Raw genomic sequence first — 94059 nt, 5'->3', positions numbered from 1 at the left:
GCGCTATCGCAACCCGCTACGATAAACTGAAATCGACCTTCCTCGCAGCCGTGCAGTTCGCCTCAATCATCATCCTGCTTAACTGACGACACGCCGTAGTACGCTGGTCAACCGAGGGGCTAGATGGCGTGAAAGAATCAGTCCGCACGCGCTACCTGTCCAGCATCCGCCGCTTCGACGAGCATTTCGGTTCTCTGCTGGTCGCTTCCATCACCACCCGGGATATTGCTGACTGGATCAGCGACCGTAAACGCAACGGGTCAATAAAAGCGCAAGGAAAAGGGAAGGGGAAAGCCATCTCCAACGCCTCCATCCAGCGCGATCTGACCGCCCTGTCCCGACTGCTCAGTTTCTGCTGTTCGATCGGCTGGCGGACAGATAATCCGGTGCAGGCCTTTGACCGCACGATCATTCGCGAACGCCGTGAACCAAAGCGTCCGCCCACCCGCAAGGAAATCCAGACCGCGATCGACGCGGCGCCACCGGGGATTGCAGGCATCCTGACCATCCTGGCCGAGACAGGCATGCGCATGAATGAAGCCGTGATGCTGGAGCGATGGCAGGTGGACAGCCGAAGCCACCAGATCCTGCTGACCAAAACCAAGACCAGCAGGCCGCACACCATCAACTGGCACACGTCAGGGGAAATGCCACCAGAGCACTGGAAGACGGGGCCGCATCCGGATTTCTCTACACCAGCGGCACCACTGGCAAGCCGTTCGCCAATTTTTCATCCAACCATGCCCAGATCATGCGACGCATCCTGCGTGACAATCCGCTGTTCCGGCGCTTCGGGGGGCATGACCTGCGGCATGCCTTTACTGTGCGGTGGCTGAAAGCGGGAGGGAATATCTACCGCCTGTCCCGACACCTTGGACACAGTTCCGTGAAGGTGACCGAACAGAATTATCTGGGCTTCCTGACTGTCGAGGAACAGGAGCGGGTCCAGTTCCAGGCGGAGCAGATTTTTGCAGGGGTCCCCACAAATTCCCCCACAGCAGCCTGAAAAACCGTTCAGAAACGACCAAAGCGCCCCGTGGGGCGCTTGGCAATTTCTTGTTTATTTTCAAGAAGTTTTGGCGGAGGGGAAGAGATTCGAACTCTCGATACGGCTTAACACCGTATAACGGTTTAGCAAACCGCCGCCTTCAGCCACTCGGCCACCCCTCCGCCGAAGAGCGCGCATTATCAAGTAACACGGCGTTTGCAGGGGTGCTTTTAGCCTGTGGTTGCCCCCCTGCAAAGCCCTAAAATGCGTAAAAGCCCTTTTTTACAAAACTTTTTTCAGGGCTTCATTCACGATGGCCGGATTGGCCTTGCCTGCCATGGCTTTCATCACCTGACCGACAAAAAAGCCGAACAGACGATCCTTGCCGCCACGGTATTCTTCCACCTTGTCGGCATTGCGCGCCAGCACGTCGGCCACAGCCGCGTCGATCGCACCCGTATCGGTTACCTGCTTCAGCCCCTTACGCTCCACGATGTCGGCCGCGCTGTCGCCGGTCTCCAGCATGTCCTCGAACACTTCTTTTGCGATCTTGCCGTTAATCGTCTTGTCGGCCATCAGGTCCAGCATGCCGCCCAGCGCCTGTGCCGAGATGGGGCTGTCCTGAATGGTGCGACCAGTACGGTTCAGCGCGCCAAACAGGTCGCCCGTGACCCAGTTGGCGGCAAGGCGTGCGTCGCGGCCCTTTGCCACTTCCTCGTAGTAATCGGCGATCGCCTGTTCGGCGACGAGCACGCTGGCGTCGTAGCGGGGGATACCATACTGCCTGATGAAACGGTCACGCTTGTCATCCGGCAGTTCGGGCAGGGCACGTTCCAGTTCGTCCACCCATTCCTGTTCCACCACCAGCGGCAACAGGTCAGGATCGGGGAAGTAGCGGTAATCGTGCGCATCTTCCTTGCTGCGCAGGGAGCGGGTTTCATTGCGTGCGGGATCGAAAAGGCGGGTTTCCTGATCCACCTCGCCACCATCTTCCCATACTTCCACCTGACGCGCGGCCTCGACCTCAATGGCATGCATCACGTAGCGGATGGAATTGACGTTCTTGATCTCGCAACGCGTACGGAACGGCTCACCGGCCTTGCGCACGGATACGTTCACGTCCGCACGCATGGACCCTTCTTCCATATTGCCATCGCATGTGCCCAGATAGCGCAGGATCTGGCGCAGTTTGCGCAGATAGGCTCCAGCTTCTTCCGGATTACGAATATCCGGCTCGCTTACGATCTCCATAAGGGCCACACCGGCACGGTTCAGATCGATGAAGGAGCGTGCAGGGTCCTGATCGTGCATGGACTTGCCAGCATCCTGCTCGATATGCAGGCGCGTAATGCCGATATGACGTACGGTACCGTCAGCCAGTTCGATCTCGACCGTGCCTTCGCCCACGATGGGGTGGGTGAACTGACTGATCTGATAACCCGTGGGCAGATCGGCATAGAAGTAGTTCTTGCGATCAAACCGGCTTTCCAGATTGATGCGCGCACGCAGCCCCAGCCCCGTACGAACGGCCTGTGCCACGCATTCCCGGTTCAGGACGGGCAGCATGCCCGGAAAACCGGCATCAACCAGACTGACATGCGTGTTCGGCTCCCCACCATAGGAAGCGGAAGCCCCGGAAAACAGCTTCGAGTGACTTATGATCTGTGCGTGGACTTCAAGCCCGACCACGATTTCCCATGTGCCGGTCTTGCCTTCGATCGTGTAGCTCATTTCGCGCCCTCCGCACGGATGGCAGGCCGGTGGGTGAAGCCCGCTGCACTTTCCAGCGCGCTGCCTGCGGCCAGCAGGGTTTCCTCATCAAACGGACGACCGATCAGTTGCAGGCCAAGCGGCAGGCCCGTATCCCCAAGCCCGACCGGCACCGACATGGCGGGCATACCCGCCATGGAGGCAGGAACGGTGAAGATATCGTTCAGGTACATCTGGACCGGATCATCACTCTGCTCACCCTGCGCAAAGGCAGGTGTCGGCGCGGTGGGGGTCAGCAATACGTCAACCTGCTGGAAGCATTCCGTAAAGTCGCGGCGGATCAGTGTGCGGACCTTCTGCGCCTTCAGATAGTAGGCATCGTAATACCCGGCGGACAGGACATAGGTGCCCATCATGATGCGGCGACGCACTTCCGGTCCGAAACCCGCACGGCGGGTTGCTTCGTACATAGCATCGAGCGTCTGGCCTTCCACACGCTCACCAAAACGCAGGCCATCATAACGGGCCAGGTTGGATGAACACTCGGCAGGGGCCACAATGTAATAGGTGGCAAGGCCATATTTCGTGTGGGGCAGGGACACATCCACGATTTCACAGCCTGCGGCCCGAAGCCATTCGATACCCTGCTGCCATGCCGCACCGATTTCTGCCGACAGGCCCTCGGCACGGTATTCACGCGGAATACCAACCTTCAGCCCCTTCAGGCTGCGGCCAATGGCTGCCGAATAATCCGGCACGTCCCTGTCGACGCTGGTGCTGTCACGCGGGTCGAACCCGGCCATGGACTGCAGCATGATGGCACAGTCACGCACGCTACGCGCCATGGGGCCCGCCTGATCGAGGGAGGAGGCATAGGCAATCGTGCCGAACCGGCTGCACCGGCCATAGGTGGGCTTGAGCCCCACAATGCCGCAATAGGCAGCGGGCTGGCGGATGGAACCGCCGGTATCGGTGCCGGTAGCACCCATGGCCAGCCCGGCTGCAACAGCAGCGGCTGAACCACCGGAAGAACCGCCAGGCACCAGAACGGTATCGGCCTCACCCTTGCGCTTCCACGGATTTTCGACCGGTCCGAAAGCCGAGGTGATGTTGGCCGACCCCATGGCGAATTCATCAAGATTGGTCTTGCCGACAAACACCGCGCCATCGCGCAGCAGGTTGGCCGTGACCGTGCTTTCATATGGGGGAACAAAATTTTTCAGGATATTGCTGGCCGCCGTGGTCCGCACGCCCGTAGTGCAGAACAGATCCTTGATACCCAGCGGGATACCGGTCAGCGGCTTTGCCTCGTCCCGCGCCAGCGCGGCATCGGCATGGGCCGCGGCTTCAAGGGCCGCGTCGGATGTGGGGGTGATATAGGCGTTAAGGCGCGGGTTCAGCGCCCCAATGGCGTCCGTATGGGCGCGCACCAGTTCCACGGCGCTGAAGGCGCGCTTGCGCAGGCCAGCCGCGGCATCGGCAATCGTCAGTTCGGTCAGGCTCATTTTATTCAACAACCTTGGGCACGGTATAGAAGGGGCCAACAGCATCGGGCGCGTTGGACAGGACGGCCTCACGGCAATTGCCGTCGGTCACCACGTCCTCACGCGTGCGCAGGGCGGCGTGGCCCGTGCCGACCATGGGGGAGCCCCCCTCGACATCGACCTCGTTCAGCTGCTCGACCCAGCCGAGGATCCCGTTAAGCTCCCCTTGCAGGGACTGAAGATCAGACTCGTCAATACCAATCCGTGCCAGTCTGGCAATGCGGCGGACGGTCGCGGGATCAAGCGACATGAAGCAATAACTTTCCATCGTAACAGGGGAAGAATATCCTGCGGCGCAGGACCTGCTGAGGAACATACCCCCGACCATGCCCCTGTTCAACATATCCGATCTCCGTTCCCGCCTGCGCACGGGCCAGCGCCTGCTGGGGCTGGACCCCGGACGCAAAACAATCGGCGTCGCCCTGTCGGATGTGGGGCTGATGCTGGCATCGCCCCATATGGCGCTCAAGCGCGGGAAACTGTCTGTCGTCGCGGCCGAAATCAGCCGGATCGCCCATACGCAGGATGTCGGCGGGCTGGTGGTCGGCCTGCCCCTTTCGCTGGATGGCAGCTTTGGCCCCGCAGCGCAGGCGGCGCGGGACTGGACGCTCAACCTGTCGGACATGACCGGACTGCCTGCCGCGATGTGGGATGAACGGCTGTCCTCATCCGCCGTGAACCGCTTCCTGATCGGGGAAGCCGACATGACCCGCCAGCGCCGGGGGGAGGTCGTGGACCGGATGGCCGCCGCCTATATCCTGCAGGCGGCCCTTGATGCCTCCATCACGCCCGCTGCGGAGGAATGAATTGCGAACTCGTGATGGCATGACTGGATTGTTCTAAACACCGACCCGGTGGTGGCAGGGGCTGCTATGGTCCCTGCCACCACCGGCGCATATCAGAAGGCATCATTCCCGTCTGCCAGACTGCCGGACCCTACGTGCCAAAATACGAGGAGACCGGCCATGCGTCTGCCGCATCTGCACCTGCCTTACCTGCATATCCATGTGCATGACCGCCCACTGGCGGGTGATCCACATCCCCATAATCCATTCCACTGGAAGCTGTATTTCTGCGAGGCGGTGGCCACGGCCGTCCTGATGATTCTGGGCCTGAGTGCGGTTATCCTCCTTACCGCACCCGGCAGCCCCTTATCGGCCCCGCTGCTTCACCACCCCTACATCCAGACCGCGCTGTGCGGACTGTGTTTTGGCCTGTCGGGCACGGCGGCCGCCATGACCCCGTTTGGCAAGGTCAGCGGGGCGCATATCAATCCTTCCGTCACGCTGGCGTTTTCACTGGCGAAACGCATTGGGGGGATCGATGCCTTAAACTACATGATCGCGCAGGTGATCGGGGCCTTCCTTGGTACGGCGATGGTGTATGAAGCCGGGAAGCTGGTGGCATGGTGGGGCAATATGGCCGTGGCCGTGCATTACGGGGCGACGGTGCCGTATGAGCACATATCCATCTGGTGGGCGATGTGGTCGGAAATGTTCGTTACCGCAGCCCTGATTGCCATGCTGTACTGGCTTGCAGCCCATCCGCGCTGGAAATTCATCACGCCGTGGTCCGGTGGGCTGTTTTTCCTTGTCATGAACCCGATTACGGCATGGCTGTCCGGCAACAGCGTCAATTTCGCCCGGACACTGGCCCCGGCCCTGTTCGCGGGGGAATGGGCAGGATTATGGGTTTATGTGGTCGGGCCATTTGCAGGGGCGTCACTTGCCGTCATGGCCATCCGTATGAATTTACTGGGCAAACTGCACCTGCTTGAAGCGCGACTGGTCAATTTCGGCCATCATGGCCGTGTGCCGGGACTGGATGACCCGCACCGCAAGCTGAACCACCCCGATGATCACCTCCACATCCCTCCGGCATCAGAACCGGCGGGAGAGGGGACCGCGCCCGGCGCAACCCACGTCTGACATAATCCGTTGTTTTGTCAGGCGGGCATTCGCGGCCATATTCACCAGCCGCGCCGCCAGCCATGGGCCGCCGAGGGAGAAAGCATAATAATGAAGCGTTTTTTCAATACGCGAGACACAATCGTAACTGAATCTCTGGACGGTTTCCTGCGCTCTGCCGCAGGACAGCACCTGTGCCGACTGGATGGTTACCCCGATACCTGCGTCATCATGCAGCGCGAACCGGACCGGACACAGGTTTCCATCATTTCCGGTGGCGGATCCGGACATGAGCCCGCCCATGCCGGATTTGTGGGCAGGGGCATGCTGACGGCTGCCGTGTGCGGCGCGCTGTTCGCCTCGCCATGTGTGGACGCAATCGTGGCGGCCATCCTTGCCACGACGGGGGAGGCCGGGTGCCTTCTTGTCGTCAAGAACTATACCGGTGACCGGCTGAACTTCGGCCTTGCAGCCGAACGCGCCCGCACGATGGGCAAACAGGTTGAAGTCGTGATTATTGGTGACGACATCGCCCTGCCGGATTCCACCACACCACGCGGCGTTGCGGGCACGGTGCTGGCGCACAAGCTGGCCGGTTACGGATCCGCGCAGGGCTGGGATCTGGCGCGTATTGCCGATTTCTTACGCATGGCCGCAAAGCGTATGCGCACCATCGGCCTGGCGCTTGAGGACTGCAATCCGTATGAGCCGGGGCGCGGCAGCCGCCTTACAGCCGATCAGGCCGAACTGGGCCTTGGCATCCATGGTGAGCCGGGCGCGCAACGTATCGCACTGGCCAGCGCCAATGATCTCATGCACAGGGCCGCCGCCACGCTGGAAGCCAGTCTGCCCGCTAATGCAGGCGACAGCCGTCACGCCCTGCTGCTCAACAACCTCGGCTGCGTGCCGGAGGTGGAGATGACGCTGCTGCTGGAATCCTTCAGCCATGTACCGCTGGCGCGCCACGTCTCGCACATCATCGGTCCGGCATCCCTGATGACCGCACTGGACATGAACGGGTTCTCGCTCACCCTGATTGAACTGGACGATACCATCCGGCAGGCCCTTGAGGCACCTGTCCAGCCACATGCGTGGCCCGGTATCGCGCCGCTGGACGCGCCTGCAATCGTGCCCATGCCCGAAATGCCCGATCCGTTCCCTTACAAGCCAACCCGCAATGCCACGATGGCAGGTCTGCTGGAACGCGGTGCGGACGTTCTGGTGGCCAACGAAGCGCCACTTAATGAACTGGATGGCAAGATCGGGGATGGCGATGCGGGTTCCACCTTTGCCGGTGCGGCCCGTGACATCATTGCCGCCATCGACCGACTGCCCATGGATGACCCGCACCAGCTCATGACTACAATCGGCAATATCCTGACCCAGCATGCGGGCGGTTCGAGCGGCGTGCTGTTCGCCATCATGTTCTCGGCCGCCGGACGTAGCGAGCAACCGTGGCAGCAGGCCCTGCGCGATGGACTTGCCCATATGATGGAATGCGGGGGCGCCAGACCGGGTGACCGCACCATGATTGATGCGCTTTACCCCGCGCTGGAAACACTGGCTGATGGCGGCACATTGCGGCAGGCCGCCCAGGCAGCCCGCAAGGGGGCCGATTCAACCACTACGATGAACAGCGCCCGTGCGGGCCGTGCAGCCTACGTGCCCAGTGAACATGTCCGTAATGTACCCGACCCCGGCGCGGAAGCTGTAGCCCGCCTGCTGGAAGGGCTGTCCGAAGGCTGATGAAAGAAGGGTTGCCCCCGAAGGCAGGCAACCCCTCATTTCATGATATTACTGCTGCGGTGCGGTACCGCCATGCGTGCTGACACCGGGGCCACCGCCGCCGTCCGATCCGCCACCGGCTGGCTTGGGTTTGTCACACCCGGCAAGACAGCCAACAATGGCCACGGCAAACATCATCCGCGTAAGGTTGCGCACTGGTTTTCTCCTCTCCAGCTATTCTGGCTTTCAAGGGGAGTTAACCGCCCGACCGCGCCACGGTTGCGTGCAAAAACCGGGCAGCGCCGCATAAGCAGTTCAACAGACGCCATTTCACGCATGCGCGCGCAGCAGCGGTAGCGGTGCTGGAAGGAAGGATGTTCCATCCGATCCATGTCCGTTTATGTCCGCCCTAGCGGACAGCCTGTTTTCGGAAAAAACGTTCAACAGCCAGCATGCCGAGCAGTTTCGCGACTTCGAATCCCTCGCGTGTCTGATCGATGAGGTAACGCATAACGGCCTCCTCTTTAGACTATCGGATTACATTGTGTCGCATCGTCACACCAGACGGAAGAAAAAACGTTCCGTCCGGTGTTCACGATTGCTGTTCTGTCGCTGCACGGAAAAGGTCGCGCAGGAAACCCCGAAAAATCAGCTCTGCTGTTTTTCCGCCGCCCTGGCAAACAGTGCGGAAATGGCTGCCTGTGCCTCGGTCTGGATGCGCTTGAGATGCTCTTCGCTTTTGAAGCTTTCAGCGTAGATCTTGTAAACATTTTCCGTGCCGGATGGACGCGCTGCAAACCAGCCGTCCCTGGCTTTTACCTTCAGCCCCCCGATTGCCGCGTCGTTGCCCGGCGCACGGGTCTGGGTGCTTTCGATCGGCTCACCGGCCAGTTCATCCATACCGATCTGCTCGGGGGTAAGGTTTTTCAGGAGTGCCTTTTCCTCCGGGTTGGCCGGGGCGTCGATACGGGCGTAGTACGGCGTGCCAAGGCGGCCCGTCATGTCTTCATACGCGGCACCGGGGGAACGACCGGTACGGGCCGTGATCTCGGCGGCAAGAAGGCCCATGATGATGCCGTCCTTATCCGTCGTCCATACCGTGCCGTCACGACGCAGGAAGGACGCACCGGCACTTTCCTCCCCCCCGAACCCGAGGGAGCCATTATACAACCCGTCAACGAACCATTTGAACCCCACAGGCACCTCAACCAGCCTGCGGCCCAGTTCCTTCGCCACCCGGTCGATCATGCTGCTGCTGACAACCGTCTTGCCCACAGCGGCATTCGCGCCCCAACTGCCGCGGTTGTTGAACAGGTATTCGATGGCGGTGGCCAGATAATGGTTCGGGTTCATCAATCCATACTGACCCGACACGATGCCATGCCGGTCAGCATCGGTATCGTTGGCGAAAGCGATATCAAAACGCCCGCGCATACCCACAAGGCGTTCCATGGCGTAGGGGGAGGAACAGTCCATGCGGATCTGTCCGTCCCAGTCCGCCGTCATGAACCGGAAGGTGGGATCGACCTCCGTGCTGACAACGGTCGCATTGATGCCATAGCGGTCAATGATGGGTTGCCAGTAATCCACCGCAGCCCCGCCCAGAGGGTCGATACCGATGGAAATGCCGCTGTCACGGATAATATCCATATCCACGACCGCTGCCAGATCGTTCACATAAGGCGTGATGTAATCGTGACGCTGCACGGTTGGGGACTGCAATGCCGCTTCATAGTCAATGCGTTTCACCCCTTCCATATTTTTGCCGATGTAATCGTTGGCTGCGGTTTCCACCACCTTGGTAATATCGGTATCGGCAGGGCCACCATGGGGGGGATTGTATTTGAAACCACCATCTTCCGGCGGGTTGTGAGACGGGGTGATGACAACGCCATCGGCCAGCGCGCTGCTGCGGTCGCGGTTATAGGTCAGGATGGCATGCGAAATGACGGGGGTAGGGGTGTAGCCGTCCTTTGCGTCAATACGGGTTTCCACACCATTTGCGGCAAATACCTCAAGTGCCGATTTCAGCGCAGGCCGGGACAGCGCATGCGTGTCGATCCCGATGAAAAGGGGACCATCAATGCCCGCACCCTTCCGATAATCGCAGATGGCCTGACTGATCGACAGGATATGATTTTCATTAAAACTGGTGGTCAGCGATGAACCCCGGTGTCCCGATGTTCCGAACGCTACCCGCTGCGCCGCAATGGCCGGATCGGGTTTACGGGTATAATAGGCATCCAGCAGGGCATCGATATTGACAAGACGGTCCGGATCGACCGGCTTGCCGGCAAAATGACTGATGCTGGACATTGACTGCTCCCAAAATATGGTAATGCAAACACTCTGTAGGGTTAAATGTGACTTTTCAATGGCCTGCGTTGATCGGGCCTACCGTATGGACAGATACGACAACCGGCAGCGCATCCCCTCCCGCCTGCTTCAGGCATGGCCCTGACGAGAACCACGCTACCAAAAAACACATATAAATTTCCTTACAGGCAGGTCTGACGGGCGTCCACCCCAAACCATGGACGTGACCATCTGCCTGCATCCCGGACGCACAGGACTATATGCTTATCCAGACCGCTTTCGTTTCCTGAACTACCGCTCACGATCGCGCGTGCCGGTTGCAACATTCTGGCGGAATGCCCATCTGTACCAGCATGAACGATCCCATGATGGCTGATACCCGCCCACGCCACCCGCTATCGGATGAGCATAAGCGCCGGGAAAGGCTGGACCGGTTACTCCGGCGCCTGCCTGCGCGCGGCGAGCGGGCAATGATCTGGCTGCTTCAGCCCGGCAGGGCATGGCTGCGTGGGATTCTTGGCTGCCTGCTGATTCTGGGGGGCGTGCTGAGCTTTCTGCCCATACTCGGGTTGTGGATGCTGCCGCTGGGCATCATCCTGCTGGCCGAAGACGTGCCGGCGCTCCGCAGGCTCAGCGCCCGTATGCTGGAATGGATAGAGCAGCGTCATCCCAACTGGCTTGCCCCGCCACGTGACGGTTCATGCCAGCCGGACCGGAACTGACCGGCTTATCAGACCATAATTGGTAAAGTGGGTCGGGGCAGGAACAGTTTCAGTTCCCGCCGCGTGTCTTTGCCTTCTTGCGGCCGACAACGGACAGCCGGGTAGTGACCAGACCATAGCCCATCTGCTGCACGATGGTATCCAGCAGGGCATCAAGTTCGGCATTCTCGAACTCGATCACCTTGCCGCTGTCGGCATCGATCAGATGATAGTGATCCCCATGGTCGCCATCGGCCACTTCATAGCGGGCACGACCGCCGCCGAAATCGCGCCGCTGAAGAATTCCATTTTCTTCAAACAGGCGGACGGTACGGTACACGGTGGCAATGGAAATACGGGAGTCCACGGCCACCGCACGGCGGTACAGTTCTTCCACATCCGGGTGATCATCGCTATCTGACAGGACAAAGGCGATCGTCCGACGCTGGCCTGTAAGTTTCAGGCCACGCTGACGGCACAGATCCGCAAGGGGAGAATCGGGGGAAGTCTGCTCTTTCATCGCTCTGTAACGTAATCCAAACAGACCATGGGGGTCCAGTAGGGATAAGCAGTTCGGGCTATCGATTTTAATTGCAATTGATAATCTTTCGCATTATACAATCATCACCGACACAACAGGGAGCGGGCTCTGCTACGGCCCGAGCGGATGATGACCGACACGACAGTTTTCATGAATGATCTTTCGTGCAGCGAACGCCTGCTGGTCTGGTGCGTGCGCCGCCTGAACGGCAACCCCCATGACCGTTCCACCGTACCGGGGCTGGCGTTGCCATTTTTCCGGGCGGATTTCGCCGCTGTGGCAAATGCATTCCATATGGCGCTGGCCCGGCTGCGCGCCTTTCAGGCCCAGCCGGTGGATGTGGCGATATGCAGCGCCACGCGGCTGACCCGCACGGAAAATCACTTTCTGGCCGCCGCCGCCGCCGCACAGGAAGGACGCGAGGCGGAGGTGCGCCGCGCGCTAAGGCCCGTTTTTCTTCATCATCATGTGCTTTCGCCCTTTGCCGCCGCCATTACCCAACTTGGCGCGTGCATGGCGGGTGCGGGCTACTGGCTGCCACGCCGGGGGCAGGGCACCACGACATCGGGCAGGGTACCTGTCACGCGCCTGCGCTGGAACCACGGGCGGGGAACGGACAGTGCAAATGCAGCCCCCGCCGCGCACGCAGCCAACGGGGCCCACCAGCCTGTAGGGGCTGGCAGCCTTGGCACCCTGCGCTGGCATGATGCCGACATGGCCAGCGCCCATGTCATGTGGCCCCGTAGCGCGGCCCTCGCCCAGACAGGGGGCGTATGAAAAACGCCCTGAAGCGCGGGCCATATCGACTGGCCTGCGCATCAGGGCGTCAGGGGCGGCAAACAGTCACCGCCATGGTCTGCCCGCGAACGGGCAGGGGATCAGGTCAGTCCTGATCGGGAGCGGCGGCGGAGTTCAGCTTGATGTAGCGTTCAATGCCGATCTGCTTGATCAGGTCGAACTGACGGTCAAGGAAGTCTTCATGTTCTTCCTCATTCACCAGGATCTTGAGCAGCAGATCACGCGACACATAATCGCGCACGCTTTCACAATAGGCGATGCCTTCACGCAGGTCGCCAATTGCCTTTTCTTCCAGCTTCAGGTCGCATTTGAGGATTTCCTCAACGTCCTGACCAACAAGAATCTGGTTGTAACGCTGCACGTTGGGCAGGCCACCCAGATAAAGGATGCGCTCGATCAGCCAGTCGGCATGACGCATTTCCTCGATCGATTCCTCGTATTCCTTCTTGCCCAGCAGGGTCACGCCCCAGTGGCGCAGCGTGCGGGCATGCAGGTAATACTGGTTGATGGCCGTCAGTTCATTGGTAAGCTGTGTATTAAGGTGTTCGATAACCTTGGGGTCTTTAATCATGGATCGTGCTCCCGTCCTGCCTGTCTGCCGCCCAGGTTACTCCTGTTGCAACCTGCGGTGCGTTAAAAAAAGCGTTGCATAACCGTCGCCTGCGCGCAACCCTGACGTAACCGTGGCCGACGGGCCGCACGCAGTCCGTGGCAGGAAACGACCGCATGAACCATACCACCTACCGCACGCTGGATGCAGCCGGCATCCGCGATCTGATCGCGGGTCTGCCAGACATTGCCGCGCGCCTTGGCGGCACGGTGGAACACTGGCAGGTGCGCGAGGTAAGCGACGGCAACCTGAACAACGTATTTATCGTTACCGGCCATACGGGGGAAGTCTGCCTTAAACAGTCATTACCCCATGTCCGTGTCGATCCGGCATGGAAAATGCCGCTCGACCGCACGTTTTTCGAGGCCGAATGGCTACGCGCCGTTCAGCCTCTGGCCGGTGCGCTAACGACCGAATTCCTGCATTTTGACCCGGTACTCTATGTCCTGATTGTCGAAAGCCTGTCTGGCCATACCGTCCTGCGCTCCGCCCTGATGCAGGGCGTGGACTGGCCGGGCGTGGCCCCGCGCATCGCAACATTCGTAGCCCACACCACATTCGGCACATCGCTGCTTGCCCGCCCGTTTGAGGACGTATTCACGGCACGGGGCATTTTCTGCGCCAATCAGGCCCTGACGCGCATCACGCTCGATCTGGTGCTTGACCATCCCTACCGTGACCATCCGCGCAACCACTGGGAAGAACCGGAACTGACCCCGATCGTGCTGGATATCCGATCCAGTGCGGCGACCCTGATGGCGGTCGAGAACCTGCGCCGCCGGTTCCTGTCGCAGCCACAGGCCCTGCTACATGGCGATCTGCATACCGGTTCGATCATGAGCACGCCGGACGATACGCGCGTGATTGATGGCGAATTTGCCCTGTATGGCCCTATCGGATTTGATTGCGGCATGTTCATCGGCAATCTTGTCCTGCATTATTTCGCCACCCCGGACCACGCCGCGCGACAGGCGACATTGCGGGACATAGCGGCCTTCTGGGCCTGCTTTCAGGAACAGTTCCTGATATTATGGAACATGAATGAAGCCGCGCCTGCTGGCACACTCCGTCCGCTTGCCTACGGACCGGCGTCGCGTGTAGCGCAGCAGGCGTTCATTGATGAAATCCTGATTGATACAATCGGCTTTGCCGCGGTCGAGATCATCCGCCGCCTTATCGGCTATGCACATACTGCGGATTTTGACGCCATAGCTGATCCACAGCAACGTGGCGCGTGCCGTGCGGGGGCATTGGCCTTTGCCTATCATGTACTCGAACATCATGCGGAGATGGTGACGATAGGCGACTTCCTGTTCAGTCTGGGCGAACGGGAAAAGACAGGGCTGTAAACACACCCTGACCCTGTAACAGTTATTCCGCCTGCTTCTTTCCCGTCATATCAGACATGAGGGCCGCAAGCCGGTCCATGGAGTGGTGCAGGTCCCGCACGATCTCCTCCACCGGTCGGTGCGGGGCAGGGCGATGGAAATAGCGTGGAAACGAAATCGCACACCCGACCTGCGCCCGTGTCATATCCAGTCGGGCTGCGGCATCATGAGGCCGGATCATGCTGGCGAACCACGCATGCGGGTCCTGCGCCATATCGGTTAGAAATACCGTACGGGTTGGTGCGTCATCACGCACCGGACGTTCGACCACGAGGCTGCGGTAGAGAAAATCCCGCCCTGCCACAATGCGCGAAAATCCCACCCGACGGGATGATGATGGCCAGTCGATCCCATCACCTCCGTCAAAAGGGGTATCCTGATCGTTCGGACCCGACGGCTTGGCCACCTCCGTCACCGATGCATCCGGGTCGTGACAGGGGACTCTTTCCTGCGGTGCATCGGTTGCCAGCACGTCCCAGTGCTCCGCTGCGCCATCTTCCCCCTCATGCAGGACCACATCCATCTCCGCGCCTGCCATGCAGGCTTCCATGATGGCGCTGAGGTGCCCCGGCGTCATTTCTCGACGTTTTTCACCACTGCTGCGCATCGCCCTGCGCCATAGGAAGGAGGCATCAATCAGTCGCACTTTACCCTGCCGGGCGGCGGGCTTGTGGTTATCAAGTATCCACACATATGTAGCGATGCCGGTATTGACGAACATGCCCATGGGCAGGGCAATGATGGCATCGATCAGGTCGTGTTCCACCAGATAACGCCGAATGGCGGATTCCCCGCTTTCCGCGCCGCCACCAGATAGTGCGCCCGCATGGGTCACAACCCCCACACGGCTGCCGCCATGGCGGGGGCTGCGCATCTTTGCCAGCAGATGCTGCATGAACAGCATCGATCCGTCCGACAAACGGGGCAATCCGGCAGAGAAACGCCCGGCTGGACCACGGGCATGTTCCGCCTGTATCGCGGAGCGGATGTTGCGCCAGTCCAGCCCGAACGGTGGATTGGCCAGCATGCGGGCGAAATGCCGCTTCCCGTGCCCGTCTTCCGTCAGCGTATTGCCCTGCGTAATCTGCGCAGGCGACTGCCCCCGCAGCAACAGATCGGCCCGACACAGCGCACAGGACTGCTGGCCCAGTTCCTGACCGAACAGGCGTATTTCCATCCCCCGCGCCTGCAACCTGTCCGCCGCACGCCCCAGCAACGCGCCCGTTCCGGCGGCAGGGTCATACAGATCATGTCGCGTGGGGACCGTATCAGTAGCAAAAACCAGGTCCACCATAAGGTCCGTGACCTCCGGCGGGGTGTAATGGACGCCCGTGCCCCGACTGGTGGTGAAATGATGGACCAGTTCCTCAAACAGGCGCGCCATGCCTTCGGTGCCATAATGCGCAGGCGCCAGATCGAGGGCCGCGAAATGCGCTGCGACCGCGTCCAGCAGTTCCGCCTGCGCCAGACGGTGGGCAAGCGCACGCACATCAAGCTGCGTCATGATGGACTGAACGGAGCGGGGCAGCCGCGCAAGCAAGGTCTCGAACGTCGCAAATCCGTCCACCGCCTGCGCTACACCCGCCAGTCCGGCAGCGGGACGAGTGCGGGCCTGTTCCATACGACGCAGCACCGTAAAGGCCAGAATGACCGGCCCATACTCATCCGGCTGCAACGCGCCACGTAACAGATCAGCGATACGCCAGATGGCGCCAGCCGTAAGTAGCGGGCGATGCATATCTGTCTCAGCCAGCCTGGCCTGCACGCTCTTCCGCCGCCGCCGTGCGCCACAACGACAGGGCAACCGCGATGACGGCAGGCCCAATGAACAGACCCAGCAGACCGAAGACATGCAACCCGCCAAGAATGGCCGTCAGCACCGCAAGGAACGGAATGCTGGTGCTGCCGCTGATCAGCTTGGGCCGGACGAAATGATCCCCCACACCATAGGCAATCGTGCCGATGACGCCCACAATGATCGCCTGCGTCACCCCGTTCGTGGCAAAAGTCATGAGCGTAGTCGCGCACAGCAGGATCGGCCCGCAGAACGGAATGATACTGACAACGGCGGTCAGCAGCGTAAGCAGGGCAGGGTGCGGGGTTCCGGCAATGAAATACCCGATCCCCACCAGCACGCCCTGACCCAGCCCGACCAGAACCAGTCCAGCTACAGTACCACGCACGGCGCCCACCGTATTGCGGATGACATCGCGCGCCCGTCCGCCTAGAAAACGGCGGCCAACGGCACGGATATCAGCGATCAGCGTATGGGACGCAGCCAGATAGAAATAGACGGACAGGGTGGCGATGACGAATGTTTCGGTCATTTCCATCACACGATGCGGAAGCTGCCGTCCGTCGCCCGACGCAAACATGCGCGAGGCCACGCTGGTCCAGTGTCGCAGTTCATCGGGATCGGACAGGTAATGCTGCCACAGCGCTGACAGTCGGGGGCCGAAACGCGGTATTTCCGCCACCTGCGGCGAGACGGGAATGCCATCATGCAGGGCGTCGCGTCCCCATGCCATGAGGGAGGGGATTTCCAGCCCCGCCCGTACAGCCATGGCGATCATCGGCACGGCCAGCAGCGCAAAAATGCCACCAGCAATCAGACCTGCGGCCAGACCATTGCCCATGCCACGTTCGATCAGCCTGCGGTATAACGGGTAGGTTGTGATCGTCAGGATGCCACCCCATACGAACGCAAACAGGAATGACTGTTCAATCCACGCGGAAAACGACAGGACTGCACATACAAATATAAAGGTCCCGATATACTGGGTCCGGCTCCGGTTATCTTCCATATGGCTGTTCTGTCCTGTTTCTGTTGATGCAACTGTTGGAATAAATATAAACTACACGCGGCGAAACGGCATGAAGGCCTGTATAGTCCTGTGCCCTGCGCCCCTCATGGCAGAAGAAGGTAAAGAGGGTGTATAGACCGCGTGTGCGGGGCTATGGCGGGATTACCCTCCCTGTTCGCACGCGATATGAACGCCGTCTGCACCATCGCGTCTGCATGAATGTTCAGCAGGTCAGTTGCCCGTTGACCGCCGCAACCCGTAACGCCACGCGATATTCCCCCAGATGGGCTGCGACACGCTCGCGTGCCCTGACCTGACTGGCGTGCCGATCCTGCTTCCTCCATACCGTTTGTGCAATTTTGCGCTGCGTGGGCAGGGACGGCAGGCATAATTCCAGCGATGCGAGGGTAGCGGTATCGAGTTCCGCAAATACGCTACCCCCTGCACGCCGCCGCAACTCGGACCCGGCGGCGTGAAGAAACAGGGCCGCATAACATGGGTCTACATCTTCCGTCCGACGCACCAGCGCCTTGCAGCCCTGACTGACCGAAAGCGGTCCCCGTCCAATACCTACCCGCCCCACCGGCGCACGGGTGGACACAACCAGCGCACCCGCCGGAACCACAGCCGCACGGCAGGCTTCAAGCCCGATGGCGGACAGGCTGCGCGCACCGCCGGTAATCCATGCAGGCGGACCATCGGGCAGGTCCGCAGGGGTTATCCATGTCACATCGCCCCCCCAGTTCTCTGGCCGGGTGGTCGCGGGTGTGCCGCCGCCTGTTATGTTAAACAGGGCGGCAAGGGGACGTATGACATGACCCGGCGGCACGGAGGGAGGCCATGCACCGCTATCATAACCAATGGCATGCTGGATTTCCGCCCTGATCCATTCCCCCGCAAGCGCAGCCTGCCGGGCCAGTTCAGCCATCTGGTCGTCGATCCGTTGCATCGCATGATCCAGCATCACTGCAATCGCCTTCTGCCGATACAGCGGAGGACAGGGCACGGGGAGGGAGTTCATCCGCGCCCGCACCAGCTTGCGGCGCGTCGTACCGTCCACATGGGCGGCGTAGCATACCGTATTGAGCGCATGGGCCAGAAAGCGTCCGTCCATCCCCGCCCTGGGGCGCAGCACATGGACGTGATTGCCTGCCCATAGCGGTCCCTCATGAAAAAATGCGACATCCCGGCTGGGGTCAAGAAAGGGCGCACCATCTTCGCCCAGCAGTACCAGCGCCCCGTCAAACAGGGCCTGATCCACATATCCGGTTATCCCACTTGCACCGTGATAGGGCACCACCCCGGACCGCTGCGCGCGCTGGGCCCGATTAAGGGGCACGCGCCGGGCATCAAGACAGTCCACAAGCGCGCCAAGGGGGGCCACAGGCCAGCATGATGTCATAGCGTCCCTTTGTAAGCGCCATATCCATCCGCCGTCGAGGTCAGGACAGCGACATTACATCCGACCGGGCATGCTGGCCCTGTGCCACGAAGTAGTATACACCGCACGACGCACCTGCGCAGCACTGGCATAAGGCGCATTGCCATGGCTCCATGCCGGGCCATGGCTGACTACAGGGTTTCATGACGCGTCCAATCAAACCGTTCCGGACTGAATTCCGGTCCATTCTCGCCATTGCGGGCCCGATGGGTCTTTCGCAGTTCGCCCAGATGCTGATGGGCCTGACCGATGATGTGCTGCTGGGCAGCCTTGGGGCCAGCGCGCTGGCGATCGGCGGCCTTGCCACGGGCACATTTTTCACGCTGACCGCCATTCTGGCCGCCGTGATCGAAGCAGGCGGCATATTGCTGGCACAGGCGCGCGGACGTCAGGATCATGCCGTCCTTGGCACCATTATCACATCCATGCTGCTGGTGGCCGTGGTTCTGTGTGTGCCTGAACTGTTCTGTCTGGCCCATGTCGATACCCTGCTGGCATGGATGAACGAACCGCAGGCCATCCGCGCGCCAGTGGCCGATTTCGTCCGTATCCTGATGTGGGCGGTGCCGCCCGCGCTGCTGGGACAGGGTATCCTGACAACGGCGCTGCCCGTCATGGGGGCACAGGGTATCCTCATGCGGGTGACGCCGTGCATTACCGTCATCAACGGCCTGTTCAATACGACCCTCATCCACGGCTGGTTCGGCCTGCCCGCGCTGGGGTTGCATGGGTCCGCCATCGCCACGGTCATCACACTGTGGTGCATGCCGGTCATCATGCTGGCCTTCATGATGCGCAGGCCCGAACTGCGCGCGGCCCTGCGTCCGCGCATGCATGAATGGGGACATACGCTCGCGCTGCTTCGCACGGGCCTGCCGATGCTTGCAGCCGCCATGGCGGAGGTCACGCTGTTCCAGGCCAACAGCCTTGAAGCCGCCCGGCTTGGCAACAGTGCTCTGGCGGCCTTCCAGATCATGCTGGGGATCGGGATGCAGTTCTTCGTGCTTTATCTGGCGCTGGGACAGGCATGCAATATCCGTATCGGTTACTGGACGGGGCGGGGTGACCCCACCATGGTCCGCCGTACGGCATGGGCCGGGATGATACTGGGCATCGTGACGGCCAGCCTGGCGACTGTCGCCCTGGCAGCAGGACGATACCCCATCATCGGCTGCTATCTGGACATGACGCAGCCGGGCAATGCGGAGGCTGTGCAGATGGCCCTGACGCTATTGCTGGTTGGCGCAGCCTTCCAGATCCCCGATGCAGTGCAGGTCGTCGCAACCGGCATCCTGCGCGGGCAGGGCGATACTGCCATTCCGATGGTACTGGCCATTATCGGCTACTGGGGCATCGGCTTTCCCAGCGGCGTGTCGCTTGCTTTCCACCATGCCATGGGACCCGCCGGATTGTGGTGCGGGATCGGGATCGGGCTGGTCAGCGTGTTCACCCTGCACGGTACGCGCATCCTGTGGCGCATGCGAAAGCAGACCCATCGCGCGCCCGCATAACAATCGGCGCGTGGCTACAGTCGGTGGTGCATTTCCTCACGGATGCTGTTGCACTTGCGGGTAAAGACCCCGGCCTGTGATGCGGTCATGAAATTGATCAGAAAGGCGCCAAGCAGGGAACAGAAGGACAGGATGATCAGCACCCGCCCCATAAGCGAGATGATCCCGCCGTAATGTTCAGCCGAGTACCACAGCAGCCCGAGACTCAATACCGCACCAAATACCCCCAGCACCCCGGTAGAGCGGATAAGGGATTCCTCTTCCCGGATGAAAGCGGATGATTCCTGCCATAACAGGAACAGTTTGCGATCCATTTCCTGCACTGCGGCAGTATAGGCTTCCGCATCGTCCGGGTGCTGGTGATCGCTCCCGCTACGATGCAGTTCGAGTTCCTGCCTTGCCTTGGCAAAGACGCGCCTGCGTTCCTTGATGGCGGGCAGGCTGATATCGACAAAGCTGAGAATGGCTACATTCAGCCCGGCAGAAAGCTGGATTACCGCCTGAAAATCACCCCAGATCACAGGCTGCCCCCGTGAAGGACCATATAACCGCGCACTCGAGAACCCTGATCAATAATCCGTTTTCAGCCTGCACGGATGGCACGCCAGTCATGGCGCACCCGGAAAGGCGTCACGCCACCGGCACGATTAGCATGAAGGGCCGGGAATATCCACGCTTCCAACCGGCGGCAGTCACCCGTTCTGCGCAATCCATACAGCGCGAAGAGACATGCAATGCTACCCCAGCGGAGCAACTGGCCGTTCCCCCATCCAGTCCGGCGATGCGATGACCGGGGCCGGAAAAATCATACGATAGTCCGCCCATCCGCAACCTGCGGGTTTGATGCGGACATAAAAAAGGGGACATGCCGGTGATGGCATGCCCCCCGATATCCAGAACAGGAAAACCTGTCCCTTACACCTGCTTGTAAAGCAGGCGGGCCCGCAGCGTGCCCTTGAGAGCACGCAGACGGTCAAGGATGCGGTTATCCTTTTCCACGTCACGGCCGGTATCGGCCTCGACCACGACATAGCCCAGTTCACCCGCAGTCTGCAGGTACTGCGCCGTCACGTTGCAGGCTTCCGAGGAGAAGATTTCGTTAATCTGCAGCATGATGCCGGGCACGTTCTGATGCACATGCATGAATCGGGTGCCGTGCGGGTTTTCGGGCAACTGCACGGTAGGAAAATTCACGGCCCCCAGCGTTGAGCCGATGTCGGAATAATCAACCAGCTTGCGCGCCACTTCCACGCCGATGCGCTCCTGCGCTTCCGCCGTGGAGCCACCGATATGCGGTGTCAGGATCACGTTATCCAGACCACGCAGCGGGGTCTGGAATTCCTCACCCGCCGCCTTCGGCTCCTTGGGGAACACATCGATCGCGGCGCCCAGCAGATGGCCGTCCTTCAGCGCCGCCGCCAGCGCATCAAGGTCCACCACGTTGCCACGCGCGTTGTTGATGAGGAAGGAGCCCTTCTTCATCGCCCGGATCTGCGCTTCACCGATCATGCCCGCCGTCTCCGGCGTCTGGGGCACGTGCAGGCTGACCACATCACTCTGCCCCAGCAGGGTTTCGAGCGTATCGACCGGCGTTGCGTTACCATGCACCAGTTTGTCGATCACGTCGTAATAGAACACGCGCATGCCGAACGCTTCGGCCAGAACGGAAAGCTGCGACCCGATGGAGCCATAGCCCACGATACCCAGCGTCTTGCCGCGCACTTCCCAGCTATTGGTAGCGGATTTTTTCCAGATACCGGCGTTGCATTCCTCGGATTTCGGGAAGATGCGGCGCATCAGCATCACGATCTCGCCCATCACCAGTTCAGCGACCGAACGCGTGTTGCTGTAAGGTGCGTTGAATACCGGAATGCCCCCTTCACGCGCGGCATTCAGATCCACCTGATTGGTCCCGATGCAGAAGCAGCCGATGGCGATCAGGCGATCCGCCTTCTCAATCACTTCGCGCGTAAGCTGGGTGCGCGAACGGATACCGACGATATGAACGCCTTCCAGCGCCTTGTGCAGGGCTTCGCCTTCCAGCGCCGTTTTCAGGCGGGTGACGTTTTCGTACCCGTTTTCCTTCAGCAGGTTGACGGCACTGTCATGCACGCCTTCAAGCAGCAGGATACGGATCTTGTCCTTGGGAAGGGAAAGGTGGCCGTTGGAATGGCTGGTCATGTCGTACGCTCCCGCTCAGTACGGTCAAAGTGGGTCGTCCCTATCCGATTGCCTGCGGCATCGCTAGAGAAAATGTGAATACAAAGCACTACAGTGCGCCTGCGGAACTTCCCAGCAGGGCTGTAATCCGGGGCACAAGGGCTGCATTGCCAACCGCCAGCACGGTCCCGTCGCCGTTCGCGTGCAGTGGCCTGCCGGACCAGTCGGTCATGCTGCCGCCAGCCCCCTCCACCACGGGCACGAGCGCCGCCCAGTCCCATATTTTCATGGTACATTCGGCGATAATATCGATCTGCCCCAGCGCCAGAAGGCCATACGCATAGCAGTCGCCCCCCCAGCTTGTGCGCTTGACCGCCCCGGCCAGCGCATGAAAGCCGGGCAGGTGAGGCGGGTCGAGAATTTCCGGCGCGGTGCATGACAGTTCTGCATGCGCCACATCCGGGCAACCGCGCGTGCAAGCCCTGCCGGGCAGGGTGGAGATGTACCGTGTCGCTTCCCCGCGCAGCCCGATCCAGCGTTCACCCGTAACCGGCTGGTCGATCAGGCCAAGGACCGGCACGCCATCATGTAACAGCGCGATCAGGGTGCCAAAGGTCGGGCGGCCCGTCAGAAAGGCGCGCGTGCCATCCACGGGGTCGATGACCCAGCGATAGGGACTCTCCCCCCCTTCAAGGCCGAATTCCTCCCCCATCACGCCAAAGCCGGGCAGGCGCTCGGACAGTACGGCCCGAATCGCACGTTCCGCCGTACGATCGGCAATGGTTACGGGGCTGCTGTCACCCTTGTCGTCAGCCGTCACGCCACGGCGGAAGAAGGGCAGCACGACGGTCCGCGCCACATCCGCCGCGGCAATGGCCGCCTCCATCACCGCATCCCGGGGAAAACCGGCGGGCAGGGCGGACATCAGGGCGCATCCTCATGCAGGGAACGCAGGTAGGCGATCACATCCGCCCGGTCGGTTTCGGACGGGATTCCGGGGAAAGACATCTTGGTGCCCGACGCATATTCGGAAGGCGATCTGAGCCATGCGGACAGGGTGGTGTTGGTCCACGTCTCGTCCTTGTGCGCCTTCAGGGCATCGGAGAATTCGTAGCCCGGAATGTCGCCAACATGCGTACCGACCACCCCGAACAGGTCCGGCCCGATAATGGCAGGGCCATGGGGGGCGGTGCTGTGGCACATCGTGCACTGATGTTCGGCAATGCTACGGCCTTTTTCCACACTGGCCCTGGCCACCAGATCGTCAATGGACGCGCCTGCGGCCTGGGCTGGCTGAGGTATCGCCACACCGGATTTTGCCGGTAGCGGCTCGGGCACTGCCGTATGGGCAACGCCCCAGCTTGCCCCCACCGCAACGGCGGCGATGAGGCAGGCTGCCCCGATCTGGTTAAGGCCTAGACTGTCCATGGTATCCGATGTCCTTCCCATACGGTTGCATGAAAACCGCTCCTTACCTAGACTGCCGCGCGCCCCGTGTGAAGCATGCGGGGCTGCGGTCGGCCCCTGCCACCGCCACAGATTACGGATGGCCCAGACCCAGATCCCATGAAGCCTATTGTTCTGATCCCGGCCCGGATGGCCTCGACCCGGCTGCCGGGAAAACCGCTTGCCAACATCGCGGGACGGCCCATGATCGTGCATGTGCTCGATCGCGCCCGCGCGGCTGATGTCGGCCCCGTGGCCGTCGCCACGGCCGAACGTGACATTGCCGATGTCGTGGAACGTGCTGGCGGCACCGCCATTCTGACCGATCCGGGGCTGCCTTCGGGTTCCGACCGGATCTGGCAGGCGTTGCAGAAGCTGGACCCTGCGGGGCGGTACGACACCATCATCAACCTGCAGGGCGACCTGCCGGGCGTGGAGCCTGCATGCCTGCGTGCCGTGCTGCGCCCGCTGGATGACCCTTCGACCGATATCGCAACCCTCGTGGCCCCCGTGCAGGATCGGGCCGAGGCAATAGCGGAATCCGTGGTCAAGGTGGCATGTGCGTTCCCGGATAAGGCGACAAAGGCGCGCGCGCTTTATTTCTCCCGCATGCCCATCCCATGGGGCCATGGTCCGCTGTGGCATCATGTGGGGATCTATGCCTATCGCCGCGCGGCACTGGCCCGCTTTGTCAGCCTGCCCGAAAGTGCGCTGGAAAAACGCGAAAAGCTGGAACAGCTACGCGCGCTGGAAGCCGGGATGATCATCGGCTGCGCCCGGATCGAAACCGCCCCGTTCGGGGTCGACACCCCTGCGGACCTTGAACGCGCCCGCGTGCTGTCGGGAGCAGGGGCATGAGCGCAAAAAACATCATAGCGTTTCAGGGGCGGCCCGGCGCGTATTCAGATCTTGCCTGCCGTCAGGCACGACCCGGCTGGACCACGCTACCATGCCAGACCTTCGCACAGGCCATAGCCGCCGTTCATGACGGGAAGGCCGAACTGGCCATGCTCGCATGTGAAAACAGCCTGGCGGGCCGCGTGCCCGATATCCATGCCCTGCTGCCACAGGCAGGACTGTTTATCGTGGGGGAACATTTCCAGCGCGTGGAACACTGCCTGCTTGGCATACCGGGCAGCACGCTGGCTGATGCCCGGCGGGTGCATACCCACCCCGTCGCCATGGCGCAGGTGCGCGGCATCATTGCCGAACTGGCGCTGGACCCGGTGGTGGAATTCGACACGGCAGGCGCTGCCGAAATGGTGCGGGAATGGAATCGCAAGGAAGATGTGGCCGTGGCGTCCGCACTGGCCGCAGAACTCAATGGACTTGAGATCCTGCGCCGCAATGTGGAAGACGCATCCCATAACACCACGCGCTTTTACATCGCATCACGCAAACCTGCCGTCCTGCCCCCCCCCGGAGAGGATTTTCTGACCACGCTGCTGTTCCGCGTGTCCAATCAGCCCGGTGCGCTGTACAAGGCGCTGGGCGGTTTTGCCACGACGGGCGTGAACATGACCCGGCTGGAAAGCTACATGCTGGAGGGATCGTTCTCCGCCACGCAGTTCCTTCTGGACGTGGAAGGCCACCCCGAATCCCCACCGCTGGCGCAGGCACTGCGCGAACTTTCATTCTTTTCGGAACAGCAGGAAATACTCGGCGTCTATCCGGCGTCTCCCTTCCGGCGCGGCGGCTGAAGGGGAAGGGCATGCAGGCGGGTTTTGCCCCGCGCGCCGCATTGTCTATATAGTAGGGGCACACGCTCCGGGCCAGCGGGGCAGGCCACAGAGAATACGATGCGCCGGGTCCACCGGCACATGCACAGCAGGACACAGTATCCAGGTGGAAACAACCATGTTCAAGGGTTCCATTACCGCCCTTCTGACCCCCATGAACGAGGACGGATCTCTGGATCTGCCCTCCATGGGCCGCTTCATCGACTGGCAGATCCAGCAGGGCGCATCCGCGCTGGTTCCGGTCGGCACCACGGGCGAAAGTCCCACGCTGACGCATGAGGAACATGCGAAGGTCGTAGCCTTCACCATAAAAACCGCAGGCGGGCGCGTACCCGTCATCGCCGGGGCCGGTTCCAACAGCACGGCGGAAGCCGTCGCCATGGCGAAACAGGCCGAACAGGCGGGCGCATCGGGCGTGCTGGTCGTCACGCCCTATTACAACAAGCCCACGCAGGAAGGCGTGTACCGCCACTTCATGGCCGTGGCGGATGCAATCGGTATCCCGGTCATCCTGTATAATATTCCCGGCCGGTCGGTCATCGACATTTCGGTCGAGACAATGGCCCGCCTTGCCAAGCACCCCAACATCATCGGGGTAAAGGATTCCACTGCCAACCTGCTGCGTCCGCTGCTGGTACGCCGTGCGGTCAGCAAACCGTTCAACCAGATTTCCGGCGAGGACGGGACAGCCGTATCCTTCCTGGCCGCCGGTGGCGATGGCTGCATCAGTGTTACCGCCAACGTCGCGCCCGCATTATGCGCTCAGGTTCAGCAGAGCTGGACGGACGGCAATGTGATGGAGGCCATGGAACTGCAGGACCGTCTGCTGCCGCTGCATGATGCCCTGTTCTGTGAAAGCAACCCCGTTCCGGTCAAGTTTGCCGCCAGCGTGCTGGGGCTTATGGGTGAAACGTGCCGCCTGCCGCTTGCCCCGTTAAGCGATGCCGGTCGTGAGAAGGTCAAGGCCGCACTTTCGGCGGTCGGACTGCTGGACTGAACCCATGGCAGCCAGGAACAAGGGCAGCGGCATGATTTCCACGGGGATCGCCGCGCAGAACCGCAAGGGCCGCTTCAACTACACCATCGTGGAAACGGTGGAAGCGGGTCTGGTGCTGAAAGGCCCGGAAGTCAAAAGCCTGCGCATGGGTCGCGCCACCATTAACGAAGCCTATGCCGGTGAACGGAATGGCGAACTGTGGCTGATCAACAGCTATATTCCTGAATATCAGGGTGGCGTGCTGTCACGTTTCGAGCCACGCGCCCCCCGAAAGCTGCTGCTGCACAAAAAGCAGGTGGACAAGCTGCTGGGAGAGGTCGCACGCGACGGCGTAACCCTTGTTCCGCTGGATATTCACTTCAACAGCCGTGGGCTTGCCAAGCTGACGCTGGGTGTGGGTGAAGGCCGCAAGAAGGCGGACAAACGCCACGCCATTGCCGAACGCGACTGGCAACGCGACAAGGCCCGCCTGCTGCGTAATCGCGGACGCGAGGACTGAAGGATAAACGGGATGCAGGGACGGATCGCCATTCGTTCCCGAGACATCCCTTATCTGAACGCAGAAGTCCGGCTTTCTACCGTAAAGTCTGAAGCTGAATGGCAGAACACAGCCACGATCAGGACGTTACGCCAGAAATCTCCCTGAGGTCTGGTATAAAGCCTGCTTCAGTCCTACCTGCGCCCTTAAAAAATCACGTAATGGGATGTCAGGGGAAACTTATCCGTCAATTACGGGTAACACGGTGCCAGAACCCGTTTGAAATTTATGGCTGAAAATATGCCTCGTGGCAGGAAATGCCATCCTGCCCCGTAGTATTTCCGCCGTGACAGGTCCGTACAATAAAAAACAGGGCTGCCCCATCGGAACGACCCTGTTTTCTATTCAATCACCTGTCCTGCCCCGCCTTTGATGGCAGGGCAGGGGAAGCAGGATCAATCAGTCAACCGACAGCGCAGCTGCTTCCGGGCCTTTCTGGCCTTCGACAACCTGCACGTTCGCCGTCTGGCCTTCCGTCAGGCTGGACAGGCCCGAACGTTCCAGCGCGGAAGCATGAACGAAAATGTCCTTGCCGCCGTTTTCCGGGGTGATGAAGCCGAAGCCCTTCGTGGCGTTGTACCACTTGACCGTGCCGCGCATGTCCTGCGCATGCGACAGGTCGGGAGCCGGACGACCGGAACGCGAGAAGCCGCCACGGGGACCGGCTGCCGACGCACCGAAGCCACCGCCACGGGGGCGTTCCGGCTGCGCGGTGCTTTCGTCCACCGAAAGGACGGCTGCCACCTGGCGACCCTTGGGGCCCTGGCCAATCTGGACCACCAGCGTCGTGCCCGGCGCAACCGTCGCATGCCCGGTCGGGTTCAGGGCATTGGCGTGCAGGAACACGTCACCCGATCCGTCGGACAGCTCCACGAAGCCGAAGCCCTTTTCGCTGTTGAACCACTTTACAGTGGCGCTGATCTCCGGGCCGGATGCGACGATCTGGGGACCACCACCTCCGCCACCGAGGGAGCGACGCGGCGGCGGGGCGCTGCTGCTGCGATCACCAAATGAAGGCGACGACATGAAATCATCGTCAAATCCGCCGCGGCGCGGGGAGCGGGAGCTGCGGTCGGTCCTGTTACTTCTCAACGGTCGTAATCCCGAGGTCTAGGTGGCGGAAATCCCCCTTGGGGGACACCACCGAATGAAAGCACGTTTGCAGAATAGAGACTGGTCTGCTGCCGTTCACCGTGGTTTAGGCGGTCTGGCTCAGGAAAACATCCTCTGTCCTGCGGTGACCCTAGCATAAATCGCATCGGCATCAACAACACCAAAGCATATTCCCGCCCCGGGTTGCACAGGAATTTTCACTTGTGAACTCTTTTGTGAGGAAAGAGCGGTAAAATTACGGATGCAGAAAGAGGCAAAGGGAATCCCGCAATGATCCTTGCATTTCGTCAGTATGCGCACATTATTGGGCCCGGTTGTCATTCCCACGCCTTCCGCGCTTACAAGAAAGCGAACAATGTCTGATACATCGCCCCGCCGACCCGGTCGTGGTCGACCACCCAAGACTGCCCGTACCCCGGAAGGCACACGTGCAATGCTGGTGCGCGCCGGGGTCGTGCTGCTGACGGAAAAAGGGTTCTCGGCCACCTGCGTGGATGACGTGCTGAATGCCACTGGCATCTCAAAGGGTTCATTTTACTACTGTTTCAGCAGCAAGGAAGATTTTGGCCGCGCACTGATCGAAAGCTACGCCACCTATTTCAATGAAAAACTTGACCGCTGGCTGACAGATCAGGCTGTAGCACCGCTCCAGCGCCTTCTCAATTTCATGCGCGAGGCAAAGACGGGCATGCAGCGTCACGCCTTCCGGCGTGGATGCCTGATCGGCAATCTCGGTCAGGAGATCGACATCCTGCCCGATTCGTTCAATGTAATGCTGCGCACGATTCTGCATGGATGGGAACGCCGCGTGACGGACTGCCTGCTGGCCACCTGCAACCCGGTGCCCACCGCCGCGCAGGAAACACTATGCAGCCGTCTTTCACATTATTTCTGGATTGGGTGGGAAGGGGCCGTGCTGCGCGCGCGTATGGAACATGGGCCGGAATCCCTCGACCTGTTCGCGACCTTCTATCTGGCGCAGGCGGCAGTGGAACTGGGCGTGCCCTCACCATTATCGGTCAACACCCCTGCTACCCCGCGCGGATCGCACGCACAGCCTGTCCGCGCGAAAACAGGTCAAGCAGCAGGCTGACCGCAGGCATCCGGGCGCGCATTGCAGGCGGCGCCCGGTCGGGCGGGGTATCCACAAGACGCCGGGCGTCCTGCGCGGCAAGACGCAGCAGCATATCGACATGCAGCGGGCTGGCCAGACGCAGGTCAGGCAGACCGGATTGCCGCCGTCCGGTCAGGTCACCACCGCCACGCAGGCGGAAATCCTCGTCAGCAATAAGGAAACCGTCATCCGTTTCGCGCAACAACGCCAGCCTGCGCCGCGCGGTCTGGCCCAGCGCATTGTCATGCAGCAGCAGACAGTACGATTCGGCATGTCCACGCCCCACGCGCCCGCGCAACTGATGGAGCTGGGCCAGCCCGAAACGCTCGGCATGTTCGATGATCATGACCGTGGCGTCGGGGATATCCACCCCTACCTCAATCACTGTGGTCGCCACCAGAATGCGCGTCCGGCCCGCAGCGAAATCGGCAATGGCCTGTTCCCGCACCGTAATATCCTGCTGGCCATGCGCCAGACCGACCTTATCCGCGCCAAAATGCGCGGCCAGCGCCGCATGCCGTGCCTCAGCGGCGGCAATGTCGCTGGTCTCACTTTCACTGACCAGGGGGCAGACCCAGAAAATACGCGCCCCCCGCGCCATGGCCCGCTCCATGCCCACCAGCAGATCTCCCATGGCGGACAGCGTGTGCAGTGATGTGCGGACCGGCTTGCGCCCCGCAGGCTTCACATCCAGTCGGCTGACCATCATGTCGCCCCATTGGGTCAGCAGAAGGCTGCGGGGGATGGGGGTCGCGGTCATGACCAGCACATCGGTCTGGGGGCCTTTTTCCCCCAGCATGGCACGCTGCTCCACGCCAAAACGGTGCTGTTCATCAATCACCGCCAGTGCGAGGTCAGCAAATACTACACTGTCCTGAAACAGGGCGTGCGTGCCGATCACCAGCCGTGCCGTGCCATCGGCTATCCTTGCCAGTGCCTCACGCCGGGCCTTGCCCTTCACGCTCCCGCTCAGGAACGCGACGGGCACGGGGGAGAGGCGGGTAAAGGTTGCCAGATGCTGACGCGCCAGAATTTCAGTGGGCACCATGAGAGCTGCCTGATGGCCCGCTTCCACCGCGCCCAGCATGGCCATGAGCGCCACCAGCGTCTTGCCCGCGCCGACATCACCCTGCAACAGGCGCGTCATCTGCCGGGGCTGCGCAAGGTCGGCGTCGATTTCCGCCAGTGCACGAATCTGCGCGACCGTGGGTTCATGACCGAAACGCGACAGGGCAACGCCACGCAGGCTGCCATCGGCCACGATGGGCCGCCCCGGTCGCAGGCGGTTCTGCCTGCGGGCCTGCGCCATGGAAACCTGCTGGGCCAGCAGGTCATCACAGGCAAGACGGGCGCGGGCGCGTTCGGCTGCGGCCACCAGCGCATCGCCCTCCAGCAGGTCAGGAAAGTCACAAGGCCGGTGCAGCGTGCGCAGGGCCTGCTCGAATCCCGGCCACTGGCGCTGCTTCATCACGCTGGAGTCCTGCCATTCGGGCAGGTCAGGAAAAATATCGAATGCGGCCCTGATCGCGTTGCGCACCTGCCGGGGGAACAGTCCCGCCGTCAGCGGCCAGACCGGGTCAAGCAGCGGTATCTCACCCATCCGTTCGGCAGGGACCAGATAATCCGGATGCGTCATGTTCAGCCGGTCGCCAAAACGCTCCAGCGTGCCCGACACGCATATATCCTGTCCGGCCTCCAGACCACGGGCCTGATAGGGGGAGAAAAACACCAGTTCGGCATCCGCGGTGCCGTCACTCACCACCACCCGCCATGGCCGCTTGCCCCGTCCCCCGCCAGACGGCGGCGGCACCACGCGCGCAATCGTGACATGCAATGTGCAGATACGCCCTATCTCCGCCTGACGCAGGTTGGGGCGGTAGCGCCTGTCCACGACTGACTCAGGCAGATGGAACAGCAGGTCGATCACCCGCCCGCCGCCCGCCGCCCGCGCCAGCAGCTTTGCCGTGGCGGGCCTGACGCCACCCAGCGTTTCCACGCCAGCCAGCAGCGGGGCAAGAAGGGAAGGGACGGGCTGGGTGATGGTATCAGGCACGCGGTGGTTCATCCTGCGGGGCGGAACATGTCATACGGGCTGACAGATGCCCGCGTGACGGCTATAGGACACCTGCGTTACGGAACAAAACACAACCATTTACGGGGTGGAACGCAATGGAAGCCAGAACGCCTGATCTCTCGCGTCTCGATACACGACGCCGGAAGATATATTACCGTGCCACACATCGCGGTACCCATGAAACCGACGTGCTGATCGGCGGGTTCGTCGCCCCCCGGCTCGAAGCCATGACGGATGCGCAGCTTGACGCGCTGGAAGCCGTAATGGACCTGCCCGACGCCGACCTTGCCGACTGGCTGAGCGGTCGCCGCCCGGTACCGGCGGAAGTGAACACCCCCATGATGCGCGAAATCATGGCCGATGCCACCGATCCCGAACGTCTGGCCGCGATCCGGGGCGGAAAATGAACCAGACGGCAGGATTCTCGCTGGCACCCGGCGCGCCGGTGCCCGTGTGGGGCGTACCCGACGGGTATGATGCCTTCCTGCTGGCCCGTCGGCTGAATGAGCATGACGGGCCTGTACTGCATGTCTGCCGTGACGATGCTGGCATGGCCCGGATCGCGGACCTGCTGGCCTTTGTCGCGCCCAAGGCGGAAATCCTGCGTTTTCCGGGCTGGGACTGCCTGCCGTATGACCGTGTCTCCCCCAATCCCGCCATCATTGCGGAGCGGGTGGCGACACTCACCCGCCTGCTTGAAAAGGCGACCGCCCCACGCATCGTCCTGACCACGGTGGGTGGACTGGTCCAGCGCGTTGCCCCCCGCGCAGCCTTCGCGGGGCAGTCCATCACCATCAGGACGGACGAGAGCCTTGATGCGCCATTCCTCATGGAACTGCTTATAGCCCATGGCTACAACCGCACCGATACGGTGATGGAGCAGGGCGAGTTCGCCACGCGTGGCGGCATTTTTGATATTTTCCCGGCAGGCGAAGCCGAGCCGGTCCGTCTGGACCTGTTTGGTGACGAGGTGGAGAATATCCGCCGGTTCGATCCCGGCACCCAGCGCTCGACCGCAAAGATCGACAGCCTGACCATGCGGCCTGTGGCGGATTTCAGCCTCGATCCCGCCTCCATTTCGCGCTTCCGCACCGGGTGGCGCGACCTGTTCGGTCCGGCTGCCGCGTCCGACCCGCTATACCAGCATATTTCCGAAGGGCGGCGGCATGCGGGCATGGAGCACTGGCTGCCGCTGTTCCATGAACAGATGGAGACGGTCGTGGATTACATGCCCGGCGTTTCCATCTCGCTGGCCAATCAGGCGGAAGAGGTGCTTGCCGCGCGCCTTGAAATGATCGCCGATCATTACGACGCCCGCAGGCAGCCCACGCGGGAAGGGGAAGTGCCCTACCGCCCATTGCCGCCACACCTCATGTATCTCGACCGCAAGGGATGGGACGCCATGATCACCGGCCGGAAGGCCGTCGTGTTCATGCCCTTCGCCCAGCCCGATGGCGCGCCCGGCATGGATGCGGGCGGCAGGCCCGGCCAGATGTTCGCCAAGACCGTAACGGACGGGCGCGAAAACGTCTTCCCCATGCTGCATGCACGGGTGGAGGAATGGGCGCAGACCGGTCGCCGCGCCTATGTCACGGCCTGGAGCCGCGGGTCGTGTGAACGCATTGGCGTGCTCATGCGCGAATACCGCCTGCCGGTGCAGACTTTCGCAACGTGGGCCGACGCACAGAAACTGCGCCCCGGTACGGTGGGACTGCTTACGCTGGGGCTGGAACGCGGGTTCGTGGCCGATAATGTGGCTTTCGTATCCGAACAGGACCTGCTGGGAGAGCGGATTTCCCGCCCCCCACGCCGCCGAAAGAAAGCTGACCAGTTCATATCCGAGGCATCGGAGATTGCCGAAGGCGACCTGATCGTCCATCAGGATTACGGCATTGGCCGCTATGACGGGCTTGAGACGATCGGCGTCGGCACGGCACCGCATGACTGCCTGCGCCTGATCTATGACGGCAATGAAAAACTGTTCCTGCCAGTCGAAAATATCGAGCTTCTCAGCCGTTTTGGCTCGGATCAGGCCCATGTGGCGCTGGACAAGCTGGGGGGCGTGTCGTGGCAGTCGCGCAAGGCCAAGATGAAGCAGCGCATCCGCGACATGGCGGGCGAACTGATCCGCACCGCCGCCGCCCGTGCGCTGCGTGAGGCCCCGGCACTTACCCCCGAAGACGGGATGTGGGATGAATTCTGCGCCCGTTTCCCCTTTGTCGAGACCGAAGACCAGTCCCGCGCCATAGCCGACGTGCTGGACGACATGGCATCGGGCAAGCCGATGGACCGGCTGGTATGCGGTGATGTGGGTTTCGGCAAGACCGAAGTCGCCCTGCGCGCGGCCTTTGTCGCCGCCATGTCGGGCGCGCAGGTGGCGGTTGTGGTACCGACCACATTGCTGGCCCGCCAGCATTACCGCACGTTCTCCGCCCGCTTTGCCGGGCTGCCGGTCAAGGTCGCCCAGCTTTCGCGCATGGTCACGGCCAAGGAAGCGACCGCCGTGCGCAAGGGGCTGACCGATGGCACGGTCAATATCGTGATCGGCACGCATGCCCTGCTGGCCAAGACGGTCAAATTCGCTGATCTCGGCCTGCTGATCGTGGATGAAGAACAGCATTTTGGCGTCGCGCATAAGGAAAAGCTCAAGGCCCTGCGCGAAGACGTGCATGTCCTGACCCTGTCGGCTACGCCGCTGCCACGCACCCTGCAACTTGCCCTGACGGGCGTGCGGGAAATGAGCCTGATCGCCACCCCGCCAACCGACCGTCTGGCGGTGCGTACCTTCATCATGCCCTTCGACAGCGTGGTGATCCGCGAGGCGATCCAGCGCGAGCGCTTCCGTGGGGGGCAGGTCTTCTGCGTCGTGCCGCGTATCGAGGATCTGGACCGCATGGCGGCGCGCCTGGCCGAAATCGTGCCTGATGCGCGTCTGGTGCAGGCCCATGGCCGCCTGACGCCCACCGAACTGGAACGGGTCATGACCGAGTTCAGTGACGGCAAATACGACATCCTGTTATCCACCAATATCGTGGAAAGCGGGCTGGACATGCCTGCGGTCAATACGCTCATCATCCATCGTGCCGATATGTTCGGCCTTGGGCAGCTTTACCAGCTTCGGGGCCGCGTGGGACGTGGCAAGCAGCGTGGCTATGCCTATCTGACGTGGCCACAGACGCATGTGCTGTCCGCTGCGGCGCAGAAACGGCTGGAGGTTATGCAGACACTCGATACGCTGGGCGCGGGCTTTACGCTGGCTTCCCACGATCTGGACCTGCGCGGTGCGGGCAACCTGCTGGGCGACGAGCAGTCGGGCCATATCCGCGAAGTGGGCATCGAACTCTACCAGCAGATGCTTGAAGACGCGGTAGCCGACCTGCGTACCGAAAAGGGACGCCGCAAGCTGCAGGACCGCGACTGGACACCCAACATCATCCTTGGCCTGCCGGTGCTTATCCCGGACACCTATGTCACCGACCTGCCGGTAAGGCTCGGGCTTTATCGCCGCATTGCCGCACTGGCCAATGATGCCGAGGTCGAGGCGATGGAAGCGGAACTGGTGGATCGCTTCGGCACGCTGCCTGATGAGGTCCGCAACCTGCTGGATGTCGTGACGCTCAAGCGCATGTGCCGCGAGGCCGGGGTGGAGCGCGTCGAAGCCGGACCCAAGGGCATGGTCGTGCAGTTCCGGGGCAATACCTTTATCAACCCGGCGGGGCTGGTAACGTGGATTGCAAAGCAGAAAGAAGCCAATGTCCGCCTGCGGCCCGACCACAAGCTGGCCATCATACGCGAAATGACCAATGCCCAGCGGATTACGCAGGCCCGCAAGGTATTGGGGGCATTGGTCACGCTGGCGCGGGAAGATGCAAACGTCACGGCATAGGCATCTGTAAAACCACCATGACCGGGGTCAGTATGCCCCGGTCATGCGGTCGGGGCAGGGGATGGTGGTGCCCGACAGGGTCATCAGGTGCAGGGCATCATCCGACCATAACGGCCCCTCCGCGCTTACGGATTAAGGGACAGGGCGGGCCGTAACACTACCCTCCGGGGCTGGCAGCCCGCCTTGTTTCCTCAAAAATTACGGCGCTTAGCGGCTGTTTGCAAAGCCTGTCGGGAAATACCCAGAAATCATAAGGCAACCTTTGGCGAATCTTTTTTCAAAAAGCTTCGGAAGATGTTGCCTTTCTGAACAAAGGCAACATCCAAGAACTTTTCCTGTTTTTTATAAAAAATTTCTTTACAAACAATCCATTAGTGAATCGGCAGCGGAATATGGTTCACGGTCATGACGCCGCCTTCCCAGCTTACGTCCCACGAGGTACCGCCATTATCGGAATGGTGACCGAACAGCTTGGCGAGGATAAGGGCGGCACTGGCACGGGTCTGACCGGCATTGCGCAGGGTGTCGATTACGGCATCAAGGTTCTGCACCAGTATATGACCGGTAGCGGATGATGCATCCGTATGGCCGGTCAGGTTGGCCTCCCCATTACCGCTGATCTGCATGGCGCCACGCTGGGCTGACAGGGACGAGACACGCAGCGGCACCATCACATTTTCCGGCGGATGCCCCGTAATGGCTGCGGCAAGTTCCACCAGCGAACCGCTGGGCACGGCAGCATTAGCGCTGGCCTGCTGCGGCAGGGCACTGGCCAGAAGCGTGTTGTGTGAACCTGTTATGCCGATTCCCTGCGTTTCCAGTGTCAGGGTCGCAGGCGCACTGGCGCTTTTTGCACCCACGAGATGCAGATGCGCACGGCGGAAGGACAGCTTCGTATCCCCATTGGTCAGCAATCCGCCCTGCCATGTCAGATCATAACTGCCACCTGCGCGCAGCCCGTCCATGATCGGGGCCGCAGCAGACGCAAAGTAATCCTGCGCACAGCCATCGGAATGATGGCCCGTCATGGTGGCAAGCAGGACGAGGGAGGCAACATCCTCCATATCCCGCAGGGCCTGCTGACCCATGCCCGTTCCACTGGCCGCAATATCGGTTGCATGGAATGTCTGGTTCGGCCTGCCTGCCAGTGCGAGGTCATAGCCGTGTCCGGCAAGGACACTGTTCCCATGTGGCTGGGTGGCGGCTACCTGTACTCTGGCGCAGGTATCGGGCAGGGCAGTCGCCCCTGCGTGCCCCATGCAGGACAGGGCAGCGAGGACGGTGGTTATGAGCAATTTCTTCATTTGCGTGACACGTTGGCGTGATTACGCTCCGGATGCAATCGGCCATGGTATTTCGATCGCATGATACTTCATACTGAATGGACTGCCCATGCTGCGCAGGCTTGATTCCTTCCTGCTGTGCCTGCTGGGCACCGTAGGGCTCGCCACCGTGCTGCCATGCCGGGGCGCAGGCGTTAGCGTGTTCAATATCCTTGCCATTGGCATGATTGCGAACATGTTTTTCCTGCAGGGCGCGCGTCTGTCGCGTCGGGCCGTGGCGGAAGGGATAACCAACTGGCGCATCCATCTTGCCATCCTGCTATGCACATTTTTCATGTTTCCCCTGCTGGGCATGATGCTGCATGCGCTGCTGCCGGGCATGCTGGACAGCGCGATGTGGACGGGTGTGCTGTTCCTGTGCTGCCTGCCTTCGACGGTGCAGTCCTCCATCGCGTTTACCTCCATCGCACGGGGCAATGTGGCGGCGGCAATCTGTTCGGCGACGCTGTCGAACATACTGGGCATATTTCTGGCGCCGCTTCTGGTGGGTATCCTGTTCAGCCGTCATGCTGCTGGTGGCGGGGGCAATATCCTGCCCATCGTCGGGCAACTGCTGCTTCCCTTCATCGCGGGCCAGATCGCACAGCCATGGATCGGGGGATGGGCGCAGCGGCACAAGAAGCTGCTCTCCTTTTCAGATCGGGGTTCAATTCTTGTGGTCGTTTACACGGCGTTCAGCGAAGCCGTGACACAGGGACTGTGGCACCGCCTGCCGCCCGCGCAGATCGGGCGCGTGGCACTGGTGGACATGGCGATTCTGGCCATTGCCCTGGGGCTGACCCATCTGCTGGCGCGGCTCAGCGGTTTTGGCTATCGCGACCGGATCGCCATCCTGTTCTGCGGGTCCAAGAAGTCGCTGGCATCCGGTGTGCCGATCGCAAGCGTGCTGTTCGCACCCACGGATATCGGGCTGATTGTCATGCCACTTATGGTCTATCACCAGATCCAGCTATTCGTATGCGCGACCCTTGCACGGCGTTTTGGTGAACGCGCGGAAGACTGAATGCATCCGCGCATGGCATAAACCGGTCTCTCCCTCTCGCATGCAGCGACGCGGCCCGGTATGTAGGCACGCCATATATCGCCCACGGGCACACAACTGCATGAATGGTTGAGAAAGATGACAGGACTGGATCCGGACAACTGGGACACATTACGCAGCCTGGGCCACCAGATGGTGGACGACATGATCGACCGCCTGTCCACGCTGCGCGAACGCCCCGTCTGGCAACCCATGCCGCCCGCGCTGCGCCAGCAGCTACGCACCGGCCTGCCGCATGATCCCACCCCGCCCACGGAACTGTATGCCCGTTTCCGCGAGCTGGTGGAGCCCTATTCGACCGGCAATGTCCATCCCGGCTTCATGGGATGGGTACATGGGGGCGGCACGGCGGTCGGCATGCTGTCCGAACTGCTTGTCGGGGGCCTGAACGCCAACTGCGGTGGCCGCGACCATGCCCCGATCGAGGTGGAGCGCGAAGTGATCCGCTGGGCTGCCGAGATGTGCGGCTTCCCCGCTGAAACATCCGGCCTGCTGGTGACGGGTTCTTCGATGGCAAACATGATCGCCGTCATAACTGCCAGCCGCGCCGTGCCTGACGGGCTGAAAATGCGCGCTGAAGGTGTCGGAACCCGCAAACTGGTCGGATATGCGGCTGCAACCGCACATGGCTGCATCGCACGAGCGTTCGACCTGACGGGACTGGGTACGGATAGCCTGCGCGTGATCCCGGTTGATGGTGAAAACCGCATGGTACTGGCGGAACTGGAACGTGCCATCGCACGCGACCGTGCGGCCGGTCTGGAACCGTTCATGGTGATCGGCACGGCGGGCACGGTGGATACCGGCGCAATCGACGATCTGGACGCGCTGGCGGATATTGCCCGGCGGGAAGACATCTGGTTCCATGTGGATGGCGCGTTTGGTGCGCTGGCAATGCTGTCGGATACGCTGCGGCCCATGCTGCGCGGGCTGGAACGGGCCGACAGCGTGGCCTTCGATTTCCACAAATGGGCACAGGTTCAGTACGACGCGGGCTGCATCCTTGTGCGCAGGCCCGGCGCACAGGCGGCGGCCTTCGCGCAGTCGCGCGCCTACCTTGCACGCGAAGACCGTGGCCTTGCCACCAATGCGCCCTGGTACTGCGACCTTGGCCCCGACCTGTCACGCGGGTTCCGGGCGCTTAAAGTATGGATGACGCTGGGCACCTATGGCGCGGATGGCATGGGGCGGATGATCGCCAACTGCTGTGCCATCGCCACGCATCTGGCCCGCCAGGTCGAAGCCAGTCCCCGGCTGGAACTGCTGGCCCCGGTAACGCTGAATATCGTGTGCTTCCGCATACTGGCGCCCGTGGACGATCTGGATTTCTTCAACGGGGAAGTGGTGAAGGATCTGCACGAAAGCGGGATCGCAGCCCCTTCCACCACCATCATCAATGGGACGAAAGCGGTGCGCGCGGCCATCGTCAATCACCGCACGACCAATGCGGATGTCGATCGCATGCTTGAGGCCCTGCTGGAACTGGCCGACCGCAGGCTGGCGGCTGCCTGAACCACTCCTGCCCCGCTTCGATCCTGAAGCGGGGCAGGGCGCTCAGCCGCCGCGACGGTGCCGGGACACCAGTTCTTCGCCAAACAGTTCGGAGAGCTTTTTCATCATCGTGCCCCCCAGTTCCTCGGGATCGGTAATGGTTACGGCCTTGCGATAATAGCGTGTCACATCGTGGCCGATACCAATGGCCAGCAGTTCCGTAGTGGTACGGGTTTCGATATGGGCGATCACTTCGCGCAGGTGGTTTTCAAGGTAGGAACCCTGATTGACCGATAGCGTGCTGTCATCAACCGGCGCACCATCGGAAATCACCATAAGGATGCGCCGTGCCTCGGCACGCGAGGCAAGCCGCCGCTGCGCCCACAGCAGGGCCTCGCCATCGATGTTTTCCTTCAGCAGCCCTTCGCGCAGCATCAGCCCCAGATTGCGCCGCGCACGCCGCCACGGCATGTCCGCAGCCTTGTAAATGATGTGCCGCAGGTCATTCAGTCGACCGGGATTGGCAGGTTTGCCCGCCTGTACCCATGCCTCGCGGCTTTTGCCGCCCTTCCACGCGCGGGTAGTAAAGCCCAGCACTTCCACCTTGACTGCGCAGCGTTCAAGGGTGCGGGCCAGAATATCGCCACACATGGCCGCGACCGAAATGGGGCGTCCACGCATGGAACCGGAATTGTCGATCAGAAGGGTCACGACCGTATCGCGGAAATCCGTGTCACGCTCACGCTTGTAGGAAAGCGAAAGCATGGGATTGACCACCACGCGCGACAGTCGCCCTGCGTCCAGTATGCCTTCTTCCAGATCGAATTCCCATGCCCGCGTCTGCTGCGCCATAAGCTTGCGCTGCAGGCGGTTGGCCAGCTTGGAGACAACACCCTGCATGCTGACAAGCTGCTGATCCAGCGTCTGGCGCAGGCGGAACAGTTCCTCCGGATCGCACAGGTCCTCGGCGGCGATTTCCTCATCATAGGCTGTGGTGAAGGCATGATAGGCAGGAGAAACCTCATCCTCCGTCTCTTCCTCGCCCGGTCCACCTGCTTCTTCCGACCCGCTGGCCGATCCGCCCTGTTCACCTTCTTCGGGTTCATCATCGCCCGCACCGGTGCCCTGTGACATCTGCATGGGCTGGGCGTTGTCATCTTCCTCCGGGCCGTCTTCCTGCGGCTCGGGGGTAACGTCGTCGGTCTGTTCCTCATCCTCGGCGCTGGCGTTTTCGGCTTCGGCCGCGCCATCATCCGCAGGTTCTTCTGGGGTAACTTCCTGCTCCAGCAGATCACAGGCCATAAGCAGCCTGCGCGCCGCCTGGGCGAAATCCTTCTGGCTTTCCTGACGTGACGCCATTTCGTCCAATGCGCGGCGGGCGGCAGGCGACAGGGTTTCCTGCCAGCGATTCATAAGGGCCTGCATGGACGGCGGTACCGGATGGCCGGACATGCGCGCACGCGCCAGCAGCCCCAGCGCAAACGGTGTTGGCAGCTTCGTGGCGTCGTTCAGACGGTCCAGCCCCATATCCGCGCATTCCTGCGCCACACGGGCATCCAGATTTGCGGCAACACCCGCCATATGCCGCGCGCCAAGACTTTCCACCCGCGCCTGTTCCAGCACGTCATAGACCTCACGCGCCTCACCGGCGGGGGGCCGCACACTGTCATGCAGGGGCACATCATGGTGGCGCAGGCGCAGGGCGGCGGCATCTGCGGCACCACGCATGCGCGTGACCTCCGCATCCGTCATGCGCCGGGATGGATGGGGCAGGCGGACATGGGTGCCGGTAACAGAAACCCCCGATGGCACCGGGCCATTCAGGAACGAGACCTCCGTCTGGGCCTGTCCGCCCAGCGCACGTACGGTGCCTACCGTCGCGCGCCGGAAGCTCTCGGCCGCACGGGCTTCTTTCTCGGCCTCGGATGAGGCGTTTTTTGTCCTGTTATCACGCATGCCTGGCCTGCCCTGTATCATCAGCCCCGGGGCGCCAGCGGACTGGCGTTAAAGCAGCGCTGGTAATATTCCGCCACCGTCGGGCGTTCCGCCTCGTCGCACTTGTTGAGGAAGGTAACGCGGAAGGCAAACGCAAGATCATTGAAAATACGGAAGTTTTCAGCCCAGCTAATGACCGTGCGCGGTGACATGACGGTGGAAATATCCCCCGCGATAAAGCCCGAACGCGTCAGGTCCGCCAGTGCAACCATGCTTTCAACCCGTTTGCGCCCGGCTTCGTCCTTTTTCGGGTCGATACCCATTTTCGCCAGCACGATGGCCGTTTCCTGCGCGTGTGGCAGATAGTTCAGGGTGGTTACGATGTTCCAGCGGTCCATCTGGCCCTGATTGATCTGCTGCGTGCCGTGATACAGTCCCGTGGTGTCGCCCAGACCGACCGTATTCGCCGTGGCGAACAGGCGGAAGAAGGGATGGGGACGGATCACGCGGTTCTGGTCCAGCAGGGTCAGATGGCCCTCGACTTCCAGTACGCGCTGGATCACGAACATGACATCGGGCCTGCCCGCGTCATATTCATCGAATACCAGCGCGCAGGGATTCTGCAGGCCCCACGGCAGCAGGCCTTCCCGAAACTCGGTAATCTGCTTGCCATCCTTCAGCACGATCGCGTCCTTGCCGATCAGGTCGATGCGCGAGATGTGGCTGTCGAGGTTGATGCGTACGCTGGGCCAGTTCAGACGGGCCGCCACCTGCTCGATATGCGATGACTTGCCGGTACCGTGATAGCCCTGGACCATCACACGGCGGTTGAAGGCAAATCCTGCGAGGATGGCCAGCGTGGTGTCGTGATCGAATTTGTACGAAGGGTCGATGTCGGGCACATGGTCGGTCCGGACCGAGAATGCCGGGACCTTCATATCGCTGTCTATGCCGAACACATCCCGCGCCGAAACGACAAGATCGGGGGCGGAAACAGCCGAGATGGCGGGAAGCGGCGTGCCCTGGGCGTCCACTGCGGCAGTTGTCAGGTCTGCGGGTTCGTTCATCTGCTTTCTTGTCCGTCACTTCGTCTGTTGGGGGCCGCCATGGCGGCAGACCGGCATCCGGTCAGGTGAGTATAGGTGCATACGTAACAATCGGCCAGTGCGCGGGCATGGCCCCGACATATTACCGCTCAGGCGCTGCGGGCCATGTGGTCCCGGCCGGCGGTGGCGACCAGATGCGCGCGCACGGTGGTATAGGCAATGTTGATGCCCTTGAATCGTTCCTCCGCCTTGCGGTCGCCGCCATTGGCATCGGGGTGGTGCTGACGCGCCAGATCCTTGTAGCGGGTCTTCAGTTCCTCCATCGACACCGGCCAGCCAAGGTCCAGCACGCCCAGCGGATATTTGAGGGCATCGGGTGCCTCGGCGCGACGGTCTTCCTGCTGGCGGCGCGCGTGACTGCGCGCCCGGGCCTTCGCCGCCCCCTTGAGCAGGTCGAGGGGGTCCAGCACCTCCTCCTCGCTGAAGGCATGGGCGGCGTTGCCCTGACCCAGCTTCCACGAGGGACGGTTCCATGACGTATCGGCCCGGATATGCGCCTCGATCTGTCCTGGCGACATGCCGCGATAGAAATCCCAGCGGGAATTGTACTCGCGCACGTGTTCAAGGCAGAACCAGAAATACGTGTTCAGCGCATCGCGCGAACGCGGGGCGCGGTATCCCGCGGGCTGGTCACAGTCGTGCATGTCGCAGCACCGATCCGGCGCGTCGGGATCGGGATCAAAGGCGCGGTGTCGGGTGTTCCTTCTCTTCATCATTGTCGTTATGTGCGCCTGTTCATGCTTCGTGCAAGGGCGAAGCTGTGCAATGTATGATCCCGCCATCTATGGAGCCGCCAATGGAACAGCATACAACCGGCCGGGCCGGACGGATCGAACGTATTATACGTGAACACCTCGCCCCCGTGGAACTGCGTATCCACGATGACAGCGCCCGGCACGCCCATCACGTCCATGTGCGCGACAATGGCGTGCAGGCGGGCGAAAGCCATTACAATGTCCTGATCGTCAGCCCCGCTTTCGCGGGCGTGAACCGCGTGGAGCGTTCCCGTCAGGTCCATGCGCTGCTGGCCGATGAATTCGCAGGCGGCATGCATGCCCTGTCCCTCGTGCTGCGCACGCCGGAAGAACAGGCGCGGGTGGCGGCATGAAGCCGGCCTTTCCCTTCGCCACGCGGCGGCTGATGATGGGAGGGCTGCTGACCCTGCTGGCCGCCTGTGCCGGGGCGCCCGCACGCCAGACCATGGACCAGCATGGCGAAATCGAACGGGTTGAAGCCTATCTCAACACATCCCGCGGGTTGCAGGCCAGTTTCGTGCAGACATGGCCCGACGGGGGCAAGGGTCAGGGCATGATGCGTTACGATCCGGGCCGTCTGCGTCTGGATTACACCACACCGGGGGCGATGAAGCTGGTCGCGGCTTCTGGCCATCTGCTGTTTGTGGACCATCGGCGCGATTCGGTCACGCGCATGTCGCTGGGGCGGCAGCCGCTGGGCCTGCTGCTGAACCAGCCGGTGCATCTGGGCGGCCAGATCGCGGTGACGGCCGTGCAGCATGGGGTCAACAGCCTTCAGGTCTCCCTTGCGCGCGCTGACAGCGAATCACAGGGAATCCTGACCCTCGGCTTTTCCGATATTGGCGGAAAACTGTCGCTACTGGTCATTGAAATGACCGATGTGGAACGACAGCATATCCGCCTCGACCTGACCGATACCACCGTAAGCGGCCAGCCGTGGCCTGACACGCTGTTCACCCTCAGCCCCGATAACTGACCCCACGGCCCGGCACGCCTTATCCATGCGTGCCGGGGATGGGGCCGAAACATTCGGACCATGTGGCGGCAAGCGCCGCATCAACCGCGTCCATGCTGACCTTACGGCCCAGCTTCGCAAGGCTGGTCACGCCATATTCGCTGATGCCACAGGGCACGATCCCGCCGAAATCGCTCAGGTCCGGGTCAACATTGATCGCGATTCCATGCCAGCTTACCCAGCGTGTGACGCGCACACCCAGGGCCGCGATCTTTTCTTCCCGCCCCGTGGCGGGGTCGACCACCCATACCCCGATACGGTCGGCACGCCGTTCCCCCACCACGTCAAATCGCCGCAGGGTGCGGATCAGCCACTCCTCCAGCGTATGCACGTAAGCCCGCAGGTCACGCGGGGGCGACATGCCATGCTGAGTGGCAAGGTCCAGCATGACATAGGCGACGCGCTGTCCCGGACCGTGATAGGTCCATTGCCCACCGCGCCCGGCGGAATAGGTGGGATAGCCACGAGGATTGAACAGGTCCGATTCCCGCGCCGACGTACCGGCGGTATAGGTTGGCGGATGCTCAAGCAGCCATACGCGCTCGGGCATCGTGCCCTCCCGGATTCCGCGGGCCTGTGCCTCCATTTCCGCCAGCGCGGCGGGGTAGGGGACCAGATCTGGCGCCCTGTTCCATAAAAACTTGTTTTCAGTCATTGCCCGTTCGTCATCCATCGGTTATACGCCCCTTCATCGTCATGACGGTATCGCCCAGTCGATCATCGTTGTCACGTTGCGGCCATGGCGGAATGGTAGACGCGCAAGCTTGAGGTGCTTGTGGGGGCAACCCCGTGGAAGTTCGAGTCTTCTTGGCCGCACCATATTTTTCCAGAAAACTGATTAAAACGCGAACAGCCCCCGAACAGGGGGCTGCGTTCGTGCGTTCCCGCATAACGGAACGGACATTGATCCCCCGACCGAGAACCGCGCGGCATGCGGGGCAGATGCGGGATAATGTCATAAAAAGGTCATATTATCTTCCGACACAAATCCTGTAGATACTTTCCATCCACAGACCGTTGCCGGACATGCGCAATGCAGGGCAGGGGTTACAAAAAATGTCCACCGGCACACAGTGCTGGCCTCACCCGGGAATCGTGATTTAAATCAGGTCTGGTCCTGCCCTTATATATATGGCCATGATAAAACACGCTATTTCATTGCCATCTGGCAACACGCCATTATTTGGTTCCACTATGGAAACCGACGCCTGCTTGGGCTGTTTGTAATTCGCACGTTGAGGTAGATAATTAGTGATTAAGCCCCTTAAAAAAGCTGTATTGCCGGTTGCCGGTCTTGGAACACGCTTTCTGCCCGCAACGAAGTCGATGCCGAAGGAAATGCTTCCCGTCGTCGATCGTCCGCTGATCCAATACGCAATCGACGAAGCGCGCGAAGCAGGAATCGAGGAATTCTGCCTTGTTTCCAGCCGGGGCAAGGACTCCCTGATCGACTATTTCGATGTCGCTCCGGAACTGGAAGACGCACTGCGCGCACGCAACAAGACTTCCGCGCTGAAGGCGCTGGAAGCTACCCGCGTAACGCCGGGCAGCATGATATCCGTACGCCAGCAGGAGCCGCTGGGGCTCGGGCATGCGATCTGGTGCGCGCGTGAGTTCATCGGTAACGATCCGTTCGCCATCCTCCTGCCTGACGACATCGTGCAGAGCAGGACGTCATGCGTGGCGCAGTTGGCCGAGGTCTACAAGAAGACCGGCGGCAACGTGCTGGCCGTGACCGAAGTGCCGCGCGAACAGACCAGCAGCTACGGCATTCTGGACATTGGCGCGGATGACGGCACGCTGGTCGAGGTCAAGGGCCTGGTTGAAAAGCCCGACCCGAAGGACGCGCCATCCAACCTGTCCGTCATAGGGCGGTATGTGCTGACGGCGGACGTGCTGGTCCACCTCGCCAAGCAGGAAAAGGGCGCGGGCGGCGAAATCCAGCTTACGGACGCCATGGCCAAGACCATTGGCCACGTGCCCTTCCACGGTTACCGTTACGAAGGCAAGCGGTTCGACTGTGGCAGCAAGATCGGTTTCCTCGAGGCCCAGATCGCCTTCGCACTGGAGCGGGAAGACCTCGGTTCTGATGTCCGGAATTTCCTGAAGAAGTACACATGACTTTTTCCCATAAATTCGACCCGACCAGCCTGCGTGAATACGACATCCGCGGGATTGTCGGCAGGACCCTGAAACCGGAAGACGCCTATGCGATCGGCCGTACGTTCGGCAGCATGGTGGCGAAGAATGGCGGTCGTACCGTCGCCATCGGCTACGATGGCCGCCTGTCATCCCCTTCGCTGGAGCGTGCTCTGGTCGATGGCGCCATGGCGGCGGGGATGGAGGTGCTGCGTGTTGGCTGCGGCCCGACACCCATGCTGTATTTCGCATCCGCCGAACTGAAGGCGGATGGAGCGGTCATGGTCACGGGCAGCCATAATCCGCCGGACTATAACGGCTTCAAGATGATGCTCGCCAACAAGCCGTTCTTTGGCGATCAGATCCGTGAACTGGGCCGTCTTGCCGCAGCGGGCGAGGTGGGACCGGAAAAGCCCGGCACCACACGGGATATGGATGTAAAATCCGCCTATGTCGAACGCCTGATGAAGGACTGGGATGGCGCGGACCGCGCGCTCAGGATCGTATGGGATAACGGCAACAGCGCCGCGGGCGAAATCCTGTCGCTGCTGGTGAAGAAGCTGCCCGGCACGCACCGCGTGCTCAATGCTGAAATCGACGGCAGCTTTCCCGCACATCACCCGGACCCGACGGTCGCCAGCAACCTTCAGCAGTTGATTGCCGCCGTGAAGGAAGACGAGGCGGATCTTGGCATTGCATTTGATGGCGATGCCGACCGCATTGGTGTGGTGGACAATACCGGGGCAATCCTGTGGGGCGACCAGCTTCTGGTGGTGCTTGCACGCGACGTGCTGCGTGACCATCCGGGTGCTACGGTCATTGCCGACATCAAGGCCAGTCAGGTCCTGTTTGACGAAATCGGTCGCGCAGGCGGCCAGCCGCTGATGTGGAAAACAGGTCATTCCCTGATCAAGACCAAGATGGCGGAAACCGGCTCCCCGCTGGCGGGCGAAATGTCGGGCCATATTTTCTTTGCCGATAAATGGTACGGATTTGACGACGCACTTTACGCTTCCGTCCGTCTGCTGGGTATCGTCTCGCGCCTGACGGGTCCGCTGTCTGACGTGCGGCTGGCGCTGCCGACTACCATCTCCACCCCGGAACTGCGTTTTGACTGCGCCGATACCCGCAAGTTCGATGTGATTACCGAAGTTGCAGCCCGACTGGAAAAAAGTGGGGCGACGGTATCGCGCATTGATGGCGTACGCGTGACCACGCCCGATGGCTGGTGGCTGCTGCGCGCATCCAACACGCAGGCCGTCCTTGTCGCCCGCGCGGAAGGCAGCACGCATGAGGCACTGGACCGGCTGAAGGCGGAACTGGCCAGCCAGCTTGAACTGTCGGGTATTCACGCACCGGACTTTTCTGGCGAAAACGCAGGCCACTGACCCACGCCCTGACGTGCGGCCTTATTTGCGGCCCGGACCTGTTCCGGGCCGTTTTTTTGTTGAATGCCTGCGAAGGGGGTTTAATAAGCTCCCAACCGGTCCGATATGCCCGCAAGGACCCCATGCAGGACTATTGAGCATAATGGCGACTATTCCTTTCCGATCATTTCTTGTGCCGGGGCAACTGGTCAGCCATCCCGACCACCCGGAATGGGGTGAAGGTCAGGTCCAGTCCGCCATTGGCAAGCGGGTTACGGTCATGTTCCCGCATGCTGGCAAGGTGGCTGTCGATGCCACCGTCGTACAACTGAATGTCCTGTCATAATGGATGGCAGCATGAACATGGCGCCGATGCCGGATGCCTATGGTCGCCTGCTGACCTATCTGCGCGTATCGGTTACCGACCGGTGCGATATGCGCTGCATATACTGCATGGCGGAAGACATGACCTTCCTGCCCAAAGCCGAAATCCTGTCCTTTACGGAACTGGAGCGCCTGTGCGGCGCGTTTATCCGCCATGGCGTGCGCAGGCTGCGGATAACGGGGGGCGAGCCGCTGGTCCGGCGGGATGTGATGTCCTTTTTCCGCGCCATGGGGGGATGGCTGAACCGTCCTGATGGGCTGGCGGGACTGGACGAACTGACGCTTACAACCAATGCAAGCCGACTTGCAGACTATGCCGACGAACTTCGGGCCTGTGGGGTCCGCCGTATCAATGTCAGCCTCGATTCCCTTGATCCCGGGCGCTTCGCCCGCATAACACGACGGGGCAACCTGACACGCACGCTCGAAGGTATCCGGGCCGCGCGTGAAGCGGGCCTTGCCATACGCATCAATACGGTTGCGATGGCGGGACTGAACGAAGATGAATTCGATACGCTGATCGCATGGTGCGGTGAAATCGGGGCCGATCTGTGCCTGATCGAAACCATGCCAATGGGTGAGACCGGGGACGACCGGACCGACCGTTATCTGCCCCTGCTGGATGTCAGGCGCGATCTGGCCCAACGATGGACGCTGGAGCCGGTCGGCTTCCGCACCGGCGGCCCCGCGCGCTATGCCCGCATTGCCGAGACCGGGCGCAGGATCGGCTTCATAACACCCATGACCCATAATTTCTGTGAAAGCTGCAACCGGGTCCGGCTGTCCTGCACCGGCAGGCTGTATACCTGCCTGGGCCATGAAGGATCGACCGACCTGCGTGCGCCCCTACGCGAGGGGGCGGATGATTCGGCAATGATGGACCACGTCCGTGCCGCCATCCTGCGCAAGCCGCGCGGCCATGATTTCCTGATCGGGCGTAGCGCGGATGACCCGGCGCGCGTCACACGCCACATGAGTGTGACGGGCGGCTGAAAGCGGTCTGTCATGCTAGGGGCTGTCGCGCAGGGCATCTTCCAGAGGGGTCGTGAACTGTCCCGGCCGCAGGGGTTGCGGCTGCGTGGGAGCAGGGGCCCAGCCCGTCATGACCGCAATATGCAGGTCCTGCGCGATACTTCCGTCATCGTCACGGGGCAGACGCCCCAGCGCATCGGCCAGCAGGGCAGCAGGCGTGACCTTGCGCGTGCGCTGGCACAGGGCATTTGTCTCGCCAGCGTGCCTCAGATCCGCGATCAGACCCACCGGGGTCTGGTAAGACAGATGGATCACATCCAGATCCGCCACCGGCAGGGCAAATCCCGCGCGTTGCAACAGTCCGGCACAGTCCCGCAGGCCGGGGAAGGGCGCTACCCGTGGCGAAATCCCACCCTGATGCGCGGTTTCGGCTTCCATCAACGCATGGCGCAGCCCGGCCAGCGTAGGCAGGACCGGCATGCAGGCCAGAAACAGCCCATCGGGCACCAGTATATTACGGACCTGCGCCAGCAGCCCCGGCAGGTCATTGACCCAGTGCAGCGACAGGCAGGCCACCACCAGATCAAAACTGGCAGGAGCAAAGGGCAGCCACTCGTCATCCATGCACACCGCAGGACCGCCATCGCGCGCGCACATGCGCGGCGACAGGTCTCCCGCAACCGTGGCGATACCCCGCCCACGCAGCAGGGGGGCCATAACACCCCGTCCACCAATATCCAGCGCCGTGCCGAAGGAACGGGTGACATCATCCAGCCGGTCCAGAAGGCGACCGGCCGCTTCCTCCAGCACGGGCCGGACATGATCGACCTGATCCGCCGCACGGTCCCGATGCAGGCGCACGATACGACGGTCAAATATCTGTGGCACATCCATGCTCATCCCCCCGATGTGCCCCTGCGCATCCGACCTGCCAACCCCACGATCGCGTGAAGACGTGACGCAACCCGAATCCCCGCACTGGTGGCGAAGGGCCGGAACGCAGGTGCTGGATATCCTGTTCCCGCCGCACTGTCTGGGCTGCGGTGTCACGGTCATGCAGGCGGGCCATCTCTGCGGGGCCTGCGTGGCACAACTGCACCTGATAACCGCGCCATACTGCGTCCGTTGCGCGCTGCCGTTCACATCCCGCGCGGCAGGCGGCCCTGCCATGACCTGCGCATCATGTGAAGAAAACCCGCCACCGTGGCAGGCGGGCAGAGCAGCCATGGTTTATGATGACATGCCACGGCGACTGATCCTGCCCCTAAAATATGCTGACCGGACGGAAAACGCACAACTGCTGGCACGTTACATGACGACAGCGGCTGCGGATCTGATCTATGCGGACAGTATGCTCGTGCCCGTTCCGCTACATCGGCGGCGGCTGTTTACGCGCCGGTATAATCAGGCCGCGCTGCTGGCGCGTGCGCTGGGCCGCATGACCGGTGCGCAGACGCTGATGGACGGCCTGATCCGCACGCGCGCAACCCGCCCGCTGGGTGGACAGGGGCGCATCCAGCGCCAGAGGCTGATGCAGGGGGCCATCAGCGTGCGCCCCACCCGACGGGAGGCCATCACGGGGCGCCACATCATCGTGGTGGACGACGTGATGACCACGGGGGCCACGCTTGCCGCCTGCGCCAGCAGCCTGCTGGCCGCGGGCGCCGGACGGGTGGATGTCATCGCCGCCGCGCGTGCCTGTGGCCAGCATGAACAACAATAGGATAAGCTGGTTTCAACAGTCTGCCGCAGATCGTCCCGGTGGACAGACCAACAGCCAAGTGAAGGTTCAATGCCTGCTATCGACATCTACACCCAGCCCGGCTGCCCCTATTGCATCCGCGCCGTCCGCCTGCTGACGCAGAAGGGCGTGTCCTTCAATGAAATCAACGCCCCGCATGGCACGCCAGAACGGGCGGATTCCATCCGGCGTTCAGGTGGCCGTACCACCGTGCCCCAGATCTTTGTCGACAATGCTCCCATTGGCGGCTGTGATGACCTGATGGCGCTGGAACGGGCAGGCAAACTCGACGCCGTGCTGGCCACGGACTGACATCCACGCGGAGAGGGTATGATCCGGTATCAGCTACGCTGTAGCGCGGGACACGAATTCGAAGGGTGGTTTCCCGGCAGCAGCGCATTCGAGCGTCAGGCCGAAAGCGGGCTGCTGTCCTGCCCGCAATGCGGCGTGACAAAGGTGGAACGTGCGCTCATGGCCCCGGCTGTCCACACGGGCGGCGGCATGCCCGCACCGGTTGAACAGGAAGCCGCACCGCCCGCCACGCCACCCGGCCATGCGTCTGCGGGAGTGCCCGACGCCATGATCGCTCTGTTACAGAAAATGCGTGAGACGATTGAGGAACATTGCGAAGACGTGGGCGACCGCTTTGCCGAGGAAGCCCTGAGCATGCATCGGGGCGAAAGCGAAGCCCGGAGCATTTATGGCAACATGACAGCACACGAACGCGCCGAACTGGATGAGGAAGGCGTGGACGTTCAATTGATTCCGTGGGTCCGCCGGGCCGATAGCTAAAGGGAACACGCAGGCACGGACGGCACCACAGGCCATCCGTTGGCATGCCATGTCGGGGAGCGATTTGAAATGCACGACACTAACAAGGACAATGGCGCACGCAGCAGCATGACGGGCATTGTGCACCGTCTGGCCGCCACCGCCGCGACCACGCTATCCGCCATGGCGATTGCAGTGACCATGCAGGGCGCACCCGCCGCCCGCGCTGACAGTCCGGCCGCCGAGCCGGACGTGGTGGGCCACTGGATGACCCGGGACCACGATGGCGTGTTTGAAATCGGCCATTGCGGGCAGAAACTGTGCGGGCGGCTGGTCGGCCTGCGCTATACGACCGAAATGCCCCGTGACAAACGCGGGCAGCCTGAATGCAACCTGCCGATGCTGGACGGGTTTACACCGGATCGGGACGAGCAGGGACACTGGAACGGCCATGTAACCGATCCCGATACGGGACATGTCTACCATGCCAAGCTGTGGGTTTCACAGTCAGGTGACCTGAAGCTGCGCGGCTTCGTGGCGGTGCCGTTATTTGGTGAAACCGAAACATGGAGCCGCTATACCGGTACCATTGGCCCTGCCTGCAAGCTGCCCTAGACCGGGGGCAAAACCATTTCCAACTGATTGGGATCGCCTTTTTTCCATGAGCTGCAACATTTCCCGCCGCGCCTTCGCCTCCACGCTGGTCGCCGCCGCGGGCGCGCCCGCCCTGTCCCGGCGCGCCATGGCCGATGCCCCGGCCAAACCCCGGATCATCTGTTATATCGGCGGCTATACCCAGCACGGTCCGCCGGGGGGCGCAGGCAACGGGCAGGGCATTTCCGTATTTGAAATGAACCCCGATACCAGCAGCCTTTCGCCGCTCATGACCTATGTGGATATTGCCAGCCCATCCTTTCTGGTGCTGTCCGCCGATAACCGCCATCTGTACGCGCTCAGCGAAATCAATGATTTCAATGCGAATCAGGAAGGGTGCGTCACCGCCTTTTCCGTCAACCGCTCCAGCGGTGAACTGACCAAGCTCAACGTGGTGCGTTCAGGCGGTGCCGTGCCCGCACATCTCAGCATCCATGCCTCGGGCAAATATGTGATGGTGGCCAACTACATGGGTGGCACGGTGGGAATCCTGCCGATCCATCCTGATGGCAGTCTGGGCGACCCGACGGACGTGGTGCACAATACCGGCCCGCGCATGCCCGACCGGGCCAGCGACAACCCGCCGGGCAATTTTGCCATAAGCGACCATTCCTCGGCCCATGTGCATATGGTGGCATCCGACCCGTCGGGCCGTTTCGTGCTGGCGTGCGATGCGGGTCTGGACCGGGTATATGTCTGGACACTGGACACCCATGCCGGTCGGCTTGTCCCTGCCAAGACGCCATTCATCGCCATGACGCCGGGGTCCGCCCCGCGCCATTTCGCCTTCAATGAAAAAGGCACGATGATCTACATTCTTGGCGAACAGGATTCGAAAGTGGTGGCCGCCACCTTCAATCCCCAGACCGGCGAAATCGTACCCCAGCAGACCGTCAGCACCGTGACCCCGCATTTCCGTGGCAGCACGCTGGCAGCAGGCATCCTGCTTTCGCCGCAGGGGCGTTACCTGTACGTCTCGAACCGGCTTGGTGATTCGCTGGCCAGTTTCCACGTCAATGACGACGGCACGCTCAACCTTGTGGATGAGATCTGGATGCATGCCGACTACGGGCGTTCGATGATGTTCGATCCCAGCGGCAATTTCCTGTTCTGCGCCAACCAGCGCAGCGATTCGGTCACGTCGTTCAAGGTCAATGCCCAGACCGGGGTACTGGACTTCACGTGGAACTTCACGCCCGTAGGCAGCCCGACCACATTCGCGTTCATGAACACGATCTGAAGCCGGGCCAATAATACCCTTGTGCGCGCCGTTCAGTCGCGCACAAGGGCCGCGATGTAGTTCACCGCCATGTCGCGGCTTTCCCGCCAGCCACCAAGGCCCGGCACCATGCCTGCAACATCGGTCACACGCAGGCCCGCGGCCGCCGCATACTGGCCCAGTTCGGCAGGCGTTATGAACTTGCGCCAGTCATGCGTACCCACGGGAAGCAGTCGCAGCACGTATTCCGCCCCGATCTTGGCCATGGCGAGGGAACGCCATGTCCGGTTCATGGTCGAAACCACCATGACCCCACCGGGGCGCAGAAGGCTGCCAAGCATGCGCAGGAAGGCGGCAGGATCGGTTACGTGCTCGATTACCTCCAGTGCGGAAATGGCGTCATAACGGGCATTTTCCGCCACCAGTTCTTCCGCGCTGCCACAGCGGTAGGCCAGCGGACCGGCGGAAGCGGGCAGGGGATGCTGGCGCAGGTGCAGCCTGCCTGCCGTTATCGCCGCCTGTGCGGCATCAATGCCGGTCACATCAAATCCGGCCCGCGCGAATGCCTCGCTGGCCAGTCCGGCGCCACAGCCGATATCCAGCAGGGTGCGTCGGGCGCCCTGCGCATCTTCGGGTGCCACCAGATGGCGCAGGCTCCACTGAATGCGCAGGTCGTTCATGGCGTGCAGCGGGCGCATCGGGCCAGACGGGTCCCACCACCGGGCGGCCAGATCGCTGAAATGGGCGATCTCGTCCGGGGCGACCGAATCTGCCGACAGAACGGTCGAATCGTGATGCTGCATGGTTGCACCGCCTTTCATTTGGCTTTCTCCCGCTGGACGCGGAAGCTGGGGGGTTGTATGTGACGCGGCTTGCGCATAACCGCAATGCCCCGGATGGCCCGGCAGGGCCGCAATCCGGATAAGCTGATGCCTGAATGATGGAGCCGTTATCCCGATGTCCCCTACCGTACCGCGGATCGTGATGAAATTCGGCGGCACGTCCGTTGCTGATCTGGACCGGATTCGTGCCGTGGCGGAAAAAGTCCGGAAACAGGTGGAGGCGGGATGCGAGGTCGCTGTTGTCGTTTCCGCCATGTCAGGCGTGACCAACCGCCTTGTGGGCTACTGCCGCGATCTTTCCCCCACCCATGACGAACGCGAATACGACAGCGTTGTCGCGACGGGGGAGCAGGTAACAAGCGGCCTTCTGGCCATTGCGCTGCAGAATCTGGGTATCAATGCCCGTTCGTGGCTGGGCTGGCAGATCCCGCTGCGCACGGATGACGCGCACGCCAAGGCCCGCATCGTATCCATTGACGGCACGGCACTGATCGACAGCATGCGCGCAGGGCAGGTGCCGGTCGTGGCCGGTTTCCAGGGCATCGGACCGGACCAGCGGATCACGACTCTGGGCCGTGGCGGTTCCGATACGTCGGCCGTGGCGCTGGCGGCGGCGCTGAAGGCGGATCGCTGCGATATCTACACGGATGTGGACGGAATCTATACAACCGACCCCCGTATTGTTACCAAGGCACGGAAGCTGCCAAGAATTACCTACGAAGAGATGCTCGAACTCGCTTCCGTAGGGGCGAAGGTGCTGCAGACCCGCAGTGTGGAACTGGCCATGAAGGAGCGCGTGCGTGTGCAGGTGCTGTCCAGCTTCACCGATGGTCCGGCACCAACGGAAGGGCATCTGCCCGGTTCATTAGTCGTGGATGAGGACGAAATCGTGGAACAGGAACAGGTCGCCGGAATTGCCTACTCCCGTGATGAGGCGAAGCTTTCCGTACGTCGGGTTCCCGACCGTCCGGGCATTGCCGCGGCGGTGTTCGGCCCGCTGGCGGACAGCAACGTGAACGTGGACATGATTGTCCAGAGCACGGGCGACGACGGCACCACCAACATGACCTTCACCGTCAGCAAGACCGACCTCGCACGCGCCATCGCGTCGCTTGAAAGCCATCGTGACACCATCCAGTACGGCGAACTGCAGACCGACGACGATGTGGTGAAGATCAGCGTGGTGGGTGTTGGCATGCGCTCGCATGCCGGTGTCGCCAGCACGATGTTCCGCACACTGGCCGAACGCAACATCAACGTTCAGGTCATCTCGACCAGCGAAATCAAGGTTTCCGTGCTGATTGCGTCCGAATATACCGAACTCGCGGTGCGCGCCCTGCACACCGCCTACGGTCTGGACGCGGCGTGAGCGCACCGGAAATGACAGCCCCCCACGCAGCCGATCCCACGACCGATCCCGCCCGCCGGGCTGAAGCCCGCAGCCGGCTCGATCACCTGTGCGCACGGGGCACACGCTTTCTGGGCAGCGAATACGCGCTGCTGGCCGGGGCCATGTCCTGGGTCAGCGAGCGCAACCTTGTCTCGGCCATTTCCAACGCCGGTGGCTTTGGCGTGCTGGCCTGTGGTGCGATGGAACCCGAACGTCTGGCCGAGGAAATCGCGGCAACGCAGGCGCTGACCAGCCGCCCCTTCGGCGTCAACCTCATCACCATGCACCCCCGGCTGGATGATCTTGTCCGCGTATGCCTTGATGCCGGTGTGAGCCATGTGGTGCTGGCCGGCGGCATCCCGTCCGGCCCGGTCATCCGCGCGATCAAGGAAGGCGGGGCGAAAGCTATCGGTTTTGCCCCGGCGCTGGTGCTGGCCAAACGTCTGATCCGCCTTGGCATTGACGCACTGGTGATCGAGGGATCGGAAGCTGGCGGCCATGTCGGCCCTGTATCGCTTACGGTTCTGGCGCAGGAAATCCTGCCCCATATCCACGACGTGCCGGTATTTGTCGCAGGTGGGCTGGGGCGGGGGGATGCGATCCTGTCCTATCTGGAACTGGGCGCGTCTGGCGCACAGCTTGGCACGCGTTTCGCCGCATCGCGCGAAAGCATCGCCCACGAGCGGTTCAAGAAAGCCTTCCTCCGCGCCAATGCACGTGACGCCGTAACATCCGTCCAGCTTGACGAACGCTTTCCGGTCATTCCGGTGCGCGGGCTGAGCAATGCAGGCACGCGCCGCTTCCTTGAGCATCAGGCGGAGACCCTGCGACGCTTTCAGGCCGGGGAACTGACCAAGGAAGCCGCCCAGCTTGATATCGAGCATTTCTGGGCCGGTTCCCTGCGCCGGGCCGTGATCGAAGGCGATGTCGAAAACGGTTCCGTCATGGCGGGGCAGTCGGTTGGCATGATCACGAGCGAGCAACCGGTTAGCGAAATCATCAACGAACTGGTCGATCAGGCCATTGACGCCCTGATCCGGCAGGAGGAGAGGGCACGCCACGGATGAGCGACGGCAAGCGCGTTTCCCGCTCCAACCCTGCAACGCCCGCCCCACCGCCGGGTGCCGCACCAACGGCATCCGTGGGTGAGACGCTGCGCGCGCGGCGCGAGGAACTGGGCTGGACCCTGCCTGATGTCGCGGCATGGCTGCGCATCCGCCTGTCTTATCTGGAGGCACTTGAGGCGGGGCGTCCGGGGGAACTGCCGGGCAGCGCCTATGCCGTTGGTTTCCTGCGCACCTATGCCAATGCGCTGGACCTGAAGAATACCGAACAGCTTGTCCAGCGCTTCAAGACTGAAAGCCGTGGCGCTTTCACCCGTCGCGCCGAACTGTCCTTTCCCGTTCCGCTGCCGGATCGGGGCCTTCCCACGGGTGTCCTGCTGTTATGCGGTATCGTCATTCTGGTCGGGGCCTATGTCGGGTGGTACCATTTCACCGGTTCGCAGGGTATCGACCATGATATCCGGGCCAAGCTGACACTGCCCGGACTGTCATCGGCCACTACCGCGTCGCCGCAGGTGGCGTCCGTCCTGCCACCGGCGGATGAACAGCCGGTTCCGCCGCCGCAGCCCCTTGCGCCGCAGGAACGCGAAGCCCTGACCGGCACGCCTGCTGCCCCACCGCCCGCACCGGCGGCCACGCCTCCCGTACCGCTGGAAAAGATGGGAGAGGACCGCAACGCACTGGCGCAGCAGGCCGCCGCCCCGCAGGCACCGCCGCCACCCGCCGTGACAGACAGTGTGACATTGAACGCTTCCGCCGCGACATGGGTGCAGGTGCGCAGGCCGGGTGGGCCTGTGCTGTACGACCATGTGCTCCAGCCCGGTGAAACATGGCAGAGCCCCCAGGGCCAGAGCGGGCTGGAACTGACGGTCGGCAATGCGGGAGGGCTGACACTTTCCGCCGGTGGTGTTACAACGCAGCCGCTGGGGCGCAATGGTGAGGTCAGGCGTAATATACCGCTGAATCCCGCGGCAGTTGCCGATGGATCGGTTCTGGTTTCACAGCCTGTGCCTGCCGCGCAACCCGCCACAGGTACCACACCGGCTGGCACAACGGTAACGGGGAGTGGCAATTATCAGTCATCGCCTCTCCCGTCTCACGTCGATCCGGAGTAGAATGGTCTTCTACGGCATGGTCCCCTCCCGGTCGCCATGTCGAAAAACGGCATGTAAAAGATCCCCGGGCTATGCCGCGCCCCGCCATAGCGGGCCGGAATACAAACCGCCGCCTTATCTGGAGGGCACATAATGAGCAGCTATCGTCCTTATCAGCACATCGAACGCCGCAAGTCGCGGCAGATCCACGTCGGCAATGTGCCGGTGGGGGGGGATGCCCCCGTTTCGGTCCAGACGATGACCAATACACTGACCACCGATGCACAGGCCACGATCGCCCAGATCCGCCGGGCCGAACTGGCTGGTGTGGATATCGTGCGCGTGTCCTGCCCCGATGAGGAAAGCACGAAGGCGCTGGCCGAAATCGTGCGCGAGGTGAATGTTCCCATCGTGGCGGACATCCACTTCCACTACAAACGCGCCATCGAAGCGGCGAAGGCCGGGGCAGCGTGCCTGCGTATCAACCCGGGCAATATCGGCAGCGCCGAGCGCGTGCGTGAGGTGGTGAACGCCGCCAAGGACCATAACTGCTCCATCCGCATCGGCGTCAACGCCGGTTCGCTGGAAAAGCACCTGCTTGAAAAATATGGCGAGCCTAACCCCGAAGCACTGGTGGAAAGCGCGCTGGAACACGCCAAGATCCTTGAAGATCATGATTTCCATGAATTCAAGATCAGCGTGAAGGCGTCGGACGTGTTCATGGCGGTCGCGGCCTACCAGCAACTGGCCGATGTATGCGATCACCCGCTGCATATCGGCATTACCGAAGCGGGCAGCAAGCGCGCGGGCACCGTCAAGTCCTCCATCGGGCTGGGCAACCTTCTGTGGGCGGGTGTGGGCGACACCATGCGTGTCTCGCTCTCGGCCGAGCCGGAAGAAGAAGTGCTGGTCGGCTGGGATATCCTCAAGTCACTGGGCCTGCGCCACCGTGGCGTGAAGATCATTTCCTGCCCGTCCTGCGCGCGTCAGGGCTTCAACGTGATCCAGACCGTGCAGACGCTGGAAGACCGTCTGGCGCACATCAAGACGCCCATGACGCTGTCGATTATCGGCTGTGTGGTCAATGGTCCCGGTGAGGCGCTGATGACCGATATCGGCGTTACCGGCGGTGGCTCCGGTCGCCACATGGTCTATTCGGCAGGCAAGCAGGACCACACCATGCCTGCGGGCGACATGATCGAACATATCGTCGATCTGGTGGAAAAGAAGGTCGCTGCCCTTGAAGCGGCTGACGCCGCCAATACCCCGGCTGAGGAAATGGCGCGCGAAGCCGCCATGTCCCCCGTGGAATGATGACCCGTGGCGCACCGTTACGGTGCGCCACACACCGGCCCGCAATGCGGGCCGGTTACAGAACGCAGGATTTCGCCTAGTGAGCAGCATACAGCCCGTCCGTGGCACCCATGACCTGATTGGTGAGGACCACAGGCGCTTTACCCATGTTGTGGAGACCGCGCGTCGCATCGTCAGTCTTTACGGGTTCGATGAATGGGCGACCCCCATTTTCGAGGACACACGGGTCTTTTCCCGCTCATTGGGCGATACATCCGACGTCGTTTCCAAGGAGATGTACACGTTCAAGGACCGGGGCGGCGAATCGCTGACCCTGCGCCCCGAAGGCACCGCCGCCATCTGCCGCGCACTCGTCACCAACGGGCTGACGCAGTCCCTGCCGCAAAAGGTGTTCTACGCGGGACCCATGTTCCGCTACGAACGCCCGCAGAAGGGACGTTACCGCCAGTTTCACCAGATTGGCGCCGAACTGCTCGGGGCCGCCGAACCGCTGGCGGATGCCGAAGTGATCGCCATGGGGCGCGACGTGCTGCGTGCGCTGGGTATCGAGAACGAGACCGTGCTCGAACTCAATACGCTGGGCGATACCGCCAGTCGTGATGCGTGGCGCACGGCCCTGATCGCGCATTTCCGCGCCCACCGCGCCAATCTCTCTGCGGACAGTCAGGCGCGGCTTGAACGCAATCCGCTGCGTATCCTTGACAGCAAGGATGAAAACGACCGCAGGCTGGTTGCCGATGCCCCCACCATTGCACGGTTCCTGACACCTCAAGCGCGGGAATTCTGGGATGACCTGCGCCGCACGCTTGATCTTATGGGCGTGCGCTTCAGGGAAAATCCCGGCATCGTCCGGGGGCTGGACTATTACGGGCATACCGCGTTCGAATTCGTCACCACCCGCCTTGGCGCACAGGGTACGGTGCTGGCCGGTGGGCGGTATGACGGTCTGGTCGCGGAAATGGGTGGGCCGAAAACACCCGCCATTGGCTGGGCTGGCGGTATCGAACGACTGTCGATGCTGCTTGACAGCACACCCGCCGAACCACGTCCGGTCGCCATCATCCCGATGGGAGCGAACGCGCAGGAGATGGCGATCAAGGTATTGCAGGGCCTGCGGGCTGCCGGCATCCGGGCGGAAACATCATACCGCGGCAACATGAAGCGCAGGCTTGAACGGGCCAACCGCATGAAGGCTACCCATGCCATCCTGATTGGCGGCGATGAGATCGCGCGCGGCGTGGTACAGGCCAAGGATCTGGATAGCGGACAACAGACCGAGGTGCCCATGGATGGCGTGGCGGCCTTCCTTCTGCCCGGAACACCCGGAAAGGCCTAACCGTGGCACAGTTTGACGACCGTCTGGACCGTATCGTTGCGCGCAGCGAGGAATTGCAGGCCATGCTGGCTGAAGGGCTGTCCGGTAACGATTTCAGTCAGGCATCGCGTGAATATGCCGAACTGGAACCCGTAGTGGCGCGCGTCAGCGCGCTACGGGCCGCGGAACAGGCGGAACAGGACGCCAGCCAGATGCTGGAAGACCCGGAAATGCGCGAACTGGCGCAGGCGGAACTGGATGGGTTGCGCGCACAGATCCCCGATCTGCGCCACGCCATCCGTCTGGCCATGCTTCCGCGTGACGAAGCGGATGAACGCAGCGCCATTCTTGAAATCCGTCCTGCTGCGGGCGGCGATGAAGCCGGACTGTTCGCCGCCGAACTGTTTGGCGCGTACCAGCGCTATGCCGACCAGCGGGGATGGCGGTTCGAGATACTGGAATACGACCAGTCCGAACTGGGCGGCCTGCGCGAAGGGATTGCCAGCATCACCGGGCGCGGGGTGTTTGCGCGGCTGAAATACGAATCGGGCGTGCACCGTGTGCAGCGCGTCCCGGCTACCGAAAGCCAGGGACGCATCCATACCTCCACCGTGACCGTCGCCGTCCTGCCTGAAGCGGAAGAAGTGGACGTGCAGGTCAATGAAGGCGACCTGCGCATTGATGTCTACCGTGCATCCGGCGCGGGCGGCCAGCATGTCAACAAGACCGAAAGCGCCGTGCGCATTACCCACCTGCCCACCAATATCGTGGTGACGATGCAGGAGGAAAAAAGCCAGCACAAGAACCGCGCCAAGGCGATGAAGATCCTGCGCGCCCGCCTGTATGAACGCAGCCGGGCCGCCGCCCATGAAAGCCGTGCCGCCGACCGCCGCGCGCAGGTCGGCACAGGCGACCGTTCCGAACGCATACGCACCTATAACTTCCCGCAGGGTCGCGTGACCGACCACCGCATCGGCCTGACACTGTACAAGATCGACCGTGTGATGACCGGGGAACTGGATGAGTTTGTGGACGCGCTGACACAGGAAGAACAGGCCGCCCTGCTTGCCGCGGACGAAGGTTAGGCCCGGTGGAGGAACCCGCGCCTACGATGTGGGCGGGGTGCAGAGCGAACTGTGACCGGGATGACGCTCCACCACCTCCGGGTCATCAGGATCGGCAAGGTAGAATTCGGTGAAATTGCGTGCCCCCAGCGCGACAAGATGATGGCCATCCGGATCATGCAGCACGCCTTCACCACTGACCTGATGGATCTCGACGCCGGTGCCGCCATGACGGCGGATGGTGATTTCCCCACACAGGGCGTAGCTGTGGTTCGTGCGTCCCATCGCAGTCTCGATATGCGCGGTCTGGCTGGTATGGTCATGATCGAGGGTAAAGGTCGCGACCAGATGTTCATCCACATACAGACGCGACACTTCCGACACTTCTTCCGAACTGCACCCGTCCTCCACCTCGAACGACCCGGCGAAAGCAGGGGTGACGAGGGCCGTGCACAGCACGGTGGCGATTACGCTCCGCGCAAGGCGGGATAAAAGGACGGACGTTTGCATGAGTCCAAAATATGATGGAAAGCGGTCGTGATGAAAGATGCCATAACACCCGCGCCCACAAATTTACGCCAGTTGCTGTATGATGCGACAACCCGGCTTCATCGTGCCGGTATTGAGGCCCCGCAGCGCGAAGCGCGCCTGCTTGCCGCCCACGCAGCGAATACCGATCTGGCGGGGCTGCTGCGTATCGATGCGCTATCTGACGCGGCCCATACCCTGTTCCTGCGCAACCTCCAGCGTCGTGTGAACCATGAACCGATGGCCTATATTACAGGCCATACCGGTTTCTGGTCGCTGGATCTTATGGTCTCCCCCCATACGCTGATCCCGCGCGCGGATACGGAAACACTGATCGAAGCGACGCTGGACCACCTGCCGGACCGGAGTGCTGGCCTGCGCGTACTTGATATCGGCACCGGCACCGGCTGCCTGCTGCTGTCCGTTCTGGCGGAATATCCTGACGCTTACGGTATCGGAACCGACCTTGCCCCACAGGCGGCGCGGCTGGCGGCGGATAACGCCGTGCGCAACGGTCTCGATACCCGTTGTGCCACCCTATGCTGCAACTGGGCGGATGCGCTGGTCGGCCCGTTCGACCTGATACTGAGCAATCCGCCTTACATTCCCCGTGATGATCTGGCTGGTCTCATGCCTGATGTCGTAAAGTATGAACCCGCCCGCGCACTGGATGGCGGCGCTGACGGGCTGGTGGCCTACCGGACTCTGGCCACAGCACTGCCCGACCTGCTGGCGACAGGGGGGATCGCTGTAATGGAACTGGGCATAGGACAGGATGCCAGCGTGCCGGACCTTATGCGCGCGGCAGGGCTGGCGGTGCTGGAAATACGCCCCGATCTGGGCGGTATTGGCCGTGCACTGATCGTGAAAAAATAATTTGGCAGAAAGAAAGGCGCGGGTTATATTAACAACGTGCAGGGAACACGGAACGCAGATCATTTGCCATTCCGCTCCCGCGCGATCGATCCCGATTGCAAAACAGAAAAACTGGCAACATGAACCATGATGGTTCCGCCGTGGTTCGGGGATTCGTGTCCGGTGATGCACTGGACAGCAATATGGCAACAGACGGGACGGGCAGACCGCCCCACGGTCCAGGGCAGCGCCGGCGACCGGCAACAGGAAAGTGCTGCGACAGCTTATGAACATGAAACGCATGCGAGGCCGTCACCATCGTTCGGGCGGCAGCAATGGCGGAAGCGTACGCCATAACAATGGCCAGATCCCGTTGAACCGCAACCATGTATTCGACAGTAACGGACCTGACCTGCGCGTACGCGGCACGGCGCAGCAGTTATTTGAAAAATACCTGCAGCTTGGGCGGGATGCGAGCAGCACAGGCGACCGCGTTATGGCGGAAGCCTATTTCCAGCATGCCGAACACTATTTCCGCATCCTTAACGCCATGACGCAGGCCGCCCAGCAGAGCCAGCAGGAACGTCAGGAACGGATGGGCGCGCGTCAGCAGCGTCCCATGGATAATCGCCAGTCGGTCGACGCACCGGCGGAAGAGGAGGCCGAACAGCCCTCCATTCAGGCACAGCCGCAGCAGACCGCCGAGCCGGAAGAAACCGCGCCGCAGCCCAGCGTGACCGAAACGCCAGAACCCCAGCCTACTGCCGCCGCACCAGCCCCCCGCGCACCGCGCATGCCGCGCCGCCGCACCAAGCCGCCGGTGGAAAAGAAAGAAGAACTGGAATCCTCCCCGTCCTGAACGGGGTTTTCCCGCCCCTGACCGGGCGGGGAAGCATTTCAGCCGCCGGAACGGACCAGCCGCCAGACCTTGCGCCTGCGGCCCTCCGTCGCGTCGGGGGCATCTTCCACGGTGACAAGGCCCTGATTACGAAGGGCCTGCAGGGCAAGACGGGCATGATAGGTGCCCAGTTCGGGAAAAAGATCCCCGATTTCCCGGACAGAGCGCGCCTTGCCATCCGACAGGATCTTCAGCACGATCTGTCGCTTGCTGTCATGATTTGTCATGCGCCAGGATCGATGCTGAAAAAAAGTCATGCGTTTTCTATACCAGATCCGTCCGTAATGGCCTAGCGCCGATGCGGGGCAGCCTGTCCCAGTTCCGACACAACCGTGCGAATGGCCTTGGTCAGATGGCTGAGTTCGGACCGGGTTACGGTAAAAGCCGGTGTCAGATACACAATATTACGGAATGGTCGCACCCATACACCCTGTGCAATCAGGGCGCTTTTGAGCGCATTCATGTCACTTATGCGATCAAGTTCCACCACACCGATCGCACCCATCACACGCACATCGACAACATGCGGCAGGCTGCGGCAGGATTCGAGTTCGTCGCGCATCTGCGTTTCGATAGCCGCCACCTGTTGTAGCCGGGGCTCCGTATCGAACAGGTCTAGCGACGCGTTGGCACAGGCGCAGGCCAGCGCATTGGCCATGAAGGTTGGCCCGTGCATGAGCGCATGCAACGGATCATCGGACAGGAAGGCGTCAAATACATGCGTCCGGGCCACCGTCGCCGCCAGCGCCATCGTGCCCCCGGTCAACGCTTTGGACAGGGTGATGATGTCAGGTACGATCCCGGCCTGCTCACATGCAAACATGGTTCCGGTGCGACCGAACCCGGTAAAGATTTCATCAAGGATCAGCAGCACACCATGCCGGTCCGCAAGCTCGCGCAGTGTCCGCAATACATCAGGTTTGTGAAACAGCATTCCGCCCGCCCCCTGAACCAGGGGTTCGACAATAATCGCGGCAATACTGCCTACGGACTGTGCCAGCAATGTATCCAGTGCCTGCATGCCTGCTGCGTTTACAGGCAGATCAGCAATGAAATGTTCAGGTAACGCCCCCTGATACAGGCTGTGCATCCCTTCTTCGGGGTCGCATATGGCCATGGTGGCCATAGTGTCACCGTGATAACCGCCCCGGAAGGCAACAAGCCTTGTCCGCCCCGTCTGCCCGCGATTGAGCCAGTACTGGATGGCCATTTTCATCGCGACCTCAACCGCGACGGAGCCGGAATCAGTAAAGAATACCCGATCCAGATCACCCGGCAACATTGCAGCAAGCCGACGGGCCAGCGTCAGCGCCGGTTCATTGACCAGTCCACCAAACATGACGTGCGGCATGCGGATAAGCTGCGCGCTGACCGCCTGATGGATGTGGGGATGATTGTAGCCATGGCATGCCGTCCACCACGATGCGATACCATCCACCAGTTCCGTTCCGTCCGCCAGGGTGATGGTGCAGCCATCGGTGCTGACGGCAGGCAGGGGGGGCAGGGTCGTCTGCATCTGGGTATAGGGCAGCCAGACATGCTTCATGCCCTGTTCCAGCCATTCGGGTCCACACATGCGCCGTCTCCGTGATATTGGGTTGGCGGGATTGACCGGGGCGGCGTGCTCCGGCAGGAGAATGCGCTTCATGGCCCGTTTCGATACGATTTTCCAGACCGCACTGCAGCATATGACGGATCGGCACACCCTCCGCGTGCTGCGCCCGGTACAACAGACCGGCGCGGTCACGGTCATCCGGGATGGAAGGGAACTGATCAACTTCTCCTCCAACGATTATCTGGGCCTGACCCATCACCCGGCACTGGCCGCACGCGCAGCCCGATGGTTGCACGAAGCAGGCACGGGGGCAGGGGCTTCCCGCCTTGTGACAGGCACAAGCCAGCAGCATATGGCGGTCGAAGCGCGGCTGGCTGCATTCAAGGGCGCGCAGTCCGCCCTGATTCTGGCCAGCGGATGGCAGGCCAATGCATCCGTACTGACAGCACTGCTGCGGCTTGCGGGGGAACAGGACGGGCCGCCACTGGTCTTTACCGACCGGCTTAACCACGCCAGCCTGCATCATGGCTGCATGGCCGCGGGTGTGCGTCAGATCCGCTTCCGCCATAACGACCTTGACCATCTGGAGGCCCTGCTGTGCCGCCATGCAGGTCAGCCCGGCATGCGCGTGATCGTGACGGAAAGCGTTTTTTCCATGGATGGCGACCGTACCGATATTTCCCGGCTAAGCGCCATAGCACGCCATCATGATGCCTTCACCTATGTGGACGAAGCGCATGCTACTGGCGTGCTGGGTCCGCAGGGGCGGGGCCTGTGCGCCGGACATGACATCGACCTCGTTATGGGAACATTCAGCAAGGCGCTGGGGGGCTTCGGGGCCTTTGTCACCGGGTCACGTGCGATGTGCGACTGGCTGGTCAACGCCTGCTCTGGTTTCGTGTTCACCACCGCGCCGCCGCCCGCCGTGCTGGGAGCCATGGATGCGGCACTTGAACTGATACCCGCCATGGATGCGGAACGCGCCCGACTGGCCCGTAATGCGGCGCATCTGCGCGATGTGATCCGGGATTGCGGCCTGTCGAGCGGCCCTTCGACCACCCAGATCATTCCTATCCTGATCGGGGACGCCGCACGGGCGCTGGCTTTTGCATCGGTCCTTGAAAAACATGGCATCCTTGCCACCGCCATCCGACCGCCCACGGTGCCCCCCAATAGCAGCCGTATCCGGCTCGCGCTCAGCGCCGCGCATACCGACGCCATGATCGACCAGCTTGCTACCGCCATTACGGGCGCCGCACGGGAAAGCGCATGACATCACCCACGCTGCCCATCGCCTTCGTGCATGGATGGGCCTTTGACCACACATTCTGGAATGCGACACGGGCTGCGCTTGGACCATCTTCCACGCATTGCCTTGATTTCGGTTTTTTCGCCGCACAACCGGCCATGACCCTACCGGAACACCCCTATCTCGGGGTAGGGCATTCGCTGGGCGCCCTGTGGCTGCTACGCCACCATGGACCACTATGCCGGGGGCTGGTGCTGGTAAACGGTTTCAGCCGGTTCGGGGCCGTAGCCGACTTCCCCGATGGCATTCCCCGGCGGGTGATCGAACGCATGCGCCTTGGCCTGCGGCGTGGTCCGCAGGGACTGCTGCACAGCTTTCGCCAGCGTGCGGGCATTGAAACGCCCCTGCCAGCGCATATCGAACAGGACCGACTGGAAACGGGCCTGAAAATGCTTATGGACATGGATTGCCGGGATGACCTGACAAATCTGGCATGCCCCATCCACATCATGGCCGGAACGCAGGACGCCATCGCCCCACCATCACTGACGCGGGCCTGCTTTTCCGATAAGGCTGCACACCCCATCCAATGGCTGGAAGGCGGACATCTGCTACCCCTGACCCACGCAGCCGACTGCGCGCGCGAAATTACGGCCCTGACCCAACGGATAACCGCACCATGACCCGCAAGGACAGCATCGCCGCCCGCTTTGACGCGGCACGGGACTACGATCAGGCTGCGCGTGTCCAGCGTATTGCAGCAGGAGAACTTGCCCGACGCATTGCCCGGTCCTGCGCTCACGCTGCGCCGCTACGTATTCTGGAAATCGGTTGTGGCACCGGATTCCTGACGCTGGAACTGCTGCGCCTGTTCCCCGATGCCCATATCACCGCCACGGACATCGCACCGGGCATGCTGGCGCGTCTGGCGGCACGAATTCAGGACAGAGAACGGCTGACACTGCACCGCATGGATGCGGAACAGCCCGACCTGACCGGCCCCTTCGACCTGATCTGCTCAAGTCTGGCCATGCAGTGGTTTGAAAACCGGGCCCGGACGCTGGATCTGCTTGCATCGCTGCTTGCACCCGGTGGCCAGATGGCTTTTGCCACCTTATGCGCAGGCAGCTTCCGGCAATGGCGGGACGCCTATGCGCGGGCTGGCGTGACCTGCCCGGTTCCTTCCTATCCCCCCCTTGCCACCCTGCATGAGGAGTGGCCACTTTCCGGCGCAGGGCTTTGGCAGGAAGCGGAAATAGTGGATAGCCCCGCATCACCACTGGAATTCGTGCGTGAACTGGCGGCCATCGGGGCCAGCTATACCGATCATCCACCGGCAACGGGTAGTCAGCTACGCCGCGTTCTGGCAGCGGCGCACAGCAATGATCCCTTCGCCGTTTCGTATCATATCGCTTACGGACAGTTCCGACGTGCCCTGTGGCCGGGTGTATTCGTAACCGGTACGGATACGGATGTGGGCAAGACCGTTACCGCCGCCACACTGGTGCGGGCATGGGGTGCCGCCTACTGGAAGCCCCTGCAAAGCGGCACGGATGATGCCCCATCAGACAGTACGACCATACGTGCCCTGTCCGGTATCGACACGGCGCGGTTGTACCCGCCTGCGGCCACGTTCGGTGCTTCTCTTTCCCCGGAAGATGCAGCACGGCAGGCCCATACCCGCATCAATCCGGCCGACATAGGGTTGCCCCCCCATGACGCCGCCCGTGGGCCGCTGGTGGTTGAAGGGGCAGGGGGCGTGTTCGTACCCATTGCCGACAATTACCTGATGATCGACCTTATGGTCCGTCTTGCGCTGCCTGTGGTGCTGGTGGCCCGCAGCCAGCTTGGCACGATCAATCACACACTGCTCAGTCTCGCAGCACTACGGGCACGCGGAGTGCGCGTACTGGGCGTAATCCTGAACGGGCCACCCGAACCGATTGGCCGTAATGCCATCGAACGCCATGGGCGAGTGCGTATTCTGGCAGAACTGCCCCCAACCGATCCCATGGGGCCAGATGCGGTAAGACAACTGGCCACCCATATACCATCGTGGACTGACGTGACGGGCAGTGTTCAGTAACGTCGCATAAGACCCGCAAGGGTACCCTGTATGCTGACACGACTGGCAGGCAGGGTCCGTGTCTCATAGCGGGTGTTGGCCGGGATCAACGCAATTTCATCACCCTGATGCCGCACCCGTTTGAGGGTCACTTCCTCCCCATCGATCAGGGCCACGGCAATCTGGCCGTCACTGGCCTGTGCCTGTGCGCGGATGATGACCGTATCGCCATCGAGTATTCCCGCGTCCTCCATCGAATCCCCGGTCACCTCCAGCGCGTAATGGTCGCTAGCCTTGCTCATAAGGCTGGCAGGCACAGCGATATGGGTTGTACTGGCGTTGATGGCTTCGATCGGGTTGCCTGCCGCGATCCGTCCGACAAAGGGCAGTTCAACCATGCCTGCGATGACTGCGGCAGATGGCACCGCCGGGCCGGGTGCGGGCGGGTCGACCGGCTTACGGACCGGCGGCGGCTCGATATCCGGCAGGCGCAGGATTTCCAGCGCCCGGGCACGATGATGCCTGCGGTGGAGGAACCCTCGTTCCTCCAGCGCTGAAATCAGGCGGTGGATACCCGATTTGGAACGCAGGCCAAGCGCATCCTTCATTTCATCGAAGGAGGGCGAGAATCCCGTCCTGCGCAAATGGCCGTCAATAAACAGCAAAAGCTCATGTTGTTTTTTCGTGAGCATGCCACATGTCCTTTTGCCGTGGGCGCGTTTCAGGGCGGGAAGAAGCTGGAACAAACCAAAAACCTGTTTCCATGTTCTATATTGGTTCCATCCGCTCCGTCAACTGCGATCCCGCCTGTTACAGCCCCTGATCAATGCGGATGATCTCGCACATATCACCCGCCCGGGCAGGCGGCGCGTGCGGCGCGCGCAGCACCAGCGCCTGACTGTCGGCCAGTATGTGCAGCATGGCTGAATCCTGAACGGGAAAAGGGGTGGCGATCTGCTGGCCCTGCCCATCATGTGTCAGGCTGCTGCGCAGGAAATCCATGCGCCAGTCATTTTCCGGCAGATCAACGCCCAGAACCGCACGCTGTGGCGGCTCAACCGCATTGTCCAGCCCGGCCATGCGCCGCAGGGCAGGCAGGACGAACACGACGGTACAGACGAACGCGGCCACCGGATTGCCCGGCAGGCCGATGAAAGGCAGGCGCCCCAGATGACCGGACATGAGCGGGCGACCCGGCCGCATGGCAATTTTCCAGAAATCGGTTTTCAGCCCGACCTGTTCCAGCCCCCGACGCACCAGATCGTGACTGCCGACGCTGGCGCCCCCGGTGGTTATGAGCATATCCACGCCATCCACCATCCGCTCAAGTGTCGCAAGGTCGCTCATATTATCCCGCAGCACGGGCAGCATGACCGGCTCGGCACCGGCCTGACGCAGCAGGGCGGCCAGCATGGGGGTGCTGGAATTGGCAATCTGGCCTGCTGCAAGCGTGCTGCCGGGCAGCAGCAGTTCATCCCCCGTGGCGGCAATGGCCACGCGGGGGCGGCGTGTGACCTCCACCCAGGGATGGTTTGCCGCCGCGGCAAGGCCGATATCACGTGCGGACAGCCTGCGTCCGGCGGGAATGACAACCTGCCCCTGCGCGAAATCCTGCCCCCTGCACCGCACGAACGTCCCCGGCGCGATAACATGCCCGGTCGTGACAGCACGCCCATCCACCTGTGCATTTTCCTGTATCAGCACGGCATCCGTCCCTGCGGGCATGACGCTGCCGGTGAATATACGGGCACACTGGCCCTGACCGATCGTGGTGGCTACGGGATGCCCGGCGGGCGCTTCGGCGACACATTCAAGCGTCGCCCCGCCGGTGGAAAGATCGGCAGCGCGCACGGCATAGCCATCCATGGCGGATACATCGGCTGGCGGATTGGACAGGCGCGCGGCCAGCGGGGCAGCACTTACGCGTCCACACGCATCGGTCAGGGCCACGACCTCCGCCGGGAGGGGAGATATCCCCTGAAGAATCCGTTCACGCGCTTCGGAGACGCTCAACATCGTGCACTGCACTCCTTTTTTACCCGTCTAGGGCGAATTTAAACAGAAATATTGGTCTTAGAGCTTGACCTCAGCCTTGTGTATGCGCATTTTCCGCCAACTTGAACCACTGCTGCACCTGAATGTTCCAGCAGCGGCGGAGCAGTGCTGAGGATATCATGGCCAAGACCAACACGATTCAAATCAAGCTCGTTTCCACGGCGGACACCGGCTACTTCTACGTGACCAAGAAGAACGCCCGTGCCCAGACCGGCAAGATGGAAATGCGCAAATACGATCCCGTTGCGCGCAAGCACGTGGCCTTCCGCGAAGCGAAGATCAAATAATCTTCCGCTCCGGCGGAAACGAAAAAACCCCGGCGGAAACGACCGGGGTTTTTTCATGCCTGCATGTCATGTGCGGGCCATGTCAGTACAGGTGGTTATGTTCCCCGTAGGGCACGACAATTTCGTCCTGCCGGGCAAGGTTCTGCATGGTGCGCGCACGTTCATCCAGAAGATCGACATCCAGCGCGCCTTCCTTCAGCCCGCGCACGCGCCGCAGCCAGACTTCCTGTTCGGCCTTGGCATCGTGCTGGGCGGAGCGGGCTTCATCAAGTAGATGCAACTGTGCGGCATAGCTGTGCAGGCCATGTTCGCCGCGCATGACGTTCCAGCCAAAATATGCCGTAAGCCCGATAAACAGGGCAGGGGGAATCGTGGCCCTGATTACACGCCTAACAATCTTGACCACCTGCATCTCGTTCCCCCGGTCAGCTTCAATATCGCATCACATCTCGTGTAACCGGACGGGCTTAACCCGTCCGGCGCACCATGTCACCCGTTCTTCAGGATCGTACGCCCCGCGTAACGGGCAGCGAGGGAGAGTTCATTCTCGATACGGATAAGCTGATTGTATTTCGCGGTCCGGTCGGAACGGGAAAGCGAGCCGGTCTTGATCTGCCCACAATTTGTGGCGACCGCCAGATCGGCAATGGTGCTGTCTTCCGTTTCACCCGAACGATGGCTCATCACGGCGGTGTAACCTGCGTGCTGGGCCAGTTGCACTGCTTCCAGCGTCTCGCTCAGCGTGCCGATCTGATTGACCTTGACCAGCAGGGAGTTCGCAACCCCGGCCTTGATACCCCGGCGCAGGCGGTCGGGGTTGGTCACGAACAGGTCATCGCCAACCAGTTGCAGCTTGTGGCCAAGATTGGCGGTCAGTTCCGCCCAGCCTTCCCAGTCATCTTCTGCAAGACCATCCTCGATCGAGATGATCGGGTAGCGCGCGGCCAGATCGGCCAGATACGCGATCATACCGGCTGCATCCAGGCTTTTGTCTTCGCCCTTCAGTTCGTAACGGCCATTCTTGTAAAACTCGGTCGCAGCGCAATCCAGCGCGAAGGTCACGTCCTCTCCGGGGCGATAGCCCGCAGCCTCGACCGCGCGCATCATGAAGCTCAGCGCCTCATCAGCGGATTTCAGGGCAGGGGCGAACCCGCCTTCATCACCGACGTTGGTGTTGTAACCCGCACCGGACAGGCTCTTCTTAAGCTGTGCGAAGATTTCCGATCCCATGCGGATGGCGTCCGTAACGGTGGGCGCGCCAATGGGCTGGATCATGAATTCCTGAATGTCGATCGGATTGTCGGCATGCTCACCGCCATTGATGATGTTCATCATCGGCACCGGCAGGGTCCGGGCATACACACCGCCCACATAGCGGTACAGCGGAACGCGCAGTTCCTCAGCCGAGGCCTTGGCCACCGCCAGCGAAACGCCCAGAATCGCGTTCGCACCAAGCCGGGACTTGTTCGGCGTGCCGTCCAGATCGATCATGGCTTCGTCAATGGCGACCTGATCGGACGATTCCACACCCTGCAGGGCTTCAAGGATTTCCTGTTCGACATGGGCGGCGGCCTTCAGCACACCCTTGCCACCGAAGCGCTTCGGGTCGCCATCGCGCAGTTCGACGGCTTCATGCGCGCCGGTCGACGCGCCCGAGGGGACAGCCGCACGGCCTTTCGCACCCGACTCCAGTTCCACATCCACCTCGATGGTGGGATTGCCACGACTGTCGAGTATTTCACGGGCGATGATATCGATAATGGCGCTCATGATATCTGTTTCCTCAGATTTGACATTATGGGGACAGCGCATGCCACCGGCACGCATATCCTGCCCCACGATAACAGATGCCGCGCATCATGCCAGAGTGCGCTATGCACAACAAAATCATAGCTGGGAGAATGCTGCCGTGAAACGCCTGCCGATACTTGCCATAGTCACCGCCCTGGCAAGCCTGCTGCCACTGATCGGCTGCACCTGCGCCATCGTGTTCCTTACACCCGACCACACCCCCCGCCTGCTGACGGCGGCGGTGGGTTATGGCGCGGTCATGCTGTCCTTCATGGGGGCCGTACACTGGGGACTGGCGCTGGAACGGCCTGACATCATCCCCGCCGGTGGGACGGGGCAGCAGACCAACCTGCGGCTTATGCTGGGTGGGGTACCCGCCCTGATCGGTTGGATCGGGCTATGCGCGGCCACGGTACATGAACTGGCGGGGCTGCTGATCCTGATCGCGGGCTTTGGCGCGACAGCCGTGGCCGAACGCATGGCATGGCGGCGCGGGGCCATGCCGCGTGGTTACATGACGGTGCAGTGGTTCGTCATCTGCCTGAGCGAAATCTGTTTTCTGGCCATACTGGCAGCAAGCCTTGGCATGCGTCCCGAAAGCTGACGGCAGGCTTTCCCCCAATAAAAAACCCGGCATACCGCATGGCATGCCGGGTTTTTACGTTCAATGGATGAACGTTCAGGTGTTCTGCAGACCGCGCAGCACATCCGCCGGACGGACCGGCATATGCCGCAGGCGTACGCCCACCGCATTGAAGATGGCGTTACCGATCGCAGGACCGACCACCGTGGTGCCCGGTTCGCCAAGACCCATGGGCTTCTCGGTGCTGGGCAGGAACTCGATGTCCATTTCCGGCGTATCGGCAATACGCAGCGGGGTATAGGTGTTCAGGTTCCGGTCAACCGGCAGGCCGTTCACGATTTCCGTATTTTCAAACAGAACCATGCTCAGGCCCCACAGTGCTGCACCCTCCGTCTGGGCTTTCGCACCATCGGGATCGACCACCGTGCCCGCATCAACCACGATCGTCAGCTTTTCACAGCGGACCACGCCGGTGCTACGGTCCACATGAACCTGTGCGCAACATGCGATCCATGTCGGCATGCCACGTTCCTGACCCGCCGTAGTGGCGATCCCCATGGCGGTGTCCTTGGGCAGGGTTGTCTTGCCCCAGTTCACCTTTTCCATAAGCCGCCGCACGACTGCGGCCTGACGCAGCGCGCCGCCCACGGAATCCGGGGCCTGTCCCTTGTTACGGCCCTGCGCCGTCAGCAGTTCAAGACGGAACTGTGCCGGGTCCTTTTTCTGGCGGTGCGCGACCTCATCAAGGAAGCACTCGATACCCCAACTGGTCCAGCCGGGGCTGACCGAACGCAGCCAGCCGGGACGGAAAGTCTTTTCAGCAAGGTCGTTACGCAGCGCACGGACACGGAACGCACCGACTTCGTACCAGTGGTCACCACCGGCGATGGCAAACTGGTCATAGGGCTTGTCGTCCACGCCCTTTTCCATGAAGGCAGCAGCCATCACGCCCGTCGGCCAGCCCGCAGCCGCCTGATAATCCATGGCAGTAATCCTGTCGCTGCCATCGAAAGCCATGCGAACACGCTGCACGGACGGCGAGCGGAAGGAATCGAACTGCATGTCGTCCGAGCGCGTCAGGATCAGCTTGACCGGCTTGCCACCCAGCGCCTTGGACGCAAGGGCGGCAGGGATCATGTAGTCACCGTTAAGCCTGCGACCGAAACCGCCACCCAGCAGATAGCTGCGCAGGATGACCTTGCTTTCGGGAACCTGAAGCGACTTGGCCAGCGTGGGCAGGATCAGGCTCTGCCACTGGTTGCCGGCATGGATTTCGTAAACGCCGTCCTTTTCAAAGGCCAGCGCATTGGTCGGCTCAAGCTGGTAATGCAGCACGGACGCACAGGTATATTCCTGATCCATGACCGCATGCGCGCCAGAGAAGGCCTGATCCACGCCATCGTCATTGAAGACGTAAACGCCACCTTCCTTGTTGTTGATCAGCGCGCGGCCACGGTCCTGAATGTCACGTTCTGACGTATGGATCGTCTCACCGGGGGTCCAGTCAACCTTCAGCGCATCGGCGGCACGGATGGCGGCGGTATAGGTGCTGGCCAGCACCACGACCCAGCCCTGCACGACTTCGGACGGATCATCGATCAGCAGGTAGCGGACATAACCCTTGATCTTGCGGGCTTCGCTGTCATCAACCGAACGGACCTTCGATCCATAACGCGTCGGCGGCATCTTGGGACGGGCATACACCATGCCCTCCATCTTCGCGTCGATACCGTAGATGGCGGTCCCGTTGGTCTTGGACGGAATGTCCAGCGCCTTGAGTTCCGCATTGCCGATCAGCTTGTGGGCACTGGCGGGCTTGAGCGGCAGCTTGGCCATTTCTTCAGGCGTGAAGGAATGGGACGGATGCCCCTTGGCCACGATATCGCCAAAGCTGATCTGCCTGGTACCCGCGCTGACAATGCTGTTGGCAACGGTGCATTTGTCCGGCGTCGTGCCCAGCAGGCGCGCGGCTTCTTCAACCAGCGCCGTACGGGTTGCGGCACCGGCCTGACGGAAGACATCCCACGTCATCCATACCGACCAGCTACCACCCGTGACCATCAGGCCCCATTTGGGGTCCGTGTCCACGTAGTTGATGCGGACCTTGCTCCAGTCGGCTTCCATCTCATCGGCGATGATACGCGCCAGCGCCGTGCCGATGTGCTGCCCCATTTCGGCGCGGATGATGTTGACGGTGATTTCACCATCGGGCGCAATGGAGCACCAGATGGTCGGCTCGAACGCGCCATCACCGGGAAGGGCCTTGTCGAGCGGAAAAATCTGGTTGGCGGCAGCCGGACGCGCAAAGCCGAACATGACACCAGCGCCAAGCGAGGTGACAAGGAAGCCACGACGCGACAGGGAAGTCTGCTCACGGCGACCGTCCCGACCCAGGCGGAAGCGGTTTAATCTACCCATTTGATGAATCTCCGCGTGCGTTGGCCGCGGCCTTCTTGATGGCCTCCCGGATACGGATATAGGTCATGCAACGGCACAGGCTGCCCGCCATGACAGCGTCGATTTCCTCATCCGTGGGGGAGGGATAATCCTTCAGCAGGCTGATCGCCTGCATGATCTGGCCGGACTGGCAGTACCCGCACTGCGGCACCTGAATGTCACGCCATGCCTGCTGCACCGGATGGTTTCCCTCCGGGTCAACACCTTCGATGGTGGTGATGTCAGCACCTTCTGCGGCGCTGACAGGGGTCACGCACGAACGGGTGGCCCGGCCACCGATATGGATGGTGCACGCACCACACATACCGATACCGCAGCCGAATTTCGTTCCGGTCAGGCCAACTTCGTCACGGATAACCCACAGCAGGGGGGTATCATCCGGCACGTCAACGGTTACGTCCCGTCCATTGAGGCGAAAGGTCGTCATGTTCTAGCTCCGTCTTTCAGCTCAATGGGACGACGCGACAGGGGAAGCCGGCAGGGTCTTGCGAACCTCGGCCGCCTTCTTTTCCAGATCGGTCCACGGCGGCAGGGTCGTGCGCGTCGCACGCAGATAGGCTGCCAGACGGGCCAGATCCGCATCTGAGAAGGAATGGTAGAAACTGGGCATGGAAACGGTGGAGATGCCTTCTGTCGTGCCGATACCGCGCAGGATGACCTGGAACAGGTTGGTCGGCTCATCCAGCCACAGCGCATTGTTCAGCGCGAGGTCCGGGCGGCCTTCAACCGGCTGCGGGCCAGCATTGGCGTGGCAGGCGGCGCACGCACCGGCATAAAGCCGCGCGTTCGGGTTGGTCTGCGGTCCCACCAGGTCCTTCATGGAGGCGCTCATGGCCCACGCGATGGCCTTCGGGTCCTGGCTTACGCGGCTGGACGCATGATCGATCTCGGCCAGGTAATGTGCGATCGCATGCACATCGGATTCCGGCATTTCGCTCAGGCCGCCATGCACGACGGGCGACATGGGACCAGCGGCGCTGCCATGCAGCGGGGCGGAGCCAAAGCGCAGGTATTTGAAGAACTCGTCCTCCGTCCAGACAACGGGGGTCGGGTTGTGTTCGTTAAGCGGGGGCGCAATCCAGTTATCGACCGGCGCGCCATCATAGGGTGCGCTGCTCTTTTCCGCGCCCATGGCGTTACGCGGGGTGTGGCAGGCGGAACAGTGGCTCAGCCCTTCGGCCAGATAGGCGCCACGGTTCCACTCGGCATCATGCGTCGTGTCGTTCTTCAGCGGCCCTTCATGCAGGAACAGGAGTTTCCAGCCCGCCTGCTCCAGACGGATGTTGAAGGGGAAGCCGACCGTATTGTCACGCTTGACCGAATGGATCGGCTGGCGGGTCATGAGGAAGGCATAGACATCATCGATGTCCTGATCCGTCATGTGCGTGAAGTGATCGAACGGGAAGGCGGGGAAAAGCTGCGTGCCATCGCGGGAGATACCCTTGCGCATGGCGCGCTTGAAGGCGGCTTCCGACCAGCGGCCGATACCCGTTTCGGGATCAGGCGTGATGTTGGACGAGAAGATGGCGCCAAACGGCGTGTCCATCTTGTAGTCGCCAGCCAGTTCGATGCCACGCTTGCCATCCGTGCGGGTATGACATTCCGCACAGTAGCCGCCCGCGGCCAGCACGCGCCCATGTTCGATCTGCGCGGCCGTGAAAGAGGAAGGAGGAGGCGGTGCGACCGGCGCAATCGCCGGATACCACGCATAGGCAAGGAACCCGACGCCGCCGGCGACACCGATCCCCACAATCGCTGCTGCAATACGTTTAATCACGATGTTCTCGCGGTTGTGAAAGTCATCAAATCACCCCGTATCATCCGCCCGGTTCCGGTGCCGGTATGGCAGGAAACACAGGAGGCGGCGCGTCGTTGCCCGCCCCCGAAGCACCGGAACTGCCGGATGTGCGGGAACATCGGCGCCACGGCGGAAACTCAGTATTACTGTTTCCTAATCAAGCCGTTCGGGCGCACGTAAGATGAAAGCGATGATAAGACTTATTCAATTTTACATTGAATACGGATAACCCACCGCAAAACCCTGAATAACCGGGGCTGCGGGGGCCTGTCAGAACAACGTCTATATACGGATGAATATATATGTGGGCGGGAATGTCAATGCGGGGAAGGAAAAAATCCTTCCCCGCTCAGTCTGCTCAGTTCTGGTCGGGCAGGCTGTAGGCGACGATGTAGTCACCCATTTTGGTGCCGAAGGAGCCGTGGCCACCATCGGCGGTTACGATGAACTGCCTGCCGTCCACCGCGTATGTCATGGGGGTGGACTGGCCACCGGCGGGCAGGCGGTCCTGCCACAACTGCTGTCCGGTCGTGACGTCATAGGCGCGGATGTAATAATCCAGCGTCGAGGTCAGGAACGCCACGCCGCCTGCGGTGGTCAGCGGGCCGCCAAGGCTGGGCACGCCCATCTTGATGGGCAGCGGCAGGGGCGCGCTGTCACGGATCGTGCCGTTGCGATGCTTCCACACGATCTTGTTGGTGCGCAGGTCGATACCCGACATGTAGCCCCATGCAGGCTGCTTGCACGGCAGGCCGAAGGGAGACAGGAACGGGTGCAGGTCAACGCCATAGGGGGTGCCGAACTGCGGCTGCACACCGCTTTCGCTACCGGACGGCAGGGATTTGTCCGGCGTCGCCGGGTTGTTGGGACCGCGCGGGATCAGGTGGGAGACGAACGGAATGGCGATGGGATTGGCAATCGCGATCTGACGCTCGGGATCGACCGCAAGGCCACCCCATTCAAACATGCCCAGATTGCCCGGGAATACCAGCGTGCCCTGCAGTGAAGGCGGCGTGAACGGACCTTCATAGCGCAGGCGATGGAACATGATACGGCAGATGAGCTGGTCATACATCGTGCCACCCCACATATCCGCATCCGTCAGGTTCTTCTTGGGGCGGAACGTAAGCTCGGAGAAGGGCTGCGTGGGCGAAAGGTGGTCGCCCGGTGCAGCACCCTGCGGCACGCGGGTTTCGGGGGCGGGAACGACCAGATGGCCATTACGCCGGTCGAGCACGAAAATATTGCCCGTCTTGGCCGGGGCATACAGGGTGGGAATGACCTCGCCATCCGCGTTGCGGATATCCACAAGGCTCGGCTGCGCGGGAACGTCCATGTCCCACAGGTCGTGATGGACGGTCTGGTAGCTCCAGGCCAGCTTGCCCGTGGTGGCGTTCAGCGCAACGATCGCACTCGCATACCGCTCGGCGTCCGCATTGCGGTTACCGCCCCAGATGTCCGGCGTCTGCACGCCCATGGGGATATAGACCAGATCGAGCTTCGCGTCATAGGAAGCCGTGATCCACGAATTGGGGGAATTGGGCACGAAGCTGTGGTGTTCGGACGGCATCTCGTTCGGGTCGGGATTGCCGGGGTCGAACGCCCATTTCAGCGCGCCGGTATAGACATCGAACCCACGGGTGACACCGGACGGTTCATGCGTGGAATAGTTGTCGGTCACCGCACCGGACACAATCACCGTCGTATCGGTCACGACCGGCGGGGATGTCGGTTCGTAAAAACCCGCCGTGCGGACAGTCATGCCCTGCTTCAGGTCCACCACGCCGTTCTGGCCAAAACCCGTGCACAGCGCACCAGTCCCGGCATCAAGCGCGAAAAGACGGCCGTCATTGGTGGGCAGGAGGATGCGCTGCGCGCATTCGGTGGGAGCAGGGGCGCCATCCGTCGTCAGCGCACCAGCCCGGGTTTCATGGTAGGAAACGCCACGGCAGGTCAGATGCTGGAAGGTGCGGTTGTATTCGATCTGCGGATCGAACTTCCACCGCTGCCTGCCGGTCTTTGCATCAAGGGCAAACAGGATCTGGTGGGGGGAACACAGGTAAAGCGTATCGCGGATCTTGATGGGTGTGACCTCATCGGTAATCTCACCGGGGTCATTGGGCCTGCGCACGTCGCCCGTGCGGAAGGTCCACGCAACCTTCAGCTTGCTGACATTGCCCGCATTGACCTGTTTCAGCGGCGAGAAACGGTCACCGAACTGGGTGCGGCCATAAGCCTGCCAGTCGCCATCGGGCATCTGACCGGCGTCACCGGGTTCCGGCGCGTTCTGTGCTACCGGCGGCAGGTTGCCCGCTATGTCCTGCGGATCACGGGTCATGGCGATACCAACCACGATCACAGCCGCCCCGATGGCGCCCAGCAGCGGCATACGGGTAGCAGGCCCTGCCGGTTCCAGATGGCGCGAGACCCATGGCAGGGCCAGCACGATACCGATGGGCACCAGAATATCCCCACGCGGCGCCAGCGCCCAGAAATCAAGCCCGGCCTCATGCACGGCCCATACCATCGTACCAAGCAGAAGGGCCGCGTAAACCACCAGCGCCGAGGCCCGTCGTCGGTACAGCAGGAACGCCGTACCAAGCAGCATGAGGCCCGCAATGGCATAATAGGCGGAACCGCCGATAAGACACAGCCACAGCCCGCCACCCAGCAGGTACAGACCTGACAGGGCGCAGACGGCTATGGCCGCAGCGAGAAGGGGAGCCGAGCGCATAAGGCTATTCATAAGTTTTCCTGATTACCGTGATACAGTACGAACATTCTGACATGAAAGAACGTTAAGACAGACCGTAAGGTCAAGTCCAACCTTATGAATAAAATGTGCGACAGCCCTTTTTTCGCCCGTCTTCCGCCCCGGACAGAGCCGGAAGCAGGGACGACGGCATGCCCTGACCCCCGTGTTTTGACACGCTATGCGCCACCGCTATATTCGCCCCATACACAGCGCGGATATACCGGATAACCGCCAGCAGGCAGGAATTTCCCCTTGATTGACCGATCAGCCAAAGACTAGAAAATACATTATGTAGAAATTCGGCATCACGCGCGGAACGATAAATACAAAATTATGAAAATTGCTTTTATTTACATAGCAGAACCTTACCAGTGCTATCATGCCGCGTCAGTCGCCAGTGCGCTTTCTGTCATTCCCGGCTGTGATGTAACAGAATACTACAGTTTTCCAGAAACAGTTCAGCACCTTGCACGCATTCGCAAGGCCATGCACGCACCCGCGCCACCACTGCGTCCGCTGTACCGTTCATGGAAAACACGCCTGCTTAAAACTGCGAAACGACTGGATCAGGAACGCCTGCGGGTACTGCGAGAAAATATTGGGGAACTGAACCAGTACGATGTCGTTGTCGCCACGGAATATACGGCAGGCATATTAAAGGAAATGGGCCTGACCCGGCCACGCCTTGTATTGCTGATGCATGGCGCAGGCGACAGATACGTCAATGATGACCATCTGGTGCACGATTTTGACCTTGCCCTGCTACCCGGCCCGAAAGTCGAGGCCTACTTCCTGCAGAACGGCATCATCCGCCCCGGCCATTATAATGTGGTCGGCTATCCCAAATTCGATGTTTTTGAAGCCATACGGCACGAAGAACAGCCTCTTTTCCCCAACGGGAAGCCTTTTGCGCTGTACAACCCGCATTACCAGCGAAACCTTACATCCTATTCCGCGTGCATGCGCACGGTCCTGCAGGGTTTCAGGGACCAGACCCTCTACAATCTGGTCGTGGCCCCGCATATCAAGATTTTCCACAAGGGATTCGGGGTGAAGGCCCACCTGCTGGAACGGCAGGCCAGTCAGGACATTCTTGTCGATACCGGTTCACCAGCCATGCTGGACATGACCTACACATCGCAGGCGGCCCTTTATATCGGGGATGTCAGCAGTCAGGTGTATGAATTCCTGGCCGAACCGCGTCCGTGCATTTTCCTTAATCCCGGAAAACTCAAATGGCGCGATGACCCCTATTTCCTGCACTGGACGCTGGGGGACGTGGTGGAGGACCCGGCGGATATCATGCCGGCCGTGGCGCGGGCACAGGCGCGTCACGCCCTGTACAGGCCATTACAGGAAAAGCTGTTTCGGGAAACCTTTGGCACCCCACTGCTTGGGGCTTCGCAACGCGCGGCGCAGGCCATTTCCGATTTCATGAAAAACCAGGTACCCGAACAGCGCCACGCCGCGTAAAAGCGGGGCTGGCAGGGATTTTTATATACTCCGCCAGCCCATAGGGTCAGACCCCGTTATGCGATGACCTGCCCAAGGGTTGCACGCGTGCCCCTGTCGCGGATTGACTGGCGCAGGGCCAGATAACGCTCCACGAAAACGCTGCTGTCCCGCAGGTCCCAGCCAGCAAAGGCTGTCATGTCCAGCGCATCTTCCAGTCGGCTGGAGGCGGCCTTGACCTTATCATCATCCGTCAGGTGCGGTTCGACGATGGCATAGGTTTCACCCCTGTCATCATGTCCGCGCAGATATTCGGCATAACAGGCCACCACGAACGCAATGCGCTCGACCGGGCGCCTGTGCGCGATAACACCCATGGCCGTACTCCTGACGAACATGGCCAGCTTGGACGTGCTGTCGGACGCGATGCGCAGCAACTGGTCGCTGATGGCCTTGTTGCGGAAACGACGCAGCAGACGCCTGCCATAGTCGGTCAGCGCCATGCCCGGCGGGGCATGCAGCAGTGGTTCAGCATCAAAGGCAAGATACTGTTCGACCAGAGTCACCTCATGCAGATCCTGCATGATCTCGCTGACGAAGCGGTAGCCGGACAGCACACCTGACAGGCCAAGCAGGGAATGGGAGGCATTGAGCATATGCAGCTTGACCGCCTCATATGGCTGGACATCATCGGTGAACTGCACACCCACGGCATCCAGTTCGGGGCGTCCCGCACAGAATTTGTCTTCAACGACCCACTGGATGAAATCCTCGCAGAATACGGGAATCCGGTCATCCAGCCCGCTTTCGGCATCAAGGCGCTTCACATCCTCCGGGTGCACGGCGGGCGTAATACGGTCCACCATGGTGCAGGGGAAGGTGACATTTTCCTCAATCCACCCGGCCAGTCCCGCATCACGCGCCCGCGCCCAGCCAAGAAAGGCGGCACGCGCCACATGACCGTTCTGGGGCAGATTGTCACATGAGAGGATGGTGAACGGACCAGCACCACTTTCACGCCGCTGGCGCAGGGCCTCGGTCAGCAGGCCAAATATCGTGTGCGGCACCTCACGCTTCAGATCTTCGGCGATAAGCGGATGATCAATGGGGAAAACACCGTTCTCATCAACATAATATCCGCCTTCGGTGACGGTCATGCTGACGATACGGATGGCGGGATCAGCCAGGCGGGCGATGGTGGCAACCCGATCGGCCGGTGCATACATGTATTCGGTAATGGAACCGATCACACGCACCACATTCGGGGCGTCGGGCGCGCACTCGGTCAGGGAATACAGACAGTCCTGCGCTTCCATGTCCGTGGCTTTCTGGGCCTCATGCGGGTTTTCCATAAGGCCGATACCCAGAATTCCCCAGCCTTCCTGACCGGGACGCGCCAGCACGCGATCCATATAGACCGCCTGATGGGCACGATGGAAATTACCCACGCTGATATGCGCAATGCCCGGTTTTACCCGGCTGCGATCATAGGCGGGTACCACGATCTCGGGCGGGAGATGGGGCAGGGACTGGTTGTTGAGTGCGGTCATAGCCATTTTCCAAGGAAAGTATCCCCGACGCCTAATAAGAAAACAGGCACCCGACAACCCGTGCAGGCTGCGGTTCTGACGCCCGGCAGGCTCACATGCCGTGATGAAATGACACAGAACGGCCATTTCCGCGCATCCAGGCATTATATGCGCGGAACATGAGGTAGCCCCGGAAGGTTCATGTTGGTAACTAGGCCCTCAGTTCAGAACAACTGTCAGGCAGGATACGGTACAGGCCATGCGCATTGCCTACGTCATCAATTCCCTCGAAGGAGGAGGGGCAGCGTTCCCGGTACCGGCGATCACTTCGGTATTCCGTGAGGCCGGACATACGGTAAAGGTCTTCGCACTGGCCCGCAGGGACGGGTTGGCCATTCCCCTGTGCGAAAAAGCCGGGCTGGAATACTGCATCTGCCCGTATGGTGAAAAACAGCCGATACGGATGTTCCTGTGGCTGCGTCGCGCCCTGCGGGCGTGGCAGCCGGACCTGATCTGGACATCACTCACACGCTCCACGGCCATGGGCGCACTGATCGGTATCCTTGAGCGCAAACCCGTTGTGAGCTGGCAGCATTCGGCCTTTCTCAAGGCGGGAAATCTTCGCCTGCTGCGCGCCCTGCGCAACACGCCACGCATATGGGTAGGGGATTCGGAATACGTGACCGAAGTCACCCGGCAGCGCCTCGATCTCCCCGATGCGCGGATGGCATGCTGGCCCATATTCTGCGTAAGGACGGATGTGCCGCAGGCCGCGCCCTGGCAACCGGGGGAAGTCATCCGCATTGCATCGCTGGGCCGTTTTTCTCCCGAAAAAGGCTATGATGAACTGATCGACGCCCTGGTCATGCTGCGTGGGCGCGACCTTCCCGCTTTCGAAGTCACGATATGCGGGCGCGGCAAGGAACGTGAACGGCTGGAGACGAAAAAGCGCGCCCTTGGGCTGGACAACCTGCACCTGCATGATTTCGTGCATGATGTGCCGGATTTTCTTGCTACCCAGCACCTGTATGTCCAGCCTTCCCACTGGGAAGGATTCTGCGTTGCGGTGCATGACGCCATGCAGGCCGGCCTGCCGGTTATCGGCACCGCGGTGGGTGAACTCAACCATTCGCTGCAGGAAGGTCGGACAGGATGGAAAGTCCCGCCCCGTGATGCGGCAGCCCTGGCCGAATGCATGGCCCGTGTCCTGTCCCGTCCGGCGGAACTGCATGCCACAGGCTGCAATGCGCGGGCGTATGTGCGTGAACATTTCAGCCATACGAACTTTACCCGCATCGGCCGCGACATCCTGCACCGCGCCATGCCGGGTCAGGCCTGACGGGCACGGACATACAATCACCCCTTCCGCACGCCTTGCCGGATCGGGTAGGGTAGGGGGGTGAATACAATCCAGCATCCCCCCTCCGAAGAGTCCCGGCAAAAGGACTCGCTCCTCGGTGTTTCCCAGCGTCTTCCGCCCGCCAATGTGCAGGCGGAACAGGCATTGCTGGGCGCGTTACTGACCAATAACCGCGCCTATGACCGTGTTTCGGACTTCCTGACCGGCGCGCATTTCGCCGACGAAATCAATGGCCGCATCTATGACGCCATTTCCCGCCGGATCGAGGCCGGGCAACTGGCTGATCCCGTCACGCTGCGCGCCGAATTCGAAAATACCGGCGTGCTGGCCGCAGTCGGGGGCACGTCCTATCTGGCCAAGCTGCTGACTTCGATGGTCGGCATCATCAACGCCGCCGATTATGGCCGCGTGATCCATGACGCGTGGATACGGCGGCAGCTTATCGATATCGGGCAGGACGTGGTCAACAACGCCTTTGGCGCACGACCCGATCTGGACGGTCCCGACCAGATCGCCGCCAGCGAGGAAGCACTGTTCCGTCTGGCCACCGAAAAAGGGCAGGATGGCGGGTTCCTGTCGTTTGACCGTGCATTGGCCGATGCGCTGGACATTGCCCAGCAGGCTTTCAACCGCAGCGGCGATGTTGTGGGGCTTACGACCGGTCTGCGGGATCTGGACAAGAAAACCGGCGGCCTGCATCCATCGGACCTGCTGATCCTTGCGGGGCGTCCTGCCATGGGCAAGACGGCACTGGCCACCAAGATCGCCTTTTCCGCCGCGCGCTCCCTGATGGAAGAAGCGCGCAATGCGCCGGAGGATGACAAGCCCAAGGGTTCGGTTGCCATTTTCTCGCTTGAAATGTCAGCCGAGCAGCTGGCAACCCGTATCCTGTCGGAACAGGCCAGCGTATCGGGCGAAAAGATCCGTCGCGGCGATCTGGGACAGAAGGAATTCGACCGTTTCGTGCAGGTCAGCCGCGAACTGGCACAACTGCCGCTGCATATTGACGATACGCCCGCCATCTCGCTTTCAGCCATGCGCACACGCTGCCGCCGGCTGGCCCGCACCAAGGGGCTGAGCCTTGTGGTGGTCGATTACCTCCAGCTCATGCGCCCATCGGTGGGAAGCAGGGCAGAAAACCGCGTGCTGGAAATTTCCATGATCACGCAGGGGCTCAAGGCGCTGGCCAAGGAACTGTCGGTTCCCGTCATCGCGCTGTCCCAGCTTTCACGTCAGGTGGAGAGCAGGGAAGACAAGCGCCCCATGCTGTCGGACCTGCGTGAATCCGGATCGATTGAACAGGACGCGGATGCCGTCATGTTCGTCTATCGCGACCAGTACTACCTCCAGCAGCGTCAGCCCAAGGAAACGTCCTATGATTCACAGGACAAGTACCAGACCGCGATGGAGGAATGGCAGCGCAAGATGGACCTTGCGCATAACCGCGCGGAACTGATTCTGGAAAAACAGCGTCATGGTCCCACAGGGACGGTGCATCTGTTCTTCGAGGGCGAGTTCACGCGCTTTGCCGATCTGGATATGGTGCACGACATCTGACCACGGGTTATCCACAGCACGACACTATTGCGGTCCTGTCACTATTATGGCGCATGCGCCACAGCGTTGCACGGCATCCGTCCCATATCCTGTGCAGAAACCTGCACAGGATATGGGACGGGCCGGGCACGGGGCGCAGGCATGACCGGCGTGAACAGGACCAGAAGCAGGCGACCAGCCATGATGAAAGGCTTCCCTCTCTGCGCATCCAAAAGTTTTATAAGAAATATTATGCCAACAAATAGCAATGCGGGGCCGTTTACGCCGCGCTTCATGCCGGTTTCCCATGTTCCATCATGGCCAACCCGTTCACGATCCGGCATCATCACGCCATGACTGATACGGCGCTTGCATCCATCTGTGGCTTTGCCTTTTCCGGCATCGAAGCCGTTCCCGTCAAGATCGAGGTCCAGTTGTCCGTGGGCCTGCCATCCTTCCTGATTGTTGGACTGCCGGACAAGGCCGTCAATGAATCGCGCGAACGCGTGCGTGCAGCCCTGTCCGCCATGGGACTGGCGCTGCCCGCCAAACGCATCGTGGTCAATATGGTGCCCGCCAACCTGATGAAGGAAGGATCGCATTTCGATCTTCCCATTGCACTGGCGCTGCTGGTCGTCATGGGCCTGTTATCGGGCGATCTGGCGCAGCGTTATGCGGCGCTGGGCGAACTTTCGCTTGATGGCGGCGTAAACCCGGTGTGTGGCGTATTACCTGCTGCCATTGCGGCATCGGCCCTGTCGCTGGGGCTGATCTGCCCCGCGAGGCAGGGTGTCGAGGCCCGCTGGGCCAGTGAGAGCATGGATATCCTTGCCGTCCGCTCCCTGCCCGAACTGCTGAATCACTTCCGGGGGCAGCAGGTTATCGACCCCGTCGAACTACCATCGCGTATCGAACAGGACATGACCGCCCTGCCCGACCTTGCCGATATCCGGGGCATGGAAACAGGCCGCCGGGCACTGGAAATCGCCGCCGCCGGTTGCCATTCCCTGTTGATGGTGGGACCGCCCGGTGCCGGAAAATCCATGCTGGCCGCGCGCCTGCCGGGTATCCTGCCTGATCTGACGACGACGGAAATGCTGGAAATAAGCCGGATTCACAGCATTGGCGGCCTGCTGAAAGACGGCCAGCCCGTCAGCAGGCCGCCATTTCGTGATCCGCACCATACCAGCAGTCCGGCTGCATTAAGTGGTGGTGGCGCCCGCGCACGCCCCGGCGAAGTCAGCCTTGCGCATCGCGGCGTGCTGTTTCTGGACGAACTGCCAGAATTTTCCCGCTCCGCACTGGAAATCCTGCGTCAGCCCATGGAAACCGGTTCCATATCCATCGCCCGCGCGGCGGCTCATGTCACCTACCCTGCCCGCTTCCAGCTTATTGCCGCGATGAATCCGTGCAAATGTGGCTATCTGGGCGACGCGGCGCAGGAATGCCGCAAGGCGCCACGCTGTGGCGAGGATTATCAGGCCCGCCTGTCCGGCCCCCTCCTGGACAGACTGGACATGGCTGTTCATGTGGAGCCGGTGCCCCTGACCCGGATTGCGGAAATCAGCGGCGGTGAACCGAGCGCCATTGTCGCTGAAAGGGTAATGGAAGCGGTCTACCGACAACGCGAACGGCAGGGTGAACTGCGCAATGCCGAAGCCCCGACCGACGCGTTCCGCATAACCACTTCTGCGCGTGATTTTGCTGTTCAGGCTGCTGAAAAGATGCGTCTTTCCGCCCGTGGCTTTACCCGCCTGCTACGTGTGGGACGCACGATCGCCGATCTGGCGGCCTGCGAATATGTCGAACGCGCCCATATTGCCGAGGCACTGGCCTATCGCATGCGCCGCCCCGGTGGAAAATAGCGCCGGGGATGTATTTTTCCCTCTTGCGCACCCTGCCCTGCTGGACTAATAAGGCCCCACCGAAGCGGATGGGTGCGTAGCTCAGCGGTAGAGCATCGCCTTCACACGGCGGGGGTCACAGGTTCAATCCCTGTCGCACCCACCATCCGGCTTCAGCCCCTCCCAAAATACAGTCTGGTAAACGACCTACCCCACAACGGGACAGTTTTTCCGTGCCCGATTTCTGTCCTGCTATCACATCACATACATGGCGTAATACGACCGTTTCATGGCAGGCCGTGGTGCTATTCCCGTAGTTTTCTTCCGTCCTGCTCCAGATTACAGACGTGTCTATCCTGCTGGAATACGGGTAACGCCCTCGCTACATTTGACATAGGAAAGCTTGTCCTGAAACAGAAACAGGACATAGTAATCCAGTGTCCGGCGGCGTTTTCGGGTCGGATTGGTATAAAAGGGAAAAACGTCGAACGGTCCGTCATATCCCTCCGGTATGGGGTCGTGTTCGCTTATGCAGCGCACGCGGAACAGCGGGGCATACACGGTCGCATCTGAATCCGTACGCCTGACGTGAAAAAGGTTCCTGCGGAATTTCCGCAACCGCTCAGGCAGGACGAAAATCATGTTCTGTTCCAGAAAATTCTGCGGCGGGTTACGGTCCCGCAGATATTTCATGTCTTCGGGCATATCGCAGAAATAATTGGTGTCCTGCACGATCATCGTACACTCTCCCTCCGTTTCCGTTGCATGATCCCGACCGTCCTTCGTGATGGATACACTGCGGTGTCAGAAACCGAACATATGATCGACTGAAAAACGCCCTTCCCGCCGTATCATGCGCCCATGGTAGCCAAACAGGCGACAGGTCGTATCGCGGATCAGGACATACCCGCCTTCGCCTGCGCGCTGGATGGCCTGCATGCCAAAGACCTCATGCGGCCAGATCGTGCGGGAGCCTGACATGGGAATGCCGATCTTTTCCTGCGCGATTACACTTCCGTTGGCCCCATGCAGGTACAGCGACGTGTCTGACATCGGGTTCCACGAAGCCGATGCGGGATAGATCAGCGTGCAGAAACTGAACGGCTCGGTCGTTGCCGCCGTCAGGAACAGTCGGGTGGACAGTCCCGGTGGCCTGCCTACGTAGGATTGCGGCTCACCACGATAGGTCATGACGGTATTGAAGATATGCGAACCGAAGCTGGTCTCGGCCTCATGCCCGGTCTCGCGGTCCTCATAACGGACCAGGGCATGCAGCCAGCCATCCGCTTCCCCTCCGTCCCGGAAATCATAAACCAGTTCCGCATGCCCCTCCGCCCCGGTCAGGGCGCTTACATCCAGCACCTCCGCATGATCGCGCGGCAGGCACCCCATGAAGTGCGATGCCCCTGCACGGCCATCCCTGTTGAAACAGTCCACGCGAACCGGCATGGTCCGCAGGCTTTCAGCCATGGGGGCAGGCTGGATCAATGTGCGGTAACGCGCCGGATCTGGCACGGGAAAGGGCAGCAGATAGCCGCGCCCGAAAAAACGCGGGTCCAGCTTTTCAATACCCGGATCGGTGCGCAGGTCGGCACGCTGTACATTCAGGTGCGCGATACGGGTCCGGTTACGGCGCGTGATCTCATAACGCGGCCGTACCACGTAGCCGCCAGCACGGAATTCGATCTGCTCCGGCCATTTCAGATCTGGCAGGATATCCTGAACATGCACGGCAACGGTTTCATAGGGGGCGAGTAGCCGCATAAACGGCACATGCCGGTCATGACCCATGCGGTTCAGACTCATGCTACCGGACGCGACCGGCAGGGCGTGACTGTTCTGTAGCCATAGCACCACATCCTCATCCTCCGCCGGAGCGGGCAGATTGGCGTAACGCATCGCGGGCCACGCATTGGCATCATGGGTTACGGACAGGCTGTTGGCGCTGTCACCCCGTCCGCGCGTTTCAAGCGCATATTTGACGACATCATGCCCCGCGATACCCTGTGCATGGATAAACAACTGGCCGGTAAATTCAGGCAGGCCAAACCGGTCGCGGATTTCGGCACTGTCGAGAATGATGGCCTGTCCTGCGTGCGATACCGGCTGTTCCCATGTATGCAGCACCTGTCCATCCTGACTGAACAGACGCAGCCACAGCCTTACGTTATCGGCCCCATACCGTGCCCAGTAATTGGCCGAGACCAGACGGGTGGAAAAATCCGCCGTATCCCGGAAAAAGGCGAGATTGGTGCCAAAATTAAGGGGATCGAGATAGGTATGTGCAACTGACAGCATGCTGTCAGGCAGGCGGGTGGATGCCAGCGTATGCAGGGCGCACCCCTCCGGCAACAGGCCGGACAGGCGGGATTCCATAATGGCATGACTGAAATCCAGCGCCCACACACTGGCTGCCTCACTTTGGGTCAGATCGACCAGCGGCTGCATGACCATTCCCGCGCAGGACTGACCGACCTGAAGCGAATCATGGGTGTAAAGCCCGGCTACCCTGATCGACACCGGCAGCAGCGCCAGCGCGGTTTCCACGATTCCGTGCGGGTCATAAACCGCAACCGGCCCGTTTGCCACCAGTCGGTCGGCCAACTCCGCCAGCTTTTCCGCCGCCAGTGGATGGGTCAGGGCCTTGTAGGCCATGTTGCCGCCCGTAAGCGGGTCAAAGGTACGAATGCCAAGCATGATGCCCTTTTATTCCACTCTGCCAGCATGGGGGAGCGTTATTATTGCGTCGATCCTCCCAGACCCAGACACGCACGCACGGCTTGGGCCGCCATGGCGGTATCATCCAGCGGCGTTGCCGACCATGTATCCAGTCGCCCCCCGAACGGACGGATACGACCCGCCTGTGTCAGGTCCCCCAGAAACTGTCCGATCCGACGCGACTTTCCCGGCAGGGCCGCCACCATGACGGGCGCCGTCGTCGCCACGGCCTCCGAAATCATGGAAACGCTGTCCATTGTCACCACGATGGCATCAGCACAGGCCAGCAACCCCAGATAGGGGTTAGGCCCGGTCTGGTCCCATATCCACGCATCCGGTCCCGGCAGCGCCTGTTGCAGCAGTGCGGTGACCGATGGATCGGTGCGGCGCGAAGGTGTCAGGGCAATGCCCACACGATCGCGTCGCATCATGATGGCCAGTTGGACGGCAAGAGCAGCACCTTCCGCCGCGCCCAGCCGGAAGCGCCCGTTGCCACCACCCACCAGAACCGACACGAGCGGACGGGGCAGATGGGCAAGGCGTGGTGCCCATTCCAGCCTCGCCTGCGCCAGAACATCCGGTGTGACGCCATGCAGCGCGGTACGTGTCAGGATGACATTGGGGCCGGTAATCCTGTCATGGCGGTTGGCAATGACAAGATCGAACCGGGATGGCGGCAGGCGTGGATTCTGTACCTGTATGACACGCGCGCCCTGCCGCCTCAGCGCCGCGCCAACCGCCCCGCCGCTTCCCCCGATGCTGATGACGGGATGCTCACGGTAATCATCGGGCAGGCCAAGCGGTTCTACCGCGCGTAGCGGCGCAGGCCACCATGCGGCGGGAACATGACGCCATATCCCACGGGGGACCAGCGCATGCAGGCACGGTTCCAGTCCGGCCCGGCGTGCCAGTCCGAAGGTCTGGGACCGCATGCCGGCAAGGTCTGCTGCGATAACGGTTGCGGTACCTGTTGCGTCAGCCATTCGCCCTTCTGGCGGGACATTGGCGCGGCCGTCAATGCCCTGCCCCTTTTGTCTGCGGCGCAGGCGCGCTATGGGGCAGCAATGAGCGAGACAGAACCGACATTTTCCGGCATGGGGCTGGACAGCCGCGTGGTAGCCGCCCTTACACGCATGGGGCTTCCCACGCCGTCCCTGATCCAGCGCGAGGTCATCCCCCCGGTGCTGTCGGGCCGGGATGTGGAAGCCCGCGCGGGCACGGGCAGCGGCAAGACCATCGCCTTCGTAGCGCCAATCCTGTCGGTGCTGATGCAGCCAGCGAAAGACGCTGCGGACGTTACGGCAGATAACAGCCGGGTGCGCTGCATCATCCTGTCGCCCACCCGCGAACTGGCCGGACAGATCACAGGCGTAATCCGGGGACTTGCGCGCGGTAGTGGACTGCGCGTGCTGCAGGCCACTGGCGGCGCACCCCGGGCCGCACAGGTCCGGACACTGACGGAAGGTGTGGCAGTTGCTGTCGGCACACCGGGCCGCGTGATCGACCTGGTGCGTGGTGGGGAACTGGACCTGTCCGGCATCAGCCACTTCGTGCTTGATGAAGCCGACCGTATGCTCGAACCCGGCTTTGCCGAAGAAATGCTGGCGCTGGCCATGGCCCTGCCCGCACCTCACCAGACCCTGCTGTTTTCCGCCACCATTCCACCGGCCATGGCCGAACTGGCGGCCCGCCTGCTGCATCGTCCCGTACGCATCAGCATGGATGCCGAACAGGCCCCTACCCCGCGTATCGCCCAGTATGCGATATTCGTGCCCATGCGGCACAAGACGGCGGCGACGCTGGCATGCCTGCGCCATTACGGCATGCAGCGCGTGATGGTGTTTGTCCGCACGCGGCAGGAAGCCGACAGTATCGCGCGCGCCATTTCAGCCCTGACCCCGGCTATCGCCATTCATGGCGAACATTCACAGGCCCGACGCGAGCGCATGCTGCGTGATTTCCGGCAGGGCCGCGTGGGCGTGCTGGTTGCAACCGATGTGATGGCGCGCGGAATCGACATCGACGACATAGCCCTGGTCATCAACCATGACATTCCGCCACAGCCCGAATCCTATGTGCATCGCATTGGCCGCACGGCCCGGGCCGGGCGACGTGGCATGGCCGTCGCCCTGTGCGCGCCCGAAGAACGTCATGCCCTGAAGGACATCGAACGTCTGACCGGCCAGCGCATACGGATCGCCCCCCTGCCGGAATAACGGCTTTTTTTAAAGTCTCTGCCCGTTTCCCATTCCGGTGCCGCAATCACCCCACGGGCACGGTCATGCATTTGTCATGTTCCGCCACACGCGCTGCCCTTGCCGTGTGGTCCGGGCTGGATAAACTGCATTTTATGATGATTACGGATGTCATGCGTAACCATGCCTGTGGGCATGGGCGACCTTGTGTGCAGAACACGGAATCACGCGTGACATGACCTGTGGGCCGGATGATACACGCCTGCCCGTACGGGTCGAACGCTCCCACCCGTTTATGGACCGGCTGCCGCCACCACCGTCGCCCCTGCCACGATGGAAAATCGAAATTGCACCGCCGGACCTCACCCCATGGCTGGAAGGTAACTGCGGAGTCCCCGGCGTCATGCATTATGAAGGGCGCAGGCCCGGCCCGCATACGGTATGTGTCAGCCTGATCCATGGAAACGAATTCGCCGGGGCCATTGTGCTCGACCGCCTGCTGCGTGAACGCATCCGCCCGCGCGCCGGTCGGCTTTCACTGGTCTTCGCCAATCCGGAGGCCATGACCCTTTTCAACCCCGCCGATCCCATCCGCTCACGCTTCGTGGACGAGGACATGAACCGCGTATGGTCGCCAGTCCTGCTGGATGGCGCGCGTAGCTCGCATGAACTGGATCGCGCGCGGCTTCTGCTGCCGGTGATCCTGACCGCGGATCGCCTGCTGGACCTGCATTCCATGCTCTGGCCGGGTGATCCGCTGGTACTGACCGGCATATCCGCAAGGGGACGCAGGCTGGCGGAGCGCATACGCGGGATCAGTCTGAGTGTGGCAGACAGGGGCCATCAGGCAGGATGCAGGCTGATCGACCATCCCCGCTTCGCAGACCCGGGTTCCGCCGCGGCCTGCCTGCTTGAAGCCGGACAGCACTGGCAGACGGATACCGTGGAGCGTACGATGCAGGCCGTCCTGTCCGTGATCGGCCCATGCTGCGGCCTGCCCATCAGGACCGATCAGGGCGCGCCGCAACGCCACAGCATTGTAACGGATGTGATAACCGCCCGTAGTGGTGCATTCCGCTTCACCCGTCCGTTCCGTAGTGGCGCGGTCGTGCCGACAGGCGGAACCATAATCGCATTTGACGGGGACGATGAAATCCGCACCCCCTATGACCGGTGCATGCTGGTCATGCCCAACCTGCGCCCGGCCTGTGGCCAGACCGCCGTGCGCTTCGCCCGCGCCGTCAGGGAATAGGCGGCAGCTTCATACACTGCGGGACCGGTCGGAAGGTGGGAGAGGCAGGAAAAAAACTGCCATTACCCATTCATGAATGACGCCCCTGCCCCGGATCAGTAACCGGAGCAGGGCCGCAGGTCATTCAGGCGTAGATCGGGAACCGCGCACACAGCGCCTTGACGCGCGCATGGACGGCCTGTTCCGTGGCGGGACAGCCTTCGCCGCCTTCACGGGCAAGGGCGGTGAG

At 61.7% G+C, this 94059-nt stretch carries 86 protein-coding genes, 3 tRNA genes and 1 pseudogene; 50 read left to right on the top strand and 40 right to left on the bottom strand.

Features of this window, described 5'->3' with window-relative positions:
• A pseudogene (locus tag CFR79_RS08930) lies at positions 1-86 on the top strand (IS5/IS1182 family transposase); the annotation flags it as partial.
• Between the two features lie 42 nt (positions 87-128).
• Positions 129-836 carry a tyrosine-type recombinase/integrase gene (locus tag CFR79_RS16170; protein WP_258373488.1) on the top strand — a complete coding sequence of 236 codons (708 nt, stop codon included), beginning with the start codon at positions 129-131 and terminating at the stop codon, positions 834-836.
• A 241-nt stretch (positions 837-1077) separates the two neighbouring features.
• Here CFR79_RS16170 and CFR79_RS08920 read toward each other — a convergent pair.
• From CFR79_RS08920 to gatC, 4 genes are all read right to left on the bottom strand, one after another.
• Positions 1078-1170, bottom strand: a tRNA-Ser gene (locus CFR79_RS08920).
• 100 nt (positions 1171-1270) lie between these two features.
• Positions 1271-2719 (bottom strand): Asp-tRNA(Asn)/Glu-tRNA(Gln) amidotransferase subunit GatB, encoded by a 1449-nt coding sequence (gatB, locus tag CFR79_RS08915; protein ID WP_102323623.1) that lies wholly within the window; start codon positions 2717-2719, stop codon positions 1271-1273.
• Positions 2716-4203 (bottom strand): Asp-tRNA(Asn)/Glu-tRNA(Gln) amidotransferase subunit GatA, encoded by a 1488-nt coding sequence (gene gatA / locus CFR79_RS08910; RefSeq protein ID WP_110547654.1) that lies wholly within the window; start codon positions 4201-4203, stop codon positions 2716-2718. Before gatA ends, gatB begins: the two co-directional genes overlap by 4 nt.
• Before the next feature lies 1 nt (position 4204).
• Complete coding sequence (gene gatC, locus CFR79_RS08905) at positions 4205-4492, bottom strand: Asp-tRNA(Asn)/Glu-tRNA(Gln) amidotransferase subunit GatC (protein WP_110547661.1); 288 nt, start codon at positions 4490-4492, stop codon at positions 4205-4207.
• Positions 4493-4568: 76 nt separating this feature from the next.
• Here gatC and ruvX point away from each other — a divergent pair, with 76 nt between their 5' ends.
• From ruvX to CFR79_RS08890, 3 genes are all read left to right on the top strand, one after another.
• Positions 4569-5048 (top strand): Holliday junction resolvase RuvX, encoded by a 480-nt coding sequence (gene ruvX / locus CFR79_RS08900; RefSeq protein WP_102323621.1) that lies wholly within the window; start codon positions 4569-4571, stop codon positions 5046-5048.
• A gap of 159 nt (positions 5049-5207) precedes the next feature.
• Positions 5208-6170, top strand: a complete 963-nt coding sequence (locus CFR79_RS08895; protein WP_110547653.1) for an MIP/aquaporin family protein — start codon at positions 5208-5210, stop codon at positions 6168-6170.
• 90 nt (positions 6171-6260) lie between these two features.
• Positions 6261-7895, top strand: coding sequence for a dihydroxyacetone kinase subunit DhaK (locus CFR79_RS08890; protein WP_110547652.1), 1635 nt, complete (start codon positions 6261-6263; stop codon positions 7893-7895).
• A gap of 48 nt (positions 7896-7943) precedes the next feature.
• On the opposite strand, the gene CFR79_RS15875 is transcribed toward CFR79_RS08890, so the two are convergent.
• The 3 genes from CFR79_RS15875 to pgm form a co-directional block, all read right to left on the bottom strand.
• Entirely contained in the window at positions 7944-8090 is a 147-nt protein-coding gene (locus CFR79_RS15875) for a hypothetical protein (protein WP_162900467.1), read from the bottom strand.
• The gene (locus CFR79_RS15660; protein ID WP_146008491.1) at positions 8069-8257 is read right to left on the bottom strand and encodes a hypothetical protein; all 189 of its coding nucleotides are present in this window, start codon (positions 8255-8257) and stop codon (positions 8069-8071) included. Before CFR79_RS15660 ends, CFR79_RS15875 begins: the two co-directional genes overlap by 22 nt.
• A 265-nt stretch (positions 8258-8522) precedes the next feature.
• Positions 8523-10190 (bottom strand): phosphoglucomutase (alpha-D-glucose-1,6-bisphosphate-dependent), encoded by a 1668-nt coding sequence (gene pgm / locus CFR79_RS08885; RefSeq protein ID WP_110547651.1) that lies wholly within the window; start codon positions 10188-10190, stop codon positions 8523-8525.
• A gap of 365 nt (positions 10191-10555) precedes the next feature.
• Between pgm and CFR79_RS08880 the strand changes: the two genes are divergently transcribed.
• Positions 10556-10912, top strand: a complete 357-nt coding sequence (locus CFR79_RS08880) for a hypothetical protein (protein WP_254057891.1) — start codon at positions 10556-10558, stop codon at positions 10910-10912.
• Between the two features lie 49 nt (positions 10913-10961).
• Here the strand turns inward: CFR79_RS08880 and CFR79_RS08875 are convergent, their stop codons facing one another.
• Complete coding sequence (locus tag CFR79_RS08875; protein ID WP_102323617.1) at positions 10962-11411, bottom strand: Fur family transcriptional regulator; 450 nt, start codon at positions 11409-11411, stop codon at positions 10962-10964.
• A 171-nt stretch (positions 11412-11582) separates the two neighbouring features.
• Here CFR79_RS08875 and CFR79_RS08870 point away from each other — a divergent pair, with 171 nt between their 5' ends.
• Positions 11583-12209, top strand: a complete 627-nt coding sequence (locus tag CFR79_RS08870) for a hypothetical protein (RefSeq protein WP_254057890.1) — start codon at positions 11583-11585, stop codon at positions 12207-12209.
• Positions 12210-12315: 106 nt separating this feature from the next.
• Here the strand turns inward: CFR79_RS08870 and bfr are convergent, their stop codons facing one another.
• A complete protein-coding gene (gene bfr / locus CFR79_RS08865) occupies positions 12316-12801 on the bottom strand; it encodes a bacterioferritin (protein ID WP_102323615.1) in 486 nt (161 codons plus the stop codon).
• Positions 12802-12956: 155 nt separating this feature from the next.
• Here bfr and mtnK point away from each other — a divergent pair, with 155 nt between their 5' ends.
• Positions 12957-14189: an S-methyl-5-thioribose kinase gene (mtnK, locus tag CFR79_RS08860; protein WP_110547649.1), complete on the top strand. Its 1233-nt coding sequence runs from the start codon at positions 12957-12959 to the stop codon at positions 14187-14189.
• 22 nt (positions 14190-14211) lie between these two features.
• Here mtnK and CFR79_RS08855 read toward each other — a convergent pair whose 3' ends face one another.
• From CFR79_RS08855 to CFR79_RS08845, 3 genes are all read right to left on the bottom strand, one after another.
• Positions 14212-15966 (bottom strand): class I SAM-dependent DNA methyltransferase, encoded by a 1755-nt coding sequence (locus tag CFR79_RS08855; RefSeq protein ID WP_181417405.1) that lies wholly within the window; start codon positions 15964-15966, stop codon positions 14212-14214.
• A gap of 7 nt (positions 15967-15973) precedes the next feature.
• Positions 15974-17032: an AI-2E family transporter gene (locus tag CFR79_RS08850; RefSeq protein ID WP_110547648.1), complete on the bottom strand. Its 1059-nt coding sequence runs from the start codon at positions 17030-17032 to the stop codon at positions 15974-15976.
• A 223-nt stretch (positions 17033-17255) separates the two neighbouring features.
• The gene (locus tag CFR79_RS08845; RefSeq protein WP_110547647.1) at positions 17256-18434 is read right to left on the bottom strand and encodes a restriction endonuclease subunit S; all 1179 of its coding nucleotides are present in this window, start codon (positions 18432-18434) and stop codon (positions 17256-17258) included.
• 182 nt (positions 18435-18616) lie between these two features.
• Here CFR79_RS08845 and CFR79_RS08840 point away from each other — a divergent pair, with 182 nt between their 5' ends.
• Complete coding sequence (locus tag CFR79_RS08840) at positions 18617-19984, top strand: MATE family efflux transporter (RefSeq protein ID WP_110547646.1); 1368 nt, start codon at positions 18617-18619, stop codon at positions 19982-19984.
• 14 nt (positions 19985-19998) lie between these two features.
• Here the strand turns inward: CFR79_RS08840 and CFR79_RS08835 are convergent, their stop codons facing one another.
• From CFR79_RS08835 to CFR79_RS08820, 4 genes are all read right to left on the bottom strand, one after another.
• Positions 19999-20505 (bottom strand): hypothetical protein, encoded by a 507-nt coding sequence (locus CFR79_RS08835; protein ID WP_102323610.1) that lies wholly within the window; start codon positions 20503-20505, stop codon positions 19999-20001.
• A gap of 394 nt (positions 20506-20899) precedes the next feature.
• Positions 20900-22165: a phosphoglycerate dehydrogenase gene (gene serA / locus CFR79_RS08830; protein ID WP_102323609.1), complete on the bottom strand. Its 1266-nt coding sequence runs from the start codon at positions 22163-22165 to the stop codon at positions 20900-20902.
• An 88-nt stretch (positions 22166-22253) separates the two neighbouring features.
• Positions 22254-23069, bottom strand: a complete 816-nt coding sequence (locus CFR79_RS08825) for an inositol monophosphatase family protein (RefSeq protein WP_110547645.1) — start codon at positions 23067-23069, stop codon at positions 22254-22256.
• The gene (locus CFR79_RS08820) at positions 23069-23572 is read right to left on the bottom strand and encodes a c-type cytochrome (protein ID WP_110547659.1); all 504 of its coding nucleotides are present in this window, start codon (positions 23570-23572) and stop codon (positions 23069-23071) included. The genes CFR79_RS08825 and CFR79_RS08820 overlap by 1 nt, the downstream gene beginning before the upstream one ends.
• Before the next feature lie 138 nt (positions 23573-23710).
• On the opposite strand from CFR79_RS08820, the gene CFR79_RS08815 reads away from it, so the two are divergent.
• The 4 genes from CFR79_RS08815 (at position 23711) to smpB (ending at position 26825) form a co-directional block, all read left to right on the top strand.
• On the top strand, positions 23711-24448 hold the full coding sequence (locus tag CFR79_RS08815) for a 3-deoxy-manno-octulosonate cytidylyltransferase (RefSeq protein WP_110547644.1): 738 nt from the start codon (positions 23711-23713) through the stop codon (positions 24446-24448).
• Positions 24445-25290, top strand: a complete 846-nt coding sequence (locus tag CFR79_RS08810; RefSeq protein ID WP_110547643.1) for a prephenate dehydratase — start codon at positions 24445-24447, stop codon at positions 25288-25290. The genes CFR79_RS08815 and CFR79_RS08810 overlap by 4 nt, the downstream gene beginning before the upstream one ends.
• A 157-nt stretch (positions 25291-25447) precedes the next feature.
• Positions 25448-26326, top strand: a complete 879-nt coding sequence (gene dapA, locus CFR79_RS08805; RefSeq protein WP_102323605.1) for a 4-hydroxy-tetrahydrodipicolinate synthase — start codon at positions 25448-25450, stop codon at positions 26324-26326.
• Positions 26327-26330: 4 nt separating this feature from the next.
• The gene (gene smpB, locus CFR79_RS08800) at positions 26331-26825 is read left to right on the top strand and encodes an SsrA-binding protein SmpB (RefSeq protein ID WP_102323604.1); all 495 of its coding nucleotides are present in this window, start codon (positions 26331-26333) and stop codon (positions 26823-26825) included.
• Positions 26826-27263: 438 nt separating this feature from the next.
• Here the strand turns inward: smpB and CFR79_RS16340 are convergent, their stop codons facing one another.
• Positions 27264-27956, bottom strand: a complete 693-nt coding sequence (locus CFR79_RS16340; protein ID WP_110547642.1) for a cold-shock protein — start codon at positions 27954-27956, stop codon at positions 27264-27266.
• A 376-nt stretch (positions 27957-28332) separates the two neighbouring features.
• On the opposite strand from CFR79_RS16340, the gene acuR reads away from it, so the two are divergent.
• Positions 28333-29070 (top strand): acrylate utilization transcriptional regulator AcuR, encoded by a 738-nt coding sequence (gene acuR / locus CFR79_RS08790; RefSeq protein WP_258373485.1) that lies wholly within the window; start codon positions 28333-28335, stop codon positions 29068-29070.
• On the opposite strand, the gene recG is transcribed toward acuR, so the two are convergent.
• Entirely contained in the window at positions 29009-31156 is a 2148-nt protein-coding gene (gene recG, locus CFR79_RS08785) for an ATP-dependent DNA helicase RecG (RefSeq protein WP_110547640.1), read from the bottom strand. The genes acuR and recG overlap by 62 nt on opposite strands.
• A gap of 104 nt (positions 31157-31260) precedes the next feature.
• On the opposite strand from recG, the gene CFR79_RS08780 reads away from it, so the two are divergent.
• Positions 31261-31572, top strand: coding sequence for a succinate dehydrogenase assembly factor 2 (locus CFR79_RS08780; protein ID WP_102323600.1), 312 nt, complete (start codon positions 31261-31263; stop codon positions 31570-31572).
• On the top strand, positions 31569-35051 hold the full coding sequence (gene mfd, locus CFR79_RS08775) for a transcription-repair coupling factor (protein WP_110547639.1): 3483 nt from the start codon (positions 31569-31571) through the stop codon (positions 35049-35051). The genes CFR79_RS08780 and mfd overlap by 4 nt, the downstream gene beginning before the upstream one ends.
• Positions 35052-35422: 371 nt before the next feature.
• On the opposite strand, the gene CFR79_RS08770 is transcribed toward mfd, so the two are convergent.
• Positions 35423-36355: a hypothetical protein gene (locus CFR79_RS08770; RefSeq protein WP_110547638.1), complete on the bottom strand. Its 933-nt coding sequence runs from the start codon at positions 36353-36355 to the stop codon at positions 35423-35425.
• A gap of 88 nt (positions 36356-36443) precedes the next feature.
• Here CFR79_RS08770 and CFR79_RS08765 point away from each other — a divergent pair, with 88 nt between their 5' ends.
• Positions 36444-37397, top strand: a complete 954-nt coding sequence (locus CFR79_RS08765; RefSeq protein ID WP_110547637.1) for a bile acid:sodium symporter family protein — start codon at positions 36444-36446, stop codon at positions 37395-37397.
• A 117-nt stretch (positions 37398-37514) separates the two neighbouring features.
• A complete protein-coding gene (locus CFR79_RS08760; protein WP_110547636.1) occupies positions 37515-38948 on the top strand; it encodes a pyridoxal phosphate-dependent decarboxylase family protein in 1434 nt (477 codons plus the stop codon).
• A 42-nt stretch (positions 38949-38990) separates the two neighbouring features.
• Here the strand turns inward: CFR79_RS08760 and CFR79_RS08755 are convergent, their stop codons facing one another.
• The 3 genes from CFR79_RS08755 to CFR79_RS08745 form a co-directional block, all read right to left on the bottom strand.
• Positions 38991-40883 carry a cobaltochelatase CobT-related protein gene (locus CFR79_RS08755; protein ID WP_110547635.1) on the bottom strand — a complete coding sequence of 631 codons (1893 nt, stop codon included), beginning with the start codon at positions 40881-40883 and terminating at the stop codon, positions 38991-38993.
• A gap of 20 nt (positions 40884-40903) precedes the next feature.
• Positions 40904-41929 (bottom strand): cobaltochelatase subunit CobS, encoded by a 1026-nt coding sequence (cobS, locus tag CFR79_RS08750; RefSeq protein WP_102323594.1) that lies wholly within the window; start codon positions 41927-41929, stop codon positions 40904-40906.
• A 128-nt stretch (positions 41930-42057) separates the two neighbouring features.
• Positions 42058-42684: a J domain-containing protein gene (locus tag CFR79_RS08745; protein ID WP_110547634.1), complete on the bottom strand. Its 627-nt coding sequence runs from the start codon at positions 42682-42684 to the stop codon at positions 42058-42060.
• An 80-nt stretch (positions 42685-42764) separates the two neighbouring features.
• Between CFR79_RS08745 and CFR79_RS08740 the strand changes: the two genes are divergently transcribed.
• Positions 42765-43076, top strand: a complete 312-nt coding sequence (locus tag CFR79_RS08740; protein ID WP_110547633.1) for a BolA family protein — start codon at positions 42765-42767, stop codon at positions 43074-43076.
• On the top strand, positions 43073-43699 hold the full coding sequence (locus tag CFR79_RS08735) for a LolA family protein (RefSeq protein ID WP_110547632.1): 627 nt from the start codon (positions 43073-43075) through the stop codon (positions 43697-43699). Before CFR79_RS08740 ends, CFR79_RS08735 begins: the two co-directional genes overlap by 4 nt.
• Before the next feature lie 19 nt (positions 43700-43718).
• Here the strand turns inward: CFR79_RS08735 and lipB are convergent, their stop codons facing one another.
• The gene (gene lipB, locus CFR79_RS08730; RefSeq protein WP_110547631.1) at positions 43719-44411 is read right to left on the bottom strand and encodes a lipoyl(octanoyl) transferase LipB; all 693 of its coding nucleotides are present in this window, start codon (positions 44409-44411) and stop codon (positions 43719-43721) included.
• Between the two features lie 60 nt (positions 44412-44471).
• Between lipB and CFR79_RS08725 the strand changes: the two genes are divergently transcribed.
• The 5 genes from CFR79_RS08725 (at position 44472) to moaA (ending at position 48621) form a co-directional block, all read left to right on the top strand.
• Positions 44472-44557, top strand: a tRNA-Leu gene (locus CFR79_RS08725).
• Between the two features lie 432 nt (positions 44558-44989).
• Positions 44990-45859 carry a UTP--glucose-1-phosphate uridylyltransferase GalU gene (gene galU, locus CFR79_RS08720; RefSeq protein WP_102323589.1) on the top strand — a complete coding sequence of 290 codons (870 nt, stop codon included), beginning with the start codon at positions 44990-44992 and terminating at the stop codon, positions 45857-45859.
• Complete coding sequence (gene pgmG, locus CFR79_RS08715) at positions 45856-47265, top strand: phosphoglucomutase/phosphomannomutase PgmG (protein WP_110547630.1); 1410 nt, start codon at positions 45856-45858, stop codon at positions 47263-47265. Before galU ends, pgmG begins: the two co-directional genes overlap by 4 nt.
• A 142-nt stretch (positions 47266-47407) precedes the next feature.
• On the top strand, positions 47408-47590 hold the full coding sequence (locus CFR79_RS08710; RefSeq protein ID WP_102323587.1) for a DUF3553 domain-containing protein: 183 nt from the start codon (positions 47408-47410) through the stop codon (positions 47588-47590).
• Between the two features lie 11 nt (positions 47591-47601).
• Positions 47602-48621: a GTP 3',8-cyclase MoaA gene (moaA, locus tag CFR79_RS08705; RefSeq protein ID WP_110547658.1), complete on the top strand. Its 1020-nt coding sequence runs from the start codon at positions 47602-47604 to the stop codon at positions 48619-48621.
• 15 nt (positions 48622-48636) lie between these two features.
• Here moaA and CFR79_RS08700 read toward each other — a convergent pair whose 3' ends face one another.
• Entirely contained in the window at positions 48637-49500 is an 864-nt protein-coding gene (locus CFR79_RS08700) for a methyltransferase domain-containing protein (protein WP_110547629.1), read from the bottom strand.
• On the opposite strand from CFR79_RS08700, the gene CFR79_RS08695 reads away from it, so the two are divergent.
• The 5 genes from CFR79_RS08695 to CFR79_RS08675 all read left to right on the top strand — a co-directional run bounded on the left by CFR79_RS08695 (position 49493) and on the right by CFR79_RS08675 (position 53006).
• Positions 49493-50323, top strand: coding sequence for a ComF family protein (locus CFR79_RS08695; protein ID WP_258373484.1), 831 nt, complete (start codon positions 49493-49495; stop codon positions 50321-50323). The genes CFR79_RS08700 and CFR79_RS08695 overlap by 8 nt on opposite strands.
• Before the next feature lie 69 nt (positions 50324-50392).
• On the top strand, positions 50393-50653 hold the full coding sequence (grxC, locus tag CFR79_RS08690) for a glutaredoxin 3 (RefSeq protein WP_102323584.1): 261 nt from the start codon (positions 50393-50395) through the stop codon (positions 50651-50653).
• Positions 50654-50671: 18 nt separating this feature from the next.
• Complete coding sequence (locus CFR79_RS08685; RefSeq protein ID WP_110547627.1) at positions 50672-51133, top strand: DUF1178 family protein; 462 nt, start codon at positions 50672-50674, stop codon at positions 51131-51133.
• A 69-nt stretch (positions 51134-51202) separates the two neighbouring features.
• Complete coding sequence (locus CFR79_RS08680) at positions 51203-51727, top strand: DUF2147 domain-containing protein (RefSeq protein ID WP_102323582.1); 525 nt, start codon at positions 51203-51205, stop codon at positions 51725-51727.
• Positions 51728-51773: 46 nt separating this feature from the next.
• Positions 51774-53006 carry a lactonase family protein gene (locus CFR79_RS08675; RefSeq protein WP_102323581.1) on the top strand — a complete coding sequence of 411 codons (1233 nt, stop codon included), beginning with the start codon at positions 51774-51776 and terminating at the stop codon, positions 53004-53006.
• Between the two features lie 32 nt (positions 53007-53038).
• Here the strand turns inward: CFR79_RS08675 and ubiG are convergent, their stop codons facing one another.
• On the bottom strand, positions 53039-53788 hold the full coding sequence (gene ubiG / locus CFR79_RS08670) for a bifunctional 2-polyprenyl-6-hydroxyphenol methylase/3-demethylubiquinol 3-O-methyltransferase UbiG (protein ID WP_110547626.1): 750 nt from the start codon (positions 53786-53788) through the stop codon (positions 53039-53041).
• A gap of 154 nt (positions 53789-53942) precedes the next feature.
• On the opposite strand from ubiG, the gene CFR79_RS08665 reads away from it, so the two are divergent.
• The 6 genes from CFR79_RS08665 (at position 53943) to prfA (ending at position 61089) form a co-directional block, all read left to right on the top strand.
• Positions 53943-55196, top strand: a complete 1254-nt coding sequence (locus CFR79_RS08665) for an aspartate kinase (RefSeq protein WP_102323580.1) — start codon at positions 53943-53945, stop codon at positions 55194-55196.
• An 11-nt stretch (positions 55197-55207) separates the two neighbouring features.
• Positions 55208-56284, top strand: coding sequence for an NAD(P)H-dependent flavin oxidoreductase (locus CFR79_RS08660; RefSeq protein WP_102323579.1), 1077 nt, complete (start codon positions 55208-55210; stop codon positions 56282-56284).
• On the top strand, positions 56281-57396 hold the full coding sequence (locus tag CFR79_RS08655) for a helix-turn-helix domain-containing protein (RefSeq protein WP_110547625.1): 1116 nt from the start codon (positions 56281-56283) through the stop codon (positions 57394-57396). Before CFR79_RS08660 ends, CFR79_RS08655 begins: the two co-directional genes overlap by 4 nt.
• 132 nt (positions 57397-57528) lie before the next feature.
• Positions 57529-58689, top strand: a complete 1161-nt coding sequence (gene ispG / locus CFR79_RS08650) for a flavodoxin-dependent (E)-4-hydroxy-3-methylbut-2-enyl-diphosphate synthase (RefSeq protein WP_102323577.1) — start codon at positions 57529-57531, stop codon at positions 58687-58689.
• Between the two features lie 79 nt (positions 58690-58768).
• Positions 58769-60025 carry a histidine--tRNA ligase gene (gene hisS, locus CFR79_RS08645; RefSeq protein ID WP_110547624.1) on the top strand — a complete coding sequence of 419 codons (1257 nt, stop codon included), beginning with the start codon at positions 58769-58771 and terminating at the stop codon, positions 60023-60025.
• A gap of 2 nt (positions 60026-60027) precedes the next feature.
• A complete protein-coding gene (gene prfA / locus CFR79_RS08640) occupies positions 60028-61089 on the top strand; it encodes a peptide chain release factor 1 (protein ID WP_110547623.1) in 1062 nt (353 codons plus the stop codon).
• Positions 61090-61110: 21 nt separating this feature from the next.
• Here prfA and CFR79_RS08635 read toward each other — a convergent pair whose 3' ends face one another.
• Positions 61111-61578 (bottom strand): hypothetical protein, encoded by a 468-nt coding sequence (locus tag CFR79_RS08635; RefSeq protein ID WP_102323574.1) that lies wholly within the window; start codon positions 61576-61578, stop codon positions 61111-61113.
• A gap of 30 nt (positions 61579-61608) precedes the next feature.
• Here CFR79_RS08635 and prmC point away from each other — a divergent pair, with 30 nt between their 5' ends.
• Positions 61609-62472: a peptide chain release factor N(5)-glutamine methyltransferase gene (gene prmC, locus CFR79_RS08630; RefSeq protein WP_110547622.1), complete on the top strand. Its 864-nt coding sequence runs from the start codon at positions 61609-61611 to the stop codon at positions 62470-62472.
• Positions 62473-62737: 265 nt separating this feature from the next.
• Positions 62738-63310, top strand: a complete 573-nt coding sequence (locus CFR79_RS08625) for a DUF4167 domain-containing protein (RefSeq protein WP_110547621.1) — start codon at positions 62738-62740, stop codon at positions 63308-63310.
• A gap of 38 nt (positions 63311-63348) precedes the next feature.
• On the opposite strand, the gene CFR79_RS08620 is transcribed toward CFR79_RS08625, so the two are convergent.
• Both CFR79_RS08620 and CFR79_RS08615 read right to left on the bottom strand, forming a co-directional pair.
• Positions 63349-63606: a hypothetical protein gene (locus CFR79_RS08620; RefSeq protein WP_102323571.1), complete on the bottom strand. Its 258-nt coding sequence runs from the start codon at positions 63604-63606 to the stop codon at positions 63349-63351.
• A gap of 32 nt (positions 63607-63638) precedes the next feature.
• Positions 63639-64925 carry an adenosylmethionine--8-amino-7-oxononanoate transaminase gene (locus tag CFR79_RS08615; RefSeq protein ID WP_110547620.1) on the bottom strand — a complete coding sequence of 429 codons (1287 nt, stop codon included), beginning with the start codon at positions 64923-64925 and terminating at the stop codon, positions 63639-63641.
• A gap of 61 nt (positions 64926-64986) precedes the next feature.
• Between CFR79_RS08615 and CFR79_RS08610 the strand changes: the two genes are divergently transcribed.
• From CFR79_RS08610 to bioD, 3 genes are read left to right on the top strand one after another with little or no spacing between them, the layout of a single operon-like run.
• Positions 64987-66177: an aminotransferase class I/II-fold pyridoxal phosphate-dependent enzyme gene (locus tag CFR79_RS08610; RefSeq protein WP_110547619.1), complete on the top strand. Its 1191-nt coding sequence runs from the start codon at positions 64987-64989 to the stop codon at positions 66175-66177.
• Entirely contained in the window at positions 66174-66836 is a 663-nt protein-coding gene (locus CFR79_RS08605) for an alpha/beta fold hydrolase (RefSeq protein WP_110547618.1), read from the top strand. The genes CFR79_RS08610 and CFR79_RS08605 overlap by 4 nt, the downstream gene beginning before the upstream one ends.
• Positions 66833-68239 (top strand): dethiobiotin synthase, encoded by a 1407-nt coding sequence (gene bioD / locus CFR79_RS08600; protein ID WP_110547617.1) that lies wholly within the window; start codon positions 66833-66835, stop codon positions 68237-68239. The genes CFR79_RS08605 and bioD overlap by 4 nt, the downstream gene beginning before the upstream one ends.
• Here bioD and lexA read toward each other — a convergent pair.
• Together lexA and CFR79_RS08590 are read right to left on the bottom strand one after the other, a co-directional pair.
• Positions 68233-68910, bottom strand: coding sequence for a transcriptional repressor LexA (lexA, locus tag CFR79_RS08595; protein WP_102323566.1), 678 nt, complete (start codon positions 68908-68910; stop codon positions 68233-68235). The two genes, bioD and lexA, sit on opposite strands and share 7 nt — an antisense overlap.
• A gap of 118 nt (positions 68911-69028) precedes the next feature.
• Positions 69029-70234, bottom strand: coding sequence for a molybdopterin molybdotransferase MoeA (locus CFR79_RS08590; RefSeq protein WP_110547616.1), 1206 nt, complete (start codon positions 70232-70234; stop codon positions 69029-69031).
• A gap of 158 nt (positions 70235-70392) precedes the next feature.
• Between CFR79_RS08590 and rpmG the strand changes: the two genes are divergently transcribed.
• Complete coding sequence (rpmG, locus tag CFR79_RS08585; RefSeq protein WP_003620129.1) at positions 70393-70560, top strand: 50S ribosomal protein L33; 168 nt, start codon at positions 70393-70395, stop codon at positions 70558-70560.
• Positions 70561-70642: 82 nt separating this feature from the next.
• Here the strand turns inward: rpmG and CFR79_RS08580 are convergent, their stop codons facing one another.
• Both CFR79_RS08580 and eno read right to left on the bottom strand, forming a co-directional pair.
• The gene (locus CFR79_RS08580; RefSeq protein WP_102323564.1) at positions 70643-70972 is read right to left on the bottom strand and encodes an FtsB family cell division protein; all 330 of its coding nucleotides are present in this window, start codon (positions 70970-70972) and stop codon (positions 70643-70645) included.
• A gap of 77 nt (positions 70973-71049) precedes the next feature.
• Positions 71050-72330 carry a phosphopyruvate hydratase gene (eno, locus tag CFR79_RS08575; RefSeq protein WP_110547657.1) on the bottom strand — a complete coding sequence of 427 codons (1281 nt, stop codon included), beginning with the start codon at positions 72328-72330 and terminating at the stop codon, positions 71050-71052.
• A 139-nt stretch (positions 72331-72469) separates the two neighbouring features.
• On the opposite strand from eno, the gene CFR79_RS08570 reads away from it, so the two are divergent.
• Complete coding sequence (locus CFR79_RS08570) at positions 72470-72955, top strand: DUF3429 domain-containing protein (RefSeq protein ID WP_110547615.1); 486 nt, start codon at positions 72470-72472, stop codon at positions 72953-72955.
• A gap of 75 nt (positions 72956-73030) precedes the next feature.
• Here the strand turns inward: CFR79_RS08570 and CFR79_RS08565 are convergent, their stop codons facing one another.
• The 4 genes from CFR79_RS08565 to CFR79_RS08550 all read right to left on the bottom strand — a co-directional run bounded on the left by CFR79_RS08565 (position 73031) and on the right by CFR79_RS08550 (position 79935).
• On the bottom strand, positions 73031-75352 hold the full coding sequence (locus CFR79_RS08565) for a xanthine dehydrogenase family protein molybdopterin-binding subunit (RefSeq protein ID WP_110547614.1): 2322 nt from the start codon (positions 75350-75352) through the stop codon (positions 73031-73033).
• Complete coding sequence (locus tag CFR79_RS08560) at positions 75345-75818, bottom strand: (2Fe-2S)-binding protein (RefSeq protein WP_102323561.1); 474 nt, start codon at positions 75816-75818, stop codon at positions 75345-75347. The genes CFR79_RS08565 and CFR79_RS08560 overlap by 8 nt, the downstream gene beginning before the upstream one ends.
• Positions 75819-75839: 21 nt before the next feature.
• Positions 75840-77168: a cytochrome c gene (locus CFR79_RS08555; protein ID WP_102323560.1), complete on the bottom strand. Its 1329-nt coding sequence runs from the start codon at positions 77166-77168 to the stop codon at positions 75840-75842.
• A gap of 379 nt (positions 77169-77547) precedes the next feature.
• Positions 77548-79935, bottom strand: coding sequence for a glucose/quinate/shikimate family membrane-bound PQQ-dependent dehydrogenase (locus CFR79_RS08550; protein WP_110547613.1), 2388 nt, complete (start codon positions 79933-79935; stop codon positions 77548-77550).
• Between the two features lie 495 nt (positions 79936-80430).
• Here CFR79_RS08550 and CFR79_RS08545 point away from each other — a divergent pair, with 495 nt between their 5' ends.
• Entirely contained in the window at positions 80431-81417 is a 987-nt protein-coding gene (locus CFR79_RS08545) for a hypothetical protein (RefSeq protein ID WP_258373482.1), read from the top strand.
• Between the two features lie 56 nt (positions 81418-81473).
• Here CFR79_RS08545 and CFR79_RS08540 read toward each other — a convergent pair whose 3' ends face one another.
• On the bottom strand, positions 81474-82946 hold the full coding sequence (locus CFR79_RS08540) for a mannitol dehydrogenase family protein (protein ID WP_110547611.1): 1473 nt from the start codon (positions 82944-82946) through the stop codon (positions 81474-81476).
• A gap of 238 nt (positions 82947-83184) precedes the next feature.
• Between CFR79_RS08540 and CFR79_RS08535 the strand changes: the two genes are divergently transcribed.
• From CFR79_RS08535 to CFR79_RS08515, 4 genes are all read left to right on the top strand, one after another.
• Positions 83185-84264, top strand: a complete 1080-nt coding sequence (locus CFR79_RS08535; protein WP_110547610.1) for a glycosyltransferase family 4 protein — start codon at positions 83185-83187, stop codon at positions 84262-84264.
• A gap of 60 nt (positions 84265-84324) precedes the next feature.
• Positions 84325-85842 (top strand): replicative DNA helicase, encoded by a 1518-nt coding sequence (locus CFR79_RS08530; RefSeq protein ID WP_102323555.1) that lies wholly within the window; start codon positions 84325-84327, stop codon positions 85840-85842.
• Positions 85843-86174: 332 nt separating this feature from the next.
• On the top strand, positions 86175-87686 hold the full coding sequence (locus tag CFR79_RS08520) for a YifB family Mg chelatase-like AAA ATPase (protein ID WP_110547656.1): 1512 nt from the start codon (positions 86175-86177) through the stop codon (positions 87684-87686).
• 70 nt (positions 87687-87756) lie between these two features.
• Positions 87757-87831 (top strand) — tRNA-Val (locus tag CFR79_RS08515).
• Positions 87832-88016: 185 nt separating this feature from the next.
• Here the strand turns inward: CFR79_RS08515 and CFR79_RS08510 are convergent.
• From CFR79_RS08510 to CFR79_RS08500, 3 genes are all read right to left on the bottom strand, one after another.
• Positions 88017-88403 (bottom strand): hypothetical protein, encoded by a 387-nt coding sequence (locus CFR79_RS08510; RefSeq protein ID WP_102323553.1) that lies wholly within the window; start codon positions 88401-88403, stop codon positions 88017-88019.
• 66 nt (positions 88404-88469) lie between these two features.
• On the bottom strand, positions 88470-90362 hold the full coding sequence (locus CFR79_RS08505; RefSeq protein ID WP_110547608.1) for a hypothetical protein: 1893 nt from the start codon (positions 90360-90362) through the stop codon (positions 88470-88472).
• A gap of 41 nt (positions 90363-90403) precedes the next feature.
• Complete coding sequence (locus tag CFR79_RS08500; protein ID WP_110547607.1) at positions 90404-91366, bottom strand: mitochondrial fission ELM1 family protein; 963 nt, start codon at positions 91364-91366, stop codon at positions 90404-90406.
• Positions 91367-91447: 81 nt separating this feature from the next.
• Between CFR79_RS08500 and CFR79_RS08495 the strand changes: the two genes are divergently transcribed.
• Both CFR79_RS08495 and CFR79_RS08490 read left to right on the top strand, forming a co-directional pair.
• Complete coding sequence (locus CFR79_RS08495) at positions 91448-92599, top strand: DEAD/DEAH box helicase (RefSeq protein WP_258373481.1); 1152 nt, start codon at positions 91448-91450, stop codon at positions 92597-92599.
• Between the two features lie 214 nt (positions 92600-92813).
• Positions 92814-93830, top strand: a complete 1017-nt coding sequence (locus CFR79_RS08490) for a M14 family metallopeptidase (RefSeq protein WP_110547606.1) — start codon at positions 92814-92816, stop codon at positions 93828-93830.
• Positions 93831-94059: the final 229 nt, after the last annotated feature.

The organism is Komagataeibacter saccharivorans (assembly GCF_003207825.1).
Lineage (GTDB): Bacteria > Pseudomonadota > Alphaproteobacteria > Acetobacterales > Acetobacteraceae > Komagataeibacter > Komagataeibacter saccharivorans.
This window is presented reverse-complemented; position numbering and strand designations above follow the sequence as displayed.

Bases quoted from the DNA above. Each gene is read 5' to 3' on its own strand.
- gatB (WP_102323623.1), bottom strand. From the start codon at position 2,719: ATGAGCTACACGATCGAAGGCAAGACCGGCACATGGGAAATCGTGGTC.
- gatA (WP_110547654.1), bottom strand. From the start codon at position 4,203: ATGAGCCTGACCGAACTGACGATTGCCGATGCCGCGGCTGGCCTGCGC.
- gatC (WP_110547661.1), bottom strand. From the start codon at position 4,492: ATGTCGCTTGATCCCGCGACCGTCCGCCGCATTGCCAGACTGGCACGG.
- ruvX (WP_102323621.1), top strand. From the start codon at position 4,569: ATGCCCCTGTTCAACATATCCGATCTCCGTTCCCGCCTGCGCACGGGC.
- CFR79_RS08895 (WP_110547653.1), top strand. From the start codon at position 5,208: ATGCGTCTGCCGCATCTGCACCTGCCTTACCTGCATATCCATGTGCAT.
- CFR79_RS08890 (WP_110547652.1), top strand. From the start codon at position 6,261: ATGAAGCGTTTTTTCAATACGCGAGACACAATCGTAACTGAATCTCTG.
- CFR79_RS15660 (WP_146008491.1), bottom strand. From the start codon at position 8,257: ATGGAACATCCTTCCTTCCAGCACCGCTACCGCTGCTGCGCGCGCATG.
- pgm (WP_110547651.1), bottom strand. From the start codon at position 10,190: ATGTCCAGCATCAGTCATTTTGCCGGCAAGCCGGTCGATCCGGACCGT.
- CFR79_RS08880 (WP_254057891.1), top strand. From the start codon at position 10,556: ATGATGGCTGATACCCGCCCACGCCACCCGCTATCGGATGAGCATAAG.
- CFR79_RS08875 (WP_102323617.1), bottom strand. From the start codon at position 11,411: ATGAAAGAGCAGACTTCCCCCGATTCTCCCCTTGCGGATCTGTGCCGT.
- CFR79_RS08870 (WP_254057890.1), top strand. From the start codon at position 11,583: ATGAATGATCTTTCGTGCAGCGAACGCCTGCTGGTCTGGTGCGTGCGC.
- bfr (WP_102323615.1), bottom strand. From the start codon at position 12,801: ATGATTAAAGACCCCAAGGTTATCGAACACCTTAATACACAGCTTACC.
- mtnK (WP_110547649.1), top strand. From the start codon at position 12,957: ATGAACCATACCACCTACCGCACGCTGGATGCAGCCGGCATCCGCGAT.
- CFR79_RS08855 (WP_181417405.1), bottom strand. From the start codon at position 15,966: ATGCATCGCCCGCTACTTACGGCTGGCGCCATCTGGCGTATCGCTGAT.
- CFR79_RS08850 (WP_110547648.1), bottom strand. From the start codon at position 17,032: ATGGAAGATAACCGGAGCCGGACCCAGTATATCGGGACCTTTATATTT.
- CFR79_RS08845 (WP_110547647.1), bottom strand. From the start codon at position 18,434: ATGACATCATGCTGGCCTGTGGCCCCCCTTGGCGCGCTTGTGGACTGT.
- CFR79_RS08840 (WP_110547646.1), top strand. From the start codon at position 18,617: ATGACGCGTCCAATCAAACCGTTCCGGACTGAATTCCGGTCCATTCTC.
- serA (WP_102323609.1), bottom strand. From the start codon at position 22,165: ATGACCAGCCATTCCAACGGCCACCTTTCCCTTCCCAAGGACAAGATC.
- CFR79_RS08825 (WP_110547645.1), bottom strand. From the start codon at position 23,069: ATGTCCGCCCTGCCCGCCGGTTTTCCCCGGGATGCGGTGATGGAGGCG.
- CFR79_RS08820 (WP_110547659.1), bottom strand. From the start codon at position 23,572: ATGGACAGTCTAGGCCTTAACCAGATCGGGGCAGCCTGCCTCATCGCC.
- CFR79_RS08815 (WP_110547644.1), top strand. From the start codon at position 23,711: ATGAAGCCTATTGTTCTGATCCCGGCCCGGATGGCCTCGACCCGGCTG.
- CFR79_RS08810 (WP_110547643.1), top strand. From the start codon at position 24,445: ATGAGCGCAAAAAACATCATAGCGTTTCAGGGGCGGCCCGGCGCGTAT.
- dapA (WP_102323605.1), top strand. From the start codon at position 25,448: ATGTTCAAGGGTTCCATTACCGCCCTTCTGACCCCCATGAACGAGGAC.
- smpB (WP_102323604.1), top strand. From the start codon at position 26,331: ATGGCAGCCAGGAACAAGGGCAGCGGCATGATTTCCACGGGGATCGCC.
- acuR (WP_258373485.1), top strand. From the start codon at position 28,333: ATGTCTGATACATCGCCCCGCCGACCCGGTCGTGGTCGACCACCCAAG.
- recG (WP_110547640.1), bottom strand. From the start codon at position 31,156: ATGAACCACCGCGTGCCTGATACCATCACCCAGCCCGTCCCTTCCCTT.
- CFR79_RS08780 (WP_102323600.1), top strand. From the start codon at position 31,261: ATGGAAGCCAGAACGCCTGATCTCTCGCGTCTCGATACACGACGCCGG.
- mfd (WP_110547639.1), top strand. From the start codon at position 31,569: ATGAACCAGACGGCAGGATTCTCGCTGGCACCCGGCGCGCCGGTGCCC.
- CFR79_RS08770 (WP_110547638.1), bottom strand. From the start codon at position 36,355: ATGAAGAAATTGCTCATAACCACCGTCCTCGCTGCCCTGTCCTGCATG.
- CFR79_RS08765 (WP_110547637.1), top strand. From the start codon at position 36,444: ATGCTGCGCAGGCTTGATTCCTTCCTGCTGTGCCTGCTGGGCACCGTA.
- CFR79_RS08760 (WP_110547636.1), top strand. From the start codon at position 37,515: ATGACAGGACTGGATCCGGACAACTGGGACACATTACGCAGCCTGGGC.
- CFR79_RS08755 (WP_110547635.1), bottom strand. From the start codon at position 40,883: ATGCGTGATAACAGGACAAAAAACGCCTCATCCGAGGCCGAGAAAGAA.
- cobS (WP_102323594.1), bottom strand. From the start codon at position 41,929: ATGAACGAACCCGCAGACCTGACAACTGCCGCAGTGGACGCCCAGGGC.
- CFR79_RS08745 (WP_110547634.1), bottom strand. From the start codon at position 42,684: ATGATGAAGAGAAGGAACACCCGACACCGCGCCTTTGATCCCGATCCC.
- CFR79_RS08740 (WP_110547633.1), top strand. From the start codon at position 42,765: ATGGAACAGCATACAACCGGCCGGGCCGGACGGATCGAACGTATTATA.
- CFR79_RS08735 (WP_110547632.1), top strand. From the start codon at position 43,073: ATGAAGCCGGCCTTTCCCTTCGCCACGCGGCGGCTGATGATGGGAGGG.
- lipB (WP_110547631.1), bottom strand. From the start codon at position 44,411: ATGGATGACGAACGGGCAATGACTGAAAACAAGTTTTTATGGAACAGG.
- pgmG (WP_110547630.1), top strand. From the start codon at position 45,856: ATGACTTTTTCCCATAAATTCGACCCGACCAGCCTGCGTGAATACGAC.
- CFR79_RS08710 (WP_102323587.1), top strand. From the start codon at position 47,408: ATGGCGACTATTCCTTTCCGATCATTTCTTGTGCCGGGGCAACTGGTC.
- moaA (WP_110547658.1), top strand. From the start codon at position 47,602: ATGAACATGGCGCCGATGCCGGATGCCTATGGTCGCCTGCTGACCTAT.
- CFR79_RS08695 (WP_258373484.1), top strand. From the start codon at position 49,493: ATGCTCATCCCCCCGATGTGCCCCTGCGCATCCGACCTGCCAACCCCA.
- CFR79_RS08700 (WP_110547629.1), bottom strand. From the start codon at position 49,500: ATGAGCATGGATGTGCCACAGATATTTGACCGTCGTATCGTGCGCCTG.
- grxC (WP_102323584.1), top strand. From the start codon at position 50,393: ATGCCTGCTATCGACATCTACACCCAGCCCGGCTGCCCCTATTGCATC.
- CFR79_RS08685 (WP_110547627.1), top strand. From the start codon at position 50,672: ATGATCCGGTATCAGCTACGCTGTAGCGCGGGACACGAATTCGAAGGG.
- CFR79_RS08680 (WP_102323582.1), top strand. From the start codon at position 51,203: ATGCACGACACTAACAAGGACAATGGCGCACGCAGCAGCATGACGGGC.
- CFR79_RS08675 (WP_102323581.1), top strand. From the start codon at position 51,774: ATGAGCTGCAACATTTCCCGCCGCGCCTTCGCCTCCACGCTGGTCGCC.
- ubiG (WP_110547626.1), bottom strand. From the start codon at position 53,788: ATGCAGCATCACGATTCGACCGTTCTGTCGGCAGATTCGGTCGCCCCG.
- CFR79_RS08665 (WP_102323580.1), top strand. From the start codon at position 53,943: ATGTCCCCTACCGTACCGCGGATCGTGATGAAATTCGGCGGCACGTCC.
- CFR79_RS08660 (WP_102323579.1), top strand. From the start codon at position 55,208: ATGACAGCCCCCCACGCAGCCGATCCCACGACCGATCCCGCCCGCCGG.
- CFR79_RS08655 (WP_110547625.1), top strand. From the start codon at position 56,281: ATGAGCGACGGCAAGCGCGTTTCCCGCTCCAACCCTGCAACGCCCGCC.
- ispG (WP_102323577.1), top strand. From the start codon at position 57,529: ATGAGCAGCTATCGTCCTTATCAGCACATCGAACGCCGCAAGTCGCGG.
- CFR79_RS08635 (WP_102323574.1), bottom strand. From the start codon at position 61,578: ATGCAAACGTCCGTCCTTTTATCCCGCCTTGCGCGGAGCGTAATCGCC.
- prmC (WP_110547622.1), top strand. From the start codon at position 61,609: ATGAAAGATGCCATAACACCCGCGCCCACAAATTTACGCCAGTTGCTG.
- CFR79_RS08625 (WP_110547621.1), top strand. From the start codon at position 62,738: ATGAACATGAAACGCATGCGAGGCCGTCACCATCGTTCGGGCGGCAGC.
- CFR79_RS08620 (WP_102323571.1), bottom strand. From the start codon at position 63,606: ATGACTTTTTTTCAGCATCGATCCTGGCGCATGACAAATCATGACAGC.
- CFR79_RS08615 (WP_110547620.1), bottom strand. From the start codon at position 64,925: ATGTGTGGACCCGAATGGCTGGAACAGGGCATGAAGCATGTCTGGCTG.
- CFR79_RS08610 (WP_110547619.1), top strand. From the start codon at position 64,987: ATGCGCTTCATGGCCCGTTTCGATACGATTTTCCAGACCGCACTGCAG.
- CFR79_RS08605 (WP_110547618.1), top strand. From the start codon at position 66,174: ATGACATCACCCACGCTGCCCATCGCCTTCGTGCATGGATGGGCCTTT.
- bioD (WP_110547617.1), top strand. From the start codon at position 66,833: ATGACCCGCAAGGACAGCATCGCCGCCCGCTTTGACGCGGCACGGGAC.
- lexA (WP_102323566.1), bottom strand. From the start codon at position 68,910: ATGCTCACGAAAAAACAACATGAGCTTTTGCTGTTTATTGACGGCCAT.
- CFR79_RS08590 (WP_110547616.1), bottom strand. From the start codon at position 70,234: ATGTTGAGCGTCTCCGAAGCGCGTGAACGGATTCTTCAGGGGATATCT.
- rpmG (WP_003620129.1), top strand. From the start codon at position 70,393: ATGGCCAAGACCAACACGATTCAAATCAAGCTCGTTTCCACGGCGGAC.
- CFR79_RS08580 (WP_102323564.1), bottom strand. From the start codon at position 70,972: ATGCAGGTGGTCAAGATTGTTAGGCGTGTAATCAGGGCCACGATTCCC.
- eno (WP_110547657.1), bottom strand. From the start codon at position 72,330: ATGAGCGCCATTATCGATATCATCGCCCGTGAAATACTCGACAGTCGT.
- CFR79_RS08565 (WP_110547614.1), bottom strand. From the start codon at position 75,352: ATGGGTAGATTAAACCGCTTCCGCCTGGGTCGGGACGGTCGCCGTGAG.
- CFR79_RS08560 (WP_102323561.1), bottom strand. From the start codon at position 75,818: ATGACGACCTTTCGCCTCAATGGACGGGACGTAACCGTTGACGTGCCG.
- CFR79_RS08550 (WP_110547613.1), bottom strand. From the start codon at position 79,935: ATGAATAGCCTTATGCGCTCGGCTCCCCTTCTCGCTGCGGCCATAGCC.
- CFR79_RS08545 (WP_258373482.1), top strand. From the start codon at position 80,431: ATGCACGCACCCGCGCCACCACTGCGTCCGCTGTACCGTTCATGGAAA.
- CFR79_RS08540 (WP_110547611.1), bottom strand. From the start codon at position 82,946: ATGACCGCACTCAACAACCAGTCCCTGCCCCATCTCCCGCCCGAGATC.
- CFR79_RS08535 (WP_110547610.1), top strand. From the start codon at position 83,185: ATGCGCATTGCCTACGTCATCAATTCCCTCGAAGGAGGAGGGGCAGCG.
- CFR79_RS08520 (WP_110547656.1), top strand. From the start codon at position 86,175: ATGACTGATACGGCGCTTGCATCCATCTGTGGCTTTGCCTTTTCCGGC.
- CFR79_RS08510 (WP_102323553.1), bottom strand. From the start codon at position 88,403: ATGATCGTGCAGGACACCAATTATTTCTGCGATATGCCCGAAGACATG.
- CFR79_RS08505 (WP_110547608.1), bottom strand. From the start codon at position 90,362: ATGCTTGGCATTCGTACCTTTGACCCGCTTACGGGCGGCAACATGGCC.
- CFR79_RS08500 (WP_110547607.1), bottom strand. From the start codon at position 91,366: ATGGCTGACGCAACAGGTACCGCAACCGTTATCGCAGCAGACCTTGCC.
- CFR79_RS08495 (WP_258373481.1), top strand. From the start codon at position 91,448: ATGAGCGAGACAGAACCGACATTTTCCGGCATGGGGCTGGACAGCCGC.
- CFR79_RS08490 (WP_110547606.1), top strand. From the start codon at position 92,814: ATGACCTGTGGGCCGGATGATACACGCCTGCCCGTACGGGTCGAACGC.